The sequence below is a fragment of the Pseudomonas sp. 65/3-MNA-CIBAN-0223 genome (assembly GCF_040310425.1).
Lineage (GTDB): Bacteria > Pseudomonadota > Gammaproteobacteria > Pseudomonadales > Pseudomonadaceae > Aquipseudomonas > Aquipseudomonas gregormendelii.
Genome location: NZ_JBEOPV010000021.1, coordinates 1 through 100,912 on the forward strand (window position 1 = coordinate 1; position 100,912 = coordinate 100,912).

Annotated in this window: 102 protein-coding genes, 1 tRNA gene and 1 pseudogene; 77 read left to right on the forward strand and 27 right to left on the reverse strand. The window is 59.4% G+C overall.

Annotated elements, in window-relative coordinates; all coding sequences use genetic code 11:
• Window positions 1–391: 391 nt before the first annotated feature.
• From AAEZ09_RS22195 to srmL, 7 genes are all read left to right on the forward strand, one after another.
• Window positions 392–901, forward strand: a complete 510-nt coding sequence (locus AAEZ09_RS22195; RefSeq protein ID WP_045062712.1) for a disulfide bond formation protein B — start codon at window positions 392–394, stop codon at window positions 899–901.
• A gap of 825 nt (window positions 902–1,726) precedes the next feature.
• Window positions 1,727–2,671, forward strand: a complete 945-nt coding sequence (cyoA, locus tag AAEZ09_RS22200; protein WP_045062710.1) for a ubiquinol oxidase subunit II — start codon at window positions 1,727–1,729, stop codon at window positions 2,669–2,671.
• A gap of 3 nt (window positions 2,672–2,674) precedes the next feature.
• Window positions 2,675–4,705 carry a cytochrome o ubiquinol oxidase subunit I gene (gene cyoB, locus AAEZ09_RS22205; RefSeq protein WP_045062708.1) on the forward strand — a complete coding sequence of 677 codons (2,031 nt, stop codon included), beginning with the start codon at window positions 2,675–2,677 and terminating at the stop codon, window positions 4,703–4,705.
• A gap of 3 nt (window positions 4,706–4,708) precedes the next feature.
• On the forward strand, window positions 4,709–5,335 hold the full coding sequence (locus tag AAEZ09_RS22210) for a cytochrome o ubiquinol oxidase subunit III (RefSeq protein WP_045062707.1): 627 nt from the start codon (window positions 4,709–4,711) through the stop codon (window positions 5,333–5,335).
• A complete protein-coding gene (cyoD, locus tag AAEZ09_RS22215) occupies window positions 5,336–5,671 on the forward strand; it encodes a cytochrome o ubiquinol oxidase subunit IV (protein ID WP_028623533.1) in 336 nt (111 codons plus the stop codon).
• A gap of 11 nt (window positions 5,672–5,682) precedes the next feature.
• A complete protein-coding gene (gene cyoE, locus AAEZ09_RS22220) occupies window positions 5,683–6,570 on the forward strand; it encodes a heme o synthase (RefSeq protein ID WP_045062703.1) in 888 nt (295 codons plus the stop codon).
• A 406-nt stretch (window positions 6,571–6,976) separates the two neighbouring features.
• Entirely contained in the window at window positions 6,977–8,125 is a 1,149-nt protein-coding gene (gene srmL / locus AAEZ09_RS22225) for a PheS-related mystery ligase SrmL (RefSeq protein WP_350600789.1), read from the forward strand.
• A 135-nt stretch (window positions 8,126–8,260) separates the two neighbouring features.
• On the opposite strand, the gene AAEZ09_RS22230 is transcribed toward srmL, so the two are convergent.
• Complete coding sequence (locus AAEZ09_RS22230) at window positions 8,261–9,679, reverse strand: aminotransferase-like domain-containing protein (protein ID WP_045062697.1); 1,419 nt, start codon at window positions 9,677–9,679, stop codon at window positions 8,261–8,263.
• Between the two features lie 149 nt (window positions 9,680–9,828).
• On the opposite strand from AAEZ09_RS22230, the gene AAEZ09_RS22235 reads away from it, so the two are divergent.
• The 10 genes from AAEZ09_RS22235 (at window position 9,829) to AAEZ09_RS22280 (ending at window position 19,079) form a co-directional block, all read left to right on the forward strand.
• A complete protein-coding gene (locus tag AAEZ09_RS22235; RefSeq protein ID WP_205893003.1) occupies window positions 9,829–10,929 on the forward strand; it encodes an MFS transporter in 1,101 nt (366 codons plus the stop codon).
• A gap of 42 nt (window positions 10,930–10,971) precedes the next feature.
• Entirely contained in the window at window positions 10,972–12,252 is a 1,281-nt protein-coding gene (locus AAEZ09_RS22240) for an ATP-grasp domain-containing protein (protein ID WP_350600791.1), read from the forward strand.
• A gap of 27 nt (window positions 12,253–12,279) precedes the next feature.
• Window positions 12,280–12,774, forward strand: a complete 495-nt coding sequence (locus tag AAEZ09_RS22245; RefSeq protein ID WP_045062691.1) for a RidA family protein — start codon at window positions 12,280–12,282, stop codon at window positions 12,772–12,774.
• Between the two features lie 81 nt (window positions 12,775–12,855).
• Window positions 12,856–13,323 carry a cupin domain-containing protein gene (locus AAEZ09_RS22250; protein WP_045062689.1) on the forward strand — a complete coding sequence of 156 codons (468 nt, stop codon included), beginning with the start codon at window positions 12,856–12,858 and terminating at the stop codon, window positions 13,321–13,323.
• A gap of 203 nt (window positions 13,324–13,526) precedes the next feature.
• Entirely contained in the window at window positions 13,527–14,171 is a 645-nt protein-coding gene (gene yfcF / locus AAEZ09_RS22255) for a glutathione transferase (RefSeq protein WP_350600792.1), read from the forward strand.
• A 29-nt stretch (window positions 14,172–14,200) separates the two neighbouring features.
• Complete coding sequence (locus tag AAEZ09_RS22260; protein ID WP_045062686.1) at window positions 14,201–15,541, forward strand: KamA family radical SAM protein; 1,341 nt, start codon at window positions 14,201–14,203, stop codon at window positions 15,539–15,541.
• Window positions 15,542–15,565: 24 nt separating this feature from the next.
• On the forward strand, window positions 15,566–16,441 hold the full coding sequence (locus tag AAEZ09_RS22265) for a branched-chain amino acid aminotransferase (RefSeq protein ID WP_045062685.1): 876 nt from the start codon (window positions 15,566–15,568) through the stop codon (window positions 16,439–16,441).
• Window positions 16,442–16,459: 18 nt separating this feature from the next.
• Window positions 16,460–17,215, forward strand: a complete 756-nt coding sequence (locus AAEZ09_RS22270) for a TauD/TfdA family dioxygenase (protein ID WP_205893007.1) — start codon at window positions 16,460–16,462, stop codon at window positions 17,213–17,215.
• Window positions 17,216–17,282: 67 nt separating this feature from the next.
• On the forward strand, window positions 17,283–18,242 hold the full coding sequence (locus AAEZ09_RS22275) for a diiron oxygenase (RefSeq protein WP_045062683.1): 960 nt from the start codon (window positions 17,283–17,285) through the stop codon (window positions 18,240–18,242).
• A gap of 15 nt (window positions 18,243–18,257) precedes the next feature.
• Window positions 18,258–19,079 carry an N-acyl homoserine lactonase family protein gene (locus AAEZ09_RS22280; protein WP_350600794.1) on the forward strand — a complete coding sequence of 274 codons (822 nt, stop codon included), beginning with the start codon at window positions 18,258–18,260 and terminating at the stop codon, window positions 19,077–19,079.
• 54 nt (window positions 19,080–19,133) lie between these two features.
• Here AAEZ09_RS22280 and AAEZ09_RS22285 read toward each other — a convergent pair whose 3' ends face one another.
• The 5 genes and pseudogenes from AAEZ09_RS22285 to AAEZ09_RS22305 form a co-directional block, all read right to left on the reverse strand.
• Window positions 19,134–20,555: an aminotransferase-like domain-containing protein gene (locus AAEZ09_RS22285; protein ID WP_350600796.1), complete on the reverse strand. Its 1,422-nt coding sequence runs from the start codon at window positions 20,553–20,555 to the stop codon at window positions 19,134–19,136.
• Window positions 20,556–20,895: 340 nt separating this feature from the next.
• The gene (locus AAEZ09_RS22290; RefSeq protein WP_350600797.1) at window positions 20,896–21,600 is read right to left on the reverse strand and encodes a hypothetical protein; all 705 of its coding nucleotides are present in this window, start codon (window positions 21,598–21,600) and stop codon (window positions 20,896–20,898) included.
• A 234-nt stretch (window positions 21,601–21,834) separates the two neighbouring features.
• A pseudogene (locus tag AAEZ09_RS22295) lies at window positions 21,835–22,353 on the reverse strand (DUF6622 family protein); the annotation flags it as partial.
• A 142-nt stretch (window positions 22,354–22,495) separates the two neighbouring features.
• Window positions 22,496–24,010 carry a sensor histidine kinase gene (locus tag AAEZ09_RS22300; protein ID WP_045062677.1) on the reverse strand — a complete coding sequence of 505 codons (1,515 nt, stop codon included), beginning with the start codon at window positions 24,008–24,010 and terminating at the stop codon, window positions 22,496–22,498.
• Window positions 24,007–24,723, reverse strand: a complete 717-nt coding sequence (locus AAEZ09_RS22305; protein WP_205893013.1) for a response regulator transcription factor — start codon at window positions 24,721–24,723, stop codon at window positions 24,007–24,009. Before AAEZ09_RS22305 ends, AAEZ09_RS22300 begins: the two co-directional genes overlap by 4 nt.
• Window positions 24,724–24,874: 151 nt before the next feature.
• Between AAEZ09_RS22305 and msrB the strand changes: the two genes are divergently transcribed.
• Both msrB and msrA read left to right on the forward strand, forming a co-directional pair.
• Entirely contained in the window at window positions 24,875–25,399 is a 525-nt protein-coding gene (gene msrB / locus AAEZ09_RS22310) for a peptide-methionine (R)-S-oxide reductase MsrB (protein WP_045062674.1), read from the forward strand.
• 24 nt (window positions 25,400–25,423) lie between these two features.
• Window positions 25,424–26,128 (forward strand): peptide-methionine (S)-S-oxide reductase MsrA, encoded by a 705-nt coding sequence (msrA, locus tag AAEZ09_RS22315; protein WP_045062672.1) that lies wholly within the window; start codon window positions 25,424–25,426, stop codon window positions 26,126–26,128.
• A gap of 2 nt (window positions 26,129–26,130) precedes the next feature.
• Here msrA and AAEZ09_RS22320 read toward each other — a convergent pair whose 3' ends face one another.
• On the reverse strand, window positions 26,131–26,628 hold the full coding sequence (locus AAEZ09_RS22320) for a GNAT family N-acetyltransferase (RefSeq protein WP_045062670.1): 498 nt from the start codon (window positions 26,626–26,628) through the stop codon (window positions 26,131–26,133).
• Between the two features lie 113 nt (window positions 26,629–26,741).
• A complete protein-coding gene (locus tag AAEZ09_RS22325; RefSeq protein ID WP_350600799.1) occupies window positions 26,742–27,647 on the reverse strand; it encodes a LysR family transcriptional regulator in 906 nt (301 codons plus the stop codon).
• A 102-nt stretch (window positions 27,648–27,749) separates the two neighbouring features.
• Between AAEZ09_RS22325 and AAEZ09_RS22330 the strand changes: the two genes are divergently transcribed.
• On the forward strand, window positions 27,750–28,916 hold the full coding sequence (locus AAEZ09_RS22330; protein WP_350600801.1) for an aspartate aminotransferase family protein: 1,167 nt from the start codon (window positions 27,750–27,752) through the stop codon (window positions 28,914–28,916).
• Between the two features lie 225 nt (window positions 28,917–29,141).
• On the opposite strand, the gene AAEZ09_RS22335 is transcribed toward AAEZ09_RS22330, so the two are convergent.
• The 4 genes from AAEZ09_RS22335 to AAEZ09_RS22350 form a co-directional block, all read right to left on the reverse strand.
• Window positions 29,142–29,396 carry a Txe/YoeB family addiction module toxin gene (locus AAEZ09_RS22335; RefSeq protein WP_240888787.1) on the reverse strand — a complete coding sequence of 85 codons (255 nt, stop codon included), beginning with the start codon at window positions 29,394–29,396 and terminating at the stop codon, window positions 29,142–29,144.
• The gene (locus AAEZ09_RS22340) at window positions 29,393–29,647 is read right to left on the reverse strand and encodes a type II toxin-antitoxin system prevent-host-death family antitoxin (RefSeq protein ID WP_082069261.1); all 255 of its coding nucleotides are present in this window, start codon (window positions 29,645–29,647) and stop codon (window positions 29,393–29,395) included. The genes AAEZ09_RS22335 and AAEZ09_RS22340 overlap by 4 nt, the downstream gene beginning before the upstream one ends.
• Before the next feature lie 190 nt (window positions 29,648–29,837).
• Window positions 29,838–30,272 (reverse strand): bleomycin resistance protein, encoded by a 435-nt coding sequence (locus AAEZ09_RS22345; protein WP_350600802.1) that lies wholly within the window; start codon window positions 30,270–30,272, stop codon window positions 29,838–29,840.
• Between the two features lie 55 nt (window positions 30,273–30,327).
• A complete protein-coding gene (locus AAEZ09_RS22350; protein ID WP_350600803.1) occupies window positions 30,328–32,241 on the reverse strand; it encodes an alkaline phosphatase D family protein in 1,914 nt (637 codons plus the stop codon).
• 213 nt (window positions 32,242–32,454) lie between these two features.
• On the opposite strand from AAEZ09_RS22350, the gene AAEZ09_RS22355 reads away from it, so the two are divergent.
• A complete protein-coding gene (locus AAEZ09_RS22355) occupies window positions 32,455–32,796 on the forward strand; it encodes a potassium channel family protein (protein ID WP_350600832.1) in 342 nt (113 codons plus the stop codon).
• Window positions 32,797–32,849: 53 nt separating this feature from the next.
• On the forward strand, window positions 32,850–33,218 hold the full coding sequence (locus AAEZ09_RS22360) for a PH domain-containing protein (RefSeq protein WP_045062660.1): 369 nt from the start codon (window positions 32,850–32,852) through the stop codon (window positions 33,216–33,218).
• A gap of 355 nt (window positions 33,219–33,573) precedes the next feature.
• Here the strand turns inward: AAEZ09_RS22360 and AAEZ09_RS22365 are convergent, their stop codons facing one another.
• Window positions 33,574–33,861 (reverse strand): DUF3077 domain-containing protein, encoded by a 288-nt coding sequence (locus tag AAEZ09_RS22365; RefSeq protein WP_350600804.1) that lies wholly within the window; start codon window positions 33,859–33,861, stop codon window positions 33,574–33,576.
• Between the two features lie 611 nt (window positions 33,862–34,472).
• On the opposite strand from AAEZ09_RS22365, the gene AAEZ09_RS22370 reads away from it, so the two are divergent.
• Window positions 34,473–34,895 (forward strand): hypothetical protein, encoded by a 423-nt coding sequence (locus AAEZ09_RS22370; RefSeq protein ID WP_350600805.1) that lies wholly within the window; start codon window positions 34,473–34,475, stop codon window positions 34,893–34,895.
• A gap of 328 nt (window positions 34,896–35,223) precedes the next feature.
• Window positions 35,224–35,595 (forward strand): hypothetical protein, encoded by a 372-nt coding sequence (locus AAEZ09_RS22375; RefSeq protein ID WP_350600806.1) that lies wholly within the window; start codon window positions 35,224–35,226, stop codon window positions 35,593–35,595.
• A gap of 92 nt (window positions 35,596–35,687) precedes the next feature.
• On the opposite strand, the gene AAEZ09_RS22380 is transcribed toward AAEZ09_RS22375, so the two are convergent.
• Window positions 35,688–36,017, reverse strand: coding sequence for a hypothetical protein (locus AAEZ09_RS22380; RefSeq protein WP_350600807.1), 330 nt, complete (start codon window positions 36,015–36,017; stop codon window positions 35,688–35,690).
• A 178-nt stretch (window positions 36,018–36,195) separates the two neighbouring features.
• Window positions 36,196–36,280, reverse strand: a tRNA-Leu gene (locus AAEZ09_RS22385).
• A 108-nt stretch (window positions 36,281–36,388) separates the two neighbouring features.
• Between AAEZ09_RS22385 and queA the strand changes: the two genes are divergently transcribed.
• The 11 genes from queA (at window position 36,389) to AAEZ09_RS22440 (ending at window position 48,408) form a co-directional block, all read left to right on the forward strand.
• A complete protein-coding gene (gene queA, locus AAEZ09_RS22390; RefSeq protein WP_122837616.1) occupies window positions 36,389–37,438 on the forward strand; it encodes a tRNA preQ1(34) S-adenosylmethionine ribosyltransferase-isomerase QueA in 1,050 nt (349 codons plus the stop codon).
• A gap of 14 nt (window positions 37,439–37,452) precedes the next feature.
• On the forward strand, window positions 37,453–38,568 hold the full coding sequence (gene tgt / locus AAEZ09_RS22395; protein ID WP_163019375.1) for a tRNA guanosine(34) transglycosylase Tgt: 1,116 nt from the start codon (window positions 37,453–37,455) through the stop codon (window positions 38,566–38,568).
• Window positions 38,569–38,611: 43 nt separating this feature from the next.
• The gene (gene yajC, locus AAEZ09_RS22400; RefSeq protein WP_007982729.1) at window positions 38,612–38,947 is read left to right on the forward strand and encodes a preprotein translocase subunit YajC; all 336 of its coding nucleotides are present in this window, start codon (window positions 38,612–38,614) and stop codon (window positions 38,945–38,947) included.
• A 63-nt stretch (window positions 38,948–39,010) separates the two neighbouring features.
• Window positions 39,011–40,879 (forward strand): protein translocase subunit SecD, encoded by a 1,869-nt coding sequence (secD, locus tag AAEZ09_RS22405; protein WP_350600808.1) that lies wholly within the window; start codon window positions 39,011–39,013, stop codon window positions 40,877–40,879.
• A 9-nt stretch (window positions 40,880–40,888) separates the two neighbouring features.
• Window positions 40,889–41,803, forward strand: a complete 915-nt coding sequence (gene secF, locus AAEZ09_RS22410; protein WP_350600809.1) for a protein translocase subunit SecF — start codon at window positions 40,889–40,891, stop codon at window positions 41,801–41,803.
• Window positions 41,804–41,924: 121 nt separating this feature from the next.
• Window positions 41,925–42,473, forward strand: a complete 549-nt coding sequence (locus AAEZ09_RS22415; RefSeq protein ID WP_045061576.1) for a glycine zipper 2TM domain-containing protein — start codon at window positions 41,925–41,927, stop codon at window positions 42,471–42,473.
• Between the two features lie 543 nt (window positions 42,474–43,016).
• A complete protein-coding gene (locus AAEZ09_RS22420; protein ID WP_350600810.1) occupies window positions 43,017–43,499 on the forward strand; it encodes a hypothetical protein in 483 nt (160 codons plus the stop codon).
• Window positions 43,500–43,757: 258 nt separating this feature from the next.
• Window positions 43,758–44,492, forward strand: a complete 735-nt coding sequence (locus AAEZ09_RS22425) for an ABC transporter ATP-binding protein (RefSeq protein WP_350600811.1) — start codon at window positions 43,758–43,760, stop codon at window positions 44,490–44,492.
• Window positions 44,477–45,679 carry an ABC transporter permease gene (locus tag AAEZ09_RS22430; protein WP_350600812.1) on the forward strand — a complete coding sequence of 401 codons (1,203 nt, stop codon included), beginning with the start codon at window positions 44,477–44,479 and terminating at the stop codon, window positions 45,677–45,679. Before AAEZ09_RS22425 ends, AAEZ09_RS22430 begins: the two co-directional genes overlap by 16 nt.
• On the forward strand, window positions 45,672–47,150 hold the full coding sequence (locus AAEZ09_RS22435) for a TolC family protein (protein ID WP_350600813.1): 1,479 nt from the start codon (window positions 45,672–45,674) through the stop codon (window positions 47,148–47,150). The genes AAEZ09_RS22430 and AAEZ09_RS22435 overlap by 8 nt, the downstream gene beginning before the upstream one ends.
• Window positions 47,140–48,408 (forward strand): efflux RND transporter periplasmic adaptor subunit, encoded by a 1,269-nt coding sequence (locus AAEZ09_RS22440; protein WP_350600814.1) that lies wholly within the window; start codon window positions 47,140–47,142, stop codon window positions 48,406–48,408. The genes AAEZ09_RS22435 and AAEZ09_RS22440 overlap by 11 nt, the downstream gene beginning before the upstream one ends.
• 180 nt (window positions 48,409–48,588) lie before the next feature.
• On the opposite strand, the gene suhB is transcribed toward AAEZ09_RS22440, so the two are convergent.
• Window positions 48,589–49,407 carry a type III secretion system regulator SuhB gene (gene suhB, locus AAEZ09_RS22445; protein WP_008014726.1) on the reverse strand — a complete coding sequence of 273 codons (819 nt, stop codon included), beginning with the start codon at window positions 49,405–49,407 and terminating at the stop codon, window positions 48,589–48,591.
• A 146-nt stretch (window positions 49,408–49,553) separates the two neighbouring features.
• Between suhB and trmJ the strand changes: the two genes are divergently transcribed.
• The 21 genes from trmJ (at window position 49,554) to AAEZ09_RS22550 (ending at window position 68,564) form a co-directional block, all read left to right on the forward strand.
• Window positions 49,554–50,324, forward strand: coding sequence for a tRNA (cytosine(32)/uridine(32)-2'-O)-methyltransferase TrmJ (trmJ, locus tag AAEZ09_RS22450; RefSeq protein WP_350600815.1), 771 nt, complete (start codon window positions 49,554–49,556; stop codon window positions 50,322–50,324).
• 2 nt (window positions 50,325–50,326) lie between these two features.
• Entirely contained in the window at window positions 50,327–51,103 is a 777-nt protein-coding gene (gene cysE, locus AAEZ09_RS22455) for a serine O-acetyltransferase (RefSeq protein WP_045057716.1), read from the forward strand.
• A 264-nt stretch (window positions 51,104–51,367) separates the two neighbouring features.
• On the forward strand, window positions 51,368–51,859 hold the full coding sequence (gene iscR, locus AAEZ09_RS22460; protein WP_007903581.1) for a Fe-S cluster assembly transcriptional regulator IscR: 492 nt from the start codon (window positions 51,368–51,370) through the stop codon (window positions 51,857–51,859).
• Between the two features lie 50 nt (window positions 51,860–51,909).
• The gene (locus AAEZ09_RS22465) at window positions 51,910–53,124 is read left to right on the forward strand and encodes an IscS subfamily cysteine desulfurase (protein WP_045057717.1); all 1,215 of its coding nucleotides are present in this window, start codon (window positions 51,910–51,912) and stop codon (window positions 53,122–53,124) included.
• A gap of 84 nt (window positions 53,125–53,208) precedes the next feature.
• Window positions 53,209–53,595 (forward strand): Fe-S cluster assembly scaffold IscU, encoded by a 387-nt coding sequence (iscU, locus tag AAEZ09_RS22470; RefSeq protein WP_003443374.1) that lies wholly within the window; start codon window positions 53,209–53,211, stop codon window positions 53,593–53,595.
• Between the two features lie 28 nt (window positions 53,596–53,623).
• Complete coding sequence (gene iscA / locus AAEZ09_RS22475; RefSeq protein ID WP_028620147.1) at window positions 53,624–53,947, forward strand: iron-sulfur cluster assembly protein IscA; 324 nt, start codon at window positions 53,624–53,626, stop codon at window positions 53,945–53,947.
• A gap of 8 nt (window positions 53,948–53,955) precedes the next feature.
• The gene (hscB, locus tag AAEZ09_RS22480) at window positions 53,956–54,468 is read left to right on the forward strand and encodes a co-chaperone HscB (RefSeq protein WP_350600816.1); all 513 of its coding nucleotides are present in this window, start codon (window positions 53,956–53,958) and stop codon (window positions 54,466–54,468) included.
• A gap of 51 nt (window positions 54,469–54,519) precedes the next feature.
• On the forward strand, window positions 54,520–56,385 hold the full coding sequence (gene hscA / locus AAEZ09_RS22485; RefSeq protein WP_205893870.1) for a Fe-S protein assembly chaperone HscA: 1,866 nt from the start codon (window positions 54,520–54,522) through the stop codon (window positions 56,383–56,385).
• Window positions 56,385–56,726 carry an ISC system 2Fe-2S type ferredoxin gene (gene fdx / locus AAEZ09_RS22490; protein WP_045057720.1) on the forward strand — a complete coding sequence of 114 codons (342 nt, stop codon included), beginning with the start codon at window positions 56,385–56,387 and terminating at the stop codon, window positions 56,724–56,726. Before hscA ends, fdx begins: the two co-directional genes overlap by 1 nt.
• Before the next feature lie 14 nt (window positions 56,727–56,740).
• Window positions 56,741–56,941 carry a Fe-S cluster assembly protein IscX gene (iscX, locus tag AAEZ09_RS22495; RefSeq protein WP_045057721.1) on the forward strand — a complete coding sequence of 67 codons (201 nt, stop codon included), beginning with the start codon at window positions 56,741–56,743 and terminating at the stop codon, window positions 56,939–56,941.
• 88 nt (window positions 56,942–57,029) lie between these two features.
• On the forward strand, window positions 57,030–57,455 hold the full coding sequence (ndk, locus tag AAEZ09_RS22500) for a nucleoside-diphosphate kinase (protein ID WP_007916882.1): 426 nt from the start codon (window positions 57,030–57,032) through the stop codon (window positions 57,453–57,455).
• Between the two features lie 28 nt (window positions 57,456–57,483).
• Window positions 57,484–58,626, forward strand: a complete 1,143-nt coding sequence (gene rlmN, locus AAEZ09_RS22505; protein ID WP_045057722.1) for a dual-specificity RNA methyltransferase RlmN — start codon at window positions 57,484–57,486, stop codon at window positions 58,624–58,626.
• Window positions 58,627–58,643: 17 nt separating this feature from the next.
• Entirely contained in the window at window positions 58,644–59,402 is a 759-nt protein-coding gene (gene pilW, locus AAEZ09_RS22510; protein WP_045057723.1) for a type IV pilus biogenesis/stability protein PilW, read from the forward strand.
• Complete coding sequence (locus tag AAEZ09_RS22515) at window positions 59,402–60,418, forward strand: RodZ domain-containing protein (RefSeq protein ID WP_045057724.1); 1,017 nt, start codon at window positions 59,402–59,404, stop codon at window positions 60,416–60,418. Before pilW ends, AAEZ09_RS22515 begins: the two co-directional genes overlap by 1 nt.
• A gap of 3 nt (window positions 60,419–60,421) precedes the next feature.
• Window positions 60,422–61,531, forward strand: a complete 1,110-nt coding sequence (gene ispG, locus AAEZ09_RS22520) for a flavodoxin-dependent (E)-4-hydroxy-3-methylbut-2-enyl-diphosphate synthase (RefSeq protein WP_350600817.1) — start codon at window positions 60,422–60,424, stop codon at window positions 61,529–61,531.
• Between the two features lie 36 nt (window positions 61,532–61,567).
• Window positions 61,568–62,857: a histidine--tRNA ligase gene (gene hisS / locus AAEZ09_RS22525; protein ID WP_045057726.1), complete on the forward strand. Its 1,290-nt coding sequence runs from the start codon at window positions 61,568–61,570 to the stop codon at window positions 62,855–62,857.
• Window positions 62,858–62,899: 42 nt separating this feature from the next.
• Window positions 62,900–63,541, forward strand: a complete 642-nt coding sequence (locus tag AAEZ09_RS22530) for a tetratricopeptide repeat protein (RefSeq protein ID WP_045057727.1) — start codon at window positions 62,900–62,902, stop codon at window positions 63,539–63,541.
• Window positions 63,534–64,685, forward strand: coding sequence for an outer membrane protein assembly factor BamB (bamB, locus tag AAEZ09_RS22535; RefSeq protein WP_045057728.1), 1,152 nt, complete (start codon window positions 63,534–63,536; stop codon window positions 64,683–64,685). The genes AAEZ09_RS22530 and bamB overlap by 8 nt, the downstream gene beginning before the upstream one ends.
• A gap of 234 nt (window positions 64,686–64,919) precedes the next feature.
• Complete coding sequence (der, locus tag AAEZ09_RS22540; RefSeq protein ID WP_045057729.1) at window positions 64,920–66,389, forward strand: ribosome biogenesis GTPase Der; 1,470 nt, start codon at window positions 64,920–64,922, stop codon at window positions 66,387–66,389.
• Window positions 66,390–66,636: 247 nt separating this feature from the next.
• A complete protein-coding gene (locus tag AAEZ09_RS22545; protein WP_350600818.1) occupies window positions 66,637–67,785 on the forward strand; it encodes a pyridoxal phosphate-dependent aminotransferase in 1,149 nt (382 codons plus the stop codon).
• A complete protein-coding gene (locus AAEZ09_RS22550) occupies window positions 67,773–68,564 on the forward strand; it encodes an amidohydrolase (protein ID WP_045057731.1) in 792 nt (263 codons plus the stop codon). The genes AAEZ09_RS22545 and AAEZ09_RS22550 overlap by 13 nt, the downstream gene beginning before the upstream one ends.
• Window positions 68,565–68,779: 215 nt before the next feature.
• Here the strand turns inward: AAEZ09_RS22550 and leuA are convergent, their stop codons facing one another.
• From leuA to AAEZ09_RS22565, 3 genes are all read right to left on the reverse strand, one after another.
• A complete protein-coding gene (leuA, locus tag AAEZ09_RS22555) occupies window positions 68,780–70,459 on the reverse strand; it encodes a 2-isopropylmalate synthase (RefSeq protein WP_350600819.1) in 1,680 nt (559 codons plus the stop codon).
• A 364-nt stretch (window positions 70,460–70,823) separates the two neighbouring features.
• Window positions 70,824–71,327 carry a L,D-transpeptidase family protein gene (locus tag AAEZ09_RS22560; RefSeq protein ID WP_350600820.1) on the reverse strand — a complete coding sequence of 168 codons (504 nt, stop codon included), beginning with the start codon at window positions 71,325–71,327 and terminating at the stop codon, window positions 70,824–70,826.
• A gap of 110 nt (window positions 71,328–71,437) precedes the next feature.
• Complete coding sequence (locus AAEZ09_RS22565) at window positions 71,438–71,989, reverse strand: NUDIX hydrolase (protein ID WP_045057734.1); 552 nt, start codon at window positions 71,987–71,989, stop codon at window positions 71,438–71,440.
• Between the two features lie 146 nt (window positions 71,990–72,135).
• Between AAEZ09_RS22565 and AAEZ09_RS22570 the strand changes: the two genes are divergently transcribed.
• From AAEZ09_RS22570 to purT, 5 genes are all read left to right on the forward strand, one after another.
• On the forward strand, window positions 72,136–72,735 hold the full coding sequence (locus AAEZ09_RS22570; protein WP_045057735.1) for a CoA pyrophosphatase: 600 nt from the start codon (window positions 72,136–72,138) through the stop codon (window positions 72,733–72,735).
• A gap of 53 nt (window positions 72,736–72,788) precedes the next feature.
• Complete coding sequence (locus AAEZ09_RS22575; protein WP_075946640.1) at window positions 72,789–73,313, forward strand: gamma carbonic anhydrase family protein; 525 nt, start codon at window positions 72,789–72,791, stop codon at window positions 73,311–73,313.
• Window positions 73,310–73,513, forward strand: coding sequence for a DUF1289 domain-containing protein (locus tag AAEZ09_RS22580; RefSeq protein WP_205893960.1), 204 nt, complete (start codon window positions 73,310–73,312; stop codon window positions 73,511–73,513). Before AAEZ09_RS22575 ends, AAEZ09_RS22580 begins: the two co-directional genes overlap by 4 nt.
• 138 nt (window positions 73,514–73,651) lie before the next feature.
• Window positions 73,652–74,119 (forward strand): VUT family protein, encoded by a 468-nt coding sequence (locus tag AAEZ09_RS22585; protein WP_045057738.1) that lies wholly within the window; start codon window positions 73,652–73,654, stop codon window positions 74,117–74,119.
• A 100-nt stretch (window positions 74,120–74,219) separates the two neighbouring features.
• The gene (gene purT / locus AAEZ09_RS22590) at window positions 74,220–75,401 is read left to right on the forward strand and encodes a formate-dependent phosphoribosylglycinamide formyltransferase (RefSeq protein ID WP_350600821.1); all 1,182 of its coding nucleotides are present in this window, start codon (window positions 74,220–74,222) and stop codon (window positions 75,399–75,401) included.
• A gap of 115 nt (window positions 75,402–75,516) precedes the next feature.
• On the opposite strand, the gene AAEZ09_RS22595 is transcribed toward purT, so the two are convergent.
• The 3 genes from AAEZ09_RS22595 to AAEZ09_RS22605 form a co-directional block, all read right to left on the reverse strand.
• Window positions 75,517–76,833 (reverse strand): MFS transporter, encoded by a 1,317-nt coding sequence (locus tag AAEZ09_RS22595; RefSeq protein ID WP_122837638.1) that lies wholly within the window; start codon window positions 76,831–76,833, stop codon window positions 75,517–75,519.
• 211 nt (window positions 76,834–77,044) lie between these two features.
• Window positions 77,045–78,289, reverse strand: a complete 1,245-nt coding sequence (locus tag AAEZ09_RS22600; RefSeq protein WP_350600822.1) for an HlyC/CorC family transporter — start codon at window positions 78,287–78,289, stop codon at window positions 77,045–77,047.
• Window positions 78,290–78,301: 12 nt separating this feature from the next.
• On the reverse strand, window positions 78,302–79,114 hold the full coding sequence (locus tag AAEZ09_RS22605; protein ID WP_045059143.1) for a cytochrome C assembly family protein: 813 nt from the start codon (window positions 79,112–79,114) through the stop codon (window positions 78,302–78,304).
• A 195-nt stretch (window positions 79,115–79,309) separates the two neighbouring features.
• Here AAEZ09_RS22605 and ffh point away from each other — a divergent pair, with 195 nt between their 5' ends.
• The 10 genes from ffh to AAEZ09_RS22655 all read left to right on the forward strand — a co-directional run bounded on the left by ffh (window position 79,310) and on the right by AAEZ09_RS22655 (window position 88,383).
• Window positions 79,310–80,686: a signal recognition particle protein gene (gene ffh / locus AAEZ09_RS22610; protein WP_007897558.1), complete on the forward strand. Its 1,377-nt coding sequence runs from the start codon at window positions 79,310–79,312 to the stop codon at window positions 80,684–80,686.
• Window positions 80,687–80,935: 249 nt separating this feature from the next.
• The gene (rpsP, locus tag AAEZ09_RS22615; RefSeq protein ID WP_045059142.1) at window positions 80,936–81,187 is read left to right on the forward strand and encodes a 30S ribosomal protein S16; all 252 of its coding nucleotides are present in this window, start codon (window positions 80,936–80,938) and stop codon (window positions 81,185–81,187) included.
• Between the two features lie 5 nt (window positions 81,188–81,192).
• Window positions 81,193–81,729 carry a ribosome maturation factor RimM gene (gene rimM / locus AAEZ09_RS22620; protein WP_350600824.1) on the forward strand — a complete coding sequence of 179 codons (537 nt, stop codon included), beginning with the start codon at window positions 81,193–81,195 and terminating at the stop codon, window positions 81,727–81,729.
• Window positions 81,711–82,484: a tRNA (guanosine(37)-N1)-methyltransferase TrmD gene (gene trmD / locus AAEZ09_RS22625; protein ID WP_154503229.1), complete on the forward strand. Its 774-nt coding sequence runs from the start codon at window positions 81,711–81,713 to the stop codon at window positions 82,482–82,484. Before rimM ends, trmD begins: the two co-directional genes overlap by 19 nt.
• 45 nt (window positions 82,485–82,529) lie before the next feature.
• Window positions 82,530–82,880, forward strand: a complete 351-nt coding sequence (rplS, locus tag AAEZ09_RS22630) for a 50S ribosomal protein L19 (RefSeq protein ID WP_003175895.1) — start codon at window positions 82,530–82,532, stop codon at window positions 82,878–82,880.
• A 196-nt stretch (window positions 82,881–83,076) separates the two neighbouring features.
• Window positions 83,077–83,973, forward strand: a complete 897-nt coding sequence (gene xerD / locus AAEZ09_RS22635; protein WP_045059141.1) for a site-specific tyrosine recombinase XerD — start codon at window positions 83,077–83,079, stop codon at window positions 83,971–83,973.
• Between the two features lie 255 nt (window positions 83,974–84,228).
• Entirely contained in the window at window positions 84,229–84,960 is a 732-nt protein-coding gene (gene dsbC, locus AAEZ09_RS22640; protein WP_205893963.1) for a bifunctional protein-disulfide isomerase/oxidoreductase DsbC, read from the forward strand.
• A 133-nt stretch (window positions 84,961–85,093) separates the two neighbouring features.
• Window positions 85,094–86,398, forward strand: a complete 1,305-nt coding sequence (locus tag AAEZ09_RS22645; RefSeq protein WP_045059147.1) for a homoserine dehydrogenase — start codon at window positions 85,094–85,096, stop codon at window positions 86,396–86,398.
• 66 nt (window positions 86,399–86,464) lie between these two features.
• Window positions 86,465–87,874, forward strand: coding sequence for a threonine synthase (gene thrC, locus AAEZ09_RS22650; protein WP_045059139.1), 1,410 nt, complete (start codon window positions 86,465–86,467; stop codon window positions 87,872–87,874).
• A gap of 221 nt (window positions 87,875–88,095) precedes the next feature.
• Entirely contained in the window at window positions 88,096–88,383 is a 288-nt protein-coding gene (locus AAEZ09_RS22655; protein ID WP_045059146.1) for a DUF3509 domain-containing protein, read from the forward strand.
• Between the two features lie 257 nt (window positions 88,384–88,640).
• Here the strand turns inward: AAEZ09_RS22655 and AAEZ09_RS22660 are convergent, their stop codons facing one another.
• Entirely contained in the window at window positions 88,641–88,775 is a 135-nt protein-coding gene (locus AAEZ09_RS22660) for a hypothetical protein (protein WP_350600827.1), read from the reverse strand.
• The gene (locus AAEZ09_RS22665; RefSeq protein WP_350600828.1) at window positions 88,756–89,955 is read right to left on the reverse strand and encodes a CaiB/BaiF CoA transferase family protein; all 1,200 of its coding nucleotides are present in this window, start codon (window positions 89,953–89,955) and stop codon (window positions 88,756–88,758) included. Before AAEZ09_RS22665 ends, AAEZ09_RS22660 begins: the two co-directional genes overlap by 20 nt.
• 145 nt (window positions 89,956–90,100) lie before the next feature.
• Between AAEZ09_RS22665 and AAEZ09_RS22670 the strand changes: the two genes are divergently transcribed.
• The 3 genes from AAEZ09_RS22670 to AAEZ09_RS22680 all read left to right on the forward strand — a co-directional run bounded on the left by AAEZ09_RS22670 (window position 90,101) and on the right by AAEZ09_RS22680 (window position 93,845).
• The gene (locus AAEZ09_RS22670) at window positions 90,101–90,643 is read left to right on the forward strand and encodes a YaeQ family protein (RefSeq protein ID WP_007897614.1); all 543 of its coding nucleotides are present in this window, start codon (window positions 90,101–90,103) and stop codon (window positions 90,641–90,643) included.
• A gap of 66 nt (window positions 90,644–90,709) precedes the next feature.
• Window positions 90,710–92,419, forward strand: a complete 1,710-nt coding sequence (gene recJ / locus AAEZ09_RS22675) for a single-stranded-DNA-specific exonuclease RecJ (RefSeq protein WP_122837645.1) — start codon at window positions 90,710–90,712, stop codon at window positions 92,417–92,419.
• A gap of 319 nt (window positions 92,420–92,738) precedes the next feature.
• A complete protein-coding gene (locus tag AAEZ09_RS22680; RefSeq protein WP_045059136.1) occupies window positions 92,739–93,845 on the forward strand; it encodes an NADH:flavin oxidoreductase/NADH oxidase in 1,107 nt (368 codons plus the stop codon).
• A 69-nt stretch (window positions 93,846–93,914) separates the two neighbouring features.
• On the opposite strand, the gene AAEZ09_RS22685 is transcribed toward AAEZ09_RS22680, so the two are convergent.
• Window positions 93,915–95,540: a glucan biosynthesis protein D gene (locus AAEZ09_RS22685; protein ID WP_350600829.1), complete on the reverse strand. Its 1,626-nt coding sequence runs from the start codon at window positions 95,538–95,540 to the stop codon at window positions 93,915–93,917.
• A gap of 389 nt (window positions 95,541–95,929) precedes the next feature.
• Here AAEZ09_RS22685 and AAEZ09_RS22690 point away from each other — a divergent pair, with 389 nt between their 5' ends.
• The 3 genes from AAEZ09_RS22690 (at window position 95,930) to AAEZ09_RS22700 (ending at window position 96,905) form a co-directional block, all read left to right on the forward strand.
• Window positions 95,930–96,115, forward strand: coding sequence for a hypothetical protein (locus AAEZ09_RS22690; protein WP_045061012.1), 186 nt, complete (start codon window positions 95,930–95,932; stop codon window positions 96,113–96,115).
• Between the two features lie 137 nt (window positions 96,116–96,252).
• On the forward strand, window positions 96,253–96,504 hold the full coding sequence (locus AAEZ09_RS22695; protein ID WP_225570628.1) for an AbrB/MazE/SpoVT family DNA-binding domain-containing protein: 252 nt from the start codon (window positions 96,253–96,255) through the stop codon (window positions 96,502–96,504).
• A complete protein-coding gene (locus tag AAEZ09_RS22700) occupies window positions 96,504–96,905 on the forward strand; it encodes a type II toxin-antitoxin system VapC family toxin (protein WP_205893966.1) in 402 nt (133 codons plus the stop codon). The genes AAEZ09_RS22695 and AAEZ09_RS22700 overlap by 1 nt, the downstream gene beginning before the upstream one ends.
• A gap of 310 nt (window positions 96,906–97,215) precedes the next feature.
• Here the strand turns inward: AAEZ09_RS22700 and AAEZ09_RS22705 are convergent, their stop codons facing one another.
• A complete protein-coding gene (locus AAEZ09_RS22705; RefSeq protein WP_350600830.1) occupies window positions 97,216–99,078 on the reverse strand; it encodes an NAD(P)-binding protein in 1,863 nt (620 codons plus the stop codon).
• A gap of 64 nt (window positions 99,079–99,142) precedes the next feature.
• Complete coding sequence (locus tag AAEZ09_RS22710; protein ID WP_045061015.1) at window positions 99,143–100,624, reverse strand: APC family permease; 1,482 nt, start codon at window positions 100,622–100,624, stop codon at window positions 99,143–99,145.
• Between the last annotated feature and the right edge of the window lie 288 nt (window positions 100,625–100,912).

Here is a 100,912-nt window from a genome sequence, read left to right on the forward strand (position 1 = left end):
AGGCTCCCACAGTTGAGAGCATTTCAATGTGGGAGCCAGCAGGTTGGATCCCACAGTTTGAATGCATCCCAGAGCGGTACAGCAGCCCGAGGCTCCCACAGTTGAGAGCATTTCAATGTGGGAGCCAGCAGGTTGGATCCCACAGTTTGAATGCATCCCAGAGCGGGACAGCAGTCCGAGGCTCCCACAGTTGAGTGCATTTCAATGTGGGAGCCAGCCTGCTGGCGATTCGGTCGCAAGCACATGCACATCTGTGTAAGTAGCCCAAGTTAATCCCTTCTTAACCGCCCTGTCGTTTATTCCCCGACATCTATTCCATGCGCCCCGGGGCTCTCCAAGCCAGGGGCCAGCGTGTAGACTTCCGGTCAATCGAATTCAGAAGGGAAACGCAATGAGCGAGGAAACGATGCGGTTGGGCCGTGAGCGGCGCTACCTGGTATTGCTGGGCATCATCTGCCTGGCGCTGATCGGCGGCGCGCTGTACATGCAAATCGTCCTGGGCGAGGCGCCTTGCCCGCTGTGCATCCTGCAACGTTACGCATTGCTGCTGGTCGCGGTGTTTGCCTTCATTGGCGCGGCAATGAGCACCCGGCGCAGCATTACCATCCTGGAAACCCTGGTGGTGATCTGCGCGCTGGCCGGTGTGGCAGTGGCCGGGCATCACGTCTACACCCAGTTCTACCCGGCGGTCAGCTGCGGTATCGACGTACTGCAGCCGATTGTCGACGGGCTGCCGCTGGCGAAGATCTTCCCGCTGGGGTTCCAGGTCGACGGCTTCTGTTCCACCCCGTATCCACCGATCCTGGGGCTGTCCCTGGCCCAGTGGGCGCTGGTGGCGTTCGTGATGATCGTGGTGCTGGTGCCGGTGCTGACAGTGCGTAACCGCAGGGCGCTGCGCTAACTCGCCGCTGTTGCCAGGGTTGCTGAGACGCCCCGGCCTTCGTTGAGAAGGCAGGGGCATTTTTTTGTGGGTAAAAAGCCTGTTTCAGCCCTGAAGTAAAAACAGCGTGATGTGTGACAGTCGAGGGTGCGACAGGTGTGCGACATGTTGTCACAGAGCAAGTGTCGCAGGGCGTTTCAAAGTGACTGATTGGCGCAGTCCTGCGCAACGAAATTGGCTCTAGTTTCAGGTGCGCGCCGTACTACCGAAAAACCTCGAACAGGCAGTTTTAACAGGCCCTGGCGATTTGCCGGAGCCCTTGTCATATAGGGGCTACGGCGGGGTAGACCGAGGCTGAAAAGCCTTCGACACTGTCTAAACTGCGCCCGGTAGACCTACTATTTTTGGTGTTTTTGTTGAGAATTATTTTCGATACCATGGCGCACTTTTGCGAAAATCATGAATGATTGTTGCCGGAATGGATAAAAATTATTTCGGGATAAGACATGGTTTATAAAACGTTACATATCTACAATCGCCACCACTGAATTCCCGGCACTGCTCACCCCAGAGCAGAACAGGGCGTCGAGAAGCTCCAGAGCTTCGTGCGACTCCCCAGGTGTCGGTGCCTTCCAATTATCCGCACCAAATGGAATTGGTCTGTAACAAGGCCTTTGACCACGAATTCGAATAAGAACTCACCGCTGGCCCAGGATTTGTCGAACAGCGTCTGACGCGCGACGGGCAGCCCTTATTCAATCCAAGAAAAATGCCAACCCTTGGCAGGGTGAAGTGTTGGCGATCAAAACCCAACTGCATTGCGCAAGCTGCTTTAGAGGTCGTGAGATGAGTAAAAACAGGTACCCCAGACTACTAGGCTTATTGCCGCTGATCGGCACGTTGTTGCTGTCAGGCTGCAACATGACCTTGCTCAATCCAACGGGCCAGGTGGGCCTGGAGCAGCGAAACCTGATCATCACCGCAACGTTGCTGATGCTGTTGGTCGTGGTCCCGGTCATCGTCATGACCTTCCTGTTCGCCTGGAAATACCGCGCGACCAACACTGACGCCGTGTACACGCCCAAGTGGTCGCACTCCACCAAGATCGAAATCGCGGTGTGGGCTGTTCCAATCCTGATCATCATTGCCCTGGGTTACGTCACCTACGTGTCGACCCACGAACTTGACCCGTACCGTCCGCTGGAATCCGACGTCAAGCCGATCACTATCGAAGTGGTCGCACTGGACTGGAAGTGGGTATTCATCTACCCGGAGCAGGGCATCGCAACGGTTAACAAGATCGTGTTCCCGACCAATACCCCGGTCAATTTCAAGGTCACGTCGGACTCGGTGATGAACTCGTTCTTCATCCCGGGCCTGGGCGGCCAGATCTACGCGATGGCCGGCATGCAGACCAAGCTGCACCTGATTGCCAACCGTGACGCTGAAATGGAAGGCATCTCTGCCAACTACAGCGGCGCAGGTTTCACCGGCATGAAATTCAAAGCGATCTCAACTTCTCAGGAGAATTTCGACACCTGGGTAAGCGAAGTCAAAAAGGCACCTAAACAGCTGGAAAAAGCTGAATACGAAGCCCTTACCAAGCCAAGCCAGAACAACCCAGTCGAGCTCTACTCCTCGGTGACGCCGAACCTGTTCCAGATCATCGTCGACAAGTACGAAGGCATGAAACCGGGCAAGCCGATGCATCACGAGAAGAAAGAGAAAGAAGTGGCCCAAATGGAAGGGATGGACATGAGTTCGCATTCAGCTGCCGGGGCAGAGGAGTAAACGATGTTTGGTAAATTAAGTTGGGAAGCGGTCCCGTTCCACGAACCGATCGTGATGATTACCATCGCCATGATCGCACTCGGTGGCCTGGCGCTGTTCGCTGTAATCACCTACTTCAAGAAGTGGACCTACTTGTGGACCGAGTGGTTGACCTCGGTTGACCACAAGAAAATCGGCGTGATGTACATCATCGTCGCCATGGTCATGCTGCTGCGCGGCTTTGCCGACGCCATCATGATGCGTACCCAGCTGGCTATGGCCACAGAGGGTTCGCCTGGCTACCTGCCGCCTGAACACTATGACCAGATCTTCACCGCTCACGGTGTGATCATGATCATCTTCATGGCGATGCCATTCTTCACCGGCCTGATGAACCTTGCAGTGCCGCTGCAGATCGGCGCGCGCGACGTTGCCTACCCGTTCCTGAACTCCTTGAGCTTCTGGCTGCTGGTATCGGGCGTAGTACTGATCAACCTGTCCCTGGGCGTCGGCGAATTCGCCAAGACCGGCTGGGTTGCCTATCCACCGCTGTCGGGCTTGCAATACAGTCCTGGCGTAGGGATGGACTACTACATCTGGGCGCTACAGCTATCCGGGTTAGGTACGACGCTAACGGGGGTCAACTTCCTGGCCACCGTGCTGAAAATGCGTACCCCTGGCATGAAGCTGATGGACATGCCGATCTTCACCTGGACCTGCACCTGGGCCAACGTCCTGATCGTGGCTTCGTTCCCGATCCTGACCGCTACCCTGGCACTGCTGACGCTTGACCGTTACATGGATTTCCACATTTTCACCAATGAACTTGGTGGCAATCCGATGATGTACGTCAACCTGTTCTGGGCCTGGGGACACCCCGAGGTTTACATCCTGATTCTGCCGGCGTTCGGGATCTTCTCCGAAGTCATCTCGACCTTCACTGGCAAGCGTCTGTTCGGCCATCACTCGATGGTCTACGCCTCTGGCGCGATCTCGATCCTGGGCTTCATGGTCTGGCTGCACCACTTCTTCACCATGGGTTCGGGTGCGAGCGTCAACGCCTTCTTCGGGCTGGCGACCATGCTGATTTCGATCCCGACGGGGGTGAAGCTATTCAACTGGCTGTTCACCATCTACCAGGGTCGTCTGCGTTTCACCAGCCAGGTTCTGTGGACCCTGGGCTTCATGGTGACCTTCGCCATCGGCGGCATGACCGGCGTACTGCTGGCCATTCCGGGTGCTGACTTTGTCTTGCACAACAGCCTGTTCGTGATCGCTCACTTCCACAACGTGATCATCGGCGGCGCGGTATTCGGCTACATCGCAGGCTTCGCGTTCTACTTCCCGAAAGCGTTCGGCTTCAAGCTGCACGAGGGTTGGGGCAAGGCTGCATTCTGGTTCTGGATCACCGGCTTCTTCGTCGCCTTCATGCCGCTCTACGTACTGGGCTTCATGGGTATGACCCGTCGCCTGAACGCCACCACCAACCCTGAGTGGGTGCCGTACCTGTACGTCGCCATGTTCGGTGCGGTGATGATCGCTGTCGGCATCGCCTGCCAGCTGATCCAGCTGTACGTCAGTGTGCGTGACCGCAACAAGCCGGAAAACATGTGCGAACACGGTGACCCGTGGAATGCCCATACCCTGGAATGGTCGACCTCGTCGCCACCTCCGTTCTACAACTTCGCCGTGCTGCCGAAAGCGCAAACCATCGACCCGTTCACCGAAGCCAAGGAAAACGGCACCGCGTACCAGGCACCGGCCAAGTACGAGCCGATCCACATGCCAAACAACACCGCTACCGGTGTGGTCATGGGTGCTCTGCTGACCGTGTTCGGTTTCGCGATGATCTGGCACATCTGGTGGCTGGCAATCGTGGGTCTGGTTGGCACCGTGGTGTATTTCACTATCCATGCCGCCCGTGACGATCAGGGCTACATGGTGCCGGTGGATGTCATCGAGCGCATCGAAGCCGAGCAGCACAAACGTCTGGTAGCGGCCGGGAAAATCCCAGCCAACGCCACCCGTGTTGAAACCTCGTTGGAACAGGCTTAAACCATGTCGAACTTAGTGACCAATGCTGGACACACCCATGTCGATGGACATGGGCACGATGACCATCACCACGACTCGGGCGAGATGACCGTATTCGGTTTCTGGCTCTACCTGATGACCGACTGCATCCTGTTTGCGTCGATCTTCGCGGTGTACGCGGTACTGGTTAACAACGTAGCCGGTGGCCCGTCGGGCGCCGACATTTTCGAGCTGCCGTACGTACTGGGCGAAACCGCTCTGCTGCTGTTCAGCTCGATCACCTACGGCTTCGCCATGCTGGCGTTGTTCAAGGGCAAGAAGACTCAGGTCCTGGGCTGGTTGGCCATGACCTTCCTGCTGGGCGCCGGCTTTATCGCCATGGAGATCAACGAGTTCCACCTGCTGATCTCCGAAGGCTACGGCCCTAGCCGTTCCGGCTTCCTGTCCGGGTTCTTCACCCTGGTCGGCACCCACGGTCTGCACGTGACCAGCGGTCTGATCTGGATGGCGATCATGATGTACCAGGTGCAGAAAAACGGCCTGACGGCGACCAACAAGACTCGTCTGAGCTGCCTGAGCCTGTTCTGGCACTTCCTGGACGTGGTGTGGATCTGCGTATTCACCGTTGTTTATCTGATGGGGACTATGTAAATGGCTAACGCTCATTCCCACGATAGCCACGACGCCGGCCACGGCAGCGTCAAGTCCTACGCTATCGGTTTCATTCTGTCGGTGATCCTGACCGTCATTCCATTCGGCCTGGTGATGTACCCGACTCTGCCGAAAGCCATGACCCTGTGGATCGTACTGATCTTCGCAGTCGTCCAGGTGCTGGTGCACCTGGTGTACTTCCTCCACCTGGACCGCTCGGCCGCCCAGCGTAACAACGTCATTGCGTTTGTTTTCGCCGCGATCGTTATCGTCCTGCTGGTTGGCCTGTCGCTGTGGATCATGTTCAGCATCCACACCAACATGATGGCGCACTGAGGTAAATCCGGATGTCCTTGAAGCACTTTATCCAAATCACCAAACCGGGGATCATTTTCGGTAACGTGCTTTCAGTGGCAGGCGGATTTTTCCTGGCCTCCAAAGGGCATGTCGATCTGGCCATCTTCCTGGCCGCCATGATCGGCACGTCCCTGGTCGTCGCTTCCGGTTGCGTGTTCAACAACTGCATTGACCGCGACATTGACGTGAAGATGGAGCGCACCAAGAACCGGGTGCTGGTGCAGGGCTTGATCTCCCTGAAACTGGCCCTGATCTACGCGACCGTCCTGGGTGTCGCCGGCGTTGCCTTGTTGTACAAGGTGGCCAACCCGCTCGCGGCGCTGTTCGCGGTGATCGGCTTTGTCATCTACGTCGGTTTCTACAGCCTGTACCTCAAGCGCAAGTCGGTTCACGGCACGCTGGTGGGCAGTCTGTCGGGGGCGATGCCGCCGGTGATCGGCTACGTGGCCGTCAGCAACAGCTTCGACATGGCAGCGCTGACGCTGCTGGTGATGTTCAGCCTGTGGCAGATGCCGCATTCCTACGCCATCGCGATCTTCCGCTTCAACGATTACCTGGCTGCATCGATTCCGGTGTTGCCAGTGAAGCGCGGGATCAAAGTGGCCAAGAAGCACATCCTGCTCTACATCCTGGCCTTCCTCGTGGCCACCTTGATGCTGACCTTCAGCGGCTACGCCGGCATGAGCTACCTCGCCGTCGCCGCGGCCATGGGCATGTACTGGTTGTACATGGCCTGGACCGGCTACAAGGCAGTGGATGACACGGTCTGGGCACGCAAGCTGTTCGTGTTCTCGATCTTCACCATTACCGCGTTGAGCGTGATGATGTCCCTGGACTTCAAAGTGCCGAGTGAGTTGTTGCTGACGTACGCGCCTTAAGCGTCGACTGCCGTAAAGAAAAACCCCGCCTTCGAGAGAAACGCGGGGTTTTTTATGGGCGACAGTTCACGCGCTGCCACCAATGTTTACAACGCCAAACCCCTGTAGGAGCTGCCGCAGGCTGCGATCTTTTGATCTTTTGCGGTGAAGAGAAATTGCGAAGATCAAAAGATCGCAGCCTTCGGCAGCTCCTACAGAGACCTCATGCTCGACGCTGATATTTTTGCGGATGAGCCTGTGGGTACTGCGTTAAACAATCGTAGCGTAGGAAGTCTCTGAAGGAGTGTTCTGAAAATCTGGAATGCGGTGTTCGTAAGCTTGTGAGCGCTCAACTTCTGTCGTTAGATTTCCTTGTCGGGTGGTTTTTAAGAGCCCTGAAGTCAACTGTCGTTAGAGGGCTGTTAGCGTGAATGCATCAAAAAAATACCTGACCGATGCGGCGGTCCACCAGGCTCTGTTACTGGTTGATCTCACCGAAAAAAGCGCTCCCGAGCATGCCGTCCGACTATTGCTCAATGAAATCCTTCACCGACTGGCTGAAAGCGGCTGGCCCCAGGCTCAACTACAGACAGGCCCACGCGTTGTGTCTGCCGAGGAAAACTACGGGTTGCTCGGCTATGACCCCGCTGAAATCACATTGGGCAGCGAACATACCCGTTGGGTCGATGAGCACTCTCTGTTGCGTACGCAAACCACCAGTCAGATTCCATCGGCGTTGCAGCGTGCCGCTGGTAGTCGGCAGCCGGGCGAGACGATATTGCTGGCCGCGCCCGGTATCACTTTTCGCCGAGACAGTCGTGACCGCTGGCATTGCGCGGAGCCGCATCAAATGGATATCTGGGTCCTCGGTGATCCGCAGCTGTCGACGCACGAGCATTTGCTGCGCTTGGTCGGCGATATTCTTCAGGCGGCCGTGCCTGAAAAACCATGGGTCTACAGTGACAGCCCGCATCACTACACCGAGGGTGGAATCGAAGTGAACGTGATAAATGACGGCGCTCCCGTCGAGGTCCTGGAGTGCGGTCGTATTGCGCAATCGTTGTTGGAACGGTTGCAGATAGATCCATCGCGTCATGGTGGGTTGGCGCTCGGGATGGGGCTGGATCGGCTGACGATGCTGCGCAAAGGCATTCCGGATATTCGCTTGCTGCGGGATCAGAATGTACGGGTGCAGGCGCAGATGCATGATTTGAATCCATGGCGTGCGGTTTCGCGTTTGCCGTCGATTGCTCGTGATATTTCCCTGGCGGTTACACCGGGGTTGAGCGAAGAAGTGTTGACCGAAAAAATGTTACTCGCGGCCGGCGACTGCGCCGAATGGATTGAGGAAATGCAGGTCAAGGGACGTTGGGGATTCGCTGATTTGCCTGTGCAGGCCATCGAGCGCCTCGGGCTGTTGCCGGGGCAGGAGAATGTACTGCTCCGGGTGGTGCTTCGAGATTGTTCGCGATCGATCACGACGGCTGAGGCGAACTCCTTGTACGCGGATATCCAGTGCGCGTTGCACGAGGGCGCCCCCGGGGCGGGGTACAAGATGGATGTTTCGAATGTTTGATGCCGAGTAGGCAAACCGAACCCCTGTAGGAGCTGCCGAAGGCTGCGATCTTTTGATCTTTTTGCGGTGAAGAGAAATCGCGAAGATCAAAAGATCGCAGCCTGCGGCCGCTCCTGCGGGGAGGGCGGTAGTCGGCTATTTTTGTGGTGTATCCAGCAACCGGAAAAAGCGCTCGCGAACCTGGCTGCTGTCGCTGTGGGCAACATTGAAGCGCAGGTGCTGGCAGGCGTCCGGGGCTTTGCTGAGCAGGGTGCCAGGAGCCAGGACCAGGTCGATTTCCAGGCCTTTTCTGGCCAGGGTTTCGGCGTGGAACCCATCAGGTAATCGGGTCCAGATGAACAACCCTTCATGGGGCAATGATGACACCGAGCAACCGGCTTCTTCCAGCCAGCGGGTCACCCGGTTGCTCGAGTCGTAGAGCCGGTCCACGGTGCGGCGGGTGTGCTTGGCGTAGCTCCCGTCGCTGAGCATGTTGCAGATGATCTGCTCGGCCAGTTCCGAGGTCATGCCGCCGGCCGCCATCTTGAGCCCGATCATGCGTGCGGCCAGTGGCGGCGCAAGCACCGCGTAGCTGACGCGACTGTTGGCGGTCAGGGTCTTGGAGAAACCGGACACATAGCTGACGTTGTCCAGCCCGCCTGCCGCCAGGCGCGGGGTGCTTCGTTGTTGCAGGTCGCAATACAAATCGTCTTCGACAATGTGGAAACCGTAGCGGTGACTCAACTCCAGCAAGCGATAGACCTGCGCCGGCGAGAACGAGTGTCCGGTGGGGTTATGCAGACTGTTGTTGGTCATGTAGAGCACAGGCCGATGGGCAATGACTGTCCGCTCGAACGCTTCCAGGTCCATGCCCTCGACACCCCGGTGGACGGTCACTACCTTGGCACCGTGCAAGGCCAGGTTGGTGTGCATGGTGAAGTAGCACGGGTCGTCGAGCAGCACGGTGTCGCCGGGTTTGATCAGCAGGCGCATCAGCATATCGATGGCCTGCACGGTGTTGGCGGTGGTGACGATCTGCTCCACCGGCACCTCGATGCCGATGGCTGTCAGCTTGACCCGCAAGGCTTCGCGCAACGGCGGATAACCGGCGGCCACGCCGTATTCACCCATGCGCAGGGAGGCGTCGCGCAGGGTTCCGCGAACGGCTTTGAGCAATTCATCGGCCGGTAGCCATGAGGAAGGCAGGAAACCTGCGCCAGGACGTAGTGCGCCGTTGTCCTGCAGCACCGCGCGGCGGACCACGCTGAGCGTGTCCTGGGGCAGCAGGTCGGGGCCGGCATCCAGTTTGGGCATGGCGCTGGAGCGGTGCACGAAATGCCCCGAGCCTTGGCGGGAAACCACCAGGCCCTTGGCACGCAGCCTATCCAGGGCATCGACCACCGTGGACTTGCCCACATTCATCAGGTCCGAAAGCTCGCGAATGGGCGGCAGGCGGGAGCCGTGGGGCAGGCCGCCCTGGTTGATCGCCACCGACAGCTGATCGACGATCTGCTGCACCAGCGGTACGCCGGGCTGGAATTCGATGGCCGCGATGACTGCGCGTTGAACCTGCATTTTACTGGTCTCTCCGGCAGTAAAGTTCGTTTGATTCTATACGAACTTGCTCTGATCAAGACACCCGTCTCTCTCTACCATCACCTTACAGTCTTTCCTGATTGTCGGCGTTTTTTGCTCGCACAATCATTTGGTTCCAGAGGTGTTGCATGAGTATCGAGACAACGGCCGCCATCGCCAAACCGGTGATTAACATCCGTCTGTTCACGATCCGGATCATTACCGCCGTGTCGTTGTTTGCCGTGCTGGGCAAGGCCAACGTCTGGCTCGACACCGCCACCAACAGCATCCTTGCCCTGGGTTATCGGGCGTTGTTATTGCTGCTGCCGTTGACGTTGCTGGTGCTGGGTCGTCGTTCCCTGAGCGTCACCTTGCTGTGCGCCGCCCTGGGGTTGGTGCTGCTGGCCGTCACCAGCAATCAGGGCATGGTGATGTTCGCTGCGGCGCTGTTTGCCTATGGCATCGCGATTGCCGGGTACCTGATCAAGAGCGAAGCGGCGCAGACCAAGGAGGGCGCGGCCTACAACCGTGTGGCGATGAACATGGGCAGCCTGCTGGCCGGGTTGATCCTGCTGTCGCCACTGCTGACCCCGCCCCTGTTTTTCCTCGGTGCCGCCAGCTTTGTCCTGCTGTGCGTGCCAATTGCCATGGGCGCGACCTTCACCACCCAGTCAGCAGCGGCGAGTCCGGTGACACAGGACGGCAGCGGCTGGCGCAACAAACTGCCGTGGGCGATCGCCGGCATCATCATGGGCATCAAGCTGTTTGCTGTGTTCTCGATTCTTCCACAAGCGATCTTGCTCGAAACCGGTGAGTTGCCAGCCTGGTACGGCCTGATGCTGATCCTCAACAGCGCGGTCGTGGTGTTTGCCCAGGTGCCGGTGATGAAACTCATCGAGCGCACGGGGCGCTTCAAGGTGCTCGCCGTGATCGGGATCATCGTCGCGGGCTTCGCGGTGCTCTCGTCTCCCGCGGCCTTTCATGTGGAAACCCTGATCGGCGCGTTGATCTGGGTGGCCTTGCTGTCCATCGCCGAGTGCGCCTTCAGCTACCTCGATTACTTCTCGGTCAAGCAGAACAACATGTTCGTCAAGGAAGTGTCCCTGGGCGTCGGCGCCGGGCTCACGGTGCTGATCATGCGGGTGGTGCCGGCGCCCCATAACGCGTTGCTGCTGGCCGCCATCGGCGCGGGCGGGATTCTGGCGTGGTACTGGCTCAACCGCACATCCAACGCGGCGCTGCACGACTGAGCCATTGCGGTTGCTTTTTTTGCTTCACAGGCAGGAGGTTTCATGAAGACGACGTCATGCGTAGTAGTGGTCGGGTACAACGGCAACCGGGTTCACGATATCCAGAAGCTGCGCGACCTCTGCAAGACGCTCTACAACGCAAGGCTGATCCTGGTGGTCGAGCGCATTGCCCCTGATGACGACCAGGTGGCGGACCACGTCTGCAGCGCTTCAATGGCGCCCGAGGATGTAACCGATTCCTTGGAACTGGTGGTGGGCTGCCTGGCGGTCGATCGCTGGAAACTGATCGGCGTGCTGCCGTTTTCCGACCGCGGGGTGTTGCTCGGCGCGGCCCTGGCCAGTCATTACGGCCTCCCGGGCATCACGCCCAACGAAGCACGGGCGGGGCTGGACAAGCAGATTTTCCGCAAGCTCGAAGCAACCTCCAGCACGGCTCCCGAAGATTACCGTCCCGTATTTTCAACCCGTGTCGAGAGCCTGGCAGAACTGCGCCAGCGGGTCGTCGAACTGGGCGGCAGGGCGTTCATCAAGCCCGCCTGTGAAGGTGCAAGTCGCGGCTGCCGGGTGATCCATCACCCGTCCGAATGCGACGAGGCGTGGCAGGCACTCAAGCCTTATCGCAATGGCGGCATCGTGCTTGAAGAATTGGTTCGCGATGCTCGGGAGTACAGCTGGGACTACGTGGCCGGCAGCACCTGGATCACCGAAAAAACCACGACCGAAGGCGCCTTCCGGGCCGAGATCCAGCAGGTGGTGCCTGCGCCGTTGCAGGGTGATGCCCAGGCTCGCCTGGCAGCGGCGGGGCGGCACATGTCGGGGCTGGTGTCCTTGGACAACGGTGCCTACCACAACGAAATCTTCCTGCGCCCTGACCAACTCACTTCGGCGGTGGAAACCAACATGCGCCCTGGCGGCATGCACATCTGGGACCTGGCGCGCATTGCCTTTGTCGACTTCGACCCATGGGAGCGCTGGGTGAGGTGGGCCGTGGAGGGCCAGTGCGAGCGACAGGATCCGGTCGCGCGGGGTTATTGCGGCATTCGCCTGCTCAGGGCGCCGGGCGGTGGCCTGTTACGTGACCTGCCAGACATCGACGCCGTGGCACGGATGCTCGGCATCGAGTTGGTGGCGGCCGTGTATGAGCGGCGCATCGGCGACGCGGTGTCGGCGCTGGTCAAGGACAACACTTCATTTATCGGCCACATCGTCCTGTTCAACAAGGACTACGAGCAACTCACCAGTGACTTGTTGCGTCTGGCCGAGGCGGTTGAAGTGCGCATGGAAGTCGCCTGCCTGGCGCCGCCCGCCAGAGCGATGGGCTGAACACGATTTGATTGAGAGGTAATACCCATGTTTGAACACACAACCTGTGATGAGCGCTTCCTCACCCTCGCCAAGGAGTTGGGTTACGACATCTATGGCGAAAACACCGCCGGCGGCCACTACGCGCCCTTGGTCCGGCACCATGATGAGCTGTACATCAGCGGCATGGTGCCGCGCATGAATGGCAAGATCCAATACCCCGGACGGGTTGGCCTGGAGCTCAGCCTCAGTGATGCCCAGGCAGCCGCCAGCATCAGTGCCATGCGCGGGCTGGCGTTGATAGTGGATGCCATCGGCTCGCTGGATAAAATCAAGTCGCTGGTGCGGGTCACTGTGTACGTGAAATCCACTGCGGACTTTGTCGACCTCAGTGAAGTGGCCAATGGCGCATCGGACGTCTTCAGTCATGTGCTGGGGGATGCGGGTAAACATACAAGAACCACAGTTGGGGTTTATCAGTTGCCAAAGAATGCGGCGGTGGAAGTGGACATGATCGCAGCCTTGCGGCCTTCTGCGTTATAAGCGCGGCGTTTTGGGTTTACAGTGTCGATGGCTTCACCTATTGTTCGGTGAATGACGTCGACATCAAGTTGGAATGCGCGAATGAATAATGTTCAAGGTGCGTTTTTTTCATATGACGAGTTTCGTCAGAGTTTGCATCAGCCGCCCCAGAGTGCGCGGGTATGGACGAGCGATAAACTTGCTGCAATGCGCGAAAGTCTTGCGGGCAGCGAAGTCGATATCGTCGCATTGGCCCACGACAACAGCCTCGAAGGCTGCAAGTTGACACCGGGTGTGGCGGTGTCCATGCAATGGTTGAAACCCGGCGCTGTGTTGAATGGCCACGCCCATGGCTGGTGGCATCTGTTTGTCATACAGGCCGGCAGCGGCCTGCTGACCATGGGCGAGGATGACGAGGTGCGCGCCAGCACCGGCGACGTCCTGCTGGTGCCCGCCTGGACCCGACATGGCTTCGTCAACACCAGCGCCACCGAGTCGATGGCCATGCTCAACATGAGCAACATGCCGCAATTGGCGTTGCTTTCCAGTATGGCTACCGCAGTGAGCTGAGCCTCGACAACCCCCATACTCTGTTTGCTGTCCTTCCGGGAGTCCGCATTAGCCGACTCCCTTTTTTTGTTTTTGTATTGTCCGATGCGCGATTTCTGTATCCGTGTAAACAGATAATTTCTGTATCTGTTCAGTGCGTGAGCAACTATCTAGCATCGACTCCAGTGCAACGGATTAATAGTCTTGATGCAAGGGAGTGGTCCATGGAAAGTGCAAAGATAAAGTTGTACGTAGGGGCGGATTTTGTCAGTGCCTTTGCCATGTCGGCATTTGTGGCGCTGAAAGAAAAACAACTTCCGTTTGAATGTGTAACCCTTGATTTGAAAAATAGAGAGAACTATCAGGCGAGTTATCGAGACCTGTCGATGACTTGCAAGATACCTACCCTGGTCCACGAAGACTTCGCGCTTTCAGAGTCTTCGGCCATTGCCGAATACCTGGACGAAGTCGCGCCCGAGGGCCGAAAACTGTTCCCTGCAGACACCCGGCTGCGCGCCCGGGCCCGCCAGCTTCAGGCGTGGTTACGCAGCGACCTGCTGATCATTCGCCGGGAGCGTCCGGCGGATCTCATCTACTTCGGAACAAAAGACACGCCCCTGTCCGAGGAGGCCCTGGTGGCTGTGGATCGATTGTACTTCGTGGCCGATCGCCTGCTCAAAGGCGGCGCTGATCACCTGTTCGGTGACTGGAGCATCGCTGACACCGACCTGGCAATCATGCTCAACCGCCTGCTTGCCAATGGCGATCATGTGCCAGCGCGACTTGCCGCCTATGTTCGCCGGCAGTGGGACCGCGACAGCGTGCGGGCGTGGCTGGACATCGAGCGCACAGCACCGACTGCCCAGTAACTCGTCAGGAATTCATCGGGAGCGCTGCCATGCAGGGAATGTCGGAGCTGCACAGATACAAGCCCTATAACGCCCGGACCATCCGCGAGACGCCGTACTGGCACAGGCTCACGCCAGCGTTACAGGAAGCCATGGACGTGGTCGCGCGGGTGATGCCATTTCGCACCAACGAATACGTGCTCGGAACATTGATCGACTGGGACAGCATTCCCGATGATCCGATTTTTCGCATGACTTTTCCCCACCCGGACATGCTGTTGCCGCAGGAGTATGCGTCGCTCAAGCAACTGATCGAGCAGGACGACGCTGCGGCCATCAAGCGCCGGATCGAAGCGATCTGGCTGCGCATGAACCCCCATCCGGCCGGCCAGTTGACCCATAACGGCGCAAGCCTGGACGGTAAAGTCCTGCCGGGCATTCAGCACAAGTACCGGGAAACCGTGCTGTTCTTCCCTGGCGCCGGCCAGACCTGTCACGCGTACTGCACCTTCTGTTTTCGCTGGGCGCAGTTCATCGGTGAAGAAGAACTCAAGTTCAACGCCCGTGAGTCCCAGGAACTGGTGAGTTACCTGCGGGTGCACACCGAAGTCACTGACGTGCTGATCACCGGCGGTGACCCGATGATCATGAACACTCGCTCGCTGGCCGGCTACATCGAGCCGCTGCTGGAGTTACCGCACCTGCGCAGTATCCGCATCGGTACCAAGTCGGTGGCTTACTGGCCGCAGCGGTTCGTCAGCGACAAGGATGCCCCCGAGCTGCTGGCACTGTTCCGGCGAATCGTCGCGGCAGGCAAGCACTTGTCTGTGATGGGGCATTACAACCACCCGGTCGAGCTGCGCCAGGACATCGCCCGCCAGGCCGTCGAACGCATTCGCTCCACCGGCGCCGTGTTGCGCATGCAGGCGCCGGTGATCCGCCATATCAACGAAAACCCCGCCGATTGGGCCGAGCTCTGGACCGAAGGCGTGCGACTTGGCGCGGTGCCCTATTACATGTTCGTCGAGCGCGACACCGGCCCTCGTCATTACTTCGCGATGCCGCTGGCCCGGGCCTTCGAGATATTCCAGGCGGCCTATCGCAGCGTGTCCGGGCTGGCCCGTACGGTGCGGGGGCCCTCCATGAGCACTTTCTACGGCAAGGTTCTGATCAACGGGATTGAAACCGTGGCCGGAGAAAAAGTCTTCGTGTTGCAGTTTCTCCAGGCCCGGGATCCGCAATGGGTGCTGCGCACCTTTCATGCGCAATTCGATCCCCACGCCAGCTGGTTCGATGACCTGCGCCCAGCCTTTGGCGAGCGGCGATTCTTTTTTCAGGACGAGCCGCTGACTGCGCCCGAATTGATACCGGTCCTGCTGGAAACGGCGTAGGACGATTCACCAGGAGATATGGACATGAGTGGCATCCCGTTTGATCAGCGCGAAGGGCTTATCTGGCTCGACGGCGAGTTCGTCGAATGGTCCCAGGCGCGCTTGCATGTGTTGACCCATGGTTTGCATTACGCGAGCACCGTGTACGAAGGCGAGCGTGTGTACAACGGCAGGATCTTCAAGCTGCGCGAACACAGCGAGCGGTTGTATCGCTCGGCACAATTGATGGATTTCGTGATTCCCTATGAGCTGGCCGAACTGGAAGCGGCCAGCCATGAGCTGCTGCAGCGCAATAACGTGGTCGACGGATACGTGCGGCCGGTGGCGTGGCGTGGCAGCGAAATGATCTCGACTTCGGCTCGCTTCAATCGCGTGCACCTGGCGATCGCCTGCTGGCAATGGCCGAGTTACTTCGACCCGGCAGGGCACATGGGCGGCATTCGCCTGAAGACCGCCGACTGGCGCCGGCCGCCCCCCAGCAGCAGCCCGTTCGAAGCCAAGGCTTCGGGGCATTACCAGATCGCTACCCTGAGCAAACACGATGCAGAAAACAACGGCTTTCACGATGCGCTGATGCTCGACTGGCGCGGCCATGTCGCCGAGGCCACCAGCGCCAACGTGTTTTTCGTCAAGGACCGGACGCTGCACACCCCGCTGCCCGACTGCTTCCTCAACGGCATCACCCGCCAGACCGTAATCGAATTGGCCGGGGCGCTGGATTACCAGGTGGTCGAGCGCACGATTCTTCCTACCGAGCTCGGCGACTTCGAGGAGTGTTTTCTGACGGGCACCGCTGCCGAAATCACCCCCGTGCGCAGCATTGATGAGCAGCGCTATCGCCCGGGCAACGCCTGTCGCGAATTCATTGCCGCCTACACCGCCACCGTCAACGCCGGATAAACCGCCAGGAATCTCACCATGTCCGATCAAGGGATTGCATTCAAAGCTGATGTTTCACTGGGCCACCGCCACGAAGAATTATCGGCACGGGGCTGGACAGTACTGACCGCCGACGAATTTGACGATGACGTGGTCGGCACACTGCAGCAGTTCGGTCCGATCATTCCGCAGTTCAACGGCCAGACGGCGTTCGCGATCACGCGCAAGCCGGGCTACGAAGACCTGCCGTACTCCCAGAGCATGAACGGTATCGGCCCGCACACCGAGGCGCCGGTCTATGCTCCGCCGCCGCGTTACCTGGCATTGCATTGTCATCAACAGGCGACCTGCGGCGGCGGCCATACGGGGCTGGTCGACGGCTACCAGTTCCTGGCATTGCTGGAACGCACCGAGCCGCAGTTGCACCAGTGGCTTGTCGAGACGCCAGTGGAGTTCGTGGCTACGGCCAAGCCTGGGGAGGCCGCGCAACGGCGGGTTAAGGAATACATCCTGACGCCGACGCAGGACGGTGACATCTTGCGCTTCAGCTACAACCAGTTTCACTACGGCGACGTCAATCCTTGCAAAGAGGATCTGCAGCAGTCGCTGGTGGCCAACAGCCCCTCGCCGCTGGCGCGGTTCGCGGTGCTGGGGGAAGCGTACTTTCTGGAGCACAACACCCCGGTGTTGATCCCTGACGGCTGCCTGCTGATTTGGGACAACTGGCGGATGATCCACGCCCGCAGTCGATACAATGACCCGGCGCGCAACCTGACCCGCTATTGGCTGGCCTGAATTTTCCGGCGCCATTCATTCTATTTGCGTACCCCTGGGTGGGTACGCGTACAACAGGTAACGCGTTATGCAAACAGCCATCGAGATCGCCAAAGTCGATCATCAATTGATCGTGCGGCTCAACCAGGCGTGGACCAAACGAGCCACGGTGTGTGCGCCGGACAAGTGGCAGGCCGGCGAAGCCTTCGACCCTGCGCGTCCGGATTACCCGGAGTGCATGGTGCCGTTTTTCCAGCACCCGAAATTCCAGGCCCTGAGCGACGAGCTCAAAAGCAGCGTGCTGACCTGGGGCTGGATCGGCTACAACCTGCGCACGGTCACTGCCGAAGAGCACGTGGTAAACCCAGCATTGAGCGTCATCGCCAATCAATACCTGGGGCAGCATGACTGGCATTTTCGCGAGGCGATGCAGCAGACGCTGATCGACGAGCACTACCACACGCTGATGCACCTGCGCGCGATCGAGCGCACCCGGGTCGACCGCGCGCTGGACCAGACGCTGGACTTGCCGCCGTCGGTCACCTATCTGCGGCTGCTGGCCCTGCGCGAAGCGTTGCCGGAACAGTGGCAGCGGGACCTGGCCTCGATCACTTTTGCAGTGGTGGCCGAAATCAGCGTCAATGCCTACCTGGATCTATTGGCGGACGATCAGAGCATCCAGCCGCAAAACCGTCGCGTGGCCGAGCTGCACAATCGTGACGAGTATGCCCACAGCAAGGTCCTGGCCGAGGTGGCCAAGGTCATGTACGGGAACATGCAGCCGCCGCAGCGGGAATTTTTCGCCCGTACGTTGTCCGTGGCCCTGAGTGCCTTTGTCGCCCAGGACTACTCGATGTGGGAAGCGATCCTGACTCAACTGGGGGTTGAGGACGCGGCGCTGATCATCGCCGACACCCGTGAGAGCAACCGTAACGCGACCATCATGCGCGACTACAGCGGGCTCCAGCGTCTGGCCGAGGACCTGGGTATCACCGGGCAAATCGATTTCGACTTCCGACCGACGCTCAAGACCGCCTCGGTGGCCTGAACCAGGAGCTGCCCCATGCCCGTTCCCGAGTACGAAGTGTTCGCCATCCGTGTCGGTGCCAATGCCCAGCGCACGGCCCGGGAGAATTTTCTGTACGACGCCTGCTGTGGTGATCCGAACGCGCCGATGCCGCTGGATTATTACTTCTGGGTGATTCGCCATGAGCAACGCGTGATCGTGGTGGACACCTGTTTCCAGCCTGCCACTGCGGATCGGCGCAACCGTCAGATGTATCGCCTGCCGGAAGAGTCCCTGCGCCAGCTGGGGATTGATCCGGCACAGGTCGACAACCTGATCCTGACTCATCTGCACTGGGACCATGCCGGAAACCTGGGTTTGTTTCCCAAGGCCACCGTGCATCTGCAGGAGGCGGAACTGCACTTCTGCACCGGGCCGAAAATGGCCCATCGCACGGTGAACAAAACCTACGAGGTCGATGACGTGATGTCGGCGCTGCCGCCGCTGTTCGAGGGGCGCATGCGTTTGCACACGGGTACCGTCGAGGTCGCCGCCGGCGTGACCCTGCATCCGGTGGGCGGGCACACGCCGGGCAGCCAGGTGGTGCGGGTCAATACCCGGCGCGGGTGGATTGTGCTGGCTTCGGACGCTGCGCATTTGTGGGTGAACATTCGCCAGCGCAGTCCGTTTCCGATTATCGATGACCTGGCGCAAACGCTGGAAGCCTTCAACGAAATCGAGCGTCTGGCGGACGGCGAGGAGCACATCATCCCTGGCCACGACCCCCTGATCGCCGAGCGTTTTCCGCATTGGAATGATGACCCGCACATCATCTGCCTGCATGAAAACGCCCTGGGGCTGCACCCAAACCCGAGCTGAAATACAGCTCCTACGGGGTACGTATACATCCCGGGGATCTCCATCAAACAGGCTTTACTTCTGGTTTTTCAGGAGTTGGCCCAGGGTCGCCAGCGCCTCCTCAATCCTCGGCGTAAACGGCGCGCCACACGCGATTCTCAGGCAGTGCCCAAACCCCGGCCCATTGGAAAAGATATCCCCAGGCAAAATCTGAATACCCACCTTCAACCCCTCATGAAACAAACGCATCGACGCATACCCAGGCGGCAGTTCCACCCATAACAGGGTGCCGCCCTGCGGCTCGGTCACGCGGGTGCCTTGGGGAAAGTGGCGCAGGATCGCGGTGCGCATCGCGTGGCGCTGCTGGGTCAGGGCGTTCCTCAGTCGGCGCAGGTAACGCTCGTAGGACGGTGTCTTCATGAACGCACTCACCGCCAACTGCGACAGCGCCTCACATCCCCTCGACTGGCTGTGCTTGAGCATCTCCACCCGGTCGTGCCAGCGGCCGGCACTGATCCAGCCCAGGCGCATCCCCGGTGCGAGGGTCTTGTTCAGCGAGGCGCAGTAGATCAGGTTGTCGCTGCGGTCCCAGTGTTTCAGCGTGGACAACGGTTGCTCGGTGTCTACCAGGTCGCCGTAGGTGTCGTCCTCGATCAGCACCGTGGCGTGCTCGGCGCACAGTTGCACCAGTCGGGCCTTGTGCGAGTCGGGCATGATGCTGCCCAGGGGATTTTGCAAATTGGGTATCACGATCACGGCGCGGATCGGTTCAGAGCCGCGCAGCAATTGTTCCAGGGCGAACAGATTGATCCCGCAGTGCGCCGCTGCCGGCACCTCGCACACCCGCAGATTAAGGCTTTCGAGAATCTGCAGCAGGCCGTGGAAGGTTGGCGACTCGACGGCAACCGTATCACCGGGCTGGGTGACGGCGCGCAGGGCCAGGTTAAGCGCCTCGGTGGCGCCGTTGGTGATCACGATTTGCTCGGCGCTCAGGTGGGTTTTGCTGGTCAGGGCGCGGCGAGCGAGGATGTTGCGCAGTGCGAGGTTGCCGCTGGTGGGCGCGGTGGTGCCCAGCAGCTGTTGGTTCTGACGCAACGCCTTGACCATGTGGTCCTGCAGGGTCTTCAGCGGGTAGAGCTGGGGTGCGCAATAGGGGTTGGCGAAATTGACCTTGATCGTCGCTCGCTGGCTGGCCTTGAGCACCGAAGACACCTGTTGGTGAATGCCGACATAGGCATCGGCAGCCAGCGGTGCCGGTGGCAGGGGGTGCGGCAGGGGTTCCGGCTGGCGAATATAGTTGCCCGAGCGCGGGCGCGCCTCCAGCACCCCCTGACCCTCCAGCTCCCGGCACACCTGCACCGCCGTCGACAGGCTGACTGCGTGCTTCTCCATCATCAGGCGGATGGACGGAAAGCGTTCGCCGTTTTTCAAGGTGCCGCTGCGGATCGCGTCGAGGTAGTGATTGGCTAACTGACGGTACAGGGGAAGTGTGTTCATGCAGGCCTCAGCAGTTGCACCACTGAGGTCTGGGCTGGACAGTGAGTAGACGCTCCCCGCAGGCGGACCCATGGTGCTCGAGGGTTAAGGGAAGTGTTAGTGCTGTTTCGATACTGGAACAGTAGTCGCGGACTTGCCTGAATCGCAGGCAATAAAAAGCCCCGCACAAGGGCGGGGCTTGGGAGAAACACGAGCTGGCGAAAAAGCCTGTGGCTTGCTCGCGCTTGAGTGGGCAGCACTCACAAAAGAAGCGGTGCTGCCACTATTCCGCGGCCGCTACGCAGTCCAGGGGGAGCGAGCTCCCGCCCCACGGGGAGGGCGCTGCGCTGCGGGAGGTGTGTTACTGGGCAGCGATGCTGAAGCCATCGAACGCGGTCTGTTGCTGCAGCGCAGTGATGATGTTCTTGCGGTTGACCGCCTGTTCAGTCCCGGCGTTGTCGAGGAAGGTTTCGCTTTCCAGCTCCGCTTCATCGCCTTCACCGACGAACGCGAAACCGAGGAACTCCAGCGCTTGGCGATCAAGGTTCAGGCGCGAACGCGGCGTGCGCAGCGGCAAGGTGACGCTCACGCCGTCCTTGCTGATGGTGAACACTTCGGCTTCTTTCTTCGCCCGCACTGTCTTGCCCTTGCTGCTGCCCGGATTGCTGATGGCCTGATGAGTCTGGTTCAGCACTTTCAGCGCCAGGCCGTAGACGATTTCCTGGAACGCAGGGTCGTCCTTGAAACTCGACAGGATGCGGCTGATCGGGAACTTGCTGCTGAGGTCTTCCAGTGCCGCGATATCAGCGGCCTCGGCGTCCTTGAGCTGCTTGAGTTCGCCCATCAGTTCGTAGGCCTTGTCATCGTCGAAGCTGTCGTGAGCCTGGCGGATCGCGGCACGCAGTTCGCGGATCTGGTCGCTTTCACGGGTCGACTGGAACGAGTCCAGGACCATCTCGGCGATGGTCTTGGCCTGTGGCAGGTGTTGTGAAAGATTGATGGAGTTTTCGTATTCCGCTTTGGACGACAAGGTGACTACGGATTCAGCGGTATTGGAATCGGACATTGAAATTTCACTACTTCTTTTAACTTGGGATGAGGCGAGAAAGCCCGGGGCCTTTTCAGGCCGCCTAATCTATTGGACCGGCGCCGTGTTGTCACGGACGAACAGGCCAGCGGCCAAAACATCCACCTCGGTGCCCCGTAGGAGCTGCCGCAGGCTGCGATCTTTTGATCCTGATCCTGATCCTGGCGGCCCCCACCTAGCCAAAGATCAAAAGATCGCAGGCTTCGCCAGCTCCTACGCATGAGTTGCCTTGAGGCCGCGAAACACCTGATAAAACCTGATCGAGCGCCCGCAAAACAGACCGCTGGCAATCCCGGACGCACAGGCCTTGAGCAACATGACTGGCAGCGTGTTCGATTGTTGCGGGTGAACCTGCGCCTCATAGCCGAAGTAGTAGTTGACCGCAAACAACAGCAGGTAGAGCACCAAGGTCTTGCTGGTGCCGGGCAGGATCAGCCCGGCTCTCGAGGCATCCAGCCTGACGTCCTGGCTGGAAAAAATCAGCAGTGCAGTGGCGCTGCCCACCAGTACGGCGACCAGCCAGAAGCCCAGCGACAACACCGGATGCAGCGCCAGATTGAGCGAATACAGGGACCAGGCGAGCAGGATCGGCGGCGTGATCAGCAGCGAGATTTTGCTTTCCCGGGTGGGGGAGAGGGCCTTGATCCCGAAATAGCAAAGCAGCACAAAGAGCGCGTAGACCCACGGTGGGGTGTTTTGCAGGGCGTTGAGCATCTTGACGTGTCCGTGTCGAAAAGCGAGCGTGGATAGTAGTCCTGTCGGGTTCTGTGCATTGGCCTATTTTCACGCACGGGGTGAACTATCCGAACGTGTCTTGCCCGCCTTAGAGCCCTGTGGGAGCAAGGCTTGCCCGCGATGCAGGCAGCGCGGTCCGTCAGACCTTTCCCGGCGTATTCAGATTCATCGACCGCACCGCCAATTGCGTGGCAACTTCCTCATCCACCGGCAACGAAAACACCAAGGTCGCCCCTTGCCCCGGGACATCCAGCAAACGAATCTCGCGGCCATGCAACTGCAAAATCCGCTGCACAATTCGCAACCCCAACCCGCCATCCCGCCGCGCGCCGCCAATATTGAACGGCCGCAGAAACAACCCCTCACGCAACTGCGCAGCAATCCCCGGGCCGCTGTCACTGACCGTGATCTCGACGAACCCACCCTGCGGCACCAGGCTGATGCTGATGATTCCGCCCACCGGCGTATGGCGCAGGGCGTTGTCAAACAGGTTGGTCAGTACCCGCTCGATTAGCCCCAGGTCGGCAAACACCCCGGACACCGTTGGCGCAAAGTTGGCCTTGAGCTGCACCTGGCGCGCTTCGGCGGTCAGTTCGAATTTCTGGAATATGTCCTGCACCAGGTCGGTCAGGGAAAACCGCTCCAGCACGGGCTGCACAAATCCATGCTCCAGCCGCACCAGCTCCAGCAGCGACTGTGCCAGCCCGCCAACCTTGCGGCTCTGATCCAGGGCGATGCCCAGGTAACGGCGGCGGTCGGCCACGGACAAGGTCGCGTCCTTGAGCGACAAGGTTTCCAGATAACCATGCAACGACGCCAGGGGCGTGCGCAGGTCGTGGGAGATGTTCGCCACCAGCTCGCGCCGCTCCTGGTCCTGGCGAGTCAACGAGCGCCATTGTTCGCTCAGGCGCGCCTGCATCTGGCGGAAGGCGGCGTCGAGTACGGCGATCTCGTCCTGGCTGGCGGCTTTTTCCACTGGCGCCGGGGGTGTTTGCGGCATGCCGTCGATATCGAACTGGCTGACGTTCGCGGTCAGGCGCCTCAAGGGCCGGGTGATCAGCGAGAAGGCCGTGAGACCGGCAATCAGGCATAACAACGCCACCAGCCCGATTGACCACAGTGCCGTGTTCAGCGCCGCGCTGGTCGCGCCTTGTTCGGCGAAGCGGTCATGTTCCTCGCCGAGCAGCACCACATAGAGGTAGCCAACCGGCTTGCCATCGACCGTCAACGGCGCGGCACTGAATACTTTGCGTGCGTCGGCGCTGCGCGGGTCGTCGCCCAGTATCGGCAGGGCATCGCCAGCGAGCAGGCGCTGGATGGGCGCCAGGTCCACCTGCTCGCGGCGAATCCGCCCCTCGGGTGCTGCGCTGCCGACAACCCGGCCTGCAGGGTCCAGCAGGTACACCTCGACGCTGGGGTTCACCAGCATCAACTGGCTGAACAGGTTGCGCACCGCATCGGGCATCAGGCCCTGGCTGTTCATCAGCACCGTGTCATTGGCAATGTGTTGCGCCAGGTTTCTCGACAACCCTTGCACCACCTCCTGCTCATGGATCTGGTTGGCGCGCACCTGCATCCACGCCGACGTGCCGCAGCACACCAGCAGGAGCACGGCGAACACCAGTGACAGGCGTTGTGTCAGGGTCAGCTTCATGGCTGGTCCTCTTGCGCCGCGAACTTGTAGCCACGGCCCCACACCGTGAGGATGCGCACGGGCTGCGCCGGGTCGGCCTCGATCTTGGCCCGCAGGCGATTGATGTGAGTGTTCACCGTGTGCTCGTAACCCTCGTGGCTGTAGCCCCACACCGCATTGAGCAAGTCCATGCGCGAGAACACCTTGCCGGGCTGGCGGGCGAAGAAGTACAGCAAGTCGAACTCCCTGGGCGTGAGGTCCAGGCGCCGACCATCGAGGGCGACGTCGCGGGTGATCGGGTCAATGGAAAGGCCATCGAGGCTCAGGCTGCCGGCGTCCATTTTCAGGTTGCGCGCCATCGCATCCACTCGCCGCAACAGCGCCTTGACCCGCGCCACCAGTTCGAGCATGGAAAAGGGCTTGGCCAGGTAATCGTCGGCACCCAGCTCCAGGCCCAGGATCCGGTGCATTTCACTGGAGCGGGCGCTGGTGATGATGATCGGCGTGTAGCGCGCCATCGCACGGGCGCGACGGCAGATTTCCAGCCCGTCGACCCCGGGTAGCATCAGGTCGAGGATCAGCGCATCCCAGCCTCCCTGCTGCAGCATGCGCATGCCTTCGTTCCCGTCCGCGCAGTGCACCACCTCGAGATGTTCATCACGAAGATGCAGGCAGATGAGGTCGGCAATATGCAGGTCGTCCTCGACCACCAGGACGCGTTTGGTCTGTTCCATCAAGCTTAATCCTTCAGCGCGGTGTGCGTAGTGTGCGGGTTTTTCGCCCATCGAGTTATCACGATTTATTTAACTCTCCGTGAGGATTTGGCGATCACACTCAGCCTAGGCTGTGTTCCATGAAAGGCCCCCTGGATTTTTGGAGACGAGCATGTTTTCACGACGGCAGTTTCTCGTAGCGAGCGGCGGGCTGGGGGTTGCAGCCCTGGCGGTCGGTGTATTGCCGACATTTGCCGGTCGCTGCTCATTCATTGGCGATTTGATTGGCGATGCCAATGCCGCAGAGGTCTTCGAAGTGACGCACAGCGACAGTGAATGGCGCGCCCTGCTGAGCGACGAGCAATACGAAATCCTTCGCGAAGAGGGCACCGAGCGCGCCTACAGCAGTGCGCTGAACGATGAGCACCGGGACGGTACGTTCGCCTGTGCCGGTTGTGACCGGGCGCTGTTTTCCTCGGCCACCAAATTCGACAGCCGCACCGGCTGGCCGAGTTTTTGGGCGCCGCTGGACAACGCGGTGGGCATTCGTCAGGACCGTTCATTCGGCATGGTGCGCGAGGAGGTGCACTGCCGAAGATGTGGCGGTCACTTGGGCCATGTCTTCGATGACGGGCCCAAACCCACTGGCCAGCGTTACTGCATGAACGGCCTGGCGATGAAGTTCACGCCGGCTTGATCTTTCGTTTCTGGAGCAAGACCCATGAAATTATCCTTCACCTGGCGTCGCACACTGCTGGCCCTGACGGCTGCTGGCGTTATCGGTCAATGCTCGGCCTTCTCCCTGGGCGCCGAGGACGCAGTGGTCATTCCACCTCCGGCACTCGACTCAACCACCCAGGCCCGCAGTGAAACCGCGGTATTCGCCGGCGGATGTTTCTGGGGCGTGCAGGGTGTGTTCCAGCACGTCAAGGGGGTGCAAAAAGCCGAGTCGGGATACGCCGGCGGTAGGGCCGATACCGCTCGCTACGAGCGAGTGAGCGACGGCGACACCGGGCACGCGGAAGCCGTCGAAGTCACGTTCGACCCGACTCAGGTCAGCTACGGCACCCTGCTGCAAATCTACTTCTCGGTGGCCCACAACCCCACCGAACTCAATCGCCAGGGGCCGGACAGCGGCACTCAGTATCGATCGGCGATTTTTACCCGCAGCGGCGAGCAGCAAAAGGTCGCCCAGGCGTACATCGCCCAGCTCGACGCCGCGCATTCGTTCAGCAAACCGATCGTGACCAGGCTGGAAAGCTACAACGGTTTCTACCCGGCTGAGGATGAACATCAGGACTTCCTGACTGAACATCCCACCTATCCCTACATCGTCATCAACGACTTGCCGAAAGTGGCGCAGCTGAAGCAGCTGTTTGCGGATCGATACCAGGAGAAACCGGTGCTGATCAAGGGCGGGTCATAACCTTAGGCCTGCACATCGGTCAGGCGCTTGCCCATTTCGAACGCGCGCATTTCAAACCCCAGTTCTGCATAGAGGCGCTGCGCCGGCGCGTTGAAGCCCCACACGGTCAAACGCAAATCCGCCGCGCCCTGGTCGAGCGCCCAGGCTTGGGCCTGCGCCATCAATGCGCGGCCAACGCCCTGGCCTCTGGCCGCCTGGTCAACACAGACCGAACCGATGCGCCCGACTCGCTGCGGTTGCATCAGCGAGCCCTTCGAGTCGGTGACTTGCACGGTGATGAAACCCTTCACCGTGGCAGCCTGTTCGGCGAGGAACACCGCGTGATTTTCGCCCTCGAGGCTGGGTCGCCAGAAGTCACTGTCGCGGGCGAAATCCCCGGTAGAGGGTGCGTAGATGTCCGGCCGGTGCTGGTGGTGCAGGCTGTTGAGTTGCTGGCCCAATCTGCAAATGGCCAGCAAATCCTGGGAAGTGGCTCGGCGGTAAAGGGTAGGGGATGTCATTGGCTGTCCTTGGCGTGTTGATGAAGCGAGATGCTCGACGCAGAAACTAAACATCGTCGCTCTCCATGTCGATCAGGTCTCCGCGCAGACTAGTGCATGCCGGGTTTGAATGGCTACTGCTTGCCCCATCGCTGCATGGCGAAGTCGACGAAATGGCGCAGCTTGGGCAGGCGGTAGCGATCCTGGGCATAAATCAGGCTCATGGGCCGGCTGGGCAGTTGGTAGTCGGGCATCAGCGCCACGAGTGCTCCACTCGCCAGGTCCTGCTCCACCAGCGCGTCCGGCAGCATCACGATGCCCATGCCGGTGCGGGCCGCCTGATGCAGGCCCGCCGAACTGTTGATCAGCAATGTGCCGCTGACGGCCACCATCACTTCACCCTCCGGACCGCTCAGGCGCCAATGTTTCGCCACCGATTGCCAGTCGTCCCCGGCCGGATAGGCGAAGGCCAGGCAGTCATGCTGTTGCAGGTCCTGGGGTGTTAGCGGATTGCCCCGGCGTGCCAGGTACGCCGGCGATGCGCACATGGTCAGGGTGTAGTCGATCAGCGGGCGGGCGATGACGTTGCTCGGCTCGATGGCGCCCAGGCGAAAGGCGACGTCCAGGCCATTTTCCAGCAGGTCGGGGCGCCCGTTGGAGAGCATCACGTCCAGTTTGACCTGTGGGTAGCGCAGGGCGAATTCGCTGAGGGCCGGCGCGAGTTTTTCGGTGCCGAAAGTCAGCGGTGCGGTGATGCGCAACGTGCCGCGGGGCGTGTCCTGGCTTTGTTCGGCGAGGCGCTCGGAATCAGCCACCAGCCCCAGCACTTCCAGGCAACGCTGATAGTAGGCGCTGCCGAATTCTGTCAGGCGCTGGCGGCGGGTGGTGCGATGGAGCAGGCGCACGCCAAGGCGCTGCTCCAGCGCACGCAGGTGATTGCCGACCATGGTGGTGGACATGGCGCACTGCAGCGCGGCGGCGGTCATGCTGCCGCTCTCGACCACCCGCACATAAACGGTCATTGCCTGGAACAAATCCATTATCAAGCCCAGCTTTAATATCATTGAAGGGTTGCAGCGTTTATCCAGCTCAAGTGGCTAACCATACTGCAAAAACACCGACAATTGATGGAGCTTGATGTCATGACCGCCGCCTGCCTGATGACCACCTATCAACCCCTGGCCCTGAGCTTTTGCAAAGGGCTGGGCACGCGCCTGTGGGATCAGGCCGGTCGCGAGTACCTGGACGCGGTGGCGGGTGTGGCGGTGACCAACGTCGGCCATTCCCACCCGAAAATCGTCGCGGCCATCAGCGAGCAGGCCGGCCTGTTGCTGCATACCTCCAACCTGTACAGCATCGACTGGCAACAGCGCCTGGCCGGGAAGCTGACCCAATTGGCCGGCATGCAGCGGGCGTTCTTCAACAACTCCGGCGCCGAAGCGAACGAAACCGCGCTGAAGCTGGCGCGCCTGCACGGCTGGCGCAAAGGCATCGAGCAGCCGCTGGTGGTGGTCATGGAAAATGCCTTCCACGGCCGGACCCTCGGCACCTTGTCCGCCAGCGACGGCCCTGCAGTGCGCCTGGGGTTCAGCGAACTGCCGGGAGATTTCGTCAAAGTGCCCTTTGGCGACCTCAAGGCGCTTGAGCGGGTGCAGCAACGGCACGGCCCACGCATCGTCGCGATCCTCATGGAACCGATCCAGGGCGAAAGCGGCGTGCAACCGGCGCCCCCCGGCTACCTGAAAGCCGTGCGCGAACTGTGCAACGGGCACGGGTGGTTGATGATGCTCGACGAAATCCAGACCGGCATCGGCCGCACCGGCCAGTGGTTCGCGTTCCAGCACGAAGGCATCGTCCCGGACGTCATGACCCTGGCCAAAGGCCTGGGTAACGGCATCCCCATCGGCGCCTGCCTGGCCCGCGGCAAAGCCGCCGACCTGTTCACCCCCGGCAGCCACGGCAGCACCTTCGGCGGCAACCCGCTGGCTTGCCGTGTCGGTTGCACGGTATTGGAAATCATCGAGGAACAGGCACTACTGGAAAACGCCGCACGCCAGGGCGAGCGGCTGCTCACCAGACTGCGCGCCGAACTGGCAGACAACCCAAACGTGCTGGCCATTCGTGGTCGGGGCCTGATGATCGGCATTGAACTCAAGCAGCCCATCCGCGACCTGACCCTGATCGCCGCCCGGGACCACGGCTTGCTGATCAACGTAACCCGCGGCAAAACCATCCGCCTGCTGCCGCCGTTGACCATTGATGAGCGGGAGGTGGAGATGATTGTCAGAGGAATCTGCCGGGCGATCTGATCACACCAAACCAACCACAACCCCGGTAACCCTCGATAACCCCCGGCAAATCCCGGCATTACCCCGGGATTACCCTGCAAATCCCGGCAAATCCCGGCAAACCCCGTAGGAGCTGCCGAAGGCTGCGATCTTTTGATCTTGATCTTGGATAACGCGGAAACCGCCGAAGATCAAAAAATCGTCCGAACGCGGCCCGAGCCTGCGGCAACTCTTACCAAGCCCAGATCAGTAGTGATACCGGCACATCACAACCCGAAGCTCACCGTCCTCAACTGAGTACACAAGGCGATGTTCTGCGGTGATTCGCCGTGACCAAAAGCCGCTCAAATTGTGTTTGAGCGGCTCAGGCTTCCCAAGTCCGGTGAAAGGCTCGCGCTGAATTGATTTGATCAGCAGGTTGATTCGCTTGAGGCCTGCCTTGTCATTGTGTTGGAACCACAGATAGTCGTCCCAACCTTCAGGAGTGAACTCGATATTCATTCTTCAATGAGTTGCCTGGCTTTGGTTTTTCCTGCGCGTAAATTGCCGATCGATTTGATCAAGCGCTCGGCATTGGCTGGAGAGCGCAGTAAATATGCCGTCTCCTCCAAAGCGTTGTATTCCGCCAGGGACATCATCACCACCGGCTCACCTTTTTGACGAGTCACCAGCAGTGGAGCACGGTCTTCGTTCACTCGATCCATTGTTTCGGCCAAGTGCGCTCGAGCTGTCGTATAGTTGATGGTTTGCATATTGTAGTCCTCGCCTCAAGCAAAGAACGTACAGAAATGAGTACAGGGTGGCAAGGTAATACCTCTGAGTGGTCGCTACGCAAACGGTGCATTTGCGTATGAGCTGAGTATCACCCGATAGCCGCCGAGACGTTTCTGCTAGTGATGTAGGCCTTTTCCGATAAATGCGCCATCCTGCATTCCGCCAGGATCAGGTCGGTTTCTGACTGGTACGCTCCCCAAGGCTTTCCACTAACCGCACCAGATACCCATCCGGATCCTGCAGCAGAAACTCCCGCTGGCCCACTTCAACCTCACCCGCGCGATACCAGGTGTCGGCACACGCTCGAAACAGCGGCCATTGAACTTCAGCCAGCCGCCGCAAAACAGGTTCAACCGATTCAACAGTAATCTGGAAATTGATACCCCGACCGAAGGGCGCCTGCAGCGCACCACTGAGCCATTGCCCCTCGCCGGGATCGTATTGCTCCAGCATCAGCTGCGCGCCGTTCAAGTCAAGGTAGGCAAACCCGACTTCAGGCCGCTCGTAGGCAATCGGAATACCGACCAATACCGTCCAGAAATGCAGGCTTTTCCTGATGTCGCTGACCATCAGTTCAGGTACCAACTTGCTCCGTGCAAACATACATATTCCTTTGTAGGCGTGAGCCTGCTCGCGATACAGACGACCCGGGCCCCCGTCAGTCCTCTTGCGGCGCCACCATCCGCGTCTTCGGCAGGCCGTTTGAATTGTGTTGATAAATTGCCTGGGGCTGACCCTGTTCGTTAAAGAATACCTGCCCGATCCCCGCCGAATTCCACAGCCGCTCACCCGCTTCAGCATGCTCAGGCACATGCGGGACAATGCGCATCAGCCGGCGCTTGGTCAGCCAGTTCAGCGGCGAGCGCGGCGAGTAGAGCCAGCGGTTGAGCCGGTCGAACCACTCCAGCAGCCTCGGCGGAAACTCGTTCTTGATGCCACTGCTGGTCACCTGCCAGATACGCGGCCCACCCTTGCGGTGTCGGATAAATACCTCGTACACGAAGGAATAATGCACATCCCCCGACAGGACCACGTAATTACCCGGCGTACGCGAGTGTCGGAAAATATTCAGGATCACCTGCGCCGCGCCACGATGGGCCATCCAGTTTTCAGCATCCACCAGCAGCGGAAAACCGCACCAGCTGAACACTTTCTGCACCGTCTCGATCAACTTCACACCAAAGATCGGCGCCGGCGACACGATGATCGCCGAGGGGTGATCCAGCAGTTCCTGCTGCAACTCGCTGAGCGCTTCCCAGTCGAGCAAACCCGAAGGCTGCTTCAGCGTCATCTCGCTGCGCCAGCGCCGGGTGCGCGTATCGATCACCACTAGCGCCGGGCTGGTGGGCAGCACGTAATGCCACTGCTGAAATTTCAGCAGGTCATCGATCAGGTCGTCCTGCACCGGGCTGTCCAGGTAACGGTCCCGCCCGGTCGCGCTGAACTGTGCCGTTTTCTTCAGCAGATCCTTGAACGCATCCGGGTTATTGCCCCAACCCTGACACAGCATGTAGGCGATCAACGCATTGCCGATGATCCGCTTGGAGAACGGATGCCCGTAGGCCGTTTCCTCCCACTGCGCGGAAAGGTTCCAGTCATCGGTAATGTCGTGGTCATCGAAAATCATCAGGCTCGGCAAATGCGCCAGCGCCCGGGCCACACCACCCAGGCCGGCTTTGAAACCATCGATGCGCATCTGCTCCAGCGCATACCGCTCACGGCGCTGTGCGGTCAGCTCCGGCGGCTGTGGTGCAATCAGCGTCCAGGCTGTCGGCGACCACACCAGCAGGTACATCGCCATCACCTCGGCAAACGTCACCAAATGATTGTCGGCGCTGCTGCTGGTGAAAATCGGCTTGCGCGCCCCACCGAAAAATCGCTCACGCAACGTCTCGTTGCTCTCAAGCGCCGGTAACAAATCCGCACGGTGGTAATAACTGGCCGGGTGCTCATAGAGCTTGGCGCTGTCGCTGACCACCGCGCCTTCGAGGTGCTCCTCGAACAGCCCCAGCCGCTCGATCAGCGCATGAATCGCCCGCAGCGTGGGCCCAGCGACGTCATCGGCATACACCTGGTCGCCCGTCATCATCAACAACGCGGGACGCTGTTGCGGCTCGTGTTCGGTCGCCAGCAACTGATCGACACAGAGCAAACCGTCGGCAGCAGGATGATGCGGCTTGCGGCAGGAACCGTGCAGCAACTGATCGACCCGCGCGCGCAGCACAAAATTCGGTCGCAGCGCGTCGCCATACAACAAGTGCGGCGCCCAGTCGGCAATGCCGGCACCGTCAATCAACACGTCATATTCGATCAGGGTGTCGCAGGGCAGGGCGCTGTCGAGGGGCACATCGATCAAATGCACGAAAGCATGGCTGCCCACCGCAATCACCGTGCACTGCGTGGCGTCGAGGCGGATGTCGGCGACACCCTGCAAATGCAGGGTCAGCTCCAGCTCCCGCGACCCCACCAGCCACAGCACCAGCCGCGTGGGCTCCAGGCGCCGCAACAGCGGGCCGGCGAGAACCGGGGGCAGGGAGTGAAGATCGGCAGTTGGTGGCAGCGTTACGGACATCCGGTCAAGGCTCTTGGTGCGCAGAGGCGGGCGATGATAACGCAGGTGGCGGCGGACAGCGAAAGCATCGCGGGATCGCCGGGGGCACTTGTTGTTGCGCTGCGTTGCGGTACCGTCCTGGCCAGGGTTGCGCCAGCGGTTTCCAGCGCTTGTGCCAAGCTGATAGTGGCTCAATCCGTCATCAGCCCGGACAACCTCCAGGAAGCCCATGCCATGAAACCCACTCATGCATCGCACGTGCGTAGAGAATTCTTCAAAGCCGTCGGTTTCTACCTTCGCGTCGTGTGGCCCATCGTCTCCGTGCTGGTGCTCATAATCGTAGTGTTCGGCTTCACCATCGCCTATCTGGAGGGCTGGAAGGCGCTGGACGGCATCTACTTCGCCTTCGTTACCGGCTTCACCATCGGTTACGGAGAACTCGTGCCCAAACTCGGCGCATCGCGGATCCTGGCAATCCTGCTCGGGTTCAACGGCGTGTTGATGACCGCGATATTTGCGGCGGTCAGCGTTCGGGCGATTGAAGTGGCCGTGAAGGCCACGGCGGGGGAGGAGTAGGTAAGCCTGCGGCAACATGCTTAGATAGGTATTTAACCCATAGGGAATGGCACATGATCGACTTCAACAACAAAGGCTTCTTCAAGCTCAAGCAAAATGACGAATACGCCGAACGGGTTACCGCACTGCTATTGGAGGGGGAGCAGGTCATCGACTCCTACAAATCCATGCGCGACGGCGTGGTGTTTACCAATAAACGCATCATCGCAGTGAACGTCCAGGGGCTGACGGGCAGCAAGAAAGACTTCACCTCATTGCCGTACAAAAACATCGTGGCGTATTCGGTGGAAACATCAGGAACCTTCGATCTGGATTCGGAACTGGAGATATACTTTTCGTCGTTGGGCAGAGTGAAATTCGAATTCACTGGGCGCACTTCGATGGTGGAAATCTCCAAATTGATTTCCCAGCACCTGCTCTGAAGCGGGTGTACCCCCGAAAAGCTTGGGCCTGGCATCATTCGCGACCGACCCCTAATCAGCGGGAGCCCCGCTCCAAAAGGCCCGCTGTGGAAACCCCACTATGGAGTTACTTCTGTGGAAGCCCTCCTGTGGGAGACCCTGTTGAAGTGACCGCAGTGGGAGTTACCTCTGTAGGAGCAAGGCTTGCCCGCGATAGCGCCAGCCCAGCCACCCCCAATCCCCCAGCCCCTCAGGGCCTACAAGACAACCCAAATCCAGACCCCACACACCCCACCTGTGGGAGCGGGCTTGCCCGCGATAGCGCCAGATCACCCACAACAAACCCAAATGACCCAGCACCATCGCAAGCCCACCCTCAGACTAACCCCCCAGAATCCCCCCGCTCCCGCATCAAAACCTTAACCGAATCATCAACCAACGCCTTACCCATAGCCACCAAATAATGCGCAGCCCAAGCATGCCTCCCATTGTCTTTGGCATAAGCAGCATCCTCAGTCAGCGACTTGGCAAGGCAAAGAAAATCCGAAGCCATCGATAACGCATCGGCAATGGGCACACCACCAATGACGTGAAACATCGCTTGATTACCGAGGTAGATCGCGGGGGTGAAGCCGATGGTTTTGAGTTCGGGACTGTCGGTCATTTGCCACCTCCGGTGATGGAGAGGGCGTGTGGGAGGGTGGATGGTGGGGCGTTACGCAACTGGGAACTGCGTAGAGGGGGAAGCCACACTTCATACGGTTTGATGGTGCGCATTTCAAAGCTCCTAGATTTAAGAAGCTGCCACGTTCGTTTCCAAGCGAATGGGTGACAGCTGTGCGCAGGTTGGAAAACCGGGAATCTAGGAAACCGGCACGCCCGAAGACGTCCCACGCACAGCCGCCATAGATCACTACTGCGAGAGTAAAAACTCCTGCAAACGTGAGTAAGGCACTGATGCGCTTCCAGATTTGATCGGGTTTCCAAGCCCGGTCGCTGAGTTGGCAGCGACGGTGGAAGGGTAGCGTGCAGGTCCTTTTCCTGCAACCTTTGAAAACATCCTGTTTCAGGCTCATTCACTGGAAAGCCAGCGGTCTCAGGAACAGTAAAGATGCACTTGCCGCCATTTAAGAGTTTTCCGATATCTATGTGCATTTGAATATATAGATAACTTCATAAAAGTTAGCTGTGAAATTTTATGCCAGGCTTGAGCGGAATATGGCAGTGCATTCGTATTTTTTGGTTATAAAATATGTTTTTTATTAGTGAATAGAGGTGATTAAGATTAAGATTATAGGTTCTATTTCTCGTGCTCTAGGTTTTTCGCCCGCGCGTCAGGTAACAGACAAAGTTATTCGTGGTCTTGAGAAAGAGCTTTCGAGTGTAAGGCAGTCCAATAACGTGTATTTTGCCATAGCACCTGGAACAGCTGTTTCTAAAGAGGATAATTGTACCCGTGAATTGAAAATGGTGTCTTTGTCTGCGGTTTTAAAAAAAGCAACTAATATGCTAGATCTTGCAAAGCGTGAGGGCGCAAGTCCGCATAAAACTGAAGCTTTGGGCGCCGTGATATCTGACTCTAAAGATTTTAAAAAAGCGATTCCCGCAACAGCGAAACTTTTGGATGTGGAAATCGCCGGTGATATAAAAAAATATAATGATCCTTTGGCTCGTGCTATGGATGATTATCACGATTGAGTGGTTGTGAATATATAATGGAGTACCTGTGAATTTCCTGGTTTAGGCATTGAGCAGCTAGCTATTGAATCGCGGCGATGCCTCCCTTTCTTTGCACTTGGTATGAGCGAAATATGACGGTTGGTTTTTATTCCATCGCTATGATTGCACTAACTCCATAAGGAGGGGGTGAAACGTTTTGAATCTAAAGCCGTCAGTTGCGGATCGCCTATAACTGGCGGTGCTGCTCCGTCCGTCATCTGAAAGCGCAGTAGCGCAGATGTCTTGGGCGGGCAACTGAGTACAAAATATTGTGTCCACTGATTGTTTTAATAATTTGGGGGTTGTCATGAATTTCTCGAGTTTAAATTGCACTGGATCGCGCACCGTAGTTCCTCCGTATACGGTAGATATAAAGCGTGTAAAAGCCCTTGAGCAAGAACTGGCCGCAGCGACGAATATCGAGACTCCGTTTTTTATCATATTGGGGTATAAGCTAGACGCCGCTAATCAGCAGTTTAACGCTAAGGGGGAGGCGTTGCTTAAGGTGAAGGATAATATCGCCAACTTGCTTAATTTCGCCAGGATGGGGTGTCCGGGCACCAGCGAGGCCGAGGCGCTCGAGCGGATGAGTAAGGAAGTCGCCGGTGAAATTAAAAAAAATGAGGAGATGAAGGCCAGCCAAAACCGAAAAATTGAAGGTGACGTTGCACGAGCTTAAGGTTTCCACGGCGCTGCCGGGTCTTGCTTCGCATGGAACAGAGACGCTGTGGCACGCTTGAAGCTTGCCGTTACCGGTAAGCTTTTCGGCGCTTAATAAATGTCTTTCAGGTAGTTCTGCAGTATCAGAAGCGCTGCTTCCAGTTGCTGGAGAGTCTGCGCACCATCAAAATCTACCGACAACCTCTGCAGTTCGCGCCCCAAGGGTTTATCCACGTCCCCCAAGGCATCCAGTGCCAACGCCAGGCATTGGTTGACCCTCAACTGGATCGCCGCGATATCCCCCTGGCGCACCAGTAAACCAAAAACCTCGCGCTCGTAATCGCTCATGATCGGATCATCGCGCAGAATCGGGCTCGACCCCTCCGTCTCATATGCGAGCTTCAGGCAGAACAGGGCGACGGTTTCCAGGAGCAATTCCATGGGGGGAATCCTTGTGAAATTTTTCACCGGGTTTGGGAGCGGTGGAGGAAGAGCAGGATCAAAAGATCGTCCGATCGCGGCCCGAGCCTTCGGCAGCTCCTACGCGGGGTGGTGGGGTGTCGAGTGCTTTATCGTGGGCGAAAAAAAAGGCCTTGCTAAGCAAGGCCTTTCTCAATTTTGGTGCCCCGAGGGAGACTCGAACTCCCACTTCTTGCGAAAACGGATTTTGAATCCGCCGCGTCTACCAATTCCGCCATCAGGGCTCAATGGCGGCGAAGTATAGAGATGAGATTACCGTTGGTCAATCACGTTTCGTGGAGAATTTTTGATATTTCCGCTAGACTTCCCGGCCCTGCTAGACGAACCCCATCATGCGCGTTGCTGACTTTACTTTCGAGCTCCCTGATTCGCTGATTGCTCGCCATCCTTTGGCCGAGCGTCGCAACAGTCGCCTGTTGACCCTTGATGGGGTCAGCGGCGCCCTGGCACACCGTCAATTCACTGATTTGCTTGAGCATTTACGCCCGGGCGACTTGATGGTGTTCAACAATACCCGGGTGATTCCGGCGCGGCTGTTTGGCCAGAAAGCTTCCGGCGGCAAGCTGGAAATTCTGGTTGAGCGGGTGCTCGACAGTCATCGCGTGCTGGCCCATGTGCGGTCCAGCAAGTCGCCCAAGCCTGGGTCGAAGATCCTCATCGACGGCGGTGGCGAGGCCGAGATGCTGGCGCGTCACGATGCGTTGTTCGAGCTGGGGTTTAGCGAGGAGGTGTTGCCGCTGCTGGACCGTGTCGGGCACATGCCGTTGCCTCCTTATATAGACCGCCCGGATGAAGGCTCGGATCGCGAGCGTTATCAGACGGTGTACGCCGAGCGCCTGGGCGCGGTGGCGGCGCCGACGGCGGGGCTGCATTTTGATCAGCCGCTGCTGGAGGCGATTGCCGCCAAGGGCGTCGAGACCGCGTTCGTGACCCTGCACGTGGGTGCGGGTACGTTCCAGCCGGTGCGCGTCGAGAAGATCGAAGATCACCACATGCACACTGAATGGCTGGAAGTCGGCCAGGATGTAGTGGATGCGGTGGCGGCCTGTCGCGCTCGCGGTGGGCGGGTGGTGGCGGTGGGCACCACCAGCGTGCGTTCGCTGGAAAGTGCCGCGCGCGATGGCGTGCTCAAGCCGTTCAGTGGCGATACCGACATCTTTATCTACCCGGGGCGGCCGTTTCATGTGGTCGATGCCCTGGTCACCAACTTCCATTTGCCCGAATCCACGCTGCTGATGCTGGTTTCGGCGTTCGCCGGTTATCCCGAAGCCATGGCCGCTTATAAAGCCGCCGTGGAGCATGAATACCGCTTTTTCAGCTACGGTGATGCGATGTTTATCACCCGTAACCCCGCACCACGTGGCCCTGAGGACAAAGAATGAGTCGCCAAAGTCGTATGTCGTTTGAGTTGCTTGCCACAGACGGCAAGGCTCGTCGCGGTCGCCTGACCTTCCCGCGCGGTACCGTCGAGACCCCGGCGTTCATGCCGGTGGGCACCTATGGCACCGTAAAGGGCATGCTGCCGCGGGATATCACCGCCACCGGCGCGGAAATCATTCTGGGCAACACGTTTCACCTGTGGCTGCGCCCTGGCACCGAAGTGATCAAGAAGCACGGCGACCTGCACGATTTCATGCAGTGGAAAGGCCCGATCCTCACTGATTCCGGTGGTTTCCAGGTATTCAGCCTGGGCGCCATGCGCAAGATCAAGGAGGAGGGCGTGACCTTCGCCTCCCCGGTGGATGGCGCAAAGGTGTTCATGGGGCCGGAAGAGTCGATGCAGGTTCAGCGTGACCTGGGCTCGGACATCGTGATGATTTTCGACGAATGCACGCCGTACCCGGCTGACGAAGACGTCGCGCGTATTTCCATGGAGCTGTCGTTGCGCTGGGCCCAGCGTTCGAAGAATGCCCATGGCGACAATACGGCGGCGCTGTTCGGCATTGTTCAGGGCGGCATGCACCAGGACCTGCGCATGCGCTCCCTGGAAGGCCTGGACAAGATCGGCTTCGACGGCCTGGCCATTGGCGGTCTGTCGGTGGGCGAACCCAAGCACGAGATGATCAAGGTGCTGGATTATCTGCCGGGCCAGATGCCGGCTGACAAACCTCGTTACCTTATGGGCGTTGGCAAACCGGAAGATCTGGTTGAGGGTGTGCGCCGCGGTGTGGACATGTTCGATTGCGTGATGCCAACCCGTAATGCCCGCAATGGGCATCTGTTCATTGATACAGGCGTGCTGAAGATCCGCAACGCGTTCCATCGCCATGATGATTCGCCGCTGGATCCGACCTGCGATTGCTACACCTGCCAGAACTTCTCCCGTGCTTATCTGCACCATCTGGACAAGTGTGGCGAAATGCTGGGTAGCATGTTGAATACCATCCACAATTTGCGCCATTACCAGGTGCTTATGGCTGGTTTGCGCGAGGCTATTCAACAGGGTACATTGGCCGCCTTTGTCGATGCCTTCTACGCCAAACGCGGGCTTCCCGTTCCGCCTTTGGACTGAGTTTTCTGACCCCAAGATTCAACATTTGCAACTGGAGTGCTAAATGAGCTTTTTTATCTCTAACGCCATGGCTGACGCTGCTGCACCTGCTGCAGGCCCAATGGGCGGCGGCTTTGAGTGGATTTTCCTGGTCGGTTTCCTGGTCATCTTCTACCTGATGATCTGGCGTCCACAGGCCAAGCGCGCCAAAGAGCAGAAGAACCTGCTGAGCAGCCTGCAGAAAGGCGACGAAGTTGTGACCACCGGCGGCATCGCCGGCAAGATCACCAAAGTGGCTGATGATTTCGTGGTTCTGGAAGTTTCCGACACTGTCGAAATGAAGTTCCAGAAAGGCGCTATCGCCGCCACGCTGCCAAAAGGCACGCTCAAAGCGATCTAAGTTTCAACTTCTACTCAATCGACGGGGCGCGCAAGGCGCCCCGCGTCATAAGCGGGCGGCGTGATGCTGAACAAATACCCTCTGTGGAAATACATTCTGATCCTGGCGGTGCTGGCGGTCGGTCTGATTTATTCCGCTCCCAATCTTTATCCTGATGACCCGGCCATTCAGGTCAGCGGTGCAAGCACTGCACTGCAGGTCAATCAGGCTGATCTGGATCGAGTGAGCGCTGCGCTCAAGGCATCCGGGATCAATGTCAAGGCGACCTCGCTGACGGCAGGTGGCAAGGGCGGTCTGATTCGCCTGGTCAAGGCTGAAGACCAACTGCCAGCCAAGGACGTTGTGCGCAAGGCGTTGGGTGATGACTACGTCGTTGCACTGAACCTGGCACAAACCACCCCGCAATGGCTGCGCAGCCTGGGCGCGCACCCGATGAAGCTGGGTCTGGACTTGTCCGGTGGTGTGCACTTCCTGCTGGAAGTGGACATGGATAAAGCCCTCGATGCCCGCCTGAAAGTCTACGAAGGCGACGTCAAGAGCCTGTTGCGCAAAGAGAAGCTGCGCTATCGCAGCCTGCCGCAACTCAACGGTGCCATTCAGCTGGGTTTCACTGATGAAGCTTCCCGCGAGCAAGCCCGTGCACTGATCCGCAAGAACTTCAACGATTTCGATATTGTTCCGGCCGACCTCAATGGTCAGGCGGTGCTGCGTCTGGCGATGACCCCGGCCAAGCTGGCGGAAATCCGCGAATACTCCATCAAGCAGAACTTGACCACGGTACGTAACCGCGTCAACGAGCTGGGTGTTGCCGAACCGATCGTGCAGCGTCAGGGCGCCAACCGCATCGTGGTTGAGCTGCCAGGCGTGCAGGACACGGCTGAAGCCAAGCGTATCCTGGGCAAGACGGCCAACCTCGAGTTCCGTCTGGCTGCAGAGCCGGGCGCTTCGAAAGCCACTTCGGAAACGTTCGAGTTCCGTGAAGGCAATCGTCCGTCGGCACAGATCGAGCGTAGCCTGATCATCACCGGTGACCAGGTGACTGACGCCAAGGCTGGCTTCGGCGAGCAAGGTACGCCAGAAGTGAACATCCGCCTGGATGGCCACGGTGGCGAGCTGATGAGCCGTGCGACCCGTAACAATGTCGGTCGCAGCATGGCGGTGATCTTCATCGAGCAGCGTCCTGTTACCACTTACACCAAGCAAGTGGTCGACGGCGTCGAGAAAGACGTGGCGGTGCAGACCTTCAAGGAAGAGAAGAAGATCATCAGCCTGGCGACCATCCAGTCGCCACTGGGTGCTCAGTTCCGTATCACCGGCCTGAACGGCCAGGGCGAGTCCTCCGAGCTGGCACTGCTGCTGCGTGCCGGTGGCCTGGCTGCCCCGATGTACTTCGCGGAAGAGCGCACCATCGGCCCGAGCCTGGGTGCGGACAACATCACCAAGGGTATCGATGCGTCGCTGTGGGGCATGCTGTTTGTCTCGCTGTTCATCATCGCCATCTACCGCTTCTTCGGCATCATCGCCACCGTCGCTCTGGCAGTGAACATGGTGTTGCTGCTGGCGCTGATGTCGCTGCTGGGTGCTACGCTGACCCTGCCGGGTATCGCCGGTATCGTATTGACCATGGGTATGGCGGTTGACGCCAACGTGCTGATCTTCTCGCGGATTCGTGAAGAGATTGCGGCGGGCATGACCATCCAGCGGGCAATCAACGAAGGCTTCGGCCGGGCATTCACTGCGATTCTCGACGCCAACCTGACGACGTTGCTGGTCGGCGGGATTCTCTTCGCCATGGGCACCGGTCCGGTGAAGGGCTTCGCAGTGACCATGTCCCTCGGGATCTTTACCTCGATGTTCACGGCCATCATGGTGACCCGCGCGATGGTCAACCTGATCTTCGGCGGTCGTGACTTCAAGAAGTTGTGGATTTAAGGGGCTGCCATGTTACGTACAATCAACTTCATGGGCGTTCGCAACGTTGCGTTCGGCGTCACATTGTTCCTCACGTTGCTGGCCTTGTTCAGTGTTGCGACCAAGGGCATGAACTGGGGCCTGGACTTCACCGGCGGTACGCTCATCGAGCTGACCTACGAGCATCCGGCCGATGTCACCAAGGTGCGCGAGCAGCTGGTGACTTCGGGTTATCACGACGCGATCGTGCAGAGCTTCGGTGCAACTACCGATTTGCTGGTGCGGATGCCGGGTGAAGACCCGCAGCTGGGTCATCAGGTCGCTGAAGCGCTGCTGAAGGTTGGCGGCGACAACCCGGCGGCGGTCAAGCGAGTCGAGTTTGTCGGCCCGCAGGTCGGTGAAGAACTGCGCGACCAGGGCGGCCTAGGCATGCTGATGGCGCTCGGCGGCATCCTGATCTACCTGGCCTTCCGCTTTCAGTGGAAGTTCGCGGTCGGCGCCATTGTTTCGCTGATCCACGACGTGATCGTGACCATCGGTATCCTGTCGTTCTTCCAGATCACCTTCGACCTGACGGTATTGGCGGCGGTGCTGGCGATCATTGGTTACTCGCTCAACGACACCATCGTGGTATTCGACCGGGTTCGAGAGAACTTCCGGGTGCTGCGCAAGGCGACGCTGATCGAGAACATCAACATCTCGACCACCCAGACCCTGCTGCGGACCATGGCTACTTCGATCTCCACGTTGCTGGCGATTGCGGCGCTGTTGTTCTTCGGCGGTGACAACCTGTGGGGCTTCTCCATTGCGCTGTTTATGGGTGTTCTGGCGGGTACCTACTCGTCGATCTACATCGCTAACGTGGTGCTGATCTGGCTGAACCTGAGCACTGAGGATCTGATTCCTCCAGTGGCTACCGATAAGGAAGTCGACGACCGCCCATAACGGCTTTCGTCTTCCAGCTGTCGGCCTAAAAGGCGCGAGTATTGAACTCGCGCCTTTTTTTATGCTCCAAGGCTGGGAGAAGCGCGGGCGTTGTCCCGCCTATGATGGTCAGGAGGTTCAAGTGAACAAGTCGTTGCTGGTTGGTGCGGTATTGGGTGCTGTCGGTGTGACTGCCGGGGGTGCTGTTGCCACCTACAGCCTGGTTAAAAGCGGCCCTGAGTATGCGCAAGTTCTAGCCGTTGACCCGGTCAAGAAACAGATCAAGACGCCACGTGAAGTGTGCAAGGACGTGGCCGTGACCCGCCAGGCGCCGGTCAAGGATCAACATCAGATCCTCGGTACCGCCATTGGCGCAGTGGCCGGTGGTTTGCTGGGTAATCAGGTCGGCGGCGGCACCGGCAAGAAGATCGCCACCGTAGCTGGCGCCGTGGGCGGCGGTTATGCCGGTAACAAAGTGCAGGAAGGTATGCAGAACCGCGATACCTATACCACCACCCAGACTCGCTGTAACACGGTGAATGACATCAGCGACAAGGTCGTAGGCTACGACGTCCGTTATTCGCTGGACGGCAAGGAAGGCAAGGTGCGGATGGATCGCGATCCGGGCAACCAGATTCCGGTGGATAAGGAAGGCAAGCTGGTGCTGTCACAGAACGAACCGGCTCAGTAAGCGCCGACCGTTTTATCAAAAAGCGCCCTGCGGGGTGCTTTTTTGTGCCCGCTATTTTGGCAATGCCTCCTATCCCGGTGGCACAGATTTGTCGTGGAGCCTCATCATGTTGACTCCTCTAATTCGATCATTCTCATGATGAACATATGCTCGACATCGATGGCCACCCAGTCGAGACCGGAAATAAGCTTGCCCGACTGCGAAACGCTCCTTGGGTGTAAGCCATAACGAAAAATGCTGCGTGTCTTTCGATATGGGGAATTTTCTTGTGACGCATTCGCAGAAAGCTAGGTATTCATACAGTCTTGGAAGGATGCTTTTCTATACTGTAATGGCGAAAAGTTCGGTGTGCTTAAATCAATATAGGAAAATTCCTATTGTTGTAGCTTTTTTTGTCATTAATATTGTTTTTAGGCGTTAAATATTCATGCTGACAAGAATAGATAAGTAACCATTCTTGCCTGAGCTTGATTTTTTATGCTGAAAGTTATTGATGCGCTCGTGTGGTGAGGTGGATTTTTCTGATTTTCTATGGAGGGAGTGATGTTTAATTTTGCTAGAAAAACGTTGTGTGTCGGGGCTTCAGTTGCATGCCTGACGTTTTTTCCAGTGTCCGCTCAAGCTGCTCCCGATAACGGTTTGATTATCAATAAAACAGTGGAAGGTACATGCAGTGTTGGGAATTTCTCTGGTTGGGTAAAGGCGCTTGCTGTATTGAGGGCTGTGGGTGATTATCAAGAATGGACAGTTACTCTTCATCAATATAGGATTACAAAAAGTAATGGGCAGAAAGGCGGGAATAAAGCTAATTTGGATTTATTCATTGTAGAGGCTGGAAATAATTCCGCCGAAACTAAATCGCCAGATTCTATGAAGCAGGATGGGCAGCTCAACTTTACAGATGTAAGTGCTACTGTGCGTGCGACTCAGGGAGTGGCGCCCTCTGTATTACTTAGAGCCATATTTACTTTTGATAAAGCGGGCCCGGACCCATGGTGTGATCTAAGATTCCATGTGCCCAATTAATGCTTTTCTTTCTTGGTAAGGGGTATGTTCACTATGCGTGCCCCGATCTTTCTCGTATTTTAATTATGGCGTCGTAAGATCCAACTGCCTGCATTTTCTCGTCAATGACGCTACATGTAGCACCACTGTACTACTCCGTAAATAAGCACTCATCCAACGCAGTGGGCTTCACCTGTGGTGAGGCGCGCTTAAATGATCGGCGTCCGACCTGTCATGGACGCCTCATGCTTTTGACTCCCTCGGTTCAACTCCCCCAAGATGAACATTCCTCCCATTGTTTTTGCCCCCGATGACCGCCAAGCATTTATCGTGCTCAGAAGTATCAGCAAGCAGTACTGGCGCGATTATCAAGCCCACACCATTCTCGAGCGTGTTTCCTTGCAGATAAAGCAGGGAGAAAGCTGTGCCATCCTGGGCGCATCAGGGTCGGGTAAAAGTACATTGCTAAATATTCTAGGCCTGCTGGATTTACCCGATAGCGGAGACTACTTTATCTCCAATCAACGAGTGGCTGATTTGAATCACTCGCAACTGGCGGTCCTGCGCAACCAACAGATTGGCTTCGTCTTCCAGAGCTTTAATTTACTGGCGCACTTCACGGCGCTGGAAAATGTCGCGCTGCCCCTGAACTATCGTGGCGTACCGCGGCGCGAGGCGTTGGAGCGGGCTCAGCATCTACTCGATTTGGTGGGGCTGACACAGCGCAGTCATTTTCGCCCTGCCGACCTGTCCGGTGGGCAGCGCCAGCGCGTGGCCATCGCCCGGGCGTTGGTCGGTGAGCCGCGACTGATTCTTGCCGATGAACCCACGGGCAACCTTGACACCGATACTGCCCAGGAAATCATCGACCTGTTGCTGACGATCAATCGCGAGCAGCAAACCACGCTGGTGGTGGTCACGCATGCGCCGTCAATCGCTGCGCAGATGAGCCGCCAGATCCTGGTCGAGAACGGCTCGGTCAGTGAAGCAGGGCGCCCATGCACTTCGCATTGAATACTCACCTGAGCTACCGCCAGTTGTTGCGCGACGCACTCTTCAGTTTGCAGACCCACAGCCGTCGTTCATTCCTGGCGTTGCTGGGTATCGCCATTGGCAGCGCTTCGGTGGTGGCGATGATCAACCTCGGTCATAACGCCGCGGAAAATGCCGTCGCAATCTTCAAGGAAATGGGGGTCGATATGCTCAGTGTGAGCCTTGCCCGCGCGGACTCGACACAAGCGGTGCGTCCCGACTTAAATGTGCAGGCGCTGCGAGCTGCGGTGCCCACGCTCACCTTCATTGCGCCCATCTCGTCTAGCGGCAAGGAAGTGGCGTTCGACGGTCGCAGGCAATACGCGTCACTGGCCGCCGTCACTCCGGAATTTGCCGCCACCATGCGCATGCTTATGGACGAGGGTCGTTTTTTCTCACGGTTTGATGAGGCTGAAACCTTGGTCGTGCTCGGGCATCGGCTCGCCCGGGACCTGGGTACCGCCGACCACCCTGTTGGAACGGGCGACCAGGTCCAGCTGGATGGCTACCTGTTTACGGTGATTGGCATTGTGCAGCGTCAGCTGGTTTCGCCTATTGTCCCGGTGTCGGTAGACCGAACCCTTTTCCTGTCGTTCCAGGGTTTGGTGCGTCTGGGGCAGTCCGCAGACATCAGCAACATTATTGCTCGCGTGGCGCCCGGGCAGGATGTTGCCCGCGCCGCCGAGCAGCTCACGCCAGCCCTGCAGTTGCAGTTTCCCGGTCAGCAAATACAGGTCGAAGTGCCTGAGCAAATCATCGAAGGGATGAAAAACCAGACGCGTACCTTTGCGTATCTGCTGATGGCCCTGGGCATCACTTCACTGATCGGCGCGGGGGTGGGCATCATGAATGTGATGCTGATGAATGTCTCGCAGCGCCGGCGGGAGATCGGTGTACGTATTGCCCTGGGTGCGCGCCGCGTCGATATCCGCAATCTGTTCCTGCTCGAAGCCATGGCGTTGACCGCCGCGGGCGCTCTGCTGGGGGTGGTGCTCGGCGTCGTTGGTGCCTGGGTTCATGCCAGCGTGGTCGGCTGGAAGTTCTACCTGTCACCTGCTGCAGTGTTGCTCGGTAGCGCCAGCACCTTGCTGGTCGGCTTGTTCTTCGGCCTCTACCCGGCACTTTCAGCCGCGCGCTTGCAACCGGTGGAGGCACTGCGCGATGAATAACTGGCGTCCCTTGGCCCTTGTTCTTCTGTGCTCGGCCAGTCAGCACAGCCTGGCCAACATTGTTGATCAGGTATCCCATCCTACGGTGCAGGGCGCCAGCGCCAGCGCGTTCATGTTGGGCAAGCAGGCAACTGAATTGACCTTGGCCGACGCGGTGTACCTGGGCCTGCGCGGCAATCGCGAGATCCGTAGTGCTTATTTGCAGCGGGTGGCGGAAAAATTTGACCTGCGGGTGTCTGAAGACACATTCAAGCCAAAGCTGACCCTCAACGCGAACTACACGAGCGCCAAAGGCTCCAGTGACCGCAAGCAAACCGCCGCGATGGGCCCGACCACCGACTGGTTGAGTGAATACGGGACCCGCACAACCCTGGGCTGGAAGCAGGAGCAGGGGAGTGGTCTGGGTTCCGGACGCTATCGGAGCGACGGTCTGGACCTGGCGATTATCCAGCCCTTGCTGCGCGGTGCCGGCCGAGAGGTCACCACCGCGCCCGTACGCCTGACACGGCTCAATGAGCAGGCCAACCGCCTTAACCTCAAGAGCAGCGTGTCGTCCACCATCAGCGAGATCATCAGCACTTATCGTCAGTTGCTCAGGTCCCAGGAGCAGTTGACCATTGCCCGGCAAGCGCTGGAGCGAGCCCGGCAGTTGCTGGCCGTGAACAATGCGCTGATCGACGCGGGGCGCATGGCTGCGTTTGACGCGGTGCAGACCGAAGCCGATATCGCCTCTCAGGAGCTACAGGTCGAAGAGGCGCAGAACCAGCTGGATACCGATCGCTTGTCATTGTTGCGTTTGTTGGCGCTCGACTTGTCGACGCCGATTCATGCCAGTGAAACCCTGCAAGTGTCACGGATCAACATCGACAAAATTGACGCGCTGCGTTTAGCCCGGGCCCAGCAGCCGCGCTACCTGGCAACGCTGCTGGGCAGTCAGCAGGCGGACCTCAACCTGGTGGTTGCCAAGGACCAGGCCCGCTGGGACGTTTCGCTGGTGGCGGGGGCGAATCAGGTGCGCGACCGGTTTGAACGCACCAGCACGTCGGCGCGTAGTTGGGAAAGTTATGCTGGCGTGCACCTACAGATCCTTGTCGGTGATCTTGCCTCGCGCCAGTCCAGGGTCAATGCTCAGGTTGGCGTGGAGACCCAGGCATTGCTGCTTGAAGATGCCCATCAAGCACTGGAGCGCGACGTTAACGACGTGGTCCGCGACCTGGGCACGCGATGGCGGCAGTATGAAATCGCCCAGCGCTCTCACGAACTGGCAACGCGCAAGCTGGCGATCGAGCATGAAAAGCTGAATGTCGGACGCTCCAGCAACTTTCAGGTGCTGAGTTACGAGAGCGACTTGCGCATCAGTGAAAACGCTTTGCTCAACGCTCGAATCGCCTACCTCAATGCCCAGACACAGCTGGATCAGGTGTTGGGCATGACTCTGGAAAGCTGGGACATCGCACTCAATGACTACTGAAAAAACTTCCCTTCAACGCAAGCGCCTGCACCAGGGCATCGTGCTGGCGCTGGTATTGAGTCTTGTTGGCGTGATGATTGGCGGGCACCTGCAATCAGGCGTTGCCGAGGCGCCCGCCGAGCAGTGGCTGGCGGTCAGCGAAGCACCGCTGAAGGTGCGCATCGGCCTGCTCGGCAAGATTGAGCCGCAGCAGGTCATCACGCTGGCGGCGCCGTTCGAGGGCGATATCAAACGCTACCTGGTTGAGCCTGGAGCACGGGTCGAGGCCGGTCAGGTGCTGGTGGAAATGGACCCTGCATTGATCGAGACGCAGTTGCGTGATGCGCTGGCGGCAAAACTGAAGGCTCAGCGTGCCGCAGCCGAGCTTCGAAACTGGAGCAGTGGCAGTCAGATGATGCGTGCGCGTCGTGCCGTGAGCGCTGCGCAAATGGCCCTGGGTAGTGCACAACGCAAACTGACTGAAAGCCGAACCCTGTTCGAGCGCGGGATTGTCTCGCGCAGTGAAGTGGACGATCTCGAACAACAGGTGCAGGCATTGGATATTGGCCTGGCGGCGGCCAGGGAGGACCGCGAGCAAGTCATGGAGCAGGGTGAGGGTGAGTTCCTGCAGATCGCCGAGATGGAGTTGAGCAATGCCACGGTCAAGTATGACGCCGTGCGCAAGTTGCTTGATGAGCAAAATATCCGCGCGCCGTTTGCCGGTGTGATCGTGCCGATAGAGGTCGATTCGGATTCAACCGGCGCGGGCGCTTCCGTGCACGCCGGTAGTAAGGTCGGTAAAGGCCAGCCGATGTTTGGCCTGGCCAACCTTGAGCAGTTAAAGATTGCCAGCAGGGTGTCCGAACTGGACGTCAACCAGTTGCAGCCGGGGCAGGCAGTAGACATCGAGGGTGACGGTTTTGGTCAGCGACTCAGTGGTGTGGTTGATGTGGTCAGCCGCATAGCATTGCCCGACGATGATCCGGGCAGCGCTGCACAGTTCCCGATCAGCCTGTCGATCAGCCCGATTGCAACGGACCGTCAGCATGAGATACGCCTGGGCATGAGCGCTCGCCTGCACATTGTCACTTACAGCAATGACCGCGCGATCGTGGTGGCGCCGGGGGCAATCCAGGAAGAGGCGGGCGCCTTTTTCGTCGAGTACCGGGAAGGCGACAATCAGCTGTCTCAGCGTGTCGCGGTGACGGTGGGACGGTCTGTTGCGCACGGCGTCGAGGTGTTTGGGCTGAAGTCGGGGTTTGTACGGGTGGCTGGGTAGCCACCGCGCTCTGTGTGCGGGCTTGCCAGCTATGGCGTTATTTCATTAAGCATTGACGCTGACTGACACTCCGCCTTCGCGGGCAAGCCCGCTCCCACAGGGTTATGTGGTGAATTGAAGAGTGAAGTTCCGGGCATAAAAAAAGCACCCCGAGGGGTGCCTTTTTTTGTCGCTGGAAGCTTAGCGCTTCAGCGAGGCTGGCAGGTGCGGCTGGATCGCCGTCAGCACTGCCTTGAAGCACTTGGTGTTGCCGGCAACGATGTGGCCTTTTTCAAGGAAGTCGTGGCCGCCGGTGAAGTCGCTCACCAAACCGCCTGCTTCCTGAATCAGCAGGGCGCCTGCAGCCATGTCCCACTCGGACAGGCCTGATTCCCAGAACGCATCGAAACGGCCGGCAGCCACGTAGGCCAGGTCCAGGCTCGCCGAACCGGCGCGGCGGATGCCGGCGGTCTGGCCAACCAGGGCGCGGAACATGCCCAGGTAGTTGTCGAGGTTGTCCATCTGGTCATCACGGAACGGGAAGCCGGTGCCCAGCAGGGCGCCGTCCAGGCTGGTGCGGCCGCTGACGCGCAGGCGACGACCGTTCAGTTGGGCGCCGCGACCACGGCTGGCGGTGAATTCTTCCTGGCGAACCGGGTCCAGAACCACTGCGTGTTCCAGGCGGCCACGGTATTTGCAGGCAATGCTGACTGCAAAGTGCGGGATGCCGCGCAGGAAGTTGGTGGTGCCGTCCAGTGGATCGATGATCCACAGGTACTCTTCGCCTTCGATACCGGTGCCGGCGTGCATGCCGGTTTCTTCACCCATGATCGAGTGATTCGGGTAGGCCTTGCGCAGCGCATCGATGATTTTCTGCTCGGCGGCGCGATCCACCTCGGATACGTAATCCTTGGCGTCTTTTTCGTCGACCTTGATGGTATCCAGGCGCTCGATGGAGCGGAAGATCAATTCACTGGCGCTGCGGGCGGCGCGCAGCGCGATATTCAGCATGGGCTGCATGGATGTGTCACCTAAGGTTGTTAAAGAAAGCCGGGCATTCTATCAGAAAGTTTCTACAGGTGAAGGACGACGTTCGCTTTCATAGCTTAACGGTAGTAGGCGCTGTAAGATTCGGCTCCCCTTTATTGTGTTCGAGAGCGCCTCCCTTGCTGCAAAACATTCGTGTCGTCCTGGTCAATACCAGCCATCCCGGGAACATCGGCGGGGCTGCGCGTGCCATGAAGAACATGGGCCTGTCGCGGCTGGTGCTGGTTGAACCACGGTTTTTCCCGCACCACGAGGCCGATGCCCGGGCTTCCGGCGCCGGGGATATCCTGGAAAACGCCCAGGTTGTCGCCACCCTGGAAGACGCCCTGGTGGGCTGCAACCTGGTGCTCGGCACCAGCGCCCGTGACCGGCGCATCCCCTGGCCCCTGCTCGATCCGCGCGAATGCGGGACGAAAGTGGTCGAGGAAGCCGGGCAGGGCGCCGAAATCGCCCTGGTGTTCGGTCGTGAAGATTCCGGCCTGACCAACGAAGAGCTGCAGCGATGTCATTATCACGTGCACATCCCATCAGACCCTGAGTTCAGTTCGCTGAACCTCGGGGCCGCGGTGCAGGTATTGAGTTATGAAGTGCGCATGTCCTGGCTCGCGGCCCAAGGCCAGCCGAGCAAGGTCGAGAAGGATGAGGTGGCTTCCACTAAAAGTGGCGAGCTGGCGACCATGGATGAGCTGGAGCGATTCTATGAGCACCTGGAGCAGACCCTGGTGGCCATCGAATTCCTCGATCCGGAAAAACCGCGGCACTTGATGGCGCGCCTGCGTCGGTTGTACGGACGAAGCTCGGTCAGCCGGGCGGAAATGAATATATTGCGTGGCATCCTCACGGAAACCCAAAAAGCGGCCCGTGGTGAGCTTCTAAAGCGGAAGGATTAAAAATGTTCGAGCGTTTGCGTGAAGATATCCAGAGTGTTTTCCATCGTGATCCGGCAGCGCGCAACGCCTTCGAAGTCCTGACCTGCTATCCGGGCATGCACGCCATCTGGATTCATCGGCTGGCGGCGGCCCTGTGGCGCGCCGAGCTGAAGTGGCTGGCGCGGCTGGTGTCGAACTTTGGTCGCTGGTTGACCGGTATCGAGATTCATCCGGGGGCCAAGGTCGGGCGTCGGTTCTTTATCGACCACGGCATGGGCATCGTCATTGGTGAAACTGCCGAGATCGGCAACGATGTCACGCTGTACCAGGGCGTTACCCTGGGTGGCACCAGCTGGAACAAGGGCAAGCGTCACCCGACCCTGGAAGATGGCGTGGTGGTTGGCGCCGGCGCCAAGGTGCTGGGGCCGTTCACTGTGGGCGCGGGGGCCAAGGTGGGTTCCAATGCCGTGGTGACCAAGGCCGTGCCGCCCGGCGCGACAGTGGTGGGGATACCGGGTCGCATCATCGTCAAGACCGATGAAGAGCAGGATGCCCGGCGCAAGGCGATGGCCGAGAAGATCGGCTTTGATGCCTACGGTGTCGGCGAAGACATGCCCGACCCGGTGGCTCGCGCCATCAACCAGTTGCTGGATCATCTGCAGGCAGTGGATGGGCGCCTGGAGGGGATGTGCGGCGCGCTGAAGGATCTGGGCAGTAATTATTGCGCCAAGGATTTGCCTGAGCTGCGTGAAGAAGACTTCGCGTGTGTGAAGGATAAGGATCAGAGTCAGGCCGGTTAAGCCCGGTCGACTTCAATCGCGGGCAAGCCCGCTCCCGCAGGGTCTCGTGTGATGCACAGATTGTGTGCGCACCGGAATTCCTGTGGGAGCGGGCTTGCCCGCGATTGAAGTCGACTCGGTACCTCTGGCTGTTAATGGCCAGCCTTTGCTATGATACCGCCGCTCTTTTGCGGGTAATCCTGACTAAAGTACTAGGTCTTATAGTTGACTTAAATACTCGGGAATTGCATACTCGCCCCATTCCGAACTCCGTGGTAATTGTCCATGCGACTGACTACAAAAGGCCGATACGCCGTGACCGCCATGCTCGACCTGGCGTTGCACGCGCAGCACGGGCCGGTGTCCCTGGCCGATATCTCCGAGCGCCAAGGCATCTCCCTGTCCTACCTCGAACAGCTTTTCGCCAAGCTGCGTCGTAGCAACCTGGTTTCCAGCGTCCGCGGTCCGGGCGGCGGCTACCAGCTGTCGCGCGACATGCAGGGCATCCAGGTGGCGCAGGTGATCGATGCCGTGAACGAATCGGTCGACGCCACCAAGTGCCAGGGCCAAGGGGATTGCCATCAAGGCGACACCTGCCTGACCCACCACCTGTGGTGCGACTTGAGCTTGCAGATCCACGAATTTCTGAGCGGTATCAGCTTGGCTGATCTTGTCACTCGCCGTGAGGTACAAGAAGTAGCCCAGCGTCAGGACCAGCGTCGTTGCAACAGCAAGGCGCCGCGCCTGGACAAGATTGAAGCGTCCGCCGTCGAATGACAGCCAAAGAGCTAGCGGCACGCCAGCCAGCCTGATTTAGGAGATAGTCCATGAAATTGCCGATTTACCTTGATTACTCTGCGACCACCCCGGTTGATCCGCGTGTAGCGCAAAAGATGAGTGAATGCCTGCTGGTCGACGGAAACTTCGGTAACCCGGCGTCCCGTTCCCACGTATTTGGCTGGAAAGCCGAAGAGTCGGTCGAAAACGCTCGCCGTCAGGTTGCCGACCTGGTGAATGCCGACCCACGTGAAATCGTCTGGACCTCCGGTGCCACCGAGTCCAACAACCTGGCAATCAAGGGCGCGGCGCATTTCTATGCGACCAAGGGCAAGCACCTGATCACCACCAAGATTGAGCACAAGGCTGTCCTCGACACCATGCGCCAACTGGAGCGTGAAGGTTTCGAAGTGACCTATCTTGAGCCTCAGACTGACGGTCTGGTAACGCCGGCCATGATTGAAGCAGCGCTGCGCGACGACACCATCCTGGTGTCGGCCATGCACGTGAACAACGAAATCGGCACCATCAACGACATCGAAGCCATCGGCGAACTGCTGCGTTCGAAGGGCATCCTGTTCCACGTTGACGCGGCTCAGTCCACTGGCAAGGTCGAGATCGACCTGCAGAAGCTCAAGGTCGACATGATGTCGTTCTCGGCGCACAAGACCTATGGCCCTAAAGGCATCGGCGCGCTGTACGTCAGCCGCAAGCCGCGTGTGCGCATCGAAGCGACCATGCACGGCGGCGGTCACGAACGTGGCATGCGCTCCGGCACCCTGGCGACCCACCAGATCGTCGGCATGGGTGAAGCCTTCCGCGTAGCCAAGGAAGACATGGCTGCCGAAAACGTGCGCATCAAAGCCCTGAGCGACCGCTTCTTCAAACAGGTCGAAGGCCTGGAAGAGCTGTACGTCAACGGCAGCATGACCGCCCGCGTACCGCACAACCTAAACCTGAGCTTCAACTACGTCGAAGGCGAGTCGCTGATCATGGCGCTCAAGGACCTGGCGGTTTCGTCCGGTTCGGCCTGCACCTCGGCATCCCTTGAGCCTTCGTACGTACTGCGCGCCCTGGGCCGCAACGACGAACTGGCACACAGCTCGATTCGCTTCACCTTCGGTCGTTTCACCACCGAAGAAGAAATCGACTACGCCGCGCAGAAAGTCTGCGAGGCCGTTACCAAGCTGCGCACCTTGTCGCCGCTGTGGGACATGTACAAAGACGGTGTCGACATTTCGAAAATCGAGTGGGCGGCACACTGATTTCAAGTCGCCGCAAACCGGCCCTGCCAACCTTCGGGCAGCAGGGCTCAAGAGCGACTCTCTGATGAGTGAGGATTAAGAATCATGGCTTACAGCGAAAAGGTCATCGACCACTACGAGAACCCGCGCAACGTCGGCAAGATGGACGCGGAAGACCCTGATGTCGGCACCGGCATGGTCGGCGCTCCGGCGTGCGGCGACGTGATGCGCCTGCAGATCAAGGTCAACGAGCAAGGCATCATCGAAGACGCCAAGTTCAAGACCTACGGTTGCGGTTCGGCGATCGCCTCCAGCTCCCTGGCGACCGAGTGGATGAAAGGCAAGACTCTGGATGAAGCAGAGACCATCAAGAACACTCAGCTGGCTGAAGAGCTGGCGCTGCCACCGGTAAAAATTCACTGCTCCGTGCTCGCTGAAGACGCCATCAAGGCGGCCGTTCGCGACTACAAGCAGAAGAAAGGCTTGATCTAAGCATTGGGCGACGAGTAAGGAGTCAACGATGGCTATCAGCATGACAGAAGCGGCTGCTCGACACGTGCGACGCTCCCTTGACGGGCGCGGCAAAGGTGAGGGGATTCGTCTGGGTGTTCGCACCACGGGCTGTTCCGGCCTTGCCTACGTGCTGGAGTTTGTCGACGAGGTGGTTGCAGAGGACCAGGTGTTCGAGAGTCACGGCGAGAAAGTGATCATCGACCCCAAGAGCCTGTCCTACCTGGACGGCACCGAGCTCGACTTCGTCAAGGAAGGGTTGAACGAAGGCTTCAAGTTCAACAACCCCAACGTGCGCGGTGAATGTGGCTGCGGCGAAAGCTTCAATATCTGAGGCTGATCGTGGGTACTCCTTGTCATTTCGCTTTATTTGAGCTGCAGCCGAGTTTCAACCTGGACCTCGACCAGCTGGCCACGCGCTACCGTGAGTTGGCGCGCGGCGTTCATCCGGACCGTTTTGCAGACGCTTCCGAGCGCGAGCAGCGGCTGGCGCTGGAGCAATCCGCGAGCCTCAACGAGGCCTACCAGACGCTCAAGAACCCCCCGAAGCGCGCGCGATACCTGCTCGCCATGGGTGGTCGCGAGTTGCCGCTGGAGGTCACGGTGCATGATCCGGAATTCCTCCTGCAGCAGATGGAGCTGCGTGAAGAGCTCGAAGACCTGTCCGATATGGACGGTGTTGCAGCGTTCAAGCGCCGCCTGAAGCTCGCCCAGGATGAACTGAACCAAAGCTTCGCAGCCTGTTGGGATGATGCAGTGCACCGTGATCAGGCCGAACGCCTGATGCGACGCATGCAGTTTCTCGACAAGCTCACCTACGAAGTGCGCCAGTTAGAAGAGCGCCTCGACGATTAACCCAGTGCCGCTCCGGTCGCACGCCTGATATACAGATAAGTCCTGATAACGATGGCCCTACTGCAGATCGCCGAACCCGGCCAAAGTCCTCAACCGCACCAGCGTCGTCTGGCTGTGGGGATCGACTTGGGCACTACCAATTCGCTGGTCGCTGCGTTGCGCAGTGGTCTTTCCGAGCCCCTGGCCGATGCTGACGGGCAGGTCATCCTGCCGTCCGCCGTGCGCTACCACGCCGACCGCGTCGAAGTGGGCGAGTCGGCCAAGCTGGCTGCCGCCACCGATCCCCTGAACACCGTGCTGTCGGTCAAGCGCTTGATGGGTCGTGGTCTGTCCGACGTCAAGCAGCTGGGCGACCAACTGCCTTACCGCTTTGTCGGTGGCGAGTCGCACATGCCGTTCATCGAGACGATCCAGGGGCCGAAAAGCCCGGTTGAAGTCTCTGCCGATATCCTCAAGGTGTTGCGCGAGCGCGCTGAAGCGGCCCTGGGTGGCGAGCTGGTCGGCGCGGTGATTACCGTTCCAGCCTATTTCGATGATGCCCAGCGCCAGGCCACCAAGGATGCGGCCAAGCTGGCCGGCCTTAACGTGCTGCGCCTGCTCAATGAGCCGACGGCGGCTGCGGTGGCCTACGGTCTGGATCAGCATGCCGAAGGCCTGGTCGCCATTTATGACCTGGGCGGCGGCACCTTCGATATTTCGATTTTGCGCCTCACCGGCGGTGTGTTTGAAGTGCTGGCCACCGGTGGCGACAGCGCCCTGGGCGGCGATGACTTCGATCACGCGATTGCCGGCTGGATCATCGAGAGCGCCGGTTTGTCTGCCGATCTCGACCCGGGTGCGCAACGCAGCCTGCTGCAAACCGCGTGCGCGGCCAAGGAAGCGCTGACCAATGCGGCATCGGTTGAAGTGACCTATGGCGACTGGAAAGCCGAACTGAGCCGTGAAGCCTTCAATGCGCTGATCGAGCCGATGGTCGCTCGCAGCCTGAAAGCCTGTCGCCGGGCGGTGCGCGACTCGGGTATCGAGCTTGAAGAAGTGCACGCAGTGGTCATGGTCGGCGGTTCGACTCGTGTGCCGCGAGTTCGCGAAGCAGTGGCCGAAGCCTTTGGTCGTCAGCCCCTGACTGAAATCGACCCGGATCAAGTGGTGGCCATCGGTGCCGCGATCCAGGCCGATACCCTGGCGGGCAACAAGCGCGATGGCGGCGAGTTGCTGCTGCTGGACGTGATTCCGTTGTCCCTGGGCCTGGAAACCATGGGCGGCCTGATGGAGAAGGTGATTCCGCGTAACACCACCATCCCCGTTGCCCGTGCCCAGGACTTCACCACCTACAAAGATGGCCAGTCGGCCATGGCGATCCATGTGCTGCAGGGTGAGCGCGAGCTGATCAGCGACTGCCGTTCCCTGGCGCGCTTCGAGCTGCGCGGCATTCCGGCCATGGTGGCGGGTGCGGCGAAAATTCGCGTGACCTTCCAGGTCGATGCTGACGGCCTGCTCAGCGTTTCGGCCCGTGAATTGGGTTCGGGCGTGGAAGCCAGCATCCAGGTCAAGCCGTCCTACGGCCTGACCGACGGCGAAATCGCCAAGATGCTCAAAGATTCGTTCCAGCATGCCAATGACGACAAGGTGGCCCGCGTACTGCGCGAGCAGCAGGTCGACGCCCAGCGCCTGATCGAGGCGGTGCAGGCGGCCCTTGAGGTCGATGGCGAGCGCCTGCTCGACGCCGAAGAGCGCATGGTCATCGACATGCAGGTTCAGGAGCTGACCGAACTGATGAAAGGTACCGATGGTTACGCCATCGAGCAGCAGACCAAGCGTCTGTCGCAAGTGACCGATGCCTTTGCTGCCCGCCGTATGGATTTGACGGTCAAAGCCGCTCTGTCGGGGCGCAATCTGAATGAAATCGAGGATATCTGATGCCGCAGGTCATTTTTCTGCCCCACGACAAATTTTGCCCGGAGGGCATGGTGGTCGAGGCTGAGCCGGGTACTTCCATCCTGGATCTGGCGCACGAGCACCACATCGAGATGGAAAACGCCTGCGGCGGCGTCTGTGCCTGCACGACCTGCCACTGCATCATCCGCGAGGGTTTTGACTCGATGGAAGAGGCTGACGAGCTGGAGGAAGACTTCCTCGATCGCGCCTGGGGTCTGGAAGCGCAATCGCGCCTGGCGTGCCAGGCAATCGTTGGTGAAGAAGACATCACCGTCGAGATTCCGAAGTATTCGCTAAACCACGCTGCCGAAGCGCCGCACTGATTGGTACTACTGTCATGAGTTATGGTTGGAATGATGTTCAGCGCATTGCAGAAGAACTGGCCGAATCCAAGCCGGATGTCGATCCAATTTCTGTCAATTTCGTAGACCTGCAGCGATGGATCATGGAACTTCCCGATTTCGACAACACCTCTGGCCGCTGTGGCGAGAAAGTGTTGGAAGCGGTTCAGGCGCTTTGGATCGAAGAAGCCGACTGATCGTCCTCGCAGGTTAGGCAATACCAAAGAACCCGCGTATAATTCGCGGGTTTAATTTTTCACAAATTATCGTTTCTGGAGTTACACCATGGCTGTTCAACGTACTTTCTCCATCATCAAGCCTGACGCTGTTGCAAAAAACGTCATCGGCGAGATCACCACTCGTTTCGAAAAAGCCGGCCTGCGCGTTGTAGCTTCGAAACTGAAGCAACTGTCCAAAGCCGAAGCTGAAGGCTTCTACGCTGAGCACAGCGCTCGTGGTTTCTTCGGCGACCTGGTTGCTTTCATGATCTCCGGCCCGGTTGTTGTCCAGGTTCTGGAAGGCGAAAACGCTATCGCTCTGAACCGTGAGCTGATGGGCGCTACCAACCCTAAAGAAGCTGCTGCCGGCACCATCCGTGCTGACTTCGCTGATTCGATCGACGCCAACGCTGTACACGGTTCGGACTCCGAAGCCGCTGCTGCTCGCGAAATCTCGTACTTCTTCGCAGCTACTGAAGTAACCACTCGCTAAGCATTGGCTTAAGAGTGAAGGTGAATCCATGACTACATCGACTGTAAAAACCAACCTGCTGGGTCTGACTCAACAGGAAATGGAAAAATTCTTCGACTCGATCGGGGAGAAGCGTTTCCGTGCCGGTCAGGTAATGAAATGGATTCACCACCTTGGCGTCGATGATTTCGACGCCATGACGAACGTCAGCAAGGCCTTGCGCGACAAGCTCAAGGTTATTGCCGAAGTTCGCGGTCCTGAAGTCGTCAGCGAGGACATTTCCACCGACGGTACCCGTAAATGGGTCGTGCGCGTGGCGTCCGGCAGCTGCGTCGAGACCGTCTACATTCCCCAGGGCAAGCGCGGCACTCTGTGCGTTTCGTCCCAGGCAGGCTGTGCCCTGGATTGCAGCTTCTGCTCCACCGGCAAGCAAGGTTTCAACAGCAACCTCACCGCCGCCGAAGTCATCGGCCAGGTGTGGATTGCCAATAAATCGTTTGGCAGCATCCCGGCGACCGCCGACCGTGCCATCACCAACGTGGTGATGATGGGCATGGGTGAGCCGCTGCTGAACTTCGACAACGTCGTGGCCGCCATGCATCTGATGATGGATGACCTGGGCTACGGGATCTCCAAGCGCCGCGTGACCCTGTCCACTTCGGGCGTGGTGCCGATGATCGATGAGCTGTCCAAGCACATCGACGTGTCCCTGGCGTTGTCCCTGCACGCACCCAATGACGCATTGCGTAATCAATTGGTGCCGATCAACAAGAAGTATCCACTTAAGATGCTGCTTGAGTCGTGCCAGCGCTACATGTCGTCCCTGGGCGAAAAGCGCGTGCTGACCATCGAGTACACCTTGCTCAAGGACATCAACGACAAGGTCGAGCACGCGGTCGAGATGATCGAGCTGCTCAAGAATATCCCGTGCAAGATCAACCTGATTCCGTTCAACCCGTTCCCGCATTCCGGCTACGAACGCCCGAGCAACAATGCGATTCGCCGTTTTCAGGATCAGCTTCACCATGCCGGCTTCAATGTCACCGTACGCACCACCCGCGGTGAAGACATCGATGCCGCGTGTGGCCAATTGGTAGGGCAGGTGCTGGATCGCACCCGTCGCAGCGAACGTTATATCGCCGTGCGCGAGTTGAGCGCCGAAAACGATATCGCACAGAACGCCGCGAAATAAAGTAAGAGAGGATCTCTATGTCCCTGCGCTTTGCGCTGCTATTGCTGATGGCCAGCCTGTGTGCTGGTTGTGTCCTGTCGGGTGACTACAACCCGATGAAGACCAGCAAGGGCCGCGACGAAGCGCGTGCTGCCTATGTACAGCTGGGGCTGGGGTATCTGCAGCAGGGCATGACGGAGCGCGCGAAGGTGCCGTTGAAGAAGGCCCTGGACCTGAACAGTTCGGATCCTGACGCCAATGCTGCACTGGGCCTGGTGTTCCAGGCCGAGATGGAGCCGGAACTGGCCGACGAGCATTTTCGCAAGGCACTGTCTTCGCGCCCCAACGACGCGCGAATCCTGAACAACTACGGCAGTTTTCTCTACGAAGAGAAGCGTTACAAGGAAGCCTACGAACGCTTCGAACAGGCCGCTTCCGACTCCCTGTATCCTGAGCGCTCGCGAGTGTTCGAGAACCTGGGCATGACCGCTGCGAAGCTTGGAGAGCGTGACCTGGCGCTGCAGCAACTGGAAAAAGCCCTGCGCTTGAATCGTCAACAGCCACGCGCTTTGCTGGAAATGGCTGAGTTGTCGTACGAAGACAGGCATTATGTGCCCGCGCGTGACTATTACGATCGTTTTAGCCTGCTCACCGAACAAAATGCACGTAGTCTATTGCTCGGCATTCGTCTGGCAAAAGTGTTTGAAGATCGCGACAAGGCTGCCAGTTATGGCCTGCAACTAAAACGACTCTATCCCGGTACGCCGGAATATCAGCAATACCTGTCGGAGCAATGATGAAAGCGGCGCATCCCGAAGTTGTAGCAGCGAATCGCGTTAACCCCGGTGAAACCTTGCGCCAGGCCCGCGAAAGCAATGGCTGGTCGCTGGCTGAAGTGGCGCTCAAGCTCAACCTCACCGTCAACTCCCTGACCAATCTTGAGGCCGGCGCATTCGACAAGCTGCCGGGGCATACCTTTGCGCGTGGTTATATCCGTGCCTATGCCAAGTTGCTCGGCATGGACCAGACCGCCCTCGTCCAGCAATTCGACCAATCCACCGGCACCGATTCCCAGGGCAGCAATGTGCACAGCCTGGGCCGTATCGAAGAGCCGGTGCGGGTTTCCCACACCATTTTGCGAATCGTCAGCCTGTTGCTGCTGGTTGCCGTGATCGGCGGTGGTTTCTTCTGGTGGCAGGATCAAACCTCCCAGCGTGCCAAGGACCTGACCACCTTGAGCCCGGAGCACGTCGAAGTCGAAGGTGCCGATGGCACCACGCAGATCCATCCGCTGGACGAGCCGGAAGACCAGGCCGTCGTGGAAGGTCAGGCCGAGGGCGCAACCTCGCTGGCACTGCCGCAGACCAACACTGCGGCGCAAGATGAAGCGATTGCCCCAGGCGCTGCACCGACTACACAGACCTCACCGTCCGTGCCTGTGCCAAATACTGCGCCGGCCGCTGCGACCCCGGCGACTCCTGCTCCTGCCGTTCCTGCCGTGCCAGCGCCGGTGGTGACTGCGCCGGTTGCGCCAAGTGTTGCTGCCGTTGCACCGACTACGGCAGTGGCCGGCCAAGGCCAGGTTTCATTGCAATTCACCGCCGATTGCTGGACACAAGTTTCCGATGGCACCGGCAAGGTGCTGTTGAGTGGTCTCAAGCGTAAAGGCGAAAATGTTTCCGTCAGCGGCAAGCCACCCTTTGCCGTGCGTCTGGGCTACGCCCGTGGCGCGCAGGTCAGCTATAACGGGCAGGTGGTTGATGTCGCTCCGTTCACCAGTGGCGAGACTGCTCGCCTGAAGTTGGGTCAATAAGTCATGCACGGCGAATCTCCAATCAAACGTCGCGAATCGCGCAAGATCTGGGTCGGTAATGTGCCCGTGGGCGGCGATGCCCCTATCGCTGTGCAGAGCATGACCAACAGCGATACCAACGACGTCAAGGCCACCGTGGCCCAGATCAATCGTCTGGAAGCGGCGGGCGTCGACATCGTGCGCATTTCCGTACCGGACATGGACGCTGCCGAGGCGTTCGGCAAGATCAAGCAGCTGGTCAAGGTGCCGCTGGTTGCCGACATCCACTTCGACTACAAAATCGCTTTGCGTGTCGCTGAGCTGGGTGTTGACTGCCTGCGCATCAATCCTGGCAACATCGGTCGCGAAGACCGCGTACGTGCGGTGGTCGATGCCGCCCGTGATCGCGGGATTCCGATTCGCATCGGGGTCAACGCCGGTTCCCTGGAAAAAGACCTGCAGAAAAAGTACGGCGAGCCAACGCCGGCTGCGCTGGTCGAATCCGCCCTGCGCCACGTCGAGCACCTGGAGCGCCTGAATTTCCAGGACTTCAAGGTCAGCGTGAAGGCCTCCGACGTGTTCATGGCCGTCGAAGCCTACCGTTTGCTGGCCAAGGAAATCGTCCAGCCGTTGCACCTGGGCATCACCGAAGCCGGTGGTTTGCGTTCAGGCACGGTGAAATCCGCCGTGGGCCTCGGTATGCTGCTCGCCGAAGGGATTGGCGATACTATTCGCATCTCGTTGGCGGCTGATCCGGTCGAGGAAGTGAAAGTCGGTTACGACATTCTCAAATCCCTGCACTTGCGTTCACGGGGCATCAACTTCATCGCCTGCCCGAGCTGCTCGCGGCAGAACTTCGACGTGGTCAAGACCATGAACGAGCTGGAAGGGCGCCTTGAAGACCTGCTGGTGCCGCTGGATGTCGCGGTGATCGGTTGTGTGGTCAACGGCCCCGGTGAAGCCAAGGAAGCCCATATCGGCTTGACCGGCGGTACACCGAACCTGATTTACATCGACGGCAAGCCGTCGCAGAAACTGACGAATGACAATCTGGTGGATGAGCTTGAACGCTTGATCCGCCAGAAAGCGGCCGAGAAGGTCGAAGCTGACGCAGCGGTTATCGCGCGCGGCTGAGCCGACTGAAGAGCCGAACGAATTTAAGGATTTATAGTGAGCAAGTCTCTGCAAGCCATACGTGGCATGAACGACATCCTGCCCGAACAGACTCCCCTGTGGCGTCATTTCGAAGGCACCGTCTCGCGCCTGCTGGATAACTACGGTTACAAGCAGATCCGCATGCCGATCGTCGAATTCACCGAGCTGTTCAAGCGTTCCATCGGCGAAGTGACCGACATCGTCGAAAAAGAGATGTACACCTTCGACGACCGCAACGGCGACTCCCTGACCCTGCGCCCCGAAGGTACGGCGGCCTGCGTGCGTGCGGTGCTGGAGCACGGTATCACCGGTGGTGGCCAGGTGCAGAAACTCTGGTACATCGGCCCGATGTTCCGCCACGAGCGCCCGCAGAAAGGCCGTTATCGCCAGTTCCACCAGATCGGTGTCGAAGTGTTCAACCTCGACGGGCCGGACATCGACGCCGAGCTGATCGTGCTGACCTGGCGCCTGTGGGGCGAGCTGGGGATTCGTGACGCGGTCAAGCTTGAACTCAATAGCCTGGGCACCGCCGAGTCTCGTGGTCGTTACCGCGAGGCGCTGGTCGAGTATCTGTCGGCGCGCCTGGACCAGCTGGACGAAGACAGCCAACGCCGTCTGAAGACCAACCCGTTGCGCGTGCTGGACACCAAGAACGCCGACACTCAAGCCGTGCTGGTCGATGCGCCGAAAATGGCCGACTACCTCGACGAGGAGTCCCGCGTGCACTTCGAGGGCCTCAAGGCTCGCCTGGATGCTGCCGGTATTCCTTATGTGATCAACCCGAAGCTGGTTCGCGGGCTGGATTACTACAGCAAGACCGTTTTCGAATGGGTCACCGACAAGCTCGGCGCCCAAGGCACCGTGTGTGCCGGTGGTCGTTACGATGGCCTGGTCGAGCAGATGGGCGGCAAGCCGACTGCCGGCGTGGGTTTCGCCATGGGCATCGAGCGCCTGGTGCTGCTGTTGGAAACCCTGGAGCAGATCCCGGCCGAGATTTCCCGTCAGGTCGACGTCTACCTCTGCGCGTTCGGCGAAGCCGCCGAATTGGCCGGGCTGACCCTGGCCGAGCGAGTGCGTGATCAATTGCCTAACCTGCGCCTGCAAGTCAATGCCGGCGCCGGTAGCTTCAAAAGCCAGTTCAAGAAGGCCGACAAGAGCGGTGCGTTGTATGCGCTGATCCTCGGCGACGACGAAATGGCCCAGCAAGTGGTAGGTTTCAAACCCCTGCGTGGCCAGGGCGAACAACAAAGCATTGCCTGGGATGCGCTTGCTGCACACCTGGCCACCTGCGTCGTGCAGGGTTGAAGCTGTCATAAACAGCCGATTTAGCGATTAAGGAGTATTGGGGTGTCGAGTACCGAAGACGAAAACCTGGCGGATTTGAAGGATTGGTGGACACGCAACGGCAAGCCCCTGGTTACTGGCGGCCTGTTGGCGCTGGTCATCGTGTTCGGCTGGCAGGCCTTTCAGAAGTATCAGGGCAATCAGGCACAAAGTGCCTCGATTCTCTATCAGCAATTGCTCGAAACCACGCTGACCCCTGACGGCAAGCCTGATGCCGCGCGTGTTTCGGACCTGGCCGGCAAGCTCAACAGCGAGTTCGGCGGCACCGCGTACGCGCAGTACGGCAGCCTGTTCGTGGCCAAGGTCGCAGTCGACAGCGGCAAGCTGGATGACGCAGCCACTGAACTCAAGGCGATCATTGCCAAACCGGCCAACCCGGCACTGGGCGAAATCGCCCGTCAGCGCCTGGCGCAGGTTCTGGGCGCGCAGGACAAGGCTGATGAAGCCCTGAAACTGCTCGAAGGCGACGCTGACACTGCATTCCTGGCCACCCGCGAAGAGCTCAAGGGCGACCTGCTGGTGAAACTGGGTCGTACCGATGAAGCAAACACGGCGTATCAAAAAGCCAAGGCGGCACTGTCGGACGAAGCGGCAGTAGGTGGCCTACAAATCAAGCTGGACGACCTGGCCAAAGGGGATGCGTGACGTGATCCGTTGGAAACATGCAGCATTGCTGGCCCTGGCCATTTTGGCCGCGGGTTGCAGCAGCAACAGCAAAAAGGAATTGCCACCGGCCGAGTTGACCGACTTCAAAGAAGAAGTGGTTCTGCAGAAGCAGTGGAGTCGTTCGATCGGTGACGGTCAGGGCGAAACCTATAACATGCTGGTCCCGGCGATCGATGGCGACACCATCTATGCCGCCGACGTCACCGGTGTGGTGATGTCGATGGATCGCAGCAATGGCGACGTCAAATGGGAAAAAGATCTTGAGCTGCCAGTTTCCGGCGCCGTTGGCGTGGGTTACGGGTTGGTCATGATCGGTACGCTCAAGGGCGAAATCGTTGCCCTGGATGCCAGCAGCGGTGAAGAGAAATGGCGCGCTCGCGTGTCCAGCGAAGTCCTCGCACCGCCTGCCAGCAATGGTGATGTGGTGGTGGTTCAGACTCAGGATGATCGTCTGATCGGCCTGGATGCTGCCACCGGCAACCAGCGCTGGTTGTATGACAGCACTCCGGCGGTCCTGACCCTTCGCGGTACCAGTGCTCCGATCGTGACCAACCGCCTCGCGGTGGCTGGCCTGTCGACCGGTAAAGTGGTGGCTTTGGACATCTCCAACGGCGTGCCGGTCTGGGAACAACGCGTTGCCATTCCACAGGGTCGTTCGGAGCTGGAGCGTGTGGTCGACATCGACGGCGGCTTGCTGCTGTCCGGCGGTACGCTGTACGTGGCCAGCTACCAGGGTCGCGTTGCGGCACTGGACCTGGAAAGCGGTCGTCAGCTCTGGCAGCGTGATGCTTCCAGCTATGCCGGTGTCGCCCAGGGTTTTGGCAGCGTCTACGTGAGCCTGTCGTCGGGCACCGTTGAAGGCGTCGACGAACGTACCACCACAGCCTTGTGGACCAACGATTCGCTGGCTCGTCGTCAACTGTCGGCTCCGGAAGTGTTCTCCAGCTACGTGGCTGTCGGCGACCTCGAAGGCTACCTGCACCTGCTGAGCCAGGTGGACGGTCGCTTCGTCGGCCGCGAGCGCATCGACAGCGACGGCCTGCGTGCCCGACCGCTGGTGGTGGGTGACATGATTTATGTGTATGGCAACAGCGGCAAACTGGAAGCCCTGACCATCAAGTAAGAACTATGCTTGGGGTTTAACCCCCAAGCGGCTTCACCGTTCGCAAACTGTAGGAGCGAGCTCGCTCGCGAAGGACGTCAACGATAACGTTGGCTTCTTGGGTAAACGCAGTGTCTTGGCGTTTTTCGCGAGCAGGCTCGCTCCTACAGGAAAGCACGCAGTGATTGCCCCGAGCACCAGCCGCTGCCTAGCAGCGGCTTTTGTATTTTCTGAAATAACGAAGTGGAGAGCCGCATGGTTCCCGTAATCGCCCTGGTGGGCCGACCCAATGTCGGCAAGTCCACCTTGTTCAACCGCCTGACCAGGACTCGTGACGCCATCGTCGGCGACTTGTCCGGTCTGACCCGTGATCGCCAATACGGTGAGGCCAAATGGCAAGGGCGTTCCTACATTCTGGTCGACACCGGCGGTATCTCCGGTGACGAGCACGGTATGGACGAAAAAATGGCCGAGCAGTCGCTGCTGGCCATTGAAGAAGCGGATGTGGTGTTGTTCCTGGTAGATGCCAAGGCCGGTTTCACCGCCGCCGACCAGATGATCGCCGAGCATTTGCGCAAACGTAACAAGCGCTCCTACGTGGTTGCCAACAAGGTCGACAACATCGACCCGGAAATGGCCCGCGCCGAATTCGCCCCGTTGGGCATGGGTCACGCGATCCCGATCGCTGGCGCCCATGGTCGTGGCATCACCCAGATGCTGGAAATCGCCCTCAGCGACTTCCCGAGAGACGAGGAAGAGCCGGAAGACGGCGAAGAAGAGATCGTTGCCGAAGGTGAGGAAGCCAAGCGCATTCCTGGCCCAAGCGAAAAAGACGGGATCAAGATCGCTATCATCGGCCGTCCAAACGTCGGCAAGTCGACCCTGGTCAACCGCATGCTCGGTGAAGACCGGGTAATCGTCTATGACCAGCCGGGTACCACTCGCGACAGTATCTACATCCCGTTCGAGCGCAACGACGAGAAGTACACGCTGATTGACACCGCGGGTGTGCGCAAGCGCGGCAAGATCCACGAAGAAGTTGAAAAATTCTCCGTGGTGAAAACCCTGCAGGCGATCAAAGACGCCAACGTGGTGATCTTCGTCATGGACGCCCGCGAAGGCGTGGTAGATCACGACCTGAACCTGCTGGGCTTTGCCATCGAGTCGGGTCGTGCGCTGGTTATCGCGATCAACAAGTGGGACGGCATGACGCCGAGCGAGCGCGACTTCGTGAAGATCGAGCTGCAACGTCGACTGTTCTTCGTTGACTACGCCGACATCCACTTCATCTCGGCGCTGCACGGCACCGGCGTGGGTAACCTCTACGCTTCCGTACAGAACTCGTTCAAGTCCGCGGTTACCCGCTGGCCGACCAACCGCCTCACCCAGATCCTGGAAGATGCGGTCGGCGAACACGCGCCACCGATGGTCAACAACCGCCGGATCAAGCTGCGCTATGCCCACTTGGGTGGTGCCAACCCGCCGATCATCGTGATCCACGGTAATCAGATCGAAAAGGTGCCGAAGTCTTACGTTCGTTACCTGGAAAACACTTATCGCCGTGTCCTGAAGCTGGTCGGTACGCCGATCCGCATCGAGTTCAAAGGCGGCGAGAACCCGTACGAAGGTAACAAGAACTCGCTCACTGACCGCCAGGTCAACAAGAAACGCCGGATGATGTCGCACCACAAGAAGGCCGACAAGAAGCGCCGCGACAAGCGCTGATTGAGATGGCCATTACCACCATCGCGTGGGAATGCTCAACCGCTTCTGTAGGAGCTGGCGAAGCCTGCGATCTTTTGATTTTGCTTTGAAGATAAGATCAAAAGATCGCAGCCTGCGGCAGCTCCTACAGGGTTCGGCGATAAAGAGGGTGCTCGCCAGGGCGCCCTTTTTTTATGGGCGCCGTATGGGCTATCCTCGGGCTCTCCCGCGCCGCCGTTAGAGCCGGGTGCAGAGCAGGGAACCACCGATGATCACCAGTAAGCTGCCGAATGTCGGCATCACTATCTTCACTCAGATGTCGCAGCTCGCGGCGCAAACCGGCGCGTTGAACCTGTCCCAGGGTTTTCCCGATTTCGATGCCCCGCAGGCGCTGTGCGACGCGGTAGGCCGGCACATCGCCCAGGGCCACAACCAGTATTCGCCAATGACCGGCCTGCCGGCCTTGCGCCAGCAGGTCGCCACCAAGATCGCGCGCAGCTACGGTATCAACGTCGATGCCGACAATGAGGTGACGATTACCCCGGGCGCCACCCAGGCGATCTTCTGCGCGATCCAGGCGGTTATCAACAGCGGCGACGAAGTCATCGTATTCGACCCGTGCTACGACAGTTATGGACCGTCGGTCGAGCTGGCCGGCGGTCGTTGTGTGCACGTGCAGCTGGGCCTGGATGATTTCGCCATCGACTTCCAGAAACTCGCTCAAGCCATTACGCCGCGTACGCGGATGATCGTGCTCAACACCCCGCACAATCCGAGCGGCGCACTGATCAGTCGCGCCGAGCTGGATCAACTGGCTCAATTGATCCGTGATCGTGATATCTACCTGATCAGCGACGAGGTCTACGAGCACCTGGTGTTCGACGGCGTGCCCCATGTCAGCGTGCTGGCGCATGAAGAGCTGTACCCGCGCGCCTTCGTGATCAGCTCCTTCGGCAAGACCTATCACGTCACCGGTTGGAAAACCGGCTACGTGGTCGCTCCACCGGCCCTCACCGCGGAAATGCGCAAGGTTCACCAGTACGTCAGCTTTTGCGGCGTCACTCCGCTGCAGTTTGCCCTGGCCGACTTCATGGCCGAGCACCCTGAGCATGTCGAGGAGCTGCCGGCGTTCTATCAGGCCAAGCGCGACCTGTTCTGCGATTTGCTGGCGCCCTCGCGCTTGAGCTTCAAACGGGTCGCGGGCACTTATTTCCAGCTGGTCGACTATTCGCAGATTCGCCCGGACCTCAATGACGTCGACATGGCGCTTTGGATGACTCGCGAACACGGCGTGGCCAGTATCCCGATCTCGGTGTTCTACCAGAGCCCGCCTGCAGGCCAGCGCCTGATACGCCTGTGCTTCGCCAAACGCGAGGAGACCCTGCGTGAAGCAGCGGAAAAACTATGCGTGATCTGAGTGCCTTGCCGAACCTGACCATCGCGTTGATCCAGACCACGCTCGCCTGGCATGATCGCCAGGCCAACCTGGAGCACTTCGAGCAATTGCTGGAGCAGGCGCGGGGCGCCGACCTGATCATCCTGCCGGAAATGTTCACCACCGGTTTCTCCATGGAATCCCAGACCCTGGCCGAGCCGGAGAACGGCCCCACCAGCAAATGGTTGCGGCTGCAGGCGGCGAAGTTCGACGCGGTGATTACCGGCAGTGTCATCGTGCAAGCCAGTGATGGCAGCCATCGCAATCGCCTGTTATGGGCGCGCCCGGACGGCGAGGTACTGCACTACGACAAGCGCCATCTGTTTCGCATGGCGGGTGAGCACAACCACTACACCCCGGGCGAGCGCCAGGTGCAGTTCGAATTGAAAGGCTGGCGGGTGCGGCCGCTGATTTGTTACGACCTGCGATTCCCGGTCTGGAGCCGTGACGCGCAGGACACCGACCTGTTGCTGTACACCGCAAACTGGCCTGGTGCACGGCGCCAGCACTGGAACCGCTTGCTGCCGGCGCGGGCGATTGAAAACCTGTGTTATGTCGCGGCGGTGAATCGCGTGGGCACCGATGGCAAAGGCTTTGCCTACACCGGGGACAGCCAGGTGCTGGATTTCCAGGGTGAGACGTTGCTGGGCGCGGGGGAGGCCGATGGAGTGTTTCAGGTGGTGCTGGATGCGGCGGAGCTTGCGGCGTACCGCACGCGGTTTCCAGCGAATCTGGATGCGGATACGTTCGAGTTCACCTGAGACCGGAAAAGATCGCAGCCTTCGGCAGCTCCTACGGGGGACCGCATTCCAGGGCAGGATAGGCCCGAAAAGATCGCAGCCTTCGGCAGGTCCTACAGGGGACCGCATTGCAAGGTAGGAGCTGCCGAAGGCTGCGATCTCTTGATCTTCAAACAGCACAAACAAAAAGGCCCCCAGGTTCTCACCCAGGGGCCTTTTGCATTACAGCCAAAGCCTTACGCCGCTTTCGCTTCCGGCTGGCTCAGCGAGCGGTTCAGCGCGCTGAACAGGGCCTTGAAGCTGGCGGTGGTGATGTTCTCGTCGATACCCACACCGTGCACAGCACGCTCACCATTGACTCGCAGTTCGATGTAGGCCGCTGCCTTGGCATGGGTGCCCGCGCCGATCGCGTGTTCGTTGTAGTCCATGATTTCCACCGGAATCGGCAAGCCGGCCACCAGGGCTTCCAGGGCGCCGTTGCCCTTGCCGTTCCAGCGCAGGTTGTTTTCACCCTGGCCTTTGCTCGACACTTCGACTTCCACCGAGCTGTTGCCGTTCTCTTCCTGCAGGCGATGGCTGACCAGCGCATAAGGGGTGTTGGCTTGCAGGTATTCACGCTGCAGCAAGGCGTAGATCTGTGGTGCGGTCATCTCCAGGCCAACGCGGTCGGTTTCGGCCTGGACAACCTGGCTGAACTCGATCTGCATGCGACGCGGCAAGCTGATGTCGTATTCCTGTTCCAGCAGGTAGGCGATACCGCCTTTGCCCGACTGGCTGTTGACGCGGATCACCGCCTCATAGCTGCGACCAATGTCGGCCGGATCGATCGGCAAGTACGGCACTTCCCACAGGGTGCCTTGTTTCTGCTGGGCAAAGCCCTTGCGGATAGCGTCCTGGTGCGAGCCGGAGAACGCGGTGTGGACCAGATCGCCGACGTACGGGTGACGCGGGTGCACCTGGATCTGGTTGCATTCCTCGACGACCTTGCGCACGCCGTCGATGTCCGAGAAGTCGAGCTCAGGGTGTATGCCCTGGGTGTAGAGGTTCAGTGCCACGGTCACGAGGTCGACGTTACCGGTGCGCTCGCCATTGCCGAACAGGCAGCCTTCGACGCGATCCGCGCCGGCCATCAGGCCCAGTTCGGTAGCGGCAACGCCGGTGCCGCGGTCGTTGTGGGTGTGCAGGCTGATGATCACGCTGTCACGACGGTTGATGTGACGGCCGAACCATTCGATCTGGTCGGCATAGATGTTCGGGGTGGCGCATTCGACGGTGGCCGGCAAGTTGAGGATCATCTTGTGCTCGGGCGTCGGGTTCCAGACCTCGATCACGGCGTCACAGACGTCCTTGGCAAACTCCAGCTCAGTGGCGCTGAAGGTTTCCGGCGAGTATTCGAAGGTCCACTCGGTGTCCGGCTGCTGGGCGGCGTATTTAACGAACAGCTTGGCCGCGCTGACGGCGATTTCCTTGATGCCGTCCTTGTCCTGGTTGAACACGATGCGACGGAAAGACGGCGAAGTCGCGTTGTACAGGTGAACGATGGCTTTTTTCGCCCCGCGCAAAGATTCGAAGGTGCGCTCGATCAGGTCTTCACGGCCCTGGGTCAACACCTGGATGGTGGTGTCGTCCGGGATGTGGTTGCCTTCGATCAAGGTGCGCACGAAGTCGAAGTCGGTTTGCGAAGCGGCCGGGAAGGAGGCTTCGATTTCTTTCACGCCGACCTGCACCAGGGTTTTCCAGAAGCGCAGCTTTTTAACCGCGTCCATAGGCTCGATCAGCGACTGGTTACCGTCGCGCAGGTCCGAGCTGCACCAGATCGGCGCCGCGGTGATGGTCTTCGACGGCCAGGTGCGGTCCGGGATGTCGATGGTCGGAAACGCGCGGTACTTCGAAGACGGGTCTTTGAGCATGCTCATCGGGAAATCCTTGTTGTAGGGGCCGAAAAAAGGCGGCCTGCCGGTGGATCAAAAGTTCTGGGGATGAAGCGTAGGACGAGGCACCGCGGTTCAGCCCGGCAGTCGTGCACTGACAAGGCACAGACTGCGGTGCTGGCGAAGCTGAATGAGGGTGTGAGAGGTTTTCATGCCTTCAACCCTAACCGCGAGGGTGAAGGTTGGCAAGCGGTCGAAAAAAATTGAGAGAAATACTCTTGGGCAAGCCTTTAGCGAGATTTAATTGCTTGGATCAGCCCTGATTGTCCTAATGATTGCTGGCGGTTTAAACACCGCGCAATCGAACTGGCGTGCTTTGCAGTCTCCAGGTCCGGGTTGCAATGGGCCGTTACGGACGAATCTCGATCATCGTTCCATCCGGCACCAGGCCCCACACTTCTCGCATGTCCATATTGCGCATGGCGATGCAGCCGTCGGTCCAGTCCAGGGTATGAAACAGGTTCTCCGGGTAGTCGTAGGAATCGGGCGTGCCGTGGATCATGATCATGCCCCCCGCTGGTACGCCTTCGCGCAGCGAGCGCGCAGAGTCGGCCGCATTCGGGTAGGAGATGTGCATGGCCAGGTTAAAGCGGTCGCTGACCTTGCGCCAGTCCACCCAGTAGAAGCCTTCCGGGGTGCGCTTGTCGCCTTCCATCAGCTTGGCGCCCTTGGGTTGCTTGCCCAGGGAAATGCGGTAGGTTCGCAGCGCCTGGCCGTCGGCAATCAATTGCAATTGATGAGCGGATTTAAGCACCAACACTTTTTCGATCGGTTTGCCATCCAGGGTCACCACGGTGGAAGCCTGGGACACGGCAATGAACGACAGGCAGAACAGGGCAAGCAACCAGCGCATTAAAACGATATCCCTAAGAGGTGTTGCGACTATCTAATTGTAGGTGTTGCCTCAGGCTTGAGCCGCAGGCGGACGATCTTTTGCTTTTGCAAAAAATTTCACATTCCGAATCAAACAATAACCGGCTGGGCCAACGGCGGAATCGATTCCGACCGCACGGGGTAGACCTCCGACCGCCGGTCAGCGAAGAAGTATTCTAAAGTACGCCCCACCGTGCGGAAAGCCAGGTCGGACCAAGGGATGTCCGCTTCTTCAAAAAGCTGGACTTCGAGGCTTTCTATCCCTGCTGCGAAATCCAGGTCCACCAGTTCGGCGCGGTAGAACACATGCACCTGGCTGATGTGCGGCACGTCGATCAGTGTATAGATGCAGAGGTCGCGGACCCTGGCACAGGCTTCTTCGGCGGTTTCGCGAATGGCGGCCTGTTCGATGGTCTCGCCGTTCTCCATGAACCCGGCGGGCAGGGTCCAGTAGCCCAGTCGCGGCTCGATGGCCCGTCGGCACAACAATACCTTCGAGCCCCAGGTGGCCACGCAGCCGGCGACGATGTTGGGGTTCTGGTAGTGGATGGTGTGACAGCTGTCACAGACAAACCGCAGGCGCGAATCGCCCTCGGGAATGCGTTGTGTCACCGGGTTGCCGCACTGGCTGCAAAATTTCATGCTTGGGTTCCTGAATGCTGTGCCTATCTTGGCGTGCGGCGGTGTCGGTCGGCAAGTTGTCGTTTCGCGACAGACGGCCGTTCGGGGCTTGGGCGGTCGGTGTGATTGGTGCATGATGCAGGGTAAGGCACAGATCGAGATCACTCATGCTGGACGAGCTACTGCATCGGGTAAGCAACCACACGCCGCGAACCCTGGAAACCGACAAACGTTTTCCCGAGGCCGCCGTATTGGTGCCCATCACCCGCAGTGACGAACCGGAACTGGTTCTGACCCTGCGCGCCAGCGGGCTCTCGACCCATGGCGGCGAAGTGGCGTTTCCCGGAGGCCGCCGCGACCCTGAAGACCCGGACCTGATTTTCACCGCCCTGCGCGAAGCCGATGAAGAGATTGGCCTGCCGCCCGGGCTGGTCGAGGTGATCGGGCCTCTGAGCCCGCTGATCTCGCTGCATGGCATCAAGGTCACGCCTTATGTCGGGGTGATACCGGATTTTGTCGAGTATCGGGCCAACGATGCCGAGATCGCGGCAGTGTTCAGTGTACCGCTGGAGTTTTTTCGCGAGGATCCGCGCGAACACACCCACCGCATCGATTATCAGGGCCGCAGCTGGTATGTGCCGAGCTATCGTTACGGCGAGTACAAGATATGGGGCCTGACGGCGATCATGATCGTCGAGTTGATCAACCTGCTGTATGACGCGAAAATCAGCCTGCACCAGCCGCCCAAAAGCTTTATCAATACCTGAAGCCATCATTCGTATGGCAATACCCGAGCCGGCCTGGCCCTGAGGACAACAAGATGAAATACCGCCTGGGCGACGCCCGAGTCGAAACCCACCCGCAGAGCTGGGTAGCCCCCAACGCCGTGCTGGTGGGCAAGGTCAAACTGGAAGAGGGCGCCAACGTCTGGTTCAACGCGGTGCTGCGTGGCGACAATGAATTGATCCTGATCGGCAAGAACAGCAACGTCCAGGACGGTACGGTGATGCACACCGACATGGGCTACCCGTTGACCATCGGTACCGGCGTGACTATTGGCCACAATGCCATGCTGCATGGCTGCACGGTCGGGGATTACAGTTTGATCGGCATTAATGCGGTGATTCTCAACGGCGCGAAAATCGGTAAAAACTGCATCATCGGTGCCAATTCGCTGATCGGCGAGGGCAAGGAAATTCCCGATGGCTCCCTGGTGATGGGCTCGCCGGGAAAAGTGGTGCGCGAGTTGACCGAACAGCAAAAGAAAATGCTCGAGGCCAGCGCTGCTCATTACGTGCACAACGCCCAGCGCTATGCCCGCGACCTGGCTGAGCAGGAAGAATGACCACTGCAGAACCACCGGTTCGCTCACCGTGCGTGAATGTCTGTGCGCTGGATGACGATGACCTCTGCACCGGTTGCCAGCGCACGGTCGAGGAGATCACGCGCTGGAGCCGGATGGATAATGACGAGCGGCGCAAGGTTTTGGGGCTTTGCCATGAAAGGGCGAAGTCCAGCGGGCTGGTGTGGATGCTTGGCAAGTAACTCCGGACATTCATCGCGCCCCTTGTAGGAGCGAGCTTGCTCGCGAAAACCTGAGGGCGCTGCGGGGTACCTGATTTTACGCGTAATCGTTAACGTCCTTCGCGAGCAAGCTCGCTCCTACAGGTGTCTTTTCGTCCCATGCTTTTTTTGATCGCCTACATCAGCAGCGTCGTGCTGATCAATTACGCCTTTTCCACCGCCCCGCACCTGGACATCATCTGGTCGGCCTGGGGTGGCCTGGTATTCGTGCTGCGCGACATGGTGCAAACGCGCTTTGGGCACGGCGCAATCATCGCCATGCTGGCCGCGCTGGTGTTGTCCTATGTCACCTCCGATCCATCCATCGCTCTCGCCAGTGCCACGGCGTTCGCGGTCTCCGAGTGCATTGACTGGCTGGTGTTCAGCATCACCAGGCGCCCGCTGCACGATCGCCTGTGGATAAGTTCGGCGCTGAGCATCCCCCTTGATACGTTCATCTTCTTTGGCATGATCGACGCGTTCACCCCAGCCGTGATCCTCACCGCCATGGCCTCGAAGTTCGCGGGCGTGACGGCCGTCTGGTTGATCATGGCCTGGCGCCTGCGCAAACAGGCTGTCGCCAGCTGAAGCCAAAACCGCAGGTTCATGTAAAATGCCGCGCTTTCTCCCCATGGGAAGCGCGCCAGGCGCTGCCTCCCTCGATGATCCGCTTCTTTGAGGACTTGAGATGACCCGTATCGGAACTCCATTGTCGCCGACCGCGACCCGCGTATTGCTGTGTGGCTGTGGCGAGTTGGGCAAGGAAGTGGTGATCGAGCTGCAACGCCTGGGCGTTGAAGTGATCGCCGTGGACCGTTATGCCAACGCACCGGCCATGCAAGTGGCGCATCGCAGCCACGTGATCAATATGCTCGACGGTGCCGCCCTGCGTGCGGTCATCGAAGCAGAAAAACCGCACTTCATCGTGCCGGAAATCGAAGCCATCGCGACCGCCACCCTGGTCGAACTGGAAGCCGAAGGTTTCACCGTGATCCCTACCGCGCGTGCCGCGCAGCTGACCATGAACCGCGAAGGCATTCGCCGCCTGGCAGCTGAAGAGCTGGACCTGCCCACTTCGCCGTACCACTTCGCCGACACTTTCGAGGATTACAGCAAGGCGGTCGAAGACCTCGGCTTCCCGTGTGTGGTCAAGCCAGTGATGAGCTCGTCAGGCAAGGGCCAAAGCCTGCTGCGCAGCGTCGATGACGTGAAGACCGCGTGGGACTACGCGCAAGAAGGCGGCCGTGCCGGCAAGGGGCGAGTGATCGTCGAGGGCTTCATCGATTTCGACTACGAAATCACCTTGCTCACCGTGCGCCACATCGGCGGCACCACGTTCTGTGCTCCGGTGGGGCATCGCCAGGAGAAGGGCGATTACCAGGAGTCCTGGCAGCCACAGGTCATGAGCCCGATCGCGTTGGCGGAGTCCGAGCGTGTCGCCAAAGCCGTGACCGAAGCCTTGGGTGGCCGCGGCCTGTTTGGCGTCGAGTTGTTCATCAAGGGCGACCAGGTGTGGTTCAGCGAAGTGTCGCCGCGTCCACACGACACGGGCCTTGTGACTCTGATTTCCCAGGACCTGTCGCAGTTCGCGCTGCACGCCCGGGCCATTCTTGGCCTGCCGATCCCGTTGATCCGTCAGTTCGGGCCTTCGGCTTCGGCGGTGATCCTGGTGGAAGGGCAGTCGACCCAGACGGCGTTCGCCAATCTTGGCGCTGCGCTGAGCGAGCCGGATACGGCGTTGCGGTTGTTCGGCAAGCCTGAGGTCAACGGCCAGCGCCGCATGGGCGTGGCGCTGGCGCGGGATGAGTCGATTGAAGCGGCTCGGGCGAAGGCTACCCGTGCTTCCCAGGCCGTCGTAGTAGAGCTCTAAACCGAGGCGCGGCATTCGCGGGCAAGCCCGCTCCTACATGGGATTGGGGTCGTACACACAATTTGTGGACAACCCGAAATCCTGTGGGAGCGAGCTTGCTCGCGATGGCGGTCTATCAGGCCACCCGATTCAAATCGTTATCCCGCGTTTCCTTCAAGCACAGCACCGCAATCAGGCTTAACACCGCCGCCCCCGACACATACCCCCCGACATAACTCAGCCCGCCCATCGCCACCAGCTTCTGCGCGAAGAACGGCGCCGCCGAGGCTCCGACGATGCCGCCCAGGTTGTAGGCCGCCGACGCGCCGGTGTAGCGCACATGGGTCGGAAACAGCTCGGGCAACAGCGCCCCCATCGGCGCAAAAGTCACGCCCATCAGAAACAGCTCGATGCACAGGAACAGCGCAACGCCCCAGGTCGAACCCTGGGTCAGCAGCGGTTCCATCAGAAACCCCGACAAAATCGCCAGCACGCCGCCGACAATCAACACCGGTTTACGCCCGTAGCGGTCGCTGGCCAAGGCAGAGAGCGGCGTCGCGGCTGCCATGAACAGTACGGCGAAGCACAGCAGGGCAAGGAAGGTTTCGCGGGTGTAGCCCAGTGTCGATACGCCATAGCTCAGCGAAAACACGGTCGAGATGTAGAACAGCGCGTAGCAGACCACCATCGAACCGGCACCCAGCAACATCGGCGCCCAGTACTGGCTGAACAGCTCCACCAGGGGGATTTTCACCCGTTCCTGGCGCGCCATGGCATTGGCAAACACCGGGGTTTCGTGGAGTTTGAGGCGTACATACAGGCCCACCATGACCAGTGCCGCACTCAGCAGGAAGGGAATCCGCCAGCCCCACGAGCGGAACTGCTCGTCGCTCAGGGTCATCGCCAGGGTCAGGAACAGGCCGTTGGCAGCGAGGAAACCGATCGAAGGCCCCAGTTGGGGAAACATGCCGAACCAGGCTCGTTTGCCTTTGGGCGCATTTTCCGTCGCCAGCAGTGCTGCGCCGCCCCATTCGCCGCCAAGCCCCAGGCCCTGGCCGAAGCGCAGGACGCAGAGCAGGATGGGCGCCCAGGCGCCGATGCTGGCGTAGCCCGGGAGTACGCCGATCAGCGTGGTGCACACGCCCATCAGCAATAGCGAGGCCACCAGGGTCGATTTGCGCCCGATGCGGTCGCCGAAATGGCCGAACAGCGCCGAACCCAGGGGCCTCGCCAGGAAGGCGATGCCGAAGGTCAGGAAGGCCGACAGCATTTGCGCAGTGCCGGAGGTCTGGGGGAAAAATACCGGACCGATCACCAGCGCCGCAGCGGTGGCATAGACATAGAAGTCGTAGAACTCGATGGCGGTGCCGATAAAGCTCGCCGTGGCCACCCGGGTGGCGGAGTTGGTGGGTTGTGCTGGCGTGGTTTCGCTGTAAGTCGTGCTGGTTGTCATGCGTTTATCCCTGACAGTCATGTGCCCCAGTGGAGCGAATTATTATGGTTGAACACCCAGGGATGTGGGTTTAACGCGGAGTGCGGGTAGCACTGGGGTGGGGCGGCGCTTGGGTAAGCGGCTCGATTATAGGAAGGTGGCTAACGATTCAACAAGAGGCAAAAAGATCGTCCGATCGCGGCCCGAGCCTTCGGACGATCTTTTTGGTTATCTAGCGCACGGCCACGACCGCAGGCACCGAGCTGGTGTGCCAGACCAGCACCTGGGTCACGCGGTTATCCTCGGTCTCGAGAATCTCCAGCCGATAACGGCCGATCTTCAGGCATACCGAGCTCTCCGGAATGGTCTCCAGGGCTTCGGTTACCAAGCCGTTGAGCGTCTTCGGCCCGTCGCTGGGCAGGTGCCAGCCCAGGCTCTTGTTCAGCTCACGAATCGACGCGGCGCCTTCGATCATCAGTCGGCCATCAGGCTGTGGATGAACGTGGGGGTTGTCCAGGCTGTGCTGGCTTTCAAACTCGCCAACGATTTCTTCGAGGATGTCTTCCAGGGTGACGATGCCGAGCACTTCGCCGTATTCGTCCACCACCATGCCCAAGCGTCGCTGTTGCTTGTGGAAGTTCAGCAGTTGCAGCTGCAGCGGCGTGCTCTCCGGCACGAAATAGGGCTCGTGACAGGCCGCCAGCAGCGCTTCGATCGTCAGGCTGGCATCGGCCAGCAGATGGCGGATCTGCCGGGTATTGAGCACCGCTTCAACCTGGTTGATATCGCTGTGGAACACCGGCAGGCGTGTGCGCCGGTTGTTGCGCAGCTGCTCGATGATCTCCTGGAGATCGTCGTCGAGGTTGATCCCGTCGACATCGCTGCGTGGCACCAGGATGTCGTTGACCGTGATGTTATCCAGCGCATGGATGCCCGCCAGCACGTGCGGGCGGCAGGACGGGTGTTCCTGGTCTTCGTGCCGATCCGTGGTGGACTCGTCTTCGCTCTGCTGCACCACTTTGACTTTGCGGGCGAATGGGCGCATCAGCAATTGGCTGAGGCCATTGAGCAGCCAGGCGAATGGGTAGACGATTTTCAATGGCACGCCGAGCAAGGTGTTGCCCAGGCTCAGGACGGCATCTGGATAACGCACGGCGAGGGTCCGCGGCAGGTATTCGGCGAACACCAGCAGGATCGCGCCCGCGCCGAGGCACGCTGCCCAAGGGCCATTCTCGGCCCAGGTGAAGATCGCCAGCAGGGTGCTGATCACCATCACCAGCGCGCGGCACAGGGTATTACAAAGGATCAGGCTGTTGAGTGCGAAGCTCAGCCTGGCCACGGGCTTGTCGCTCGAGCGCGAAGCGGTGCGCTGGGCCAGCAGGTGTTGCTGCGCGACTTCAATGGCGGTGAACAGCCCCGACCACAAAATCAGCAGGGCGATCACTGCGAGCATCGGCCCTATGGGCAAGTCGTCCATTATTGCCGCCCGTCAGATGTGCAGAATGTATTCACGAACCAGCTTGCTGCCGAAGTAGGCCAGCATCAGCAGGCAGAAGCCGGCCAGGGTCCAGCGGATGGCCTTGTGTCCGCGCCAGCCGAGGCGATTGCGGCCCCACAGCAGCACGCTGAACACGATCCAGGCCAGGCAGGCCAGCAGGGTCTTGTGCACCAGGTGCTGGGCAAACAGGTTCTCGACGAACAGCCAGCCGGAAATCAGCGACAGCGACAGCAGCGTCCAGCCGGCCCAGAGGAAGCCGAACAGCAGGCTTTCCATGGTTTGCAGTGGCGGGAAGTTCTTGATCAGGCCGGAGGGGTGCTTGTGCTTGAGCTGATGGTCCTGGACCAGCAGCAGCAACGCCTGGAACACCGCGATGGTGAACATTCCGTACGCCAGGATCGACAACAGGATATGCGCCAGGATACCCGGCGCTTCGTCGATGATCTGCACGGTGCCGGCGGGGGCGAATTGCGCGAGCAGCACCGTGGCGGCGCCCAGCGGGAACAGCAGGATCAGCAGGTTCTCCACCGGGATGCGCGAGCAGGCCAGCAGGGTCAGGGCAATGACCGCTGCAGCAATCAGGCTGGCGGCGCTGAAGAAATCCAGGCCCAGGCCGATCGGCGTCAACAGGTGGGTCAGCAGGCTGGCGCTGTGGGCCAGTACGGCCAGTACGCCGAGCGTGACCAGCAGGCGTTTGTTCGCCTTGGCGCCGGACGCCAGGCGAGTGCCCTGATATATGGTCGCAGCGGCATAGAGGCAGGCGGCGGCGAGGGTAGTTAGCAAGCTGGGTGACAAGGGGAGCATAAATCCTGTTAGGCAAGCCCGAAAGGCGCTGAGTTTGGCATAGAACCCTCATCACACGAAAGTGCGAGGTGTCCGCCAGACGCAGTCTTCGCTATAATCCGCGACCTGCCCACGCCGCAGGCTCGCCGAGCACATGTTTATTCCGGTCTGGGCCGCCATTATCCCGGTCTACACAGGGCCTGAAAGGATCGCGCAATGTTTGAAAACTTAACCGACCGTCTCTCGCAGACGCTGCGCCATGTTACCGGCAAGGCCAAGCTGACCGAAGACAACATCAAGGACACCCTGCGTGAAGTGCGTATGGCGCTGCTCGAGGCCGACGTGGCCTTGCCGGTGGTCAAGGACTTCGTCAATTCGGTCAAGGAACGTGCCGTCGGCACCGAGGTGTCACGCAGCCTGACCCCGGGCCAGGCGTTCGTGAAGATCGTCCAGGCCGAACTCGAAAGCCTGATGGGCGCGGCCAACGAAGACTTGAACCTGAGCGCCGTGCCGCCTGCTGTTGTGTTGATGGCCGGTTTGCAGGGTGCGGGTAAAACCACTACCGCCGGTAAACTTGCGCGCTTTCTTAAAGAGCGCAAGAAGAAGTCGGTGATGGTCGTGTCTGCGGACGTTTACCGTCCGGCAGCGATCAAGCAGCTGGAAATGCTTGCCGGCGAAGTGGGCGTGACCTTCTTCCCGTCCGACCTGAGCCAGAAGCCGGTCGAGATCGCGCAAGCCGCTATTAAAGAAGCAAAGCTCAAGTTCATTGATGTGGTCATCGTCGATACCGCCGGTCGCCTGCACATCGACGAAGAGATGATGGGCGAGATCAAGGCGCTGCACGCCGCGATCAACCCGGTTGAAACCCTGTTCGTGGTCGATGCCATGACCGGCCAGGACGCCGCCAATACGGCCAAGGCCTTCGGCGACGCATTGCCGCTGACCGGCGTTATCCTGACCAAGGTTGACGGCGACGCCCGTGGCGGTGCCGCACTGTCGGTCCGCGCCATCACCGGCAAGCCGATCAAGTTCATCGGTATGGGCGAGAAGAGCGAAGCGCTCGAGCCGTTCCACCCCGAGCGTATTGCTTCACGCATCCTTGGCATGGGCGACGTGCTCAGCCTGATCGAGCAGGCCGAACAGACCCTCGACAAGGACAAGGCCGACAAGCTGGCCAAGAAGCTGAAGAAGGGCAAGGGCTTCGATCTCGAAGACTTCCGCGATCAGCTGCAACAGATGAAGAACATGGGCGGCCTCGGCGGCCTCATGGACAAGCTGCCGAACATCGGCGGTGTGAACCTGGCGCAGATGGGCAATGCCCAGGGCGCGGCAGAGAAGCAATTCAAGCAGATGGAAGCCATCATCAATTCCATGACCCCGGCCGAGCGCCGCGACCCTGAGCTGATCAGCGGTTCGCGCAAGCGCCGGATCGCCATGGGTTCCGGCACCCAGGTGCAGGACATCGGTCGCTTGATCAAGCAGCACAAGCAGATGCAGAAGATGATGAAGAAATTCTCCGCCAAGGGCGGAATGGCCAAAATGATGCGCGGCATGGGCGGTATGTTGCCCGGCGGCGGCATGCCCAAGATGTAAAGAATCTGCGCAAGGGCTTGCCCTTGCGCTGCCCACAGCGATGTGGGATCAACAGCAAACCCGCACTTGGCGGGAGCTGACTGGCCGTTTTAAACGACGGCTCTATAGCAAATCTGCATGGCGTCCGATAGGCCGCCGGAAAAAGACATTTGCAAAAGTCCGGATATTCCTTAGAATATGCGGCCTTTCGGGCACCTATGCCCGCTGTGCCTTTAGATTTGCAGCACCGACTACAGGAACGATGTTCACATGCTAACAATCCGTCTTGCCCTTGGCGGCTCCAAAAAGCGCCCGTTTTACCACTTGACCGTAACCGACAGCCGCAACCCGCGCGACGGTTCGCACAAGGAACAGGTTGGTTTCTTCAACCCTGTTGCTCGTGGTCAAGAAGTCCGTCTGTCCGTGAACCAAGAGCGCGTAGCCTACTGGCTGAGCGTTGGTGCACAGCCTTCTGAGCGTGTTGCTCAGTTGCTGAAGGACTCGGCTAAGGCTGCGGCCTGAGCAATATGAACGCGACGCCTGCTGTTGCTGATGATTTGATCGTTATCGGCAAGATCTACTCTGTTCATGGCGTTCGCGGCGAAGTGAAGGTGTATTCCTTTACTGATCCGACTGAAAACCTGTTGCAGTACAAAACCTGGACGCTCAAGCGCGAAGGCAATATGAAACAGGTTGAGCTGGTCAGTGGACGCGGGAACGACAAGTTCCTGGTCGCAAAGCTCAAAGGTCTTGATGACCGTGAAGAAGCTCGTCTTCTGGCCGGTTATGAGATCTGTGTGCCGCGCAACCTGTTCCCTGAATTGACCGACGGCGAGTACTACTGGTACCAGCTCGAAGGTCTGAAGGTTATTGATCAACTGGGGCAATTGCTCGGGAAGATCGATCATCTTCTGGAAACCGGCGCCAATGATGTAATGGTGGTCAAGCCTTGCGCTGGCAGCCTGGACGATCGCGAACGCCTGTTGCCCTATACGGAGCAATGCGTGTTGGCCGTTGACCTTGCCGCAGGCGAGATGAAGGTGGAATGGGATGCGGACTTCTAAGCGTGGCTAACTTGCGCGTAGAAGTGATCAGTTTGTTTCCCGAGATGTTCTCCGCCATCAGCGAGTACGGCATCACCAGTCGTGCGGTGAAACAGGGGCTCTTGCAGCTCACCTGTTGGAATCCGCGAGACTACACGACGGATCGACATCACACTGTGGACGATCGCCCATTTGGCGGTGGCCCGGGCATGGTGATGAAGATCAAGCCCCTGGAAGATGCTCTGGTTCAGGCCAAGGCAGCAGCCGGGGAGGCGGCGAAGGTGATTTACCTGTCCCCCCAAGGCCGTCAACTGACACAGTCGGCGGTACGCGAGTTGGCGAATTTGGATGCATTGATCCTGATTGCCGGCCGCTATGAAGGCATTGACGAGCGTTTTATAGAGGCTCATGTCGATGAAGAGTGGTCGATTGGCGACTATGTACTGTCTGGCGGCGAGCTGCCGGCGATGGTCCTGATCGATGCGGTTACACGACTGCTGCCTGGAGCTTTAGGGCATGCGGACTCCGCCGAGGAAGATTCCTTTACGGATGGTTTGCTGGATTGCCCGCACTACACCCGACCTGAGGTGTATGCGGATCAGCGTGTTCCCGACGTGTTGCTAAGTGGCAATCACGCGCATATCCGGCGTTGGCGTTTACAGCAGTCCCTTGGTAGGACCTTTGAACGACGCGCCGATCTTCTGGAAAGCCGCTCGCTTTCTGGAGAAGAGAAGAAGCTGCTCGAGGAATACATCCGCGAGCGGGACGATAGTTAACAACGTATCGATGGTAAGTCCGTTGATTTACCTTAGGAGCACAGCATGACTAACAAAATCATCCTTGCACTCGAAGCAGAGCAGATGACCAAAGAGATCCCTACCTTTGCCCCGGGCGACACCATTGTCGTTCAGGTGAAAGTGAAGGAAGGCGACCGTTCGCGTCTGCAAGCGTTCGAAGGTGTTGTAATCGCCAAGCGTAACCGCGGCGTAAACAGTGCTTTCACCGTTCGTAAAATCTCCAACGGTGTTGGCGTAGAGCGTACTTTCCAGACCTACAGCCCGCAAATCGACAGCATGGCCGTTAAACGTCGCGGTGACGTACGTAAAGCCAAGCTGTACTACCTGCGTGACCTGTCCGGTAAAGCAGCTCGCATCAAGGAAAAACTGGCTTAAGTCCAGCTTCCGATGCAAAAAAAGCAGCCTGCGGGCTGCTTTTTTGTTGCCTGCGATTTACTGGTGGGAATGTAAGATGCGGCCATCCGACTTGCACGCGAATCGATCGACCAGGCAGCGCGTTGACATCAGGTTCTATAAACCCCCAGCAGTCTATGAAAGACTTGCCGACAGTTCTCCAGTCACCTGAGCCTTTATGCCCGCCATCGAACATCCATTGATAGACCAATTCCTCGACGCGTTGTGGCTGGAGAAAGGCCTGTCGGACAACACGCGCGATGCGTATCGCAGCGACCTGGCCTTGTTCAACGGCTGGCTGCAGGAGAAGGGCCTGGAGTTGATCAACGCCGGCCGCGAGTTGATCCTCGATCACCTGGCCTGGCGCCTGGAGCAGAACTACAAGCCACGGTCCACGGCGCGGTTCCTCTCGGGAGTGCGTGGCTTTTATCGCTATTTGCTGCGGGAAAAGTTGATCGCTGTCGACCCGACCTTGCGTATCGACATGCCGCAACTCGGCAGGCCATTGCCCAAATCCTTGTCAGAGGCCGATGTCGAGGCGCTGTTGAAAGCGCCGGACCTGAGCGAGGCCATCGGCCAGCGCGACCGCGCCATGCTCGAGGTGCTGTATGCCTGTGGCTTGCGGGTAACGGAGCTGATCAGCCTGACCCTGGAGCAGGTCAACCTGCGCCAGGGCGTGCTGCGGGTGATGGGCAAGGGCAGCAAGGAGCGGCTGGTGCCGATGGGGGAGGAGGCGATTGTCTGGATCGAGCGTTACATGCGCGACGCTCGAAGCGAGTTGCTCGGCGGGCGTCCCAGTGATGTGCTGTTTCCCAGCCTGCGCGGTGAGCAGATGACCCGCCAGACGTTCTGGCATCGCATCAAGCACCAGGCGAAGGTGGCCGGTATCGGCAAGTCGCTGTCGCCGCACACCCTGCGCCACGCGTTTGCTACGCACCTGCTCAACCACGGTGCTGACCTGCGGGTGGTGCAGATGTTGCTCGGTCACAGCGACCTGTCGACCACCCAGATCTACACCCACGTCGCCCGTGCCCGCCTGCAGGACCTGCACGCCAAACACCATCCCAGAGGTTGACGCAAATCCTGTAGGAGCGAGCTTGCTCGCGATGGTCTCAATAGCACCGCGTTGAACCAGAGAGCGTGCGTTATCGTTAACGACCATCGCGAGCAAGCTCGCTCCTACAGGGCCCGGCAATGTCTTGCGTCAGGCGCATTCGGCCCCACGAGCCTTATGTGGTAGGCTTTGCCGGTTTGCACGGTGGGCGGTTGTGACCCGGTGCCTTGGCACGGGCGTTCTGATCGTCCCATTTGTCCGCCTTCAGGAGTTCTCATGCGTCTGACCCAGATTTTCGCCGCCGCAGCCATTGCGTTGGTCAGCACCTTCGCCGTCGCCGATGACGCGGCCGATAAAGCCATTCGTAAAAGCCTGGAGAACCTCCAGCTTGAGGTTCCGGTAGAAAGCATCTCCGCCAGCCCCCTGGCAGGCCTGTACGAAGTCAGGTTGCAGGGCAGCCGGGTGCTCTATGCCAGCGCCGATGGCCAGTACGTGGTTCAGGGCTACCTGTTCCAGCTCAAGGACGGCAAGCCGGTCAACCTGACCGAAAAAACCGAGCGCCTGGGCGTCTCCAAGCTGGTCAATGCCATTCCGGTCGCTGAAACCGTGGTCTACCCGGCCATCGGCGAAACCAAGTCGCACATCACCGTATTTACCGACACCACCTGCCCGTACTGCCACAAGCTGCACGCCGAAGTGCCTGAGCTGAACAAGCGTGGCATCGAAGTGCGTTATGTCGCGTTCCCGCGCCAGGGCCTGGGCTCGCCGGGCGACGAACAGCTGCAGGCGGTCTGGTGCTCCAAGGACAAGAAAGCGGCCATGGACAAGATGGTCGATGGTAAGGAAATCAAGGCCGCCAAGTGCGAGAACCCGGTTTCCAAGCAGTTCGCGCTCGGTCAGTCGATCGGCGTGAACGGTACACCGGCTATCGTTTTGGCTGATGGCCAGGTCATTCCGGGCTACCAGCCTGCGCCACAAGTCGCCAAACTGGCGCTGGGCGCGAAGTAAATTCGCATCGTCACGGTCAGCCTTTGACGATCATGGTCCGGCGGCAGTTGCGTCGGGCCATTAATAGAGAACCGCGAGCATGCGGTTGTTTTCACGGCCGACCTTGCGTCGGCCGTTTTATGGGGAGTTCACAGTGAAACCGGTCAAAGTAGGCATCTGTGGGTTAGGAACCGTCGGTGGCGGTACCTTCAACGTACTTCAGCGCAACGCCGAGGAAATTGCTCGTCGTGCCGGGCGTGGGATCGAAGTGGCACAAATTGCCATGCGCACGCCAAAGCCTCAGTTCCAAACGACCGGTATTGCGATTACCAACGATGTCTTCGAAGTGGCCACGAACCCTGAGATCGACATCGTCATAGAGCTGATGGGCGGCTACACCGTTGCCCGCGAGCTGGTACTCAAGGCCATCGAGAATGGCAAGCATGTGGTCACCGCGAACAAGGCACTGATTGCCGTTCACGGTAACGAAATCTTCGCCAAGGCACGCGAGAAAGGCGTGATCGTGGCGTTCGAAGCAGCAGTGGCCGGTGGCATCCCGGTGATCAAGGCCATCCGTGAAGGCCTCTCGGCCAACCGCATCAATTGGGTCGCCGGTATCATCAATGGCACTGGCAACTTCATCCTCACGGAAATGCGCGAGAAGGGTCGCACCTTCGAAGACGTGCTCGCCGAGGCGCAGGCACTGGGTTACGCCGAAGCCGATCCGACTTTCGACGTCGAAGGCATCGATGCAGCCCACAAGCTGACGATCCTGGCCTCCATCGCGTTCGGCATTCCGCTGCAATTCGACAAGGCCTACACCGAAGGCATCACCAAGCTGACCACCGCTGACGTGAACTACGCCGAAGCGCTGGGCTATCGCATCAAGCACCTGGGTGTCGCCCGTAGCACTGCAGCGGGTATCGAGTTGCGCGTGCACCCGACGCTGATTCCGGCCGATCGCCTGATCGCCAACGTCAATGGTGTGATGAACGCTGTGATGGTCAACGGTGATGCCGCCGGTTCGACCCTGTTCTATGGCGCTGGTGCCGGCATGGAGCCGACTGCATCGTCGGTGATCGCCGACCTGGTGGACGTGGTTCGCGCCATGACCTCCGACCCGGAGAATCGTGTGCCGCACCTGGCCTTCCAGCCGGACTCGCTGTCGGCCCACCCGATCCTGCCGATCGAAGCTTGCGAAAGTGCCTACTACCTGCGGATTCAAGCCAAGGACCACCCGGGCGTACTGGCCCAGGTGGCGAGCATCCTGTCGGAGCGCGGCATCAACATCGAATCGATCATGCAAAAAGAAGTCGAAGAGCATGACGGCCTGGTGCCGATGATCCTGCTGACTCACCGTGTGCTGGAACAGCACATGAATGATGCTATCGCTGCCCTGGAAGCCTTGGCGGGCGTGGTCAGTCCGGTTGTAAGGATCCGCGTCGAGCACCTGAACTAAGCCGTTATCGTTCACCGGGCTCGCGTGCGGGCCCGGGTTTGCGAACACTGTCTATTGGAGCCAGTCATGCGTTATATCAGTACCCGCGGCCAGGCACCGGCCCTGAATTTCGAAGATGTCCTGCTGGCCGGTCTCGCCACCGACGGCGGTCTGTACGTCCCGGAAAACCTGCCACGTTTCACCCAGGAAGAAATCGCTTCCTGGGCCGGCCTGCCGTATCACGAACTGGCTTTCCGGGTGATGCGCCCGTTCGTGACCGGCAGCATTCCCGATGCGGATTTCAAGAAGATCCTGGAAGAAACCTACGGCGTGTTTTCGCACAGCGCCGTGGCGCCGCTGCGTCAGTTGAACGGCAACGAGTGGGTTCTGGAACTGTTCCACGGCCCGACCCTGGCGTTCAAGGACTTCGCCCTGCAGCTGCTCGGGCGTCTGCTCGACTACGTGCTGGAAAAACGCGGTGAGCGCGTGGTGATCGTCGGTGCAACTTCCGGCGACACCGGCTCGGCCGCCATCGAAGGCTGCAAGCACTGCGAAAACGTCGACATCTTCATCCTGCACCCGCACAACCGCGTGTCCGAAGTGCAGCGTCGGCAGATGACCACCATCTTCGGCGAGAACATCCACAACATCGCCATCGAAGGCAACTTCGACGACTGCCAGGAAATGGTCAAGGCCAGCTTCGCTGACCAGAGCTTCCTCAAAGGCACTCGCCTGGTGGCCGTGAACTCGATCAACTGGGCGCGGATCATGGCCCAGATCGTTTACTACTTCCACGCGTCCCTGCAGTTGGGCGGGCCGGCCCGTTCGGTATCGTTCTCGGTGCCTACCGGTAACTTCGGCGACATCTTCGCCGGCTACCTGGCGCGCAACATGGGCCTGCCGATCAACCAGTTGATCGTCGCCACCAACCGCAACGACATCCTCCACCGCTTCATGAGCGGCAACCAGTACGTCAAGGAAACCCTCCACGCCACGCTGTCGCCGTCGATGGACATCATGGTGTCGTCGAACTTCGAACGCCTGCTGTTCGACTTGCACGGTCGTAACGGTGCGGCGATTGCCGGGCTGATGGACAGCTTCAAGCAAGGTGGCGGTTTCAGCGTCGAAGAAGAACGCTGGAGCGAAGCGCGCAAGCTGTTCGACTCCCTGGCCGTGGACGACGCACAAACGTGCGAAACCATTGCCGAAGTCTACGAACAGACTGGCGAGTTGCTCGACCCGCACACCGCGATCGGCGTCAAGGCCGCCCGCGAGTGCCGTCGCAGCCTGGACATCCCGATGGTGATCCTGGGCACTGCGCACCCGGTCAAGTTCCCGGATGCGGTGCTGAAGGCCGGCGTCGGCAAGGCCCTGGAACTGCCGGTGCACCTGACCGACCTGTTCGAGCGCGATGAGCGCTGCACCGTGCTGCCTAATGACCTGAAAGCCGTCCAGGCGTTCGTCAGCCAGCATGGCAATCGCGGTAAACCGCTGTAAGGGTCAAAGCCTCGAACTGAAAAGCCCGTCTTCTGACGGGCTTTTTTGTTCATGCACTGCGCCGCTGTTTTTTTCCTGTCATCTTCGTCATGCATGCTTCAACTAGCAGAGGCGTGGACGTCCCTGCGGATACCATTCAGAACTTTCTTCTGAGGCCGATGGTCATTTACAGTAGACCTGCCCCAGGCACTTTGTTTTCGGACTAATGAGTGGTGATCGATTTGGAAAGTATCAGTCTATTGCTCGCAGAGGCGCTGAGCCCGTATCAAGTTACGCTGACCCCATCGGGTCTGCACGGTGAATGCCTGGTGACTCTGAAGAGTTCAACCGGCGCGATCGTGGTCGAACGGGCTTTCAACCAGGCTCAGTTGAGCGACAAGCGCTTGCTCACGGACGTGGTCGACGGTTTGCGCCGCGACTTGATGATTGCCGAAGGTCGTCTGGAACCTTGTGTTATCGCGGCGTTGCGCAACGCTGCACAGGACAAGCTGCTCGCCAGTCGAAATTGAATTGCATCTTGCGGGAACCTAATCCCGGGATCGCCAGTCAGAGTATGTAACAGCAGGAACAAGCATTGTGCTCCGGTGCTTGCGGCTTGCTGTTACTGGTCTTTATGTAGGCCACGTTTAACCCCGAGTCGTCTCCCCACTTCTCGGGGTTTCTTTTTGCCTGCGATTTGTCACGGCAGCGCCGGGTGCTGGAAAAATGCTCGAGTGTCCTTCAGGCTGCCGGTGGCCACATTGCCATGGTGGAAGTCGCGCAGCACCTAGATCAGCGTGTCCCTGGCCTGCGCGAGGTTGGGCGAGACCAGCCCGGCCAGTAACGCAATAGCCGCCAGGGCCAGGCGGTTGTGCGGGGCGGGTGGCAACAGGCGTTTGAGGTTAAATGGCTCCGTCTTCACGCAGTTTGGTGATCTGGGCCTGGTCGTAGCCAAGGTCGTTGAGTACCTGCGAGTTGTGTTCGCCCAGTTGGGGGCCGACCCATTCTGCGGATCCCGGGGTCTCGGAGAGTTTTGGGACGATCCCGGGCATCTTGAAGTCTTTGCCATCTGGCAGTTTGGCCTGGAGGAACATCTCCCGGGCCAGGTATTGCGGGTCCGCGAACATGTCTTCGGCACTGAAGATTCGGCTGGCCGGTACTTCGGCCTGATTCAGTTGCTCGATGATGGCGTCCAGGGGCAGTGAGTTGGCCCAGCGGTCGATGACCCCGTAGAGCTCGTCGCGCCGGGTATCGCGCCCGTCGTTGCTGGCCAGGATTGGGTCATTGGCCAGGTCCTCGCGGCCGATGATCAGCATGAAGCGCTTGAAGATCGCATCGCCGTTGGCGCCGATCTGCACGTGCTTGCCGTCGGCGCTGGTGTGGATCGAGGAGGGCGTGATGCCCGGCATGATGTTGCCGGTACGTTCGCGGATGAAGCCGAACACGTCGAACTCCGGCACCATGCTTTCCATCATGGCGAAGATCGCTTCATACAATGCCACGTCGACTACCTGGCCCTGGCCACCGTTGACCTCACGATGACGCAACGCCATCAGCGCGCCGATCACGCCCCAGAGGGCGGCGATCGAGTCACCAATGGAAATGCCGGTGCGCACGGGGGGGCGATCCTCGAAGCCGGTGATGTAACGCAGACCGCCCATGGACTCGCCAACCGCACCAAACCCTGGCTGATCTTTCATTGGCCCGGTCTGGCCGAATCCCGACAGCCGCACCATCACCAGCTTGGGGTTCAAGGCGTGCAGGACATCCCAGCCCAGGCCAAGCTTTTCCAGGACGCCGGGGCGGAAATTCTCGATGAGGATGTCTGCTTCGCCGAGCAGCTTTTTCAGGACGGCCAGGCCGTCCGGGTGCTTGAGGTTCAGCGTCAGGGACTTTTTATTGCGCGCCTGGACGAACCACCACAGCGAGGTGCCTTCATAGATTTTGCGCCATTTGCGCAAGGGATCACCGCCATCGGGCGATTCGACCTTGATCACCTCAGCGCCGAACTCGCCGCAAATCCGCGACGCAAAGGGCCCGGCGATCAGGGTGCCCAATTCGATGACTTTCAGACCTGAGAGCGGTTTGGCGGTGAACGGCATGCTGGATCCTGTAGGACAAGGGCTGGCTGGTAGAGCGTTTTAGCATAGCCCGGTGTCAGTCGCCCAAGGTTCATCGCTACAATTCGTTGATTGGTGGTCGCATCGGTTAGACTTGCCGCCTTTCCTCGTATCAAGAAGCCCGTTCATGGCCCAGCCGTCCACGACCTACAAGTTTGAACTGAACCTTACCGACCTCGACCGCAGCGTTTACGAGAGCGTGAAGCAGACCATCGCCCGTCACCCTTCGGAAACTGAAGAGCGCATGACTGTGCGACTGCTGGCCTACGCCTTCTGGTACAACGAACAGCTGTCTTTCGGTCGCGGTCTGTCGGACGTAGATGAGCCTGCACTGTGGGAAAAGAGCCTGGACGATCGCGTTCTGCACTGGATCGAAGTCGGCCAGCCAGACGCCGATCGCCTGACCTGGTGCTCGCGTCGCACCGAGCGCACCAGCCTGCTGGCCTACGGCAGCCTGCGGGTCTGGGAAACCAAGGTGATCCCGGCGATCAAGAACCTGAAAAACGTGCACATCGCTGCTGTTCCGCAGGAAGTCCTCGAGACCCTGGCCAAGGACATGCCCCGCGTCATCAAGTGGGACGTGATGATCAGCGAAGGGACAATTTTTGTGACCGACGACCGTGGTCAGCACGAAGTCCAGCTGCAGTGGCTGAGCGGCGAACGCGGCTGATTGGCCTCGGCCTGTCGCGATAATCGGTTTTTTTCCTAAGTATTCAAGAGAAGCACCCGTCACCCCATGCGCATCGAACCTCGCCAGCTGCCCGACATCCTGCCTTTTCTCGGTGATATCCCGCCCCTGTTGACCCGCTTGTACGCGGCACGGGGCGTGCAGTCCGAGGCCGAACTGGACAAGAGCCTGGCGCGGCTGATCCCGTTCCAGCAACTCAAGGGCATCGACGCAGCGGTGGAGTTGCTGGTGACTGCCCTGGAGCAGCGCCAGCGCATCCTGATCGTTGGCGACTTCGATGCCGATGGCGCGACCGCCAGCACTGTAGGCGTGCTGGGGCTGCGCCTGCTGGGCGCCGCCCACGTCGACTATCTGGTGCCCAACCGTTTTGAGTACGGCTACGGCCTGACGCCGGAAATCGTCGAAGTGGCGTTGACCCGGACCCCGCAGTTGCTGATCACCGTGGACAACGGCATCTCCAGCGTTGAAGGCGTGGCGGCGGCAAAAAAGGCCGGGCTGCAGGTGCTGGTCACCGATCACCACTTGCCCGGCGATGAGTTGCCGCTGGCCGATGCCATCGTCAATCCGAATCAGCCAGGGTGCACTTTCCCGAGCAAGGCGCTGGCGGGTGTCGGGGTGATTTTCTACGTGCTGATGGCCCTGCGGGCGCGGTTGCGCGACCTCGGCTGGTATGCGACCAAACCGCAGCCGAACATCGGTGAATTGCTGGACCTGGTGGCGCTGGGCAGCGTCGCCGACGTGGTGCCCCTGGATGCCAATAACCGGATCCTGGTGCATCAGGGCCTTGAGCGGATTCGCGCCGGGCGCGCGCGGCCAGGGGTCAAGGCGATTCTCGAAGTCGCCAAGCGCGACCACGCCCGCATCACCTCCACCGACCTCGGTTTCATCGTCGGCCCGCGCTTGAACGCGGCGGGGCGCCTGGATGACATGAGCCTTGGCATTGAATGCCTGCTGACCGACAGCCAGGCCCTGGCCCGGGAAATGGCCGTGCAGCTCGACGGCATGAACCAGGACCGCAAATCCATCGAGCAGGGCATGCAGCGCGAGGCGCTGGCCCAGCTCAAGGATCTGCCGGTGGAGTCCATGCCGTTCGGTTTGTGCCTGTTCGATCCCGAGTGGCACCAAGGCGTGATCGGCATCCTCGCGTCGCGGATGAAGGAGCGTTACTTCCGTCCGACCATCGCTTTTGCCGATGCCGGTGATGGCCTGCTCAAGGGTTCGGGGCGCTCGGTGCAGGGGTTTCACATCCGTGACGCCTTGAGCGTGGTGGCGGCGCAGCATCCGACACTGATCAGCAAGTATGGTGGCCATGCCATGGCGGCGGGTCTGACCCTGCCCGAGGAAAATTTCCCGTTGTTCGCCGAAGCGTTTGACGCTGAAGTGCGTCGACAACTGCGCGAAGAGGACCTGACTGGCCGCCTGCTGTCGGACGGCACCCTGGCGGTCGAGGAGTTTCACCTGGAACTGGCCCGGGCCCTGCGTCATGCCGGCCCATGGGGTCAGCATTTCCCCGAGCCGCTGTTTCACGGGGTGTTCCAGCTGGTGGAGCAGCGTGTGGTCGGTGAACGTCACCTCAAGGTGGTGCTCAGGAGCGAGTGCGGCTCGGTGAAACTCGATGGCATCGCCTTCGGGATCGATCGCGACATCTGGCCCAATCCGACCATCAAGTGGGTGGAGCTGGCGTACAAGCTCGACCTCAACGAATTCCGTGGCAACGAAACCGTGCAGTTGATGATTGCCCACATCGAACCGCGTTGATCCCATCGCGAGCAGGCTCGCTCCCACAGGATTTGTGTCCATCAAGTGACCAGTATGGGCAGGCTGGAACCGGGGTTTGTGAGCTCCACATGTCCAGTGTGTGAGCGAGCCTGCTCGCGATTCGATCTTTCTGACACCCATTACATCTGAACCCTCCCCGATCCCCCGTTGTCGACTAGGCTCTAAGCACTGCTTGATTTTCCTTGTGACGTCTTGTCGAATTTTTTGCCCGCGGGGGCGGGTGCTGCATCTCTTTACTGTCACTCGTCGACTTTCAAACAGAACCCTGGAGCCTGCCCACTGATTTGAGAGGTGCCCCATGAGTCTGCTGCTTGAACCCTACACGCTGCGCCAGCTAACCCTTCTCAACCGCATCGCGGTATCACCCATGTGCCAATATTCGAGCGTCGATGGCCTGGCCAATGACTGGCATCTGGTTCACCTTGGCAGCCGCGCGGTGGGTGGCGCTGGCCTGATTTTTACCGAAGCCACGGCCATCACCGCCGATGGCCGTATCACTGCTGAAGACCTTGGCCTGTGGAATGACGAACAGATCGAACCCTTGCAACGCATTACCCGCTTTATCGCCGCCCAGGGCGCGGTGGCGGGCATTCAGCTGGCGCACGCCGGGCGCAAGGCCAGCACTTATCGGCCGTGGCTCGGCAAGCACGGCAGCGTAAAACCGGACGACGGCGGCTGGGTGCCTGTCGGCCCTTCGCCAATCGCCTTCGACCCGCAACACACCCAGCCCACGCAGCTGGATGAGGGGGCCATCGCCGACATCGTCCAGGCCTTTGTCGATTCGGCAAAACGCGCCCTGGTGGCCGGTTTCAAAGTGGTGGAGGTACATGCTGCCCATGGTTACCTGCTGCATCAATTCCTGTCGCCGCTGAGCAACCAACGTCGGGATCAATATGGCGGGTCGTTCGAGAATCGCATTCGCCTGGTGCTTCAGGTGACTGAAGCGGTAAGGGCGGTGTGGCCGCAAGAGCTGCCGCTGTTTGTGCGAGTGTCGGCCACCGACTGGGTGGAAGATGGCTGGAACCCGGATGAGACCGTCGAGCTCGCGCGCCGCCTGCAGGCACTGGGGGTGGACCTGATTGACGTGTCTTCGGGAGGGACCGCGGTCAACGCGGAAATTCCGATCGGCCCGGGTTACCAGACCCGCTTCGCCGAGCGAGTGCGCAAGGAGTCAGGCATCGCAACGGGTACTGTAGGAATGATCACCGAACCTGCGCAAGCTGAGCACATCCTGCGCACGTGCCAGGCGGATATCATTTTCCTGGCGCGGGAGCTGTTGCGAGATCCGTATTGGCCGCTGCATGCCGATGATGACCTGGGAGGTCGCAAGGCCGTCTGGCCCGCGCAATATCAGCGGGCTACGCATCGGGATCAGCCGATTCATGAGTCGGATTTACGCGACTGAATGAGGCTGTAAAAACAAAAAGCCCCGGCCGGTTGGGTCGGGGCTTTTTAACGTTTGATTTTTGCTACATCAGGTGTACTTGCGCTTGTCCGGCGCAGGCGGGAAGTACTGATACAGCCAGGTCTCGCTCAAGGTCCGGTCATTGGTACGGATGAACAACCGCAGCTCCACCGGCTCTACGCTGTCGTTGGTCGGGTACCAGTCAAAGAGAATGCGAAAACCCTTGATGTCATCCAGCACCAGCACGCTGAAGTCCTTCACCTCGCCATTCGAACACGTCACCACCGGCTCGATCCCGGTGCCCTCTGGCAGGCGATCCAGACCGCCGCCATTGAAGTCCACGGCAAACCGTCGCGCCCAGACTTGCGGGTAATGCTCGCCCGGCGCCCAGCCCTCGGTGAAGCCGCCCATGCCCGAGCGGGTCGCATTGACTCGCGCCAGTGGCGTGCCCACCGGTGGCAAGGCGCTCCAGTAGAGCTTGTAGCCGTAGTTCATCGAGTCCCCGGCGGCCACAGGTTTCTTCGGCGTCCAGAACGCGACAATGTTATCCAGAGTCTCGCCGGTCGTAGGAATTTCCAGCAAATCGATAGAGCCTTCGCCCCATGAGGTTGTAGGTTCTACCCACAGGCTTGGACGCTTGCTGTACCAGTCGACAGTGTCCTGGTAACTGGCAAACTCGTGATCGGTCTGCACCAGGCCGAAGCCCTTGGGGTCGGTGTCGGCAAATGCGTTGAATTGCAGGGTCGCCGGGTTGTTCAGTGGCCGGCAGATCCACTCGCCATTGCCGCGCCACATGGACAGTCGATCGGAGTCGTGAATCTGCGGATGAATGGTGTCGCACATGCGCCGCTCATGGGTGCCGCAGCTGAACATGCTGGTCATCGGCGCAATGCCCAGTTGTTCGATTGCGGTGCGGGCGTTGATGTAAGCGTCCACGGCCATGACCACCTGAGTGGCCTGGCAGTCTATATCGAACCGATAAGCACCGGTGGCGCTCGGCGAGTCCAGCAGGGCGTAGACCACAAAACGGGTGCTGTTCTTGTCCGGGGTCTCGAACCAGAACTTGGTGAAATCGGGGAATTCCTCACGCTTTTTGGCGTAGGTGTCGATGGCCAGGCCGCGTGCCGACAAGCCGTACTGGCCAGTCGCGTCGACTGCACGGAAATAACTGGCGCCCAGGAATGACAACACGTCGTGCCGATCCAGCTCGGGTGCCTTGAACAACTTGAATCCAGAGAACCCCAGGTCGCCCTTGAGTTGCTGGGTGTCGACCGTGGTTTTCTCGTAATTGAACAGGGAAGGGCGGAAATGCACTTCACGGGCCTGACGCGTCTTGGGATCGACGCTGTACATGCGCACGGGCTGCTTGAACCCCATGCCGACGTGGAAGAACTGCACGTCGAGCTGACCGTTGAGGTCATTCCACAGCGAGTGATCAGCGTCGTAACGAATTGCATTGAAATTTTGCGGCGTCATGGTCGCCAGGGTCGGCGGCAGCACCTGCTTGGTGTCCTGGTAGCGATTGCCGGCAAGTTGCTTGGCCTGGATCTTCAGTGCTTCGAAGTCGAACGCCTGGGCATCGCCATCGGCTGTGCCATTAGCGGCCCATGCCCGGGATGCCAGCAGTCCGGTAGCGGACAAGCCGGTGTAGGCCGCAATGGCCATGGACGCTTTGAGCAAATTCCTGCGGTGCATAAGTAAACCTGTCGTGAACAATCCCGCGCCGTTCCTGGCACGTGCTGGATCAAAAATGGGGTTCGGACATGCCTTCGGCCAAACGCAACGGACTCTAAACAGATGCCATTTAGCTTAAACCGTTCGGTAGCAGAGCAAAATTGATTGATGGCATTAGGACAGTTCGGCAATGAAACAAAAAATGTCGGTTAACTTTTCTGACAGACCGTTCTGAATTTGAGGGCATTTCTGCTGTTTTCGACTAATTACTCTAAAAACTGCTTTTCAGCGCTGATTAACTTTCTATTCTATGGGCATGACCGGTTTCTGCCCTTCAGGCCGGTGGCTGCACAATTGGATAGGGGCGATGGGTATTTTGGTTTTCTCTTACATATGGAAGGACATCGTCCATGGCGAAAGTACAAGGCATTACCGAAATGTTAGGAATCTTTCCTTGCTTCAATGTCAGTCGTCGAAGGCGTCGATTGAGTTCGGATGAAATGAAACTGGTGGAGCAATACCGCGACCTGTCGGAAAGCGACCGGATCGCCATGCGTTACCTCGTGGATGCGATGCGAACCGTGTCGCGGTTTTGATCAGAATGGGATCGGCCGCGACGGGAGTTGCGGCCGAATCCTCTGAACGATGAGAATTTTCCTACGATCAGTGGCGGTTGCAGTCTCGAGAGCTAAGTATTACTTTCTGAGATCTGGTAATACTTCTGGAGCGCAATATGACGACGACAATGACGAGCAAGGGGCAGGTAACGATTCCCAAGCCCATCCGCGACGCACTATGTCTTCTGCCTGGTTCGGCCATCGAGTTCAGTGTTAACGCCCAAGGCGAAGTGGTACTGCATAGTTGCAAACCAAAAGCTGATCCTGCCAAATCAGTCATTCCGGACCGGTTTGAAGCGGCGCGTGGCAAGGCCGATATCAAATGGAATACCGACGAGTTGATGGCATTGCTGCGAGGTGAGGACTGATGATATTGGTCGACACGAACGTGTTGATTGATGTCCTGGAAGACGACCCTGTCTGGGCTGATTGGTCTATACAACAGCTACGCGCTCAATCCCAGATCCATGAGTTGGCCATCAATCCAATAATCTACGCCGAACTGTCCCATACATTTACCACGTTCGAAGCGCTGGATGATGCGGTGACTCTGCTCGGTTTGGAGATGCAGGAAGTCCCACGTCCCGCATTGTTTTTGGCCGCAAAGGCTTTTGTTCGCTATAGGAAAGTAGGGGGCGGAAAAAGTAACGTGTTAGCGGATTTTTTCATCGGTGCGCATGCCGCTGTGAAAGAGTTTCCGTTGCTGACTCGTGATGCCAAGCGTTACCGCAGCTATTTTCCTTCGGTTGAACTGATAGTGCCGACGTGAGCCCTTCGTGGAGGAAAACCTTTAACGTGGTAGTAATGTGAGTCGGCTTGAGGAGCTTCTTGCGTTTATGCCAGATCATGCTAAATATAAAGCGGGATGAAAACAGCACGTTGTTTTATCGCATATCCTTGCTGAAGCACGATCAAACAGAGCTGTTGCTTGAATAGATTTCTCTTGGTTTGATTCCCCCTTCCCTAGCCGTGTGAGAAAAAGGGCTAGTTCGATTCCTGCGCGTAACGGCGCTGGGGGGCAGTATTTACCAACGAACTGCCCAAAACCGTGCCCGCATTTCTACGGGCAGGTCATTCAATCAACCGACTTCCCCCACCGCTCGATACGCCTCATCAATCGCCGCATGCGCATAAGCGCTCCACGCCGCGTCCGAGTTGGCGATGCTGACTCGACCCACTGGCTGACGCGCCAGGTTCATCAGTTTTTCGCTTTCATCCGCATCGTCATACAGGCTGTTGGAGAAATAGGCGTAGCCGTGCGACCAGCGATTGACCGTGATCGCCAGGATGTCGGTCTGGTGGTTGAAACCGCCAGGGCCGAGCATGCGTTGCAGTTGATCGCGCAGCTGCGCTTCGAGTTGTTCGAACGACTGGCCGTACAGCCGACCACGGCCGGCGCGAGCCTGGTCGCGGGCGTTCATGCCGCTGTTGGGGCTGGTGGGGACGTAGACCATGTGCAGGCCGATGGGTTGTTTCGGGTCGCGAGGATGGTCGTAGCCACCCATGCTGACCGGGTAATCGAGCTTGATGCGGCTGTAGGGTTGGGTCGCGGCATAGATTTCGTGCACGCCCAGCTTCTGGAACGACTCCCAGTTGCGGATCACGACTTTGGTGTAGACCAGCGGGAACTTCACATTCTGGCTCAGCGCGTGCGACTGCTCGGCTGACAGGTCCCGCAACAGGTACGGGATGACCATGTTGTAGCAGGCCATGATGCAGTGTTTGCCGCGCACCTGGTTGAGTTGACCACCACGGCTGTAGCCTAGGTTCACGCCATTGCCGACGTTGCGTACGCTGACCGCCGTACTGTTGAGGCGGATGCGCACGGCGGCCTTGGGCTGATCGAGCCTGGCGTAGTCGAACGGGGCGAGGACCACATCGTCCATGGTGTGTCCCGGTGCGACGGACGGGATCAGGCTGCGCACCAGCAGGCGGGCAAGCGATGCGTTGCCGTCGGGGAAGTGGTAGATGTAGGGCTCTTCCATTTCCGCCCGGGCTTCTTCGCTGATGGGTTCCAGATTCATCGCGCTAAAGCCTGGGAAACCGACCGAGTAGGCGTCGGAAGCGGCGACGGCGTCGATGCTCAGTGCCATGAAATCATTGGTGCGACTCTGGAAGTACTTCACCGCCTGGGCTGACAGTCCTACGTCCTTGAGCAGGAAATCCTGGTAGCTGGTGGCTTCCAGGTGCGCGTTTTTTTCCTCGGTGGTCTTGCCGGCCAGATAGTCCTTGGGCGTCATGTGCAGCGCAATCAGCGCCTGGCGATCGTCTGGCGGCAGCGGGAAGTCGTTGATGAAGTCGGTGATGGAACGGGCGTGGAGCTGATCGGGGGCAATGTCGTCAGCCACCATCGGTGTTGGGTCGCCGCTGACCAGTTTGTCTTCTCCGAAGTTTTCCTTGTCGAAGAACACCGCGCGGGACAAGCCCAGGTCGGGATAGAACTGGCGGTCGAAGGCGGTCTCGAAGCGCTTGATGTCGACACCCAGTTTTTTCAGCAGGCCGTTCACCTCCTTGCTGTACAAATGATTGGGCGACTGGAAGGCTTCGCTGCCGCCGTAGCCGATGATTGTACGACCGCCGGCCGAGAACTCGTTGCGCTTGGCGTGACCGCCAAAGTCATCGTGGTTTTCCAGAATCAGGATGCGTGCTTTTGGATGTTTCTCACGGTAAAACCAGGCCGCGGACAGACCGCTGAGGCCTCCTCCGACAACCACCAGGTCATATTCCTCGGTGATGGGCAGCTTGTCGGTGTCGAAGACCTTTTTCTCCCAGCCCATCTGGTGGGCAATTTCGAAGGAGCCAACGTGGCTGCCGCGCAGGCCGGTGAGGGCAGGTGGGTAATAGCGTCCATCGGGCGCAGCCTGAAGAATCTGCAGTGGCGTCATGCCGGCAGCGATAGTGACTGCAACGCCGTTGAGGAAGTCGCGGCGGGTGATATCCATGTTCAATCCTTGTGGGGTTTGATAAATCACCCCGGCACCCGCTCAGGTGCCGGGGCGAGAGCCGTTACCGGCTGATTTTCCAGGCATCGCCCGCAGGCGCGGTGCCGTGGTCGTAAGGTTTGGCGAGCCACATGTACAGCAGGCCCAGGCCGATGACGATGGCGGTGCTCAATACCATGGCGTAGTTGACGTACCAAGCCGCATCCGGGGTGCGTGGCCAGGCCATGTTGATGATAGCGGCGACACCATAGACCAGCGCGCCGATATTGATCGCCCAGCCCCATGCGCCCAGGGTGAATTTGCCACTCGGCTTCCAGCCTTTCATGCGTGCATACAGCGCCGCCAGCACGATCATCTGGAAGGCGAGGTAAATACCGATTGCCGCGAAGCTGACGATCGTTGCGACTGCATCCTGCAGGAAGAAGCCCAGCACTATGATAAGCGCGGGCAGAACGCCGGACACGAACAGCGCAGCAACCGGCACCTGGGTCGTAGGAGAAATCTTCTTCAGCAGCGAACTGCCGATGACCATTTCATCTCGCGCGTAGGAGTACAGCAGGCGACTCGCCGCCGCTTGCAGGCTGATGACGCAGGAGATGAAGGAAACCATCACCACGGCCATGACCACTTTAGAGCCCACCGGGCCGAAGGCGTTGTTGAGGATGGTGGTGACCGGGTCCTTGTCGGTGCCATTGATGACCGCTTGCATGTCAGGCACGGCGAGGATCAGTGCCAGGCAGGCAAACATTGCCGCGATGCCACCGATGTAGATGGTCATGCGCATGGCCACCGGGATCTGCTTGCTCGGGTTTGGGGTTTCTTCGGCGACATCGCCGCAGGCCTCGAAGCCGTAGTACAGGAACATACCCGCCAGCGAGGCGGTGAGGAAGGCGGGCAGGTAGGAGCCGTTGATGCTGATGTCGAAGGTGTTGAACAGCACGCTCAGCGGTTGATGGCGCTCGAATACTAGCAGGTACACACCCACGATCACCGCGCCTGCCAGCTCGCACAGGAAGCCGAACATGGCGATGCGCGCCAGCACTTTGGTGCCGCTGAGGTTGACCAGGGTGGCGAACAGCGTCAACACCAGCGCGATGATGATGTTGGTGTTGTTGCTGGGCTCGAAACCGAGCATGGCCGCCAGGTACGGGCCGGCGCCGACGGCCACTGCCGCAATGGTTACGCACAGCGCGATGGAGTAGATCCAGCCGACCATCCACGCCCAGCGCTTGCCCACCAGACGACGCGCCCATGGGTAGACGCCGCCGGAAATGGGGAACTGCGAGACCACTTCACCGAAGATCAGGCACACCAGCAACTGGCCGCAACCGACCAGCAAATAGGCCCAGAACATCGGTGGTCCGCCGGCGGCCAGGCACAGGCCGAACAGGGTATAAACCCCGACGACCGGGGATAGATAAGTGAAGCCCAGGGCGAAGTTTTCCCACAGGCTCATGCTGCGGTTGAAGTTGGAGGTATAACCCAGCTTGCGTAGCTGCTCGGCATCGCTGTCGGCGGCTGTGGGGAGATCGGTTGATGCACTCATGGTCTGTCAGCTCCGGAAAATCGGCAGATTTCGGATGTCCGATGCCGTGGCGTGGCTGTGACAGCGCGCCCGGTTCGGTGGTTTTTGTTTTGACTTCTTTGGGGTGGTGCCTGGTGGTGCGTATTGCCGGTTTCTGCCTTGAAACCGAGGTGACGCCATCGCTGGCAAGCCAGCTCCCACAGGATTTGTGGTTGACCGCAGAGTTGGGTACGTCCCAACCCTTGTGGGAGCTGGCTTGCCAGCGATGCTTTTTTAGTGCTTGAACATCACATGCCGTACCACGGTGTA

What these genes read in the sequence shown, in the direction of transcription:
- AAEZ09_RS22195 (WP_045062712.1), top strand. Translation starts at nt 392, where the DNA reads ATGAGCGAGGAAACGATGCGGTTGGGCCGTGAGCGGCGCTACCTGGTA.
- cyoA (WP_045062710.1), top strand. Translation starts at nt 1,727, where the DNA reads ATGAGTAAAAACAGGTACCCCAGACTACTAGGCTTATTGCCGCTGATC.
- cyoB (WP_045062708.1), top strand. Translation starts at nt 2,675, where the DNA reads ATGTTTGGTAAATTAAGTTGGGAAGCGGTCCCGTTCCACGAACCGATC.
- AAEZ09_RS22210 (WP_045062707.1), top strand. Translation starts at nt 4,709, where the DNA reads ATGTCGAACTTAGTGACCAATGCTGGACACACCCATGTCGATGGACAT.
- cyoD (WP_028623533.1), top strand. Translation starts at nt 5,336, where the DNA reads ATGGCTAACGCTCATTCCCACGATAGCCACGACGCCGGCCACGGCAGC.
- cyoE (WP_045062703.1), top strand. Translation starts at nt 5,683, where the DNA reads ATGTCCTTGAAGCACTTTATCCAAATCACCAAACCGGGGATCATTTTC.
- AAEZ09_RS22230 (WP_045062697.1), bottom strand. Translation starts at nt 9,679, where the DNA reads ATGCAGGTTCAACGCGCAGTCATCGCGGCCATCGAATTCCAGCCCGGC.
- AAEZ09_RS22235 (WP_205893003.1), top strand. Translation starts at nt 9,829, where the DNA reads ATGAGTATCGAGACAACGGCCGCCATCGCCAAACCGGTGATTAACATC.
- AAEZ09_RS22240 (WP_350600791.1), top strand. Translation starts at nt 10,972, where the DNA reads ATGAAGACGACGTCATGCGTAGTAGTGGTCGGGTACAACGGCAACCGG.
- AAEZ09_RS22245 (WP_045062691.1), top strand. Translation starts at nt 12,280, where the DNA reads ATGTTTGAACACACAACCTGTGATGAGCGCTTCCTCACCCTCGCCAAG.
- AAEZ09_RS22250 (WP_045062689.1), top strand. Translation starts at nt 12,856, where the DNA reads ATGAATAATGTTCAAGGTGCGTTTTTTTCATATGACGAGTTTCGTCAG.
- yfcF (WP_350600792.1), top strand. Translation starts at nt 13,527, where the DNA reads ATGGAAAGTGCAAAGATAAAGTTGTACGTAGGGGCGGATTTTGTCAGT.
- AAEZ09_RS22260 (WP_045062686.1), top strand. Translation starts at nt 14,201, where the DNA reads ATGCAGGGAATGTCGGAGCTGCACAGATACAAGCCCTATAACGCCCGG.
- AAEZ09_RS22265 (WP_045062685.1), top strand. Translation starts at nt 15,566, where the DNA reads ATGAGTGGCATCCCGTTTGATCAGCGCGAAGGGCTTATCTGGCTCGAC.
- AAEZ09_RS22270 (WP_205893007.1), top strand. Translation starts at nt 16,460, where the DNA reads ATGTCCGATCAAGGGATTGCATTCAAAGCTGATGTTTCACTGGGCCAC.
- AAEZ09_RS22275 (WP_045062683.1), top strand. Translation starts at nt 17,283, where the DNA reads ATGCAAACAGCCATCGAGATCGCCAAAGTCGATCATCAATTGATCGTG.
- AAEZ09_RS22280 (WP_350600794.1), top strand. Translation starts at nt 18,258, where the DNA reads ATGCCCGTTCCCGAGTACGAAGTGTTCGCCATCCGTGTCGGTGCCAAT.
- AAEZ09_RS22285 (WP_350600796.1), bottom strand. Translation starts at nt 20,555, where the DNA reads ATGAACACACTTCCCCTGTACCGTCAGTTAGCCAATCACTACCTCGAC.
- AAEZ09_RS22290 (WP_350600797.1), bottom strand. Translation starts at nt 21,600, where the DNA reads ATGTCCGATTCCAATACCGCTGAATCCGTAGTCACCTTGTCGTCCAAA.
- AAEZ09_RS22300 (WP_045062677.1), bottom strand. Translation starts at nt 24,010, where the DNA reads ATGAAGCTGACCCTGACACAACGCCTGTCACTGGTGTTCGCCGTGCTC.
- AAEZ09_RS22305 (WP_205893013.1), bottom strand. Translation starts at nt 24,723, where the DNA reads ATGGAACAGACCAAACGCGTCCTGGTGGTCGAGGACGACCTGCATATT.
- msrB (WP_045062674.1), top strand. Translation starts at nt 24,875, where the DNA reads ATGTTTTCACGACGGCAGTTTCTCGTAGCGAGCGGCGGGCTGGGGGTT.
- msrA (WP_045062672.1), top strand. Translation starts at nt 25,424, where the DNA reads ATGAAATTATCCTTCACCTGGCGTCGCACACTGCTGGCCCTGACGGCT.
- AAEZ09_RS22320 (WP_045062670.1), bottom strand. Translation starts at nt 26,628, where the DNA reads ATGACATCCCCTACCCTTTACCGCCGAGCCACTTCCCAGGATTTGCTG.
- AAEZ09_RS22325 (WP_350600799.1), bottom strand. Translation starts at nt 27,647, where the DNA reads ATGGATTTGTTCCAGGCAATGACCGTTTATGTGCGGGTGGTCGAGAGC.
- AAEZ09_RS22330 (WP_350600801.1), top strand. Translation starts at nt 27,750, where the DNA reads ATGACCGCCGCCTGCCTGATGACCACCTATCAACCCCTGGCCCTGAGC.
- AAEZ09_RS22335 (WP_240888787.1), bottom strand. Translation starts at nt 29,396, where the DNA reads ATGAATATCGAGTTCACTCCTGAAGGTTGGGACGACTATCTGTGGTTC.
- AAEZ09_RS22340 (WP_082069261.1), bottom strand. Translation starts at nt 29,647, where the DNA reads ATGCAAACCATCAACTATACGACAGCTCGAGCGCACTTGGCCGAAACA.
- AAEZ09_RS22345 (WP_350600802.1), bottom strand. Translation starts at nt 30,272, where the DNA reads ATGTTTGCACGGAGCAAGTTGGTACCTGAACTGATGGTCAGCGACATC.
- AAEZ09_RS22350 (WP_350600803.1), bottom strand. Translation starts at nt 32,241, where the DNA reads ATGTCCGTAACGCTGCCACCAACTGCCGATCTTCACTCCCTGCCCCCG.
- AAEZ09_RS22355 (WP_350600832.1), top strand. Translation starts at nt 32,455, where the DNA reads ATGAAACCCACTCATGCATCGCACGTGCGTAGAGAATTCTTCAAAGCC.
- AAEZ09_RS22360 (WP_045062660.1), top strand. Translation starts at nt 32,850, where the DNA reads ATGATCGACTTCAACAACAAAGGCTTCTTCAAGCTCAAGCAAAATGAC.
- AAEZ09_RS22365 (WP_350600804.1), bottom strand. Translation starts at nt 33,861, where the DNA reads ATGACCGACAGTCCCGAACTCAAAACCATCGGCTTCACCCCCGCGATC.
- AAEZ09_RS22375 (WP_350600806.1), top strand. Translation starts at nt 35,224, where the DNA reads ATGAATTTCTCGAGTTTAAATTGCACTGGATCGCGCACCGTAGTTCCT.
- AAEZ09_RS22380 (WP_350600807.1), bottom strand. Translation starts at nt 36,017, where the DNA reads ATGGAATTGCTCCTGGAAACCGTCGCCCTGTTCTGCCTGAAGCTCGCA.
- queA (WP_122837616.1), top strand. Translation starts at nt 36,389, where the DNA reads ATGCGCGTTGCTGACTTTACTTTCGAGCTCCCTGATTCGCTGATTGCT.
- tgt (WP_163019375.1), top strand. Translation starts at nt 37,453, where the DNA reads ATGTCGTTTGAGTTGCTTGCCACAGACGGCAAGGCTCGTCGCGGTCGC.
- yajC (WP_007982729.1), top strand. Translation starts at nt 38,612, where the DNA reads ATGAGCTTTTTTATCTCTAACGCCATGGCTGACGCTGCTGCACCTGCT.
- secD (WP_350600808.1), top strand. Translation starts at nt 39,011, where the DNA reads ATGCTGAACAAATACCCTCTGTGGAAATACATTCTGATCCTGGCGGTG.
- secF (WP_350600809.1), top strand. Translation starts at nt 40,889, where the DNA reads ATGTTACGTACAATCAACTTCATGGGCGTTCGCAACGTTGCGTTCGGC.
- AAEZ09_RS22420 (WP_350600810.1), top strand. Translation starts at nt 43,017, where the DNA reads ATGTTTAATTTTGCTAGAAAAACGTTGTGTGTCGGGGCTTCAGTTGCA.
- AAEZ09_RS22425 (WP_350600811.1), top strand. Translation starts at nt 43,758, where the DNA reads ATGAACATTCCTCCCATTGTTTTTGCCCCCGATGACCGCCAAGCATTT.
- AAEZ09_RS22430 (WP_350600812.1), top strand. Translation starts at nt 44,477, where the DNA reads ATGCACTTCGCATTGAATACTCACCTGAGCTACCGCCAGTTGTTGCGC.
- AAEZ09_RS22435 (WP_350600813.1), top strand. Translation starts at nt 45,672, where the DNA reads ATGAATAACTGGCGTCCCTTGGCCCTTGTTCTTCTGTGCTCGGCCAGT.
- AAEZ09_RS22440 (WP_350600814.1), top strand. Translation starts at nt 47,140, where the DNA reads ATGACTACTGAAAAAACTTCCCTTCAACGCAAGCGCCTGCACCAGGGC.
- suhB (WP_008014726.1), bottom strand. Translation starts at nt 49,407, where the DNA reads ATGCAGCCCATGCTGAATATCGCGCTGCGCGCCGCCCGCAGCGCCAGT.
- cysE (WP_045057716.1), top strand. Translation starts at nt 50,327, where the DNA reads ATGTTCGAGCGTTTGCGTGAAGATATCCAGAGTGTTTTCCATCGTGAT.
- iscR (WP_007903581.1), top strand. Translation starts at nt 51,368, where the DNA reads ATGCGACTGACTACAAAAGGCCGATACGCCGTGACCGCCATGCTCGAC.
- AAEZ09_RS22465 (WP_045057717.1), top strand. Translation starts at nt 51,910, where the DNA reads ATGAAATTGCCGATTTACCTTGATTACTCTGCGACCACCCCGGTTGAT.
- iscU (WP_003443374.1), top strand. Translation starts at nt 53,209, where the DNA reads ATGGCTTACAGCGAAAAGGTCATCGACCACTACGAGAACCCGCGCAAC.
- iscA (WP_028620147.1), top strand. Translation starts at nt 53,624, where the DNA reads ATGGCTATCAGCATGACAGAAGCGGCTGCTCGACACGTGCGACGCTCC.
- hscA (WP_205893870.1), top strand. Translation starts at nt 54,520, where the DNA reads ATGGCCCTACTGCAGATCGCCGAACCCGGCCAAAGTCCTCAACCGCAC.
- fdx (WP_045057720.1), top strand. Translation starts at nt 56,385, where the DNA reads ATGCCGCAGGTCATTTTTCTGCCCCACGACAAATTTTGCCCGGAGGGC.
- iscX (WP_045057721.1), top strand. Translation starts at nt 56,741, where the DNA reads ATGAGTTATGGTTGGAATGATGTTCAGCGCATTGCAGAAGAACTGGCC.
- ndk (WP_007916882.1), top strand. Translation starts at nt 57,030, where the DNA reads ATGGCTGTTCAACGTACTTTCTCCATCATCAAGCCTGACGCTGTTGCA.
- rlmN (WP_045057722.1), top strand. Translation starts at nt 57,484, where the DNA reads ATGACTACATCGACTGTAAAAACCAACCTGCTGGGTCTGACTCAACAG.
- pilW (WP_045057723.1), top strand. Translation starts at nt 58,644, where the DNA reads ATGTCCCTGCGCTTTGCGCTGCTATTGCTGATGGCCAGCCTGTGTGCT.
- AAEZ09_RS22515 (WP_045057724.1), top strand. Translation starts at nt 59,402, where the DNA reads ATGAAAGCGGCGCATCCCGAAGTTGTAGCAGCGAATCGCGTTAACCCC.
- ispG (WP_350600817.1), top strand. Translation starts at nt 60,422, where the DNA reads ATGCACGGCGAATCTCCAATCAAACGTCGCGAATCGCGCAAGATCTGG.
- bamB (WP_045057728.1), top strand. Translation starts at nt 63,534, where the DNA reads ATGCGTGACGTGATCCGTTGGAAACATGCAGCATTGCTGGCCCTGGCC.
- der (WP_045057729.1), top strand. Translation starts at nt 64,920, where the DNA reads ATGGTTCCCGTAATCGCCCTGGTGGGCCGACCCAATGTCGGCAAGTCC.
- AAEZ09_RS22545 (WP_350600818.1), top strand. Translation starts at nt 66,637, where the DNA reads ATGATCACCAGTAAGCTGCCGAATGTCGGCATCACTATCTTCACTCAG.
- AAEZ09_RS22550 (WP_045057731.1), top strand. Translation starts at nt 67,773, where the DNA reads ATGCGTGATCTGAGTGCCTTGCCGAACCTGACCATCGCGTTGATCCAG.
- leuA (WP_350600819.1), bottom strand. Translation starts at nt 70,459, where the DNA reads ATGAGCATGCTCAAAGACCCGTCTTCGAAGTACCGCGCGTTTCCGACC.
- AAEZ09_RS22560 (WP_350600820.1), bottom strand. Translation starts at nt 71,327, where the DNA reads ATGCGCTGGTTGCTTGCCCTGTTCTGCCTGTCGTTCATTGCCGTGTCC.
- AAEZ09_RS22565 (WP_045057734.1), bottom strand. Translation starts at nt 71,989, where the DNA reads ATGAAATTTTGCAGCCAGTGCGGCAACCCGGTGACACAACGCATTCCC.
- AAEZ09_RS22570 (WP_045057735.1), top strand. Translation starts at nt 72,136, where the DNA reads ATGCTGGACGAGCTACTGCATCGGGTAAGCAACCACACGCCGCGAACC.
- AAEZ09_RS22575 (WP_075946640.1), top strand. Translation starts at nt 72,789, where the DNA reads ATGAAATACCGCCTGGGCGACGCCCGAGTCGAAACCCACCCGCAGAGC.
- AAEZ09_RS22580 (WP_205893960.1), top strand. Translation starts at nt 73,310, where the DNA reads ATGACCACTGCAGAACCACCGGTTCGCTCACCGTGCGTGAATGTCTGT.
- AAEZ09_RS22585 (WP_045057738.1), top strand. Translation starts at nt 73,652, where the DNA reads ATGCTTTTTTTGATCGCCTACATCAGCAGCGTCGTGCTGATCAATTAC.
- purT (WP_350600821.1), top strand. Translation starts at nt 74,220, where the DNA reads ATGACCCGTATCGGAACTCCATTGTCGCCGACCGCGACCCGCGTATTG.
- AAEZ09_RS22595 (WP_122837638.1), bottom strand. Translation starts at nt 76,833, where the DNA reads ATGACAACCAGCACGACTTACAGCGAAACCACGCCAGCACAACCCACC.
- AAEZ09_RS22600 (WP_350600822.1), bottom strand. Translation starts at nt 78,289, where the DNA reads ATGGACGACTTGCCCATAGGGCCGATGCTCGCAGTGATCGCCCTGCTG.
- AAEZ09_RS22605 (WP_045059143.1), bottom strand. Translation starts at nt 79,114, where the DNA reads ATGCTCCCCTTGTCACCCAGCTTGCTAACTACCCTCGCCGCCGCCTGC.
- ffh (WP_007897558.1), top strand. Translation starts at nt 79,310, where the DNA reads ATGTTTGAAAACTTAACCGACCGTCTCTCGCAGACGCTGCGCCATGTT.
- rpsP (WP_045059142.1), top strand. Translation starts at nt 80,936, where the DNA reads ATGCTAACAATCCGTCTTGCCCTTGGCGGCTCCAAAAAGCGCCCGTTT.
- rimM (WP_350600824.1), top strand. Translation starts at nt 81,193, where the DNA reads ATGAACGCGACGCCTGCTGTTGCTGATGATTTGATCGTTATCGGCAAG.
- trmD (WP_154503229.1), top strand. Translation starts at nt 81,711, where the DNA reads ATGGGATGCGGACTTCTAAGCGTGGCTAACTTGCGCGTAGAAGTGATC.
- rplS (WP_003175895.1), top strand. Translation starts at nt 82,530, where the DNA reads ATGACTAACAAAATCATCCTTGCACTCGAAGCAGAGCAGATGACCAAA.
- xerD (WP_045059141.1), top strand. Translation starts at nt 83,077, where the DNA reads ATGCCCGCCATCGAACATCCATTGATAGACCAATTCCTCGACGCGTTG.
- dsbC (WP_205893963.1), top strand. Translation starts at nt 84,229, where the DNA reads ATGCGTCTGACCCAGATTTTCGCCGCCGCAGCCATTGCGTTGGTCAGC.
- thrC (WP_045059139.1), top strand. Translation starts at nt 86,465, where the DNA reads ATGCGTTATATCAGTACCCGCGGCCAGGCACCGGCCCTGAATTTCGAA.
- AAEZ09_RS22665 (WP_350600828.1), bottom strand. Translation starts at nt 89,955, where the DNA reads ATGCCGTTCACCGCCAAACCGCTCTCAGGTCTGAAAGTCATCGAATTG.
- AAEZ09_RS22670 (WP_007897614.1), top strand. Translation starts at nt 90,101, where the DNA reads ATGGCCCAGCCGTCCACGACCTACAAGTTTGAACTGAACCTTACCGAC.
- recJ (WP_122837645.1), top strand. Translation starts at nt 90,710, where the DNA reads ATGCGCATCGAACCTCGCCAGCTGCCCGACATCCTGCCTTTTCTCGGT.
- AAEZ09_RS22680 (WP_045059136.1), top strand. Translation starts at nt 92,739, where the DNA reads ATGAGTCTGCTGCTTGAACCCTACACGCTGCGCCAGCTAACCCTTCTC.
- AAEZ09_RS22685 (WP_350600829.1), bottom strand. Translation starts at nt 95,540, where the DNA reads ATGCACCGCAGGAATTTGCTCAAAGCGTCCATGGCCATTGCGGCCTAC.
- AAEZ09_RS22690 (WP_045061012.1), top strand. Translation starts at nt 95,930, where the DNA reads ATGGCGAAAGTACAAGGCATTACCGAAATGTTAGGAATCTTTCCTTGC.
- AAEZ09_RS22695 (WP_225570628.1), top strand. Translation starts at nt 96,253, where the DNA reads ATGACGACGACAATGACGAGCAAGGGGCAGGTAACGATTCCCAAGCCC.
- AAEZ09_RS22700 (WP_205893966.1), top strand. Translation starts at nt 96,504, where the DNA reads ATGATATTGGTCGACACGAACGTGTTGATTGATGTCCTGGAAGACGAC.
- AAEZ09_RS22705 (WP_350600830.1), bottom strand. Translation starts at nt 99,078, where the DNA reads ATGGATATCACCCGCCGCGACTTCCTCAACGGCGTTGCAGTCACTATC.
- AAEZ09_RS22710 (WP_045061015.1), bottom strand. Translation starts at nt 100,624, where the DNA reads ATGAGTGCATCAACCGATCTCCCCACAGCCGCCGACAGCGATGCCGAG.